The sequence below is a fragment of the Rhabdochlamydiaceae symbiont of Dictyostelium giganteum genome (assembly GCF_964291045.1).
Lineage (GTDB): Bacteria > Chlamydiota > Chlamydiia > Chlamydiales > Rhabdochlamydiaceae > PALSA-1444.
The window spans coordinates 1,095,760-1,211,102 of record NZ_OZ197277.1; the positions used below are offsets into that span (position 1 = coordinate 1,095,760).

Here is a 115,343-nt window from a genome sequence, read left to right on the forward strand (position 1 = left end):
AACCCCTATGCTCTATACACATGAAACACTTGAAGTTCTTCTCAGATGTAACCGTAATATCAGTTCTCTTAAAGCAAGAAGAGAGCTAAATTTTTATCCTAGACCTTTAAAAGAGACGCTTCAAGACACCTTTAATTGGTATAAACAGGCGGGAAAAATCGAATAGCTTTTAGCTAAAAGGAAACACCTTAAAGAGGTAACTCCTCTAATTCATCAGTCCTGATAAGAAAAATGATCCCCACTGACGTGGCTTATCTCGCTCTGTTTTCATTGCCATAAGAACAGCTTGCTGCAATGCCTTTGCTTTACTGAGCTTTGGAGTGTGAATGCCTAAATAATGTTGATAAAAAGTCTTCACCATCTGGACTGTCATATCTCCTTCAGGTAGCGGCCAGTAACTTGCAATCGTGGATAATGCCCCTGATCCTAGGAAAGACCAAACAGGGCCAATACTTCCCTCTTTCTGAATATTTCCTCTTCCTAAATGGCAAGCGCTCATAAAAACAAGATCTGCCTTTAAGGTAAGTAAATTCACCTCTTTAGCGTGAAGCTCACCCGCCTTATGCTTCTCATCAGGGGCTAACTTAAAAAACCCTTCAAAAACAGAGTGAGGATCATTCTGCGGTTTTTGCCCAGCTACGCCGTGACAGGCAATATGAATCCATCTAGAATGCGGAGCATATTTAAAGACATTCTCAGTGGTTGCCTCTTGCTGAGTGAGCACATATTGATGAGAGGCCTTCATTAAGGGTGAGATCACATCACGAACTTCTGACTCAGAATGTTTTAACTGATTATCTTCTTCTTGGGGAGTTGTGGGATTACCCATTAAAAGAGCTTGATCGGTCAATGTTTTTGGAAACTGATCCAAAAGAGAGAGCACTTGAAGAGAAGGAACGATTACAATAGGATACTGTTCAATAAGGTACTTGTCTTGCTTTATCTGATAAAATGCTCCAAAAGGAAGATGGGCTAAAAACCCATCAGGAATGAAAGTCAGCGTTTCTCCAGAATCTAGTGAAGGGAGATAATGCTCTATTGGCGCTATTAAGGTGTCATACCAAGAGATGAGCTTTTCACTAAACAGCTGGCTGGGGTGTTTTTCCCCTCTTTTAGGACGTTTAGTCTCTATTTGATAAGGAAATGCTTTAAAAATTTGATCAGGACCTAGGCAATTATCTTCTAAACTCGCAAGAGAAATCAATCTAGAGTATGCTCTTTGAGAAGAAATAACCCATGCTTGAATGCATTTATCTTGTGAAGGCACAAGAGAATATATGATAAATGTTGTATGAAATTTCCTTGCCAGTTGTGATACTTCTTGAAATGAAAGAGAGCCTAGGGAAAGAGATCCTTGTAATTGAAGCTTTTTGCATAAAAGAGAAGTAAGAGCCCGGGATCTTCTTTGATCAGAAATCTCTAATGCCTTTCTATGTTTCCCCTGTATCAATAATATACGTTCTAGACATGTATAAGAGAGAGCCCATTCTTCAAAAAGAGTGATTTGCCACTGCGCCTCTTTTGCATCTTGTTGAAGAGAAGCTACAATCTCTACACTCTTATGCATATACTGTTCTGCTTGTATGTAGTCTCCTAAGTTGGCATAAACATTTCCTAAATTACAATAAACTCTTCCCTTTCCTAAACGATCATCAAGCCTTTCAACAATGGCTAAATTTTTTTTGTAGCAATATAGCGCTCTATCCCAATCGCCTAATCCCTTGCAGGCACTTCCCAAATTACCATAAGCAATCCCTTCTCCCACTTGATCTTTAAGCTCTAAAGCAATCTCTAAGTATTTCTCATAATACTCAATTGCTTTAAGAGATTCTCCTAAACCTATGTAAGCATTTCCTAAATTACAATACGCTATTCCTTCGCTAGATTTATTCTGAAGCTCTAAAGCAATTATTAAATTTTTTTCATGATATTCAATCGCTTTAGGATACTCTTTTAAAGCACAATAAGCGTTTCCTAACCCGCAATAAGCCCTCTTTTCTTTTGGACGATCTTCAAATTTTAAAGCAATTTTTAAATGTTCATGATGATATTCAATTGCTTTACGGTGCTCTCCTAAAGCATGATGTGCATTTCCTAACCCCCCATAAGCAAATCCTTGGGCAACAAGATTTTCAAGTTGCTGAGTAATGACTAAATACTTCTGATAATACTTAATAGCTTTGTGATATTTACCTAACGCCTCATATGCATTTCCCAAATAGCAATAAACCTTCCCTTCCTCTCCAATAGTTTGACTTTTTCGGCTAATGATTAAACTTTTTTTATGAAATTCTATTGCTTTTAGATGCTCCCCTAAGGCACCATACGCTTTTCCCAAACCACTATAAGCTATTCCTTCTCTTACAGTGTCCTTAAACCCTTGAACAATAGCTAAATCTTTTTCGTGATATTCAATCGCTTTATGGGCATCTCCTAAATCACTATATGCACTTCCCAAATTACTATAAGCTAGTGACTCTGCTAAGCCATCCCCGCGCTCTAAGGCAATCTGTAAATCCTTTTTATGATACTCAATCGCTTTATGGGCATTTCCAATATTAAGATAAAGATTTCCCAAATTACCATAAGCTTTTCCTTCTTCTAATCGATCCTTAAGGATTATAGTCATTTTTAAGTGCTGATAATGGTAATCGATTGCTCGCTGATATTCTCCTAAATCGCGGTAGACCATTCCCAAATTGTTATAAGATCTCCCTTCAGAGGCCTGGTCTTTAAGGCCTAAAGCAATCTTTAAAGCTCTCTCTTGAAATTGGATTGCTTTTTGATACTCTCCTAAAACACGGTAGGCAATTCCCAAATTGTTATAAGCTTTTTCTTCTCCTGCTTTATTTTGAATACCTAGCGCAAGGGTCAGATCCTTCTCATGGTACTTGATTGCTTTATGGTATTTTCCTAAAGAGTGGTAGGCATTGCCTAACCCGCGGTAAGCGCCCTCTTCTCTCATCATATCTTTAAGCTCTAAAGCTATTTTTAAAGCTTGATTATGATATTCTGCAGCTTTATGGTATTTTCCTAAAGAGTGGTAGGCACATCCTAGTTCGCTGTAAAAGATTCCTTCTCTTGATTGATCTTTAAGTTTTAAGGTAATGCCAAGACCTTTTTCATAACAATTTATTGTTTTATGATATTCCCCTAACGCGTGATAACTGGTCCCTAATGCTTCATAAGCATTTAACTCCTTTGAGAAATCTTTTAGCTTAAGAGCTATACTCAGTGCCTTTTCATAACACTCTACTGCTTTATCGTACTCTTTTAAGGAGGAGTAACTATCTCCTAAATGGCTGTAAGTTTCTTCTTCTATCTCATCATCAAATTGCTCAGCGCTTTTTAAAGCTTTTTCATGAAATTCAATTGCCTCATGAAAATCCCCTAAAAGATGATAAGTTAGCCCCAAATTGCTATAAGCTCTCCTTTCTGCTATAGTATCATTAAGCTCTTGAGCACTTTTTAAAGACTTTTTATAGTAATCTAATGCTATGGGGTACTCCTCTAAAGAAGCATAGGTCCCTCCTAAATTGCAATAAACTGCTTCTCTTACTGGTTCATTAAATTCTTGAGCCATCTTGATCCCCTTTTGATAATACTCTAATGCTTGATGATATTTTCCTAAGGAGCGGTAAGCATTGCCTAAATTGTAGTAAGCAATTTCTTCGCTATGGGGATTTTGTAGTTCTAAAGCAATCTCTAACTCTTTTTCATGACATTTGATCAATTGATGGTGCTCTTCTAAAGAAAGATAGATTCTACTTAGCCAATGTAAAATTTCTTTTACATGAATATAAAAGCTTTGATCTCTGGTGGTTTGTAAGACGAATTCTTCATTAAAAAGCTGATCTAAAAGAAGAAACATTTCAGTTCTTTGAACTTCATCTAACCCTATATTAAAATGCTTTTCATCCAAAAGAGATGTCAGATGATTTAAATAAGGATAAACTTCTTTTGCATCCCGTTTTTTATCCTTTATCACCTTTCCTAGCTGAGATACAACTGCTTGCCAGATCCTATTACTGATGATTTTTCGCTGATGCTCAGGAATCTGATGAAAAGAAATTTCTTGTGGTTGAGAATGCGCATGACATATTTTCGCTCCTGAAGAAGAATTTTGCCAAGAGGTTAAATATTTGACCCCTTGCTTTACTTTATCTACAAGATACGAAAGAGTATTGCCAAGATAGATATTTTGAAATAACTCTTTTCCTAATATAGAGATCCGCTGTGTCATATTTGTGGCCCATCTTAGACAAGAGTTTGTCTGAATAGAATCTCTTACTGTAAATGGAGCTTGATGTTGATACACCGTTTCATCTTGAATGGAACAATCACTACCCTCTGCCGCATCTTCATTTTGTTTTAAAGGCGTAGAAAAAGAGATATTTTTTTGTAACTCAAGAACTTTCTCCTCTGAAATCAGTTTGAAGATGCTCCCTTTTTTCAAAAGATACGGCTTAGCTAAAATATCTTGAAACATGGTATGGATCCATCCTTGATAATGTTTCCCGTTCATCTCTAGTTCAAACAGGGTCTGGATCTTTGCAATAGCCTCTGGCGTTTGATCAGAAAAAAAATAGAGCCGGATCTTCTGATCTGAAGTACAAGAAGGAGTAAAAGGAATTTTGGTGAGTCCTGAGTTAGTTAATACCTTTGTTGAAATTCCCATTTGTGACCCCTTACAATTTTTATAAAAAATAACATGTAATAAGAAAGGGTATTTCTTCAAGTTTTTTAAAAATAAAATAGGATGCTAATGAAATATCTCTGACTCTCTCATCTCCCTCATTTTCTAGTTAGAGAGTAAAAAGAGTCAATTTGCTATCTTCTTTTGCACATGAAAATCAAAAGAGTCATTTGCTGCCTATTTCTCATCGTCTTTAGCTTTATGGGAGGAGTAGCTATTACATTTCATCCCTCTTTTCAAGAAGCACTTTTGCCCCCTTTTTTTCCAAAAGTATCACAAGTGATCTACAGAAAGGCGTATGCCTTAGCGTATGATGGAAAAATTAAAGGAGCCTCTTTTGTGTATGAAGAACTAAAGCCCTCTTCAGGAGATACGGCAGGAGCCTCTTTTAAGTTTAAAGAAGACCCTTTGATCCCTAAATCTTTAAGATCTACACTTCTCGATTTTAAAGGGTCCCGTTTTGATAGAGGTCATCTTTGCTCAGCAGCTAGCGCGCTAACTTTAGAGGCAAAAAAAGAGACTTTTTATCTGTCTAATATCTCTCCTCAAGTGCCAGATCTTAACCGAAAATTGTGGCTAAAACTTGAGCGGTATGCAAGAAGCCTTATTCCTCTTTGGGATAAAATTTATGTGATTACAGGCCCTCTTTTCATGCCGCGAACAGATGAAAAGGGAGCGCGGTATATCCGTTATGAAGTGATCGGTCCTCAAGATGTTGCCGTCCCTTCTCACTATTTTAAAGTTCTTTACAAAGTTAAAGATCAAGAAGTTTTCACCGAAGCGTTTCTGATGCCTAATCACGCGTTATCCCAGAGTCAAGAGGCTCTTGATCTTAACCTGTATCACACCTCTTTAGAGATGATTGAAAAAATGGCAGGTATTACACTTAAGAAAAACTTGTAACTTCTTTCTTGTTTTGGGTTTTTTGAAAAACTTCCCCCACCTTTTTTACTGAATATTGTATAGTGAAAGCGTGGAAGAAATTTTTGGTTACGTTGACAGCATTGTTTTTTCAGCAGAAACCTTCACTGTCGCCCGTCTTAAAGAACCGAGGAAGCAAGAACTTACCTGCATTGTAGGGCCGCTCCCCTCTGTTCAGCCAGGAGAAACCATTCGGTGCTCAGGAAAATGGAAATACCACTCTCAATACGGACAGCAGTTTGAAGTGGAGTCGTTTGAATCTAAGCAGCCATCTGATCTTGTCGGCATTCAAAAGTATCTTGAATCGGGAATGATTAAAGGGATTGGGCCAGTCTACGCTGAAAAAATCATCAAGCAGTTTGGTATTAATACATTAAAAATCATTGACGACGATCCTGAACGTTTAGGAGAAGTGTCTGGTATTGGCCCTAAACGTCTTGATATGATTAAGTCGTGCTGGGATCAACAAAAATCGATTAGGGAAGTGATGCTCTTTTTGCAAACATTTGGTGTCTCCCCTGCTTTTGCCCATAAAATTTACAAAACCTACGGAAAAGAGTGCGTTGAAAAGATCAAAAATGACCCTTATGTTCTTGCCAAAGACATCCGGGGAATTGGGTTTAAATATGCTGATCAAATTGCTCTTAAAATGGGGCTCCCTCTTCACTCCCTAACCCGTATTCAAGCAGGGATTGAACATGTGTTATGGGAATTATCAAGCGATGGCCACACCTGCTATCCCTCTCAAGATCTCATTACTGCCGCTACAGAAATTTTAACCATTCCTCCTGAAGAGATTCAAAATGGGCTTGAAGAGTCGATTCAAAGTAAGCAGCTCATCTCATATGAAGGGATGATTAGCTTAAAGCCGTTTCATCTAGCTGAAAAAGGGATTGTAAGAGAGATGAAACGGCTTCTTTCTAATCCTTGCGAGCTTAGAAGTGTCAATCATGAAAAGGCTATTCTCTGGTCAGAAGAAAAGCTAAATATTACTTTTGCAGAAGAGCAAAAGCTAGCCATTATTGCAGCTGTTAAAGATAAGGTCCATATCATCACAGGAGGACCTGGAACAGGAAAAAGCACCATCACAAAGGCGATATTACGCATTACTGAAAAGCTCACAGATTCTATTTTATTAGCAGCTCCTACTGGAAGAGCTGCTAAACGAATGAGTGAAATCACGGGTAAAAAAGCATCTACTATTCACGGCCTTTTGGAAATGGACTTTCAATCAGGAGGGTTTAAAAGAGGGCTTGATAATCCTTTAAAATGTGATCTTTTAATTATTGATGAAGCGAGTATGATCGACACCTTTTTACTCTTTCAACTCTTAAAAGCCATACCCTCTATGGCACGAGTTGTGCTGATTGGCGATATCGATCAACTCCCAAGTGTGGGAGCTGGGACTGTATTAAGAGATCTTATTGATTCTAACTGCATTGAAGTGACAAAGCTGACACAAATTTTCCGGCAAGCGGCTCACTCAAAAATTGTCACCAATGCTCACCTCATCAACCAGGGGAAATTCCCAGAGCTCTTTAACACTTTTGACTTTAGGTTCATTGAAGGAGAGTCTCCAGAGCTTATTGTCTCTGCCATTAAAGATCTTATTAGCGGCCCTAAATCACTCCGCTCAAGATTCCATATCTTTGAAGATGTCCAGGTGCTCTCTCCTATGAAACGAGGACTCATCGGTACAGAAAATTTAAATGTTGTGCTTCAAGGCGTCTTAAACCCCAGTGTCACTCCTCTCTGCCGTATGGGAAGGACCTTCCATGTGGGTGATAAGGTGATGCAAATCCGCAATGACTATGAAAAACTCATCTTTAATGGAGATATTGGAAGAATTTTAACCATTGATCTTTCCACCCAAGTTCTCTCGATTAATTTTGATGGAAGACGGGTTGAGTATCAATTTGCTGAAATTGATGATCTTGTCTTAGCGTATGCTGTCTCTATCCATAAATATCAAGGGAGTGAATGCCCTTGCATTATCATACCCGTTCACATGTCTCACTTTAAGATGCTCCACCGTAATCTTCTTTATACAGGAATTACCCGGGGTAAAAAGATGGTGATTTTAATCGGAACTAAGCAAGCAATTGGCCTTGCAGTCCGTAATGATGATGTGAAAAAAAGATATACCCAGCTGAAAGAGCAGTTTGCTGGGACCTTCAGTGATTTTACACTTTCTTCATCCCCTTCATAAAAAATAGAGGTCTGCATTGATCGATCTTTTATGAAGAGGGCAAGTTAGCGCTCTTACAAGACGTGCATTCAAGGTATAGTTATTCTATAGAGCAAATTGGTCACATTTTAAGATACTTTGAGAAGATCTAAAGTCTTGGGGGCCAATTGATCATTCTATAAGTCCTGATAAGAAAAAAGCTCCCCATTGACGCGGTTTCTTCCGCTCTGTTTTCATCGCCATGAGAACGGCTTGCTGTAGTGCTTTCGCTTTATTAAGCTTTGGAGTATCTATTCCTAAATAGTGCTTATAAAATGTATCCACCATCTTAACTGTCATGTCTCCTTCAGGTAGTGGCCAGTAGCTTGCAATTGTTGATCTAGCTCCTGCTCCTAGAAAAGACCATATAGGGCCAATGCTCCCCTCTTGTTGAAGATTTCCTCTTCCTAAATGGCAGGCGCTCATAAAAACAAGATCTGCCTTTAGAGCAAGTGAATTGACCTCTTTAGCATGAAGCTCTCCTAGAAGGTGCGTATCATCAGGTGCTAACTTAAAAAAACCTTCAAAAACAGAATAAGGGTCATCCGGCGGTTTTTGCTGGGCCAATCCATGACATGTAATATGAATCCATCTAGAATTAGGAGCATATTTAAAAATGTTTTCTACTGTTGCCTCTTTTTGAGTAAGTACATAATGATCAAAGTGGTTCATCAGGGGTGCAATGGTATCACGGACTTCTATCTCAGAATATTTTAAGTTATTATGTGCTGCTTTTGGCGTAGTGGGATTCCCTATTAAAAGTGCTTGATTTGCATATTCTTCAGGAAGTTGATCTAAAAGGGAGAGTACTTGAATAGAAGGGGCTATAGAAATAGGATATTTTTCAATGAGATATTGATCTTTTTCCGTGTTGTAAAAGGCTCCAAATGGAAGATGGGCTAAAAATCCATCAGGAATAAAAGTGAGTGTCTCTCCAGAATCATTAGAAGGAAAATAAAGTTCTAGCGGAGCAATAAGAAGATCATACCAAGAAGCTAGCTTTTCCTTAAAGAGCTCTTCAGGCTGCTTTGTTCCTTTTATTAAACGTTTAGTTTCTTTTTGATATGGAAATGCCTCAAAAATGAGATCTAACTTTGCAAATGCCTTCTTTGGAATAGGTAAAGAAATCCCTTGGGGAATTTTTCCTTTAGAAGAAACAATCCAAGCTTGAATAGCTTCCTCCCGAGTATTTAATTGGAGAAGAGAATACATCACAAAAGTCGTAGAAAGCGTTTCTGCAAGCTTTTGGATCTCTTCAATGGAAAGAGCACTAAAAGAAGGATTTTGACTCTCTTTTAAGGAAAGTTTTTGAGATAAAAGAGAAAAAAGGGCACGAGACCGCCTTGTATCAGAAATTTCTAATGCCGCAGTATTTCTGCCCTGCAATAGCAGCACACATTCTAGGCCTATATAAGGCTTTGATAACTCTTCAAATAAAGTGATTTGAAATTGAGCTTCTTTTACACTATGTTGAAAAAAACTATAAATATTAATACTTTTGCGAAACCATTCTTCTGCTTGAGAATACTTTCCTAACCCCCAGAAAGCAACTCCCAAATTACCATAAGCCCTCCCTTCTGCATCTTTATCTTTATCTTTACACTCAAGAATAATCTTTAAATACTTTTCATAATAATCGATAGCTTTATGGTAATCTCCTAAACTCTGATAGGCATTTCCCAAATTGCAGTAAGCACTCCCTTCTCCTACTCGATCTTTTAGCTCTTGTGCAATCTTTAAAAAAATTTCTTGATGACTCATGGCTTTACGGGTTTCTCCTAGCCTCTGGTAGGTATTTCCCAAATTGCAGTAAGCACTCCCTTTTCCCGCTCGATCTTTTAGCTCGTGTACAATCTTTAAATGCTTTTTATGATAACTGATGGCTTTATGAGTTTCTTTTAAACTACTATAGGCATTTCCTAAATTGTCATAAGCCTTCCCCTCTCCTGCTAGATCTTCTAGCTTCTGTGCAATCTTTAAATGCTTTTCATAATAACTGATGGCTTGACGGTAGTCTCCTAACTTCTGGTAAGTATTTCCCAAATTGCTATAAGCATCCCCTTCTCCCACTTGATCTTTTAGCTCTTCTGCAACCTCTAAATGCTTTTCATAATAACTGATGGCTTGACGGTAGTCTCCTAACCTCCGGTAGACATTTCCCAAATTACCATAAGCCCTCCCTTCTTCCACTTGATCTTTTAGATCTTCTGCAACCTCTAAATGCTTTTCATAATAACTGATGGCTTGACGGTAGTCTCCTAACCTCCGGTAGACATTTCCCAAATTACCATAAGCCCTCCCTTCTTCCACTTGATCTTTTAGATCTTCTGCAACCTTTAAACGCTTTTCATAATAATCGATGGCTTTATGGTAATCTCCTAACCTTTGGTGGGCATCTCCCAATTTGTAATAAACGGTCCCTCCTCCTACTCGATCTTTTGGATATTGTACAACCTTTAAATGCTTTTCATAATAATCGATGGCTTTATGGTAATCTCCTAACCTCTGGTAGGCATTTCCCAAATTACCATAAGCCCTCCCTTCTCCCTCTTGATCTTTTAGCTCTTCTGCAACCTTTAAATGCTTCTCATGATAATCGATAGCTTTATGGTAATCTCCTAACCTCTGGTAGGTATTTCCCAATTTACTATAAGTTTTTCCCTCCCTCTTTTTGTCTTTAAACCTTAGATCAATCTCTAGACCCTTTTTATAATACTCGACTGCTTCAAGGTAGTTGCCTAAGTTATCATATGCATCTCCCAAATTACCATAAATTTCCCCCTCTCTCTTTTGGCCTTTAAGCTCTAGATCAATCTCCACATCCTTTTTATAGTACTCAATTGCCTTAGGATAGTTGCCTAAGTTATAATACGCATTTCCTAGTATGCCATAAACTTTTGAATTTCCTTCAGAAGAGCCATTTTGTAATTGAAGAGCATCTTCTTCTGAAATGAGCTTAAAAATATTTTTTTCCTTAATCAGATAAGATTTAGTTTGAACTTCTTGCTCAAATTGGTTGATATTCCCTTCATAAATTCTTCCTTTCTTTAGCTCTTGTTGCAAAGCTCCTTGGATTTTTGCAATAGCCTCTGGATGTGGATTTACAGAAGAATAAAGTCGAATTTTACAATCTGTTGAATGACAGGGATTTAGAGAAATTTTAATCAACCCTGCAGTTGTTAATAATTTTTGAGAAATTTCCATCGTTTATAATCCTTATATTTTTATAAATGACAATAAAATAAAAAATTATATTAATTCAAGTTATTGATTCATTTAACTAATCCTGACAGGAAAAAAGCTCCCCACTCTTTGATATTATCTCGGTTCTCTTTCATTCCCACTAATATTGCTTCTCTTAGAGCTCTAACTTTACTCACTTGCTGAACCTTCTCCTTGAGTAGATGTGTATAAAATGTCTCTACCATTTTGATAGTCACCCCTGAATCAAGCACCGGCCAGTAACTTGCGATTGTTGATCTTATTCCTGCGCCTAAAAAAGACCAAATCGGTCCAATGCTTCCTTCTCGCTTAAGATTCCCTCTTCCTAAATGGCATGAACTCATAAAAACAAGCTCAGCATCGAGTGTCATTAAAGCAATTTCTTGAGATCGAAGATCTCCAGAAGGGTGAGATTCATCAGGTGTAAGTTTAAAAAGCCCTTTAAACACTGAGTACGGGTCAGGATTTTCGCCAGGATTTTCATCTATAACACCATGACAAGCAATATGAATCCACTTTGCATCAGGAGATTGTTTAAGCAAGTTGTTTGCAGTTGCCTTTTCTTTTATAAAAATTTGGTCAGGAGTTGTTCCCATAACAGACGCAATTGCATTAATTTCTGACTCTGTATTCTTCAATTGATTATTGGCTTTATTTAGCGTTGTAGGATTACCCATTAAAAGCATTTCATCAGAAGATTCTAGGATAAGCTGATCAAGAAGGGATAGAATTCCTATAGAGGGAGCTATTGAAATCGGGTATTTTTCGATGAGATATTGATCTTTTTTCACATCATAGAAGGCTCCAAATGGAAGATGAGCTAAAAATCCATCAGGAATAAAAGTGAGTGTTTCTTCAGAGTCTTCATGAGGAAGATAACTCTCTAGATGAGCAATTAAGGCATTATACCAAAAAGAGAGATTTTCCTTAAAAAGTTGATTAGGAGATTTTTCAATACCAGGTTTATTAATTCTTGTGGGTCGCTTTATTTCTTTTTTATAAGGAAATTCTTTAAAAAATTGCTCAGGTTGCAAGCATACATCCTGTGGCATAGGAAGAGAAATGAATTGAGGCGATTGCTTTTGAGCAGAAATTATCCATACATGAATTGAATTTCCCTCTTTATTTGGAAGATTAAGAGAGTAAACAATAAAAGTAGTCTTAAACTTCAGAGCAAGCTGCTGCATTTTTTGAAATGTAAAAGGAGCAATCCTATCAGGAACTTGAGGATTTTCTAAAGGAAGCTTTCTAGAGATCAGAGAAGAGAGGGCTCGGTATCGCCTAGCATCTGAAACTTCTAGAGCCTTTTGAGCCTTTTGAATATCATCCTTTGATAATAAGGTCATTTCTAGCCCTAAATAAAGGTCTGAAAATTGTTCAAATAAAGTTACTTGCCACTGACTTTCTTTGGCCTCATTCTGGAGATCAATCGCGATTTCAATCCCTTTACAAAAAAACTCTTCAGCTTCATCGTATTTACCTAAAGAATAGTATGCTCCCCCTAGGTTGTTATAAGTTGTTCGCGCTCCTACGCGGTCTTGCAGCTTAAGGACAATTTCCAAATCTTTTTCATGCCATTCAATAGATTCTTCATATTGCTTTAATCCATGACATGCCGCTCCCAAATTACAATAAGCTCTTCCTTCAGCTTCAAGATCTTTCAGCTCAAGGGCGATCTCTAACCCCTCTAAGGTATAATCAATTGCTAACGCATAATTTCCTGAAGAGAGGTAAGTATTCCCTAAATTGCTATAGGCTTTTTCTGTCTCCACTTTATTATTATTATTTTTAACTATAGTTAAGTGTTCTTCATGATTATGAATAGATTTCTCAAATTCTTTTAAAGAGCAATAAGCACTGCCTAGATTACAATAAATAGATGCCTCTTCTGCTTGATTATTCAGACCTTGAGCAATTTTTAACTGCTTTTCATAAGATTCAACTGCTTTATGATATTCCCCTAAAGCTTGATAAACGTTCCCTAAGTTGCCATAGGCTTTTATCTGTTGCGAGGGATTATTCAGTAATGTAGAGATCTCTAAATGCTTAAGGTGAGATGCAACTGCCTCTTGGTATCTTCCTAAAATGTCATAAGCATTTCCCAAATTACCATAAGCTCTGGCTTCTGCAGCCTCATTTTTAAATGTTTGAGCAATAGCAAGATCCTTTTTGTAGTAATCAATTGCTTTTGCTTTTTTATCTTGTCCTAAGGAGAGATGAGCATTTCCTAAATTAGCATAAATACTCCCTTTTGATGATTCATCATGCAGCTCATTAGCAATCCTCAAATCTTCTGTGTGATACTCGATCGCTTTATCATTTTTCCCTAAACGATGATATACAGTCCCCAAGCTACTATACGTTTTTCCTATTTCTGCCTGATCCTTAAGATTAATAAAAACCTTTAAACTCTTTTCATAAAACTCAATTGCTTGTTTGTAGTCTTTTAAAGAAGAATAAGCATCACCTAGGCCTCTATATGCATATCCTATTCCTGATTGATTTTTAAGAGCCTGAGCAAATATTAAAGCTGACTTATAAAACCTAACCGCTTTAGGACTTTCTCCTAAAGAATTGTAATTATCTCCTAAGTTATTATAGACCATTCCTTCTGTAAATCGGTCTTTAAATTCAAGAGCAATGGCTAAATCTTTCTCACAAAACTCAATGGCTTTATGGTAATTTTCTAAATCATTATAAATAGCCCCTAAATTACAATAAGCTCTCCCTTTCGCAGTGCGGTCATTAAGAGTAATAGCTATGTGTAAATCCTTCTCATGATATTTAATGGCTTCAGAGTAATTATTTAAATTACGATAAATACCTCCTAAATTACAATAAGCTCTTCCTTCCTCAATATGGTCATTAAGAACAATAGCTATTTCTAAATCCTTCTTATGACATTCAATAGCCTTAGCATACTGGCTTAGTGATTGATAATGTATCCCCATTTTACGATAGTCTTCTATTTCTCCCATTTTTAACTGAATCGCATCTTCTCTTGAAATAAGCTCAAAAAAATCTCCTTTTCGTAAGAGATAGGGTTTTATTTGAATATCTTTAAATATTTTAGTAGTAAGACCTTGATAATTTTTTCCCTTAATCTCTTCATCAAAGATTGTCTGCACTTTTGCCACAATTTCTGGTGTTTGATAAGAAAAAATATAAAGCCGAATTTTAGAACAAGTAGAAGTTGATGATGTAAAATAGATTTTTGAAAGCCCGGCTTGTGTTAAAACGTTTGGCATGATTTTAATGAATAATTTTTAATAGATTTGTTCTTAATAATTTCCAATACACTTAAAATGAAGTAACAAAGCCTTTTTCAAAGAAGGCTTTGTTAATAAATAGACTCTTTTTATATGAGTCTTTTTTATCTATCCAGATGGTTAAAGAGAAGATTTAATTTTTTCCCATTCATCTTGTTCGTCTTGATCAAGTTGCGCAAGGATTTCTTCTACAAGCTGAGCCTTCATTTCTTCAACTTCTTTGTTAAGTTCAGCTTCTTCTATTTGAGCCTCTTTTAGCTCTTCCCTTGCTAGTTCTACTTCACGGTCTCTTTCTTCTTGTTCTGCATCTGTTAACACATCGCGGGTATCCTGGATAAATTGTTCTGTTTGATTAATATATGCTTCAAGTGATTCATATTTTACTATTAACTCAGCAAGGGCATCAGGTGCTACCTTTTTTTGGCGAATAACAGCATCATTTTCCATATAAGGGGTATTGTCTGCATTAAGATGCTCATCTACTATGGTCCCGAGAGAGTTAAAATATAACCTAACATTATGAATATATTCTTTTATCAGCAACCGTGTTGCATGGTATTTATCGCATTCCTTTCCATATTCAAGAAGTTTTTCTCTTGATAGGGTTTTTCCCATTTTTTGAATTAGAGAGGCTCTCAGGCTACTATCTTTAAGCTTAGCAAGTGTTAAAAACCCTTCTACAGCTTCAAATTTAACGGCATCTTCTACATCTGGATTTCGAATTAAGTCCATATAGGTAGCAGCTAGCCCTAAAGTATATTCTTTACCATTCTCTTGAAAACGGGCTCGGATGGGATTTATTACCTGATTAAAATCATTCGCTGTTCGAATGGCAGTTGCCATCCAACGTAATTCATGAACTTCAATATACCACTTACTGGATAAATCCATCTTCATTTTTTCAATAAATTCCCTTATAGCAACTGTTGTATCTATAAAAGAAGAAATTTCCGTATTAGCTACAAAACTAGCTACCGTAGTTGCTGTATTACCTACAACACTTGCTACTGTAGTTACCGTATTGGCTGCGATACTAACTACTGTAGATCCATAACGACTCAGCAAGCTTTGAGAAATTTGTAAAACTTTTATTGCTTGACGAGAGCACTCATATTCAAAGCGAATTGAAGGGTATGCCTGTGGAATGCATTCAAGGTTTACCACAGCCTTATCAAATAAATCTTGCTTTGTACTCTTAGATACTGTGTCATTGGTAAAAAAAGAACGATACCAAACAAGTTCAAGAAAGATGCGATAAGTTTTTGAAAGAGATGCATGAACATCGTACCGACTTTCAAAATTTTTCCAAGTTACTTTATCATTGATTGAAGTAACAATTTGAGTCAGAATTGTCCCGGTCAAAGGCCTTAACTGAACTTCTGCAGTCACAAGCTTAAGTCCCTCAAGATAGAGATCTTCTAATCCTTTTTGCGTCCCAATAGAGTCGCTACTTTCTTCCCAAAGTTTGCAAACAGCATTGACTTTTTGTGTGAGTCTATCAGCAATAGGAGCAAATGGTTGCCTCGTGATTTGTCCTGATGTATTTGTTGTAGCACTAGTGGAATCTAACATAAATCTCCTTTCATGGTTATATTTTTATCGATTCTTCAAATACCATCCATTTTTTTATATTTTTTGAAAAGAAAATTGTAAAGTATCATCTCAAAGTGAAAAATGTAAATATTTTTCCCCTATGAAAAAGTAAAGATCCCTCAGTAAAAAGGAATGCCGTTATGACAAGATTTCTCGCTTAGATTGCTCTATGAATTTAGAACCTTAATTTTTTTTAAGAATAAAAAGAGCTGTATTTTTACTATAGGATTCTATCCTATTCTATCGAATTTTTTTTTACTCAATATGAAGATATCAATTTTTTTTAGCAGATTTTGCTATTTTGAATATATTTTTAATAAAATTTTACATCTCATTCTAATGGATGAATTAAATTCTTAAAATTGTGATTATTTTCTATGAATTCACGAATATATCTATATGTTATTTTCTCCTCAGTCCCCTCTATTTGATCAAGATTACCATTTTTTTCTAAATCAGAATGGTCTTGAAAAGACATTAAATAATTAATGTATTCTTTAATGAATAACCGTGTTGATGCATAGCGATCTTGTTTTGTTTGTACTTTGATATTTTTAAGGTCAAATACATTTGACTTGGTCAGCTGAATGAGTTCTAAAAGCCCTTTTGCAGCTGCAATTTTAACGGTATCTTCTGTATATTGATTTTGAATCAAATCGATATAAATCGCGGCTAATCCTAAAGTGTATTGATACCCCTTACTTTGGAAATAATGAAGCTCAGGCAAGAGGATTTGTTCAAAATCATTGGATGATTGAATCAATGTAGCATTCCACCGCAGACTATGAACTTCAAGGGACCACTCACTTACCTGGTTCATTTCCCTCTTTTCCATCATGTTTTTTATACTACTTGTAAGATCAGAAAAAGAAGTGGAAGTTAGCCTTTCCCACAAACTAATAGGTGGCTGAAAATGCGCAAGATTAGGACTCTTAGAAACAGGAAAGGTTTTAATCGCTTGAATAGCGCACTCATATTCAAAATGGATAAAAGAATAGCTGCAAGGCATTTCTTTAAGAATAAGACCAATGTGATTTAATAAATTCTTTTTGGTTTCTATTGATAATGTATTATGTGTATCAAAAGATCTGTACCATATAAGCTCAAGAAAAATACGATAAACCTTCGAAAGAGCATAATGAATACCATAGTAGTTTTGAATGCCTTTCCAATCAATATCACGGGTTAATGTGATGATAACTTGCGTTAAAACCATATTTGTTAAGGGTCTTGATTGAACTTCTGCTCTAACAAGCTTAAGCCCTTCTTGATAAAGATTTTCTAAGCTATTTTGCATAGAATATACATGATGGTTTTGTTGCCAAAATTGACAAAGATTCTTAACCCTCTGAGTAAGCTGATCAGCAATAAGAAGAGGTGATCTATCAAGGGTAGAAGTTGATATTCCTTGCATATGATAATGTGAAACTGACATAGGCCTCCTTATAAATTTAAATTTAAAAAAATGTTTTTTTTGCTTTAATGTCATCCATATTCTCAATTTTTCAAGAAAGATCTGAGCAGTATTACTTAAAAAAATTATTGCTATATTCTAGATAGGTAAAATATGAAAATAGAGAGAGGGTATTGGAATTTAAGCTTTGAATGCTTCTAACAGGCTCTAATACTGAGTCTTTGAGGTATCTTGAATAAAATCCAATATTAGTTTTTTTTCTCAAATAAATCAAATCAAAACACATTTTTTGACTGGGACAGAAAAAAATATATCTTTTATGAATGTGTTACATAATTCTTTGGAAAAAAGATATATGCAGCACTTACCGGCTATTATTTTTTTAATAAAAAAGCCTTATCTAATCAGTATCAAAGTAGTATAGATAAACTTATACCCATAAAACTTTAAAAGAGGCCTAATTAGGCAATCCCGATAAGAAAAAAGCTCCCCATTGCCGTGGATTATTACGCTCAGCCTGCATTGCCATAAGTACGGCTTTCTGTAGCGCCCTTGCTTTATTAAGCTTAGGAGCGCCCTCCCCTAAATAATGCTCGTAAAATGTCTTCACCATTTTGATAGTCATCTCCCCTTCAGGAAGCGCCCAGTAGCTAGCTATTATCGATCTGGCTCCTGCTCCTAAAAAAGACCAAATGGGGCCAATACTTCCCTCTTGCTTCAGATTCCCACGCCCCATTTGAGATGCACTCATGAAGACAAGATCTGTTTTCAGATTAAGTAAGGCAACATCTTTTGCATGAAGTTCCCCCATCGGATATTCTTCATCGTCTGCTAATTTAAAGGCTCCTTCAAAGACAGAATAAGGATCATTTAGCGGCTTTTGATGAGCAACGCCGTGGCATGCAATATGAATCCATTTAGCATCTGGGGCTTTTTCTAATATATTTCTTACAGTTGCTTTCCCTTGGATCAACACATCTTCTTGAGGAATCTTAAGAAGTGGCGCAATAGCATTATATACCTCATCTTCTTCTGTATAACTCAAGTTAACCTTACGGTTTTTTCCTACTAATAATGCACTATTAGAGGATGGATAGGGACGCTTTTCTAAAAGAGAAAGCACTCGAATGGACGGAACAATTGAAATAGGATATTTTTCAATGAGATATTGATCTTCTTTTTCATTGTAAAATGCTCCAAAAGGAAGATGCGTCAAAAAACCATCTGGAATGATTGTTAAAGTTTCTTCAGAATTTAATGAAGGAAGATAATTTGTTAAAGGGGCTATAAAAAGCTGATACCAATCAGCAAGTTTTTCTTTAAAGAGTTGATGCGGTTGCTTTTCACCCTTCAGTGGCCGTTTAGTATGTACTTCATAAGGAAAACTCTTGAAAATTTCATCTAAATTTTGAAATTCATCTTTCACTGCAGAAAGAGTCACAGCAACAGGAGATGAATATGTAGGAGATATAATCCATACTTGAATCAGTTGATTAATATCTACAAGAGAGTACACGATAAATATCGTATGAAGCTTCTTAGCGAGTTCTTGTATTTGCTGAACATTTAAAGGCTCTAAAGGAAGATCTTCATTTTTTTCTAAAGGTTTTTTTTGTGATATAAGGGAAATCAATGCACGAGATCTTCTCGCATCAGAAATTTCTAACGCTTCCTTATCCTTATTTTGCATGAGTAAAAGTAACTCTAAGGATAAGTATTGTTTTGATTGCTCTTCAAAAGCAGTTATTTGCCACTGAAATTCTTTGATGTTTTTCTGTAGAATAGCCCCGATTTTAATGCCTTTACGAAGATATTCTTCTGCTAGGTCATATGTTCCTAAAGATCCGTAGATATTTCCAAGATTTCCATAAGCAATTCCCTCATCTAAAAGATTATTGAGTTTTTGAGCAATTATTAATGATTTTTTATAATATTCTATGGCTTTAGAGTGCTTTGATAAAGAGCCATAAATGTTTCCCAGATTCCCATAAGCTTTTCCTTCTGCTACTGAGTCTTTAAACTTGAGTGCACATTCTAATGCTTTTTCATGGTAATCTATAGCTTCTGAATATTTTCCTAAAGACTCATAAGCATTTCCTAAGTTGCCATAAATTCTTCCTTCTCCTATATGGTCATTAAGATTTAAAGTAATCTCTAATGCTTTTTTGTAATAATCTATTGCTTTTAAGCATTGTCCTAAAGATGCATAAGCAGTACCTAAATTACTATAAGCTCTCCCCTCTCCTATACAATTTTTAAGTTCCAGAGCAATCTCTAAGTCTTTTTGTTGATATTTTATTGCCTTATAACTCTCACCTAAAAAATCATAGGCATTTCCCAAATTGCAATAAGCTCTACCTTCTCCTATCTTGTCTTGAAGCTCTAAAGCAATTTTTAAATCCTTCTCATGATAATCAATTGCTTTACGAGCCTCTCCTAAATCAGTATAAGCATTTCCCAAATTGCAATAAGCTTTTCCTTCTTCTACACGATCTTTAAACCCTAGAGCAATCGTTAAACGTTTATTATAATGCTCAATTGCCTTATGAATATCCCCTAAAGAATGATAAACAACGCCCAAATTCCCATGAGCTGTTCCCTCTCCTCTACGATCGTTTAGCTTTTGAGTTATCTCTAATGCTTTTTCATAACACTCTGCAGCCTTAGAATGCTCTTGTAAAAAATTATAAGTTCTACCCAAATTCTCATACGCTCTTTCTTCTGCTAAATCGTCTTTAAGTTCCTGAGCAATTTTTAATGCTTTCTCATGGTAATCAATTGCTTTTAAACCATCTCCCAAAGAGCGGTAAACATTTCCCAAATTACCGTAAATTCTCCCTTCTTCTTTACAACTATTCAATTTTTGAGCAAGCTTCAAAGCCTTTTTATAGCACTCTATTGCTTTACTATATTCGCCTAAATAGTAATAAGTATTACCTAAATTATTATAAGCCCTTATTTCTTCTTTATTATCATTAAATTTGTGAACAATCTCTAATGCTGTCTGATGAGACTCTAAAGCACTCTGGTAATTGCCTAAAGAACGATAAATATTTCCTAAATTACCAAAGATTCTACATTCTTCTTTATTATCTTTAAGGTTTTGAGCTATTTGCAATGCTTGCTTATAACAATCTAGTGCTTCTAAACGGTTTCTTAATGAATTATAAATTTTACCTAAATTATTATAAGTCTGCATTTTTTCAATATTATTATTAGATTCACTAGCAATCGCAATATGCTTTTGATAGCATTTCAATGCCTCTTCGTATGCTCCTAAAGAATCATAGGCATTTCCCAAACTAATATAAGCTTTTTCTTCTCCTACTCGATCTTCTAATTGTATAACAATTGCCAGCTCTTTTTCATAATAATTAACTGATTGATTATAATCTCTTAATGAATAATAGGCATTTCCTAGCTTTCTATATATTATGCCTTTTTTTATAAAATCTTTACGCCCTAAGGCAGTTTTTAATCCTTTATTATAATAATCAATGGCTAGATGATCATTTCCTAAATGATGATAATCATCCCCTAAACTAATATAAGCTTTTTCCTCTTCTGTAACATCTTTACGAGATTGGGCAGCGAGTAATATTTTCTCATGATATTCTATTGCTTGATTATATTCTTTTAATAAAGAATAAGAATTACCTAATTGGTAGAAAACGCTCAATACTCCTAAAAATTTTTCGTTCTCTTGAGTCACTTCCAAACATTTTTTATATAATTCTATCGCTTTAGAATGGTGATCTAAGGAAAAGTGAATATCTCCTAAACTGTTATAAATTTTCCCCTCTTCTAAACTATTTTTAAGCTCCTTAGCAGCTTTTAATGCTTCTCCATAGTTTTTTAATGATTCATCATGATTTTTTAAAGCGTTATACATCATCCCCAGAAGACCGTAAAACTTCATTACTTCTGTGGTAAGCTTCAGCTCTTGGGCCATCTCTAAGGCCTTTTTATAGCACTGCAATGCATCGTCATAATTTTTTAAGAGACGGTAAGTATTTCCTAGATAATTCAAAATTTGACGCACATCAATAGATGTTTTTTTCTCAGCTAATGCTTCAAACTCTAGAGCCTTGATAAAACATGGAAGAGCTTTAAAGTAAAGCTTTTCCATGTAGAAAAATACTCCTAACCTATAGTAAGTTTGAGTTTTTTCAGTGTAATTGAGCAGCAATTCAAAAGATCCTATTTCTAGTAGCTCTGCATAGTGATTACGGTAGATTGCAATTTTTTCTTTGTCGTATTTTTCATGACTTGCTAAATTACTCAATTGCTCTACTAATTCATCTTTTATGAAAAAACAGAGTTCTTTTTGTCTTTGAATTGAGAGCTCATCGTATATATAGTTTTTTAATAAAGAATCAACTTTATAATAATTAGAGGTTGTAGAGGAAGAAGCATCTTTTGTTAATAAAGAATATTCTGTAAGATAATTCCAAGAGTTTTGAAATTTTGAAATATCATTTTCAGAGTTGGAACGGCAGAATAATTTTTGCAATAAATCTTCAGTAATCACTTCTCCTCTTAAAACAGAAATCCATTCAAGAAGGGTTTGAGTGAATGTTTGAGGATATTTTTTCCCAAGATGGTTAATCGATTGCTTCCATAATAAAATTCGTAAAGCATCATAATTTTTTAAAGAACTCTTAAGATTTTTTTGCGAATATAATTGAGTCTTAATTTGTTTTAAGTTCTCTAAAAGAGTTGCAATAGAGTTATTTGGATGATCATTGGATATCGCCTGCGCAGCAAGATCAAGGGCCAAAGGAATATTTTCTAATTCATTAGCAAGTTCTTGAAGAACCGTTTTTTCTTTTTCAATTTGAGTAGAAGAAAAATTTAAAATTTGTTGAAGGTATAAAAGTGATTCTTCTAAAGAAAATGCTTTTATTTGAAGGGAGGGATAATTTTGAAGATAGGGTAGAGCCGTTGTAACTAAAAAAGAGATATGATCACTTTCAGGAAAATACTGCATGGCAGCTTTAAATATATCTTCCTGTTCAATCCCATCCATAATGAAAAGAACATTAAAAGGATAATTTTTAAGTTTTAAATGCAGTTGCTTAAGTCTTTCCCTCTTATCTGATCCTAAAATCCCCCATTCTTTTGCAAGGCCATCCAAATGCTCTTCTATGATTTCCTTTTCTTTAGCATCAACCCAATAAATGATATTATATTGATCTGTATATGTATTTGCGTACTGTAAAGCCAGAGTGCTTTTTCCACACCCTCTTAATCCTGTAATGATAATTTTTTGCGATAAAGAAGAAGATTCCAAAGTGTCTTTAAAAAAAAATCTCTTCAACAAACTAAGTTCTTCCGTTCTTCCAGTAAAACACTTCAGTGGATCTATATTTTTAAATCTTTGAGAAAGATTAGAGTATTTTTTGTATTGTTGAATTCCTTCACATACGAAATCATTCACTTCTTTGTTATTGAGATCTCCTCCCTGTAATTCAGTCTGTAATAACTCAAACACCGTACAAGTTCGTTGCTTTAAGGCGACTACAACTTCCTCTGAGATCAATGTAAGGGAATTTGTATTTTTTAAAAGGTAGGGCTTGGTAAGAATGTCCTGATCTATCTTACCAAGATCACCTCTAAAGATTCTCCCTTTTTTTGATTCTTGATACAGTGCTCCCTGCACCTTTTTTAAAATTTCTGATGATTGGTCTTTAAAAGAATATACCCTTACTTTATGACTAGGAAGATCGATAGGAGGCAGGTGGACTTTAATTAATCCAGATGTTGTTAATATTTTTGTAAAAATTTCCATGAATAGGCTCCTATGATTGCAGAGATAGATACAATATGAAAGAAGAAATCCTATTTTATCAAGATTTTTTGTAACTATCCAGATGCCTACTATACACACACATTTGTGTGTAGAGAGAAGGGGATCTAGTTTTCAAAAAATCTAAAGAATTAGTCAAGCTAGAACCTACTAAAAGATAGCATTTTTTTAACTATATCCAAAACATTTGCAACAACAACTTATTTTTTAAAGTTCTAATTTTGAAAGAAATCTAATAAAGATCAAGGCGTTTTGATGAATAAAACTTGATATATTATGAAATAATTAATAATGTTTTGACGGGTGTATCTTGAGTTAAATCGCTGGATTTTTAACCGATTTTATAGCTCAAAACATGATGAAAAATATTTTTATTTAAAATTCTAATTTAATCCGAGCTGGAAATATATGAAGAATTTAATTTTTTGAACAAAATAAATGATTTTCTGTACCCCAATGTCCTCTTATCAATCTAGCAAATTCTCTTGTACTAGCTATATAACTTGAAAAGCAGCCTCTTGTTTTGCAGCTCTTTTTTCTTTGGATTTCTCTTTCACATTTTGCTTCAATAACACTTTTTAGCCCAGGCCACCACTCTTGCATAGGGACCCCTGAGAGTACATTACACACATGAATCCATCTCTGTTCACTTCTGCCATGCCCTTTTTCTATGGGGGTCACATAGTTAGTAAAATAGGAAGCTTCTTTATTGCTTGATGAACCTGAGCAAAAAAATCTTTTGTGGCTTCATACAAGTAATGCTGATTTGCTTTAAGACTGATCAAATAATCTGCTTTATGCTGAAGAATTTTCTCCATATGTGAAGTTCTAGCAAATAAAGCATCTGTAGAAATATCTGCTGATTGATAGGAAACATTTTTTTGTCCAAGAATAAGCCGATTTTTCGCTGCAAAAAATTCTACAATATGGGCCGAGTTTCCATTTTGAAGAAGAGCCTTTAAGCCGCTTTCCATCTACAATTAAGAGTTTATTTTTTACCTCCCCCCCTGGAATATGACAGGCCCACTGTTTCAGTATTTGTTATAATACAGTAGGACGAATACGGGATAGAGCCCACCATAAAGTATTGTAAGAAGGAATGGAAAATCGCTCTTGAATCAGCTCTTTGATCCAATCAATGCGGTACTCTAGCAACATATTAATGTCTGCCAAAGTATTTGCATTAGCTAGATAAGCAAATGCGATATAGAATGTCAAAAATCAAAAAGGATATACGGTTTTAGAAGATTTCCTAAGGTTATTCACAGCTGAAAAGGTCTCTTTAATCGCAGCTGCAAGCTTTTGCTCATCGGGGGGTCTAAAAGCTTAATATAACGCCAGTTTCGGATTACCCAATCTAATTTACCCATACATTCCTAAGAGTAGGTTTTTTCTTACTCACAGAATAAGCTATTAATCCTCCCAAAAGATTAATGAAAAAATTTACCTTGCTCCGATGCCGATGATGATCAATATGATATTTAGTCTTAAACAGAGCAAACACGGATTCAATCAGAGCTCTTTTTTTCAAAAGGCACTTATTAAAGGTATCCATAAGAATGTTTTTCATATTAGAGCGAATCCTTGTAAGCAACTGTAAACCCTCTTCAATCAACAAGTTAAAGAGCTTACTTGATATATATCCTCTATCTCCCACAAGCTTACCTTTTAAATTTTTACATAGCGGCTGTACTTGAGATAGGTCACTGACATTACCTTGGGTCAAGCTCCATGTGATAATTTCTCCCTTATGGTTAACAATAACGTGAAGTTTTAATCCAACAAACCACCCTGTAGAAGTTTTTCCTTTTGCAGCCACATCTTTGAAAAGCTTATGTGATGAAGATCTGCATATATGGCATACGCTTAAAGGTGTGGAATCTATAAAAGCAATCCCCTTGGAGGATCCTTGAAGGATTTTTTGAAAAACATATAAGGGAACAGTAACCTGCTTTACAAGAGAGATAAATCTGGAATAGCTCACAAGTTTTGGAAAAAAATGTCTCCATGTTGTGACATGATCTAGATAATAGTCCTTAAAAGTCCATGATTTAAAGATTTGAAAGAAGATGATAATTGTCATGATCTCACTTAAGGCCATAGAGGATTTTCTTGTTTTCCACCATCTCGATGAAGATGTGGGACCTTCTAGAAGTTTTTTTTCCCAGATAGGCTCAAACATTTTACAAAAATTATCAACGTGATAGAATAAAGTAATTAATTCGAGTTCTTTCATTTTTCAACCTTCTTGTTTATTGTTTTTCTCGATAAAAAAAAAATTAACATTTAGAAGGTTGATTTTCAATAGCTTTTAAAAATAAAAAATATTTTTTGGTTAATGTGAAACTGGCGTTAATATAATCAAGGTCCTTAGTAATTCTACCTACCATTTATGTTCTCCTATTTTGGAGAATAATGAAAATACAAGTCTCTTTTTTTACATATTTGAAATTTAAAATACTAATATTTTTTGTTCATCAAGATGTCATGAATAAAGATCCTGAGGAGTCATCTATATTTTTTATGATCTATTTATTTAAAACTTTCAAAAAAATAGATGTGTTGAGTAGGATGTTTTCAAAATTAAAACAGGAGAATGTTATGTCTATAGTAAATTCACCAGTCAATGACTGCATGATCAATTTTTCAAAATCTTTCAAAAAATTCAAAGAAATTGAAGGAAATTCTCATGCACAAATGGAAGCAGATATCAAGAAGCTTTATCACTCCTTAATCTCCTGTAAACATTTATTAAATTTCAAAAATCCTCATCACTTACCTATCGCTCTTAAGTTAACTGAAATTTTAACTTCGGAAGAATTACAAGATAATGATCTCCTTAAAGAGCTAATCAGTAAAACGGCACTTATTGCTTGGGAATTAGTTGTCTTCAAATTCATTAAAGAAGACAGACACATCTATGAAAAAACATACAACCAAGTGTCTCAATCAATCGAAATCAGTTTATCGACCCTTCCTACTAAAGAATTTCAAACAAAATTTTATTTACAATGTTTAAGAGCCTTATTAGAAATTCCTGAGCGAGGATTGGGAACTCGCATAACAGAAGCAAAGCAGGTCTTAGTTCCTCTTGCTGTAGCAGGCCTACAAATTGCTCTAGCAGGGGGATCTCCCCTAGCTGCATTACCAGCTTTGTCATCTCCTATAGTTGAAATTGTTAAAATTGTTAGTCGAAAGATTAGATTACAATGGTACCAATCTATTTGGGATTTAAATTGGTCATTTTCTGGAAATCAGGTAAAGGATTTAAACAAACTTAAGGAATTTGCTTTAGCTGTAAATGCTTATAAAACTTGCAATAAGAAATTATTTTATATAGCAGATCTTTACTTTAATATTATTCAAAACACTCAAATTCAGGACCACATCCGTCAAAAAATATTTAAAAGCAGTTATATCACCCCAGATTTCATTACACTTACAACACAATACGAGCTCATAATAAGCAAAAAAAATATATCAAAAGATAAGTATTGGCAAACTCGGCTTGTTGCTATTAAACGCCTTATAGAGTTATCAAAATCAGAACTTTTTGCACAAGAAGCGTTTACACAAATATTTTCAATTTTGCAAACTGAAACAAATGGCATCATTCTTCAATATTTAGTCGATGAAATCAACAATCTAAATTTAGATAATCAAACAATAAAAACTATTGTAAAATCTGTTGAATTAATATCTATGGATCATCTCATTAAAAAACTTGAATCAGAAAAAAATAAAATTCTTAGCCAAGTATCAACAACAAATCAAACTCTAACCGAAGAAGTAAAAGGTTTGATTGGAATGTTAGAACGCAGCTTAATAAATCTTAAAGATATTCAAAGCAAAAAAATTCAACAAAAAAATAGGGGGACAGGGGTAAATGAGTCTTCACTTCTCTCACCCAATGAAACTCCTTCTGAAGATCCTAATAACAATATCAAACAACAAGAGCAGCTTTTAAGCTCCATGCAAAATTTTCAAGAGGCTTTGCCTACTATGAATTCAGATACTATCATAAATACTATGAATAATGGTGTTGTAGAACTCTTCAAGGATGTAGCACAAAAAAACCTCATCGAAAAAGATCTTCTTACAAATCATATGCAAAATTTAGAAACATTAAAAAATATTTATCTGAGTATAGAAGCTTATAACACCCTTAATGAAAATATAACTACGCTTATAAATAGTTCTATTGCAACATAATCATTGATTTGGAAATGGTAAATGGCAAGCAACGTACCCGATAAATATAGGAATTATGATTTTCAACTGCCATCTATTATAACTTCAGAAGCTCAAGCAGATAGCCATCTTCCTGCAGGAAACGATGGCTTTTCTAGCATAAATGCAGATCCTGATGATAGTCAAGATATTAGCCAGCTGCATGAACATATGAAGACTAAGAAATTTGTAGTGTGTAAGATCATGACTTATCATCAAGGAAGCACTAAGCCTAACGGCACTGCATTCATGATTAGTCCTAATTTACTCATGACTAACCATCATGTACTTCGTAATAAAGAAATAGCGCAAAATAGCTATGCGATTTTTGAAATATTTTCTGAAGATCTTTCTGTTAAAAAAAGTAACCGCATGCATGATTATGTCCCCCTTTTTCCTGAGATAGAGGAAGGGGGCTATTTTTTTTCAGGGGCCCCAGAAAATGCCCGTGAGTCTTTTATTTATAATAAAGAAAATCTTGATTATTCTATTGTTGCTTTTAAACCTAGTGTAAATACAACTAGAATTGCACAACATTTTTTTTCTTTGATTGATTCTAATACCACTGAAGAACAGCAACTAAAAAAAAATATGAATGTTGCTATTCTCCATTTTCCCGAAATCCCCTGTGGAAAAAACATGCTAAGTGGATTACTAAAAATAGCTACAGGAAAGATCATAGAACTGCCCAATTCTGAAATTTATGCTAAATATAATTTACCTACTGAGATAGGATCATCGGGATCCCCTATTTTTGCTCCTAATGGTAAATTAGTAGGAATTCACTGCAGAGGGAAGATTGTAAATAACAATAAAAATCTTCATCTAGATTCTTTTTTTAACGGCTGTATCCCTATATTAGATGTCATAAAGCATCTCCCTAAAGAAGTCAAAAATAAAATAACAGAATATTCTCAACAAAATCCGACTCCCTTTAGAAAAAATTATTATATTTCCTCTCAATTTGATTACTTACAAATCAAAGCCGAAGAAGGAGATTACATTGAAAGAACATCTCATCTTCAAGAACTCGTATCTCTTTTCAATAAAATTTATTGTCGCAAAAATCATCTCAGAAAAATAACTATTATCGGTGGCCCGGGGATGGGAAAAAAATTTTTAGCAACTCGTTTAGCCTTACAGATGGCGTCACAATTTTCTGTCGTCCTATTTCTTCAAAAAGATAATTATGAAGATGTGAAAGAAATCCTCTTAGAAAGAGCTAAAGTTCTACCAGCAACTAGAGGAAATCCAGAATCAGAAAAAGTTGCAATTAGAAGTTATCTTCGCGAAGAAGATCTCCCCTATCTCCTTGTTTTAGATGGAAGAGCTGGCTATGAAACTTATGACAAACTTAAGTTATTTCTTCCTTTTCAAGATTATAATAAATTTATTTTATCAACTTCTCAAACTTTAGATAGACATTTAGAAGACTATAATAATTATTATATTCAACCATTTAACCTAAATGAATCTATACAATATATAAAAAAAATCATCCCATCTCTGAAATCTGAAAATGAAAATCTCAGTCAATTGCTGAAAAAATTAGAGAGGATTCTTTCAAAAACAGAAAAAATAACGCAGCTATTAAAAAAATTAAATGAGATGCATTCGGACGATGAAAGATTAATTGAGCTCCTAGATATATTAAAAAAGAGCCCTGAAAAAAATAAAATCAAACAATTATTAGAAATATTAAATGAAATTTCTCAAGATACCGCATTAAATGGTCAATCTCCTCAGGATGAAAAATTACAACAATTATTGCATGAACTAGAAAGTATCCCCTCTGAAGATCCAGAATTATTTAAATTATTTGGACAATTAGAAGATATTATTACTAAAAACCAACAGCTAAAAAAAACATTAAACAAATTCAATGGAATTCCTTTAGTGATTAAATGCGCAGCAATTACCTTAAAAAATATCTGTGAAAATTCAACTGAAAAATTTCTTAAGCATTTAAAAAGCAATGGAGCTAAGATATTTAATGTTCAAGGTTCAATAATCATTGAAAAGTGGGTAGACTCACTTAATACATTGAAAAATGATGCCCATACCTTTACAGCCTATTCACTCTCTCCTAATATTCACCTTTTAGCAATGGATGTTTTATATTTATGTGCATTTTTAAAAAAGGGTTCTATCGATGATATGCTCGTTATGAATAGTTTTCCTAAAAAATATCCTACTGCCACAGATTTTGATTATCAAAATGCTATTCATATATTAATAAAATATTCTATGATTTCAAGGGTAGAAAATTTATCTAACAAAAATTCTCCTTGTTTTTCAATTCCTCGGTGCGTGAAAGATATCATTGAGTCTCTTATTCCTCCTCAAGAAAAACAAACTTATTTTATCTCAGCAGCTAAAGCTCTAGCACGTTTTCTTAAAAAATCCATGAATTTAGAAACCTCTTCCTCTCCACTAGAAGACTCTGATATTTACCCTTTTCAATTTAATGAACCTACAAATAATCCTCCTCAATTAGAAAAAATTATTAATCATAAAGAATGGGGGAATGCGTTTGATCATATTTCTACAGCTGTAAATACACCAAGAGAAATTCTTGATCTTATTCTCAAAGAAAAAGAAACCCAATCAATAATCCCTCCTACAAATCCAATACGATCTTGGATACAATTCCGCCCAAAGTTCACACCTTTTAAAATTTATTTAACTTCATCTGAAAATTCTAGAATGTAAAATTTTCAATTTTCTTTAACTATTTTTTGTAAGAAAAGAATATTCCTATCTTTACTTGTCATTAAATAGAATAGAAAAAAATTTAAATTTGAGTAGTGATCTTTGGAATATCTAAAGGGAGCAAGTCCTTTACTATCTTCATATTCTCCGTAAACCTGCATGCTTGTAGAGTCTAAACAATAGATTTTTTTATACATCCCAAACCGAAGTATAATGGTATAGAAAATTAAGACCATTTTTTAAGGAATTTTAAGCCTATAATCTCCCTAAAAAAGGAGATAGAAAATGTCCAAAAAAAGTGAGTTTATTCAGCCAAAATTAAGCTTAAAGCCATCGCGGTTGGTAGCTTACAATATTTAAATTAAATTTTAACACATTTTATCATTCTATTGGTGTATTGCATAATGCCCTAAAAATATCCATTAAAAAACCCTTATATTTTTCAAAAAAATATGGACTAATTACACACATAATTTACAGGAAATATAAGTATAAAATTATTAAAAAAATGGAACTAATACCATTTTTTATTTAAAAGTGCAATTTTTAGGTATCATGTAATACACTCTCATTCCGTTAATCCTGACAAGAAAAAAGCACCCCATTGATGAAGATTATTAGGCTTATCTTCTATTGCTTGAATAACTGCTTTCTGTAGTGCTTTCACTTTACTCAGTTTAGGGGTTTTACTCCCTAAATAGTGCTGATAAAATAGTTTTACTATATTAACTGTTGTAGGATCATCGGGTAGAGGCCAATAGCTAGCAATTGTTGATAAAGCACCAGATCCTAGGAAAGACCAAATCGGACCAATACTTCCCTCTTTTTGAACATTCCCTCTTCCTAAGTGACATGCACTCATAAATACAAGATCTGTTTTTAACGATAGAGAATTGATCTCTTTTGAATGAAGATTTCCTAATGGATATCCTTCATCAGGTGCTAACTTAAAGAGTCCATCAAATACAGAATGAGGATCTTCTGGGGGTGTTTTTCCTAATATTCCATGACAAGTAAAGTGAATATAACGAGCCTGAGGGGCATGCTCAATAACACTCTTCACTGTCGCATCTGTCTTTGTTAATATTTTAGCCTCAATTTTCTCAGTAACTATCAGTTTTTTTATAACTTTGTCTACTTTACCGACCTCTCGTTCAGCTTGCTTTAATTCCGCCAGCTTTTCTAGAGGATTAGGAGGAATCGTTGGATTACCCAGTAAAAGTGCTTGGTTAGAAAACGTTTTAGGCAGTTTATCCAAGAGAGAAAGTACTTGAATGGAAGGTGCAATTGAAATTGCATATTCTTGAATCAAATATTTTCCTTTGCTTTGATCATAAAATATTCCAAAAGGAAGATGCGCTAATTGCCTATCTGGAATAAAAGTCAGTGTCTCTTCTGCATGAGGTGAAGGGAGATGACTTTTTAGAGGATTGATTAAAATATCATGCCAAAGAGAGAGGTTTTCTTTAAAAACCTGGTAAGGTTGTTTCTCTCCTCTTTTGGGACGTGCTGAATCTTGCTTATAAGGAAAAATTTCATCAAAATTATCTAATTGCATCAAAGATTCTTGTGAAATCGGTAAGGAAAAAAATTGAGGCATATCTTTTTGAGAAGAAATAATCCATGCTTGAGCTGAGACTCCATGATCCTTATAAGGAGTCGCGGAATAGACAATAAAAGTTGTCTGCAATTTTTTAGCTAACTCTCGCATCTTGTAAAATGAAAGAAAGGGGTCCTGATCTTCTTTATGAGACAGTTTCTTAGAGATTAAGGAAGATAAAACTCTTGATCTTCTCATATCTGAAATTTCTACCGCCTTAATATGGCTATCTTGAGAAAGTAACATTCTTTCCAGATTGGTATAAGGCAATGACCAACGCTCAAAAAGTGTTACCTGCCACTGAGATTCTTTCATATTTTTTTGAAGAGAAGCTGCAATATTAATTCCTTTATAAGAATGTTCCTCAGACTTATCATACTGCTTTAATTTTTCATAATAATAGCCTAAATTACAATAAGCCCTTCCTTCTGCGACTGGATCTTTAAGCTGCTCAGCCATGATTAAAGCTAGGTGCTGATATTTTATTGCTTCAGAATATTCATTTAAATCGCAATAAACTCTCCCTACATTGTTATAACAATCTCTCTCAATTATTTTATCTTTAAGTTCCTGAGCGATACCTAACGCTTTAAGATGGTAATCTTTTGCTTTAGAAAGCTCTTCTAATTCGTGATACGTATTTCCCAAATTACAGTAACTTCTAGCTTCTCCAATACGGTCATGAAATTCCTGTGCAATCTGTAAACTTTTTTCATAAAACTCTACTGCTTCTTTATGCTGACGTAACCCTAAATGCGCGTTACCTAAATTGATATAGGCTTTACCCATTTTGATTTTATTACCTAATTTCTCAAGAATCTCTAAATCTTTCTTATGATATTCAATGGCTGTAGGATAATCACATAAATCCCAGTAGATATTTCCCAGATTACTATAAGCTGTTGCTGTAGCAACTAGATCTCCCAAATTTACAGCAATTTTTAATTCCTTCTGATGACACTCTAAGCTCTTACCATACTCTCCTAAACTACGGTAGACAGCTCCTAAATTGCCATAAGCCTGTCCCTCTTGGAGCTGATTGCCTAGCTGATATGCAATGCTCAAATGTTTTTGATGGCAATCCATTGATTTAAGATAGTCTCCTAATCCGTAATGAGCTCCTCCCAAATTGCAATAAGCTTTTCCTTCACTTAATTGATCTTTCATCGCTAAGGCAATCATTAAATGCTTTTCATGGTAATCTCTTGATTTAAGATATTCCCCTAAACTGCTATAACAATTTCCCAGGCCGCTATAAGCTACCCCTTCTTCAAATTTATCTTTTATAAATAGAGCCATTTGTAAATGCTTTTCATGATACTGAATTGCTTCAAAATCATTCCCTAAATCGTGATAAATGCCACCTATTTTACTATAGACTTTTCCTTCTTCTGTTAACTGCTTAAACTCTTTAGCTATTGTTAAGTGTTTTTCATAAAACGCTAATGCTTGCCGAAGATCCCCTAATCCCTGATAAGCCATTCCTAAGTTGAAATAAGTTTTTCCTTCTGCTAATCGGTCTTTAAACTCCTGTGCAATGTTTAAAGCCTGTTCATGATGATCTATTGCTTGAGAGAACTTCCCTAAGCCACAATAAGCGTTTCCTAAATGACAATAAGCTCTTAATAATCCTACTGGGTCTTTTGCCATTTGCACGATCCGAAGATCGTTCTCATGGCACTCAATTGCTTGATGATTTAAACCTAAATGGTAATACGCCTCTCCTAAGTTGCTATAGATTATGGCTTCTCCTATAGAGTTTTTAGGCTGCTGAGCAATCTTTAAAGCACTTTTATGATATTTAATTGCTTGATGAAACTCTCTTAAAAGGTGATAGGCGTTTCCTAAACGTGAGTAAATGACTCCTTCTTCCTTAAGGTCGTTTAACTCAAGAGCAATCTCTAGCTCTTTTTGATAGCACTTGATCAATTTATGATGCTCATCTAATGAACTATAAGCATTACGGAGCTCAAACAACACTCTTCTAGCATGTTCGTAAGAACTCCCATCCGTTAGAAATTGCGATTCCAAAGATTGGATTTGCGGAGATATATCTGAAAAGTTGCTGGTTTCCTTATGAAGTGTCTGATCTAAGAGAAGAATGATTTCATCCCTTTGCCCTTGATTCAATATCACCTGGGCATGATTTAAGAGAAAAATACTCCGTTCTACATAATAATAAAACCCTTTTTCATACCGATTTTGATCTTGTATCAGCTGGTTCAGTAAAGATCTGATAACTTTCCATATCACCTCATATCCTTCTTGCTGCTTTACAGAGGAGAGTTGATTATAAAGAGCCTCTTGAAATTGCGGATGCATTTGATAACAAGGAAAATTTTGGATAAAAGAAGGAGTGGATTGGAGTTGAGATACTTCGGTTAATTTTTTCAAGATTGAGCTAAAATCAATAGAAGACTCTTCTGGATATAAATTTTGCAATACCCTCCTTAATAATTCTTCAGAAATAGGCCAATTTCCAAGTAAAGAGATATATTCCATAAAATGCGTAATCTCTAAAGGACAACTGTCATTTAGACGAATCGCCAATCTAGCCGGTTGATCAGGACACTTACTTTCTGGAATGTGAATATCATTTTCTTGTAATACACAAGCCTCTTCTTTTGAAATGAGTTTAAAGATATTTCCTTGCTTGAGTAGATACGGCTTTACTTGAATCTCTTGATCTAATTGGCTAAGAGATCCTTCATAACTCCTTCCTTTTAAACGCTCCTGATCTAATGCTGATTGAACCTTTGCGACAGTTTCTGTTGTATGATTTGGGAAAAAATAAAGCCGGTTCTTTGGACTTAAAGAACTTGAAAAATTAAGGTGAATTTTCGTTAACCCTGAATTTGTGAGTAATTTTGTAGAAATTCCCATAAGCAGCTCCTTCTTATTAAGAAAAAATAGAATATGTTATAAAACATGCTATTTAATCAATCTATTTTTGACTTCTAAGGCCAGGATCGCTACAAAACATCTTAAATTAAAAATATATATAGTTGTATAGGCTCTCTTAATGATCGGTTGGATGCACTATATTGTTTATTTTTCTTGATATAGAACTGACGTGTTAAAAACCTCTTACCAGATAAAGTACATAAAACGAAGAAGAGATATTATCCACTTCATTTCTTTACCTTGCCAATGTGCGAATACAACACACTTCATTGTTATATAAATTTATTTTTTATATTTCATCAACTGATTCACTCAGCAAGTCCTGATAAGAAAAAAGCTCCCCATTGACGAGGTTTATTGCGCTCTGTTTTCATCGCCATAAGCACTGCCTGTTGTAGGGCTTTTGCTTTACCAAGCTTAGGAGTCTCAATGCCTAAATAGTGCCTATAAAATGTATCAACCATCTTAACTGTCATGTCTCCTTCAGGTAGCGGCCAATAACTGGCGATTGTAGATCTAGCTCCAGCTCCTAGAAAAGACCATATTGGACCAATACTCCCCTCTTTTTGTAAATTACCCCTTCCCAAATGGCAAGCACTTATAAAAACAAGGTCTGAGCTTAGCTCAAGTGAATTCACCTCTTTTGCATGAAGATATCCTGAGGGATGCTTAGCATCAGGGGCTAATTTAAAGAGCCCTTCAAAAATGGAATAAGGATCATCTAGCGGCTTTTCTCCAGCTATCCCATGACAAGCAAAATGAATATAACGAGCCTGAGGAGCATGTTTAAAGATATTCTCTATTGTCGCCTCTTTCTGAGTGAATGCATTATAGTTAGAGACAGGCATTAAAGGTGCTATGACCTCACGGATTTCTGGCTCAGAATATTTTAGCTGATTCTCTTTTTCATGAGGAGTTGTAGGATTTCCTATTAAAAGAGCTTGATTAGAAAATGCCTTAGGAAGCTGGTCTAAAAGGGAGAGCACTTGAATAGATGGTGCTATTGAAATCGGATATTTTTCAATCAGATATTGATCCCTCTCCCTATGATAAAAAGCTCCAAAGGGAAGATGTGCCAAAAAGCCATCAGGAATAAAAGTGAGCGTTTCTCCACAATCTGGTAAAGGGAGGTAAGGCTGTAGAGGTTTGATTAAAATGTCATACCAAGACATGAGCTTTTCTTCAAAGAGCATACCTGACTGCTTTTGATTTTTTGTAGGCCGTTTAATTTCCATTTTATAGGGAAAATTTTCAAAGATTTTGTCAGGAAGCTCAAATTCTTCTCCTGAAAAAGCAAGCCGATTTTGAGTAGAGAGCTCTTCTTTAGAAGAAATCAACCAAGCTTGAATATATTTTTGCTCTTCTTGTAGTGGTGCTAGAGAGTATATAATAAATGTTGTATGAAGTTTCTTAGCTAGTAGCTTCATTTGTTGAAAGGATAGAGCGACAGGAAAAGAGGCTTTCTTTTCCTTTAAAGGCAGAAGCCTCTTGAATATTAAAGAACCAAGCACACGGGCCCGTCTAGCATCTGAGATCCCTAAAGCCTTCAAGGGATTAATCTGAGATGTTAAAACTCTTTCTAGCCACAAATAAGCCTTTGATGATTCTTCAAATATTGTTATTTGCCATTGAATCTCTTTGATCTTTTGCTGAAAAATAGAAGCAATCTCAATACTGCGATATAAACAATTTTCTGCTTCAGTATACATCTCTAAAAAGCGGTAAGTTTGTCCTAAGTTTCCATAAGCTTTGCTTTCCATTTCGCTATTCTTAAGTAGCCTGGCAATATGAAGACATTTTGTATGATACTTAAGGGCTAAGTCAATCTTTCCTGTAGAAAGGTAGACACAACCTAAGTGCCCATAAGCTAATCCTTTCCACTCTTCATTATTCAGCTCTTCAGCTATTTCTAAGTGTTTTTGATGATATATTTCTGCTTTCTCATAATCTTGGATAGAGATATAGACATTACCAAGTCCGCTATAGGCAAATCCTTCTCCTTCTCGATCTTGATGCTCTTGAGCAATCCTTAACCCGTGACGATAATTTTCTAATGCCTCTGAAAAATTTCCTGAAGAGAAGTTAGAGGCTCCAAGATTGCAATAATCTTGGTTCCTTGGGAAAGAATTTTTGATATTTTGAGTGACTCTAAAACTTTTTTCATGATAAAACTTACCTCTAGGATAATCCCCTAAAGATCTATAAACATTACCAAGGTTAGTATAAGCAGTTGCTTGTCCTTTATGCTCATTCAATTCTAGGGCTCTACTCAAATCCTTTTCATGATACTCAATGGCTTTTTCATAATTTTTTAACAACTCATAGCAATTCCCTAAACAATTTAAAACTTTTGAGGTATGAGGAGAGTAATTTTTAGTTGCTGTTAATTGAGATTCCCGAGTTTTGCTCAGCTGTATAAAGGCTTTTTCATAATTTTTTTCTTCATAAAAATGGAGCCCTAACTCTAGATGAAGTTCATTTTCAGTCATATCATCTAATGTTAATTCCATAGGCTCCCGGCTCAATAAAGCGTGAGCATGCTCTAAATAGCAATGAAGTTCTTGTTTTGAAAGGCTTTGATCCTGTTTAGGTTTTCTTACTTCTGAAAACACGAGATCCGACGCTATCATGCATAGATGTATCTTCACCTGAAAACAAAGCTCTCTATATAAAGCTTCTTGTAGTAGAGAATCTATCTGATAGAACTTAGAATCAGAAGAAGGGCATTCTTTTAGCAGTGAATATTGAATTAGGTTCTTTAGAGCATAGGTAAAATCCAAGATATTCCGGTTAGGAAATATGTATCGAAACCCCTCTTGTAGTAATTTTTCAGAAATAGGCTCTTGCCCTAGGACTGAAATCCAAGATAATAGAGGTCTACTTACTTTACAAGAATACCTCTTCTCAATCTTCGTGATTGAGTTCTTGCATCTCATCAAAATTTTTATGCTGTCATCTCGTGAATTAGTCTCTATTTTTTGTGATTCATCTTGATCAATTAGTATTGAATGAGAAGCTTGTTTTTTTAGTATATGAAAAAATTCTTTTGATATTAACTTAAGGTGGTTTCCTTTTTTTAAAAGATACGGTTTAACATAAATTTCTTGATGAAATGCGTTGATATTCCCCTGATAATGCCTTCCCTTAGAAAGCTCTTGTTCTAATGCTAACCAAGCTTCTCTAATGCCCTGTGGAGATTGATCTATTAATAAATACAGCCTCATCTTAAGCTCTTGTGAGCTAGAAGAAAGCTTACAAAACTTAATAAATCCAGCTGTTGTTAGGATTTTTGTAGAAATTTCCACTCATAACCTTCTGTTATTTCAATAAAATAACACTTGGAATAAAAAAATCCATATTATTAATTATTGAATAGATTGTTTTTTATGCAATAAGTTAGCCTAACTTCAGAGCATATGCTAAATAACACCGTCACTCAATTCACTCAGTCAGCCCTGATAAGAAAAAAGCCCCCCATTGACGGGGTTTCTTACGCTCTATTTTCATCGCCATCAGCACTGCTTGCTGCAATGCGTGGGCTTTCCCAAGTTTTGGAGTTTTAATCCCTAAGTAGTGCCTATAGAATGTATCAACCATCTTAACTGTCATCTCTCCTTCAGGAAGTGGCCAATAACTGGCAATTGTAGACCTAGCTCCTGCTCCAAGAAATGACCATATTGGACCAATACTCCCCTCTTTTTGAAGATTGCCTCTTCCTAAATGACAGGCACTCATAAAAATAAGATCAGCCTTTAGCTCAAGTGAATTCACCTCTTTAGCATGAAGCTCTCCTAAGGGATGCTTTTCATCGGGGGCTAGCTTAAAAAAACCTTCAAAAACAGAATAAGGATCATCTAGCGGCTTTTGGTCTGCTATTCCATGACAAGCAAAGTGAATACATCTGGCATGAGAAGCGTATTTAAAGACATTCTTCACTGTTGCTTCTTCCTGAGTGAGTACGTTATCATCAGGAGTATGCATTAAAGGTGCTACAACCTCACGAACCTCTAGCTCAGAATGTGTTAAATTATTCTGTCTTTTTACGGGAGTTTTAGGATTACCGATTAAAAGAGCTTGATTAGAAAATACCTTAGGAAACTGATTTAAAAGAGAGAGTACTTGAATAGACGGCGCTATGGAAATCGGATACTTTTCAATCAAATATTTATCTTGCTTTGTATTGTAAAACGCTCCAAATGGAAGATGAGCTAAAAATCCATCGGGAATGAATGTGAGAACTTCTCCAGAATTTGGTAAAGGAAAATAAGATTCTAAGGGAGTAATTAAGAGGTCATACCAAGAAACGAGCTTTTCATCAAAGAGTTGACTGGAGGTTTTTTCGCCCAAAGTATTACTGATGTTATTTCTATTGCTTAAAGGACGTTTGATTTCAGTTTTATATGGAAAATTTTTAAAAACTTGATCTGACTCTAAAAAACACCGGCTCGGAATAGGCAAAGAAATTGATTGAACAGGCTTTCCATCAGAAGAAATGACCCAAGCATGAATAGTCATATTTGTGCTCTTAAAAGGTACAAGGGAATAAATAATAAAATACGTATGAAGCTGTTTAGCTAACTCTTCCATTTGTTGAAGTGAAAAAGATGAACCTTGATTTTCTTTTAAGAGGAGTTTTTGAGAAAGAAGAGAAGAAAGAACTCGGGATCTTCTCTTATCAGACACCTCTAACGCATCATCATTTCTGTTCTGTAATAATAATATTTTTTCAAATGTTTCAAAACAATGTGACCATCGCTCAAATAAAGTTATTTGCCATTGGGTCTCTTTTGTGTTTCTCTGAAGAACCTCTAAAACCTTAATACCTTGATGAAAGCTTTCTTCTGCTTTATCACGCTCTCCTAAGCGATTATATACTTTTCCTAAACTCGGATACGTTACTAACTCATCTTGTATTGAGCTATCCTGCTCCTTAGCAATTTTGAAAGCTTTTTTATAGTATTCGAGTGCTTTATAGTCCTCTCCTAAACAATAGTAAGCATTTCCTAAATTACCGTAAGCGCATCCCTCACTTAATTGATCTTTAAGATCTAGAGCAATCTTTAAATGCTTCTCATGGAACTCGATTGCCTTATGGTACTCGCCTAACTCACAATACGCACAGCCTAAATTACTGTAAGTTTCCTTTTTTTTCACTTGGTTCTTAAATTCTAGAGCGATCTTTAATGCCCTCTCATAGTATTCAATTGCCTTAAAGCAATCTTTTAAACTAAGATAAGAATCTCCTAAATGATTATAACTTTCCGCCGTTCTTACTTGATCTTTAAGTTCTAGTGAAATCTTTAAATCCTTTTCATAGCATTCAATAGCTCTGTAAGACTCTCCTAAACTCTCATAAGTTATTCCTAAATTGCAATAAGTTGCTCTTTCCAGCCGTTGATCTTTAAGTTCCAGGGAAATCTTTAATATTTTCTTATAGTACTCAATCGCCTCATTGTACTTACCTAAACTCTCATACGAAGCTCCCAAATTGCAATAAGCACGCCCTTCTTCTTTTTGATTCTTAAGAAGTAAAGAAATTTCCAATTCTTTCTTATAATACTCAATTGCCTGGTGATATTTACCTAGTCCATAGTGTACATTTCCTAAATTACCATAAACCGCTCCTTCTTTTTCTTGATCTTTAAGCTCTATAGCTATCTTTAAAGATTTTTCATGACAATCAATCGACTTAAGATACTTCCTTAATTCAAAATATGCATCTCCTAGTTTACTGTAAGCATTCTCTTCTCTTTCTTGGTCTTTAAGCTCTATAGCTATCTTTAAAACCTTTTTATAACACTCAATTCCCTTTCGAGTATCTCTTAAAGCATAATATGCATTTCCTAAATTGTAATAAGAGCGCTCCTCTTTTTTTCGATCTTCAAGTTGTACAGCAATTTCTAAGCTCTTCTCATGGCATTCGATTGCCTTACTGTAATCACCTAAATTCTGATGCCCTATTCCTAAATTGTAATAAGCCTCTTCTTCTTTTTTTTGATCTTCAAGTTGTACAGCAATTTCTAAGCCCTTCTCATGGCATTCGATTGCCTTACTGTAATCACCTAAATTCTGATACCCTATTCCTAAATTGTAATAAGCTTCTTCTTTTTTTTGATCTTCAAGTTGTACAGCAATTTCTAAGCTCTTCTCATGGTATTCGGTTGCCTTACTGTATTTTTTTAAAATAAAATATATATATCCTAATTTGCGATAGGCTTCTTCTTCTCTCACTTTATCTTTAAGATCTAAAGTAATTTTCAATGCTTTTTCATAGTATTCGATTGCCTTAGTGTAATTACTTGAATTATAGTAAGTGGCTCCCAAATCACTATAGGTAAGGCCTTCTTCTTCCTTATTTTCAAGCTCTAGAGCAATCTGTAACGCCTTTTCATAGTATTCGATTGCCTTACTATACTCCCTTAAAATAGAATATACGCTTCCTAAATTTTCATAGGCCTTTCCTTCTCCTGATTTGTCCTCAAGCTCCAAAGCAATTTCTAATTTCTTTTCATAACATTCGATTGCCTTACTGTAATCACCTAATTCATAATACGTATCTCCCAAATCGCTATATGCAATGAATACCTCTTCTTTATTTTCAAGCTCTAGAGCAATCTGTAACGCCTTCTCATAGTATTCGATTGCCTTACTATACTCACTACAATTAGAGTGTATGGATCCTAAATAGCTGTAAGCATCCTTTGCCCCCTCTTGGTCTTCAAGCTCTAAAGCGATTTCTAATCCTTTTTCAGAGTATTCAATTGCCTTGCTGTGTTCCCTTAAAGCAGAATACATCAATCCCAACCACCTATAAATATCCTTTTCTTCTTCTTGATCTTCAAGTTCCAAAGCAATGTCTAATCTTTTCTCAGAGTATTTGATTACCTTACTGTATTCCTCTAAATTAAAATAAGCATTTTCTAAATTTCTATAGGCCTTTTCTTCTCTTAATTGGTCTTTAAGCTCTAAAGCAATTTTTAAAGCTTTCTCACCGCATTCACTTGCCTTACTGTACTCCTTTAAATCACAATAAGCATTTCCTAAATCTAGATAAATATCCCCTTCTCTTAGTTGGTCTTTAAGCTCCAAAGCAATTTTTAAAGCCCTCTTACCGTATGCGATTGCCTTACTGTATTCACTTAAATCATAATATATATTTCTTAAATTTCTATAGGCCTTTCCTTCTCTTAATTGGTCTTTAAGCTTCAAAGCAATTTTTAAAGATTTTTTATAATATTCGATTGCCTTACCATACTCATCTAAATCACAATATGCATCTCCTAAATTGAAATAGATATCCCCTTCTCTTAGTTGGTCTTTAAGCTCCAAAGCAATTTTTAAAGATTTTTTATAGTATTCGATTGCCTTACTATACTCATCTAAATCACAATATGCATCTCCTAAATTGAAGTAGATATCCCCTTCTCTTAGTTGATCTTTAAGCTTCAAAGCAATTTTTAAAGCCTTCTCATTATATTTAATTGCCTTACTGTATTCTTCTAAATTACAATATGCGTTTCCTAAATTGAAGTAGATGTCCCCCGCTCTTAGTTGGTCTTTAAGTTCCAAAGCAATTTCTAATTCCTTCTCATAGTATTCGATTGCCTTACTGTATTCACTTAAATCGTAATATACATTTCCTAAATTTCTATAGGCCTTTCCTTCTCTTAATTGGTCTTTAAGTTCCAAAGCAATTTTTAAAGCTCTCTCACTGTATTCGATTGCCTTACTACACTCTTTTAAATCACAATAAGCATTTCCTAAATCTAGATAAGCATCCCCCTCTCTTAGTTGGTCTTTAAGCTCCAAAGCAATTTTCAATTCTTTTTTGAAAAATTGTATCATATTATAAGACTCTTCTACAAAATTGATAGATCGATCTGGATTCCTTGCTACTTGGTTATCTTGAATATTGCAATCTTTGTCCTTATTCGATATTTCTTGTAATGAATCTTGTTTATTTTGCAGTTGAAAAACATATTCTTTTGAAATTAACTTAAAGATATTTCCTTTTTCTAAAAGATAGGGATGGGCTTGAATCTCTTGATCTAAATGGAGAATATTTCCTTCATATTTTCTTCCTTTCTTCAGCTTATGCTGTAACACTTCTTGAACCTTCATAATAGTCTGTGGAGTTAGATTCAGAAGAGAGTAAACCTTAATTTTTTGATTGAAGAGATTAAAATAAGGTAAAGAAATCTTAGCTAGTCCTGCTTCCTTGAAATTTTTTGTAGAAATTCCCATCTTTAACTCCTCATGCTTTCAATAAATCATTGAACACTAAGCATAAATCTATATTTAGTCAATATTTTTTAATCCTGAAATGAGTATATGACATAGCCGAGAATAAAAATTCTTCTAACAGTTAAAATAGCTTTGTAAATTAAAAAATAACTGTATTTTCATTTTTTTATGGATAGGATCCATTTTTTGCTATAGGAAAAATTAATATGAATAATCGCTCCTTTTTTGAAAGAGCAGGGATGCTCTTTATCGCATTTCTTGATCAAGTTATAACATTTTTTACTATCTGCTATACCATCTATTAACACTCTATCTTATTGCAGCTAAAAGACATACATCTTGAATAACAACCTCGCATCACCTCATCAATCCTGATAGAAAAAAGGCTCCCCATTGACGGGGTTTATTTCGCTCTGTTTGCATTGCCATCAACACTGCTTGCTGCAATGCCTGGGCTTTACCAAGTTTTGGAGTTTTAATCCCTAAATAGTGCCTATAGAATGTATCAACCATCTTAACTGTCATCTCTCCTTCAGGGAGTGGCCAGTAACTGGCAATTGTTGATCTAGCTCCAGCTCCAACAAATGACCATATTGGACCAATGCTTCCCTCTTTTTGAAGATTGCCTCTTCCTAAATGGCAGGCACTCATAAAAACAAGATCGGCTTTGAGCTCAAGTGAATTCACTTCTTTAGCATGAAGCTCTCCTAAGGGATGCTTTTCATCAGGGGCTAGCTTAAAAAACCCTTCAAAAACAGAGTGAGGATCGTCTGGTGGTTTTTGCTGAGCCATTCCGTGGGCTGCAATATGAATCCATTTAGAATGAGGAGCATATTTAAAGATATTCTCTATAGTTGCCTCTTTTTGAGTGAGGACATGTTTATCAAAGTGATTCATCAATGGGGCAAGGGTAGTACGTATTTCCATCTCAGAATATGTTAACTTATTATCTGCTGCTATTGGCGTTGCGGGATTTCCCATTAAAAGAGCTTGCTCTGAAAATGCGTTCGGAAATTGATCTAGAAGAGAGAGCACTTGAATAGAAGGAGCCACTGTAACCGGATATTTTTCGATAAGATATTTATCTTCTGCTCCATGATAAAATGCTCCAAAAGGAAGATGGGCTAAAAAGCCATCGGGAATAAAGGTTAGTGTCTCTAAAGAATCTTTAGAGGGAAGATAAGTCTCTAGAGGAGCTATGAAAATGTCATACCAAGAAGAGAGCTTTTCATCAAAGAGCTGACTGGGTTGCTTTTCTCCTCTTTTAGGACGTTTAATTTCCGCTTGATAGGGAAACGTTTTAAAAATTTGATCTACCTGTGAAAAAGTATCTTCTGCAATAGGTAGGATAACCGATTGAAGGGGTTTATCCTTAGACGAAAGGACCCAAGCGCGAATAGATAAATCCTCTGCATTAAAGAAGGCAAGAGAATAAACAATGAAAACCGTATGGAGTTTTTTAGCTAGCTCCTGCATCTTTTGAAATGAAAGCACTGAATCTAGATTTTGCTTTAAGAAGAGTTTTTGAGAAAGAAGAGAAGAGAGAGCTCTAGAGCGTCTCCTATCAGAAATCTCTAATGCTTCTTCATTTCTGCTTTGACATAATAACATTCTTTCAAGTGCTATATAAGAGAGGGACCACTGCTCAAAAAATGTCACCTGCCACTGCGACTCTTTTAAATTTTGCTGAAGATGGGCTACAACGTTAATATTTTTATGAAAATATTCTTCTGCTTTACTATCCTCACCTAAATGACGATGTATACTTCCTAAATTACCGTAAGCTCTCGCTTTTTCAACCTCATTATTCAGTTCTAAAGCGATACTTAAGTGCTCCTCATAGCACTTTATCGCATGATAAAACTTCCCTAAAGAATAATAAGCATTTCCTAGATTGCAATAAGAGTTTCCCTCTCCTAAACGCTGTTTAAATTTTAGTGTAATCTGTAAGGCTTTTCTATGATAATCAATAGCTTTTTGGTATTTACCTAAAGAGTCATAAACATTTCCTAAAGCGCAGTACACTTGCCCTTGTGTGACTTCACTGTTAAGTGCTAAAGCAATAGCCAAGTGCTTTTCATGATACTCAAGTGCTTTTGTAAACTCACCTAAATCATCATAGACAATTCCCAAGCTACCATAAACCTTTCCTTCTCCTTCTTGGTCTTTAAGATGAAGAGCTATAATTAAATGCTTCTCATAGTGCTCAATTGCTTTATGCATCTCTCCTAAAGTGTAGTAGGTATTGCCTAAATTATGATAAGCGTCTCCTATTCCTTGTTGAGTTTGAACCTCTAAAGCAATTTTTAAATATTTATTTTGTAATTCTATTGACTTAAGATATTTTCCTAAAGAGTGATAACTATTTCCTAAATCACGGTAAGCACTTCCCTCCCCTACTCGGTCTTCTAGCTTTAAAGCAATTGTCAAACTTTTTTCGTGATACTCTATCGCTTGTTGAATATCATCTAATTTAAAACAGATGCTTCCTAATTTGCCATAAGCCATCCCCTCTCCTCTTAGGTCTTTAAGTTCGTTAGCAAGACTTAAATGTTTTTTATGAAAAAATATTGCTTGAGGATACTTTTCTAAAGAGCTGTAAACAGTTCCTAGGTCACTAGAAGCTCTTGCTTCTCCCATATAATCTTGAAGAGATTGGGCAATCTCCAAATATTTTTTATAACATTCTTCTGCTTGATTAAATTCTCTTAACTCGTAATAAGCATCTCCTAGATTGCTATAAGCCTTTCCCTCTCCTGTAGAGTCCCTAAGATGCTCAGCTAAATTTAAATATTTTTTGTATTGATCAATTGCTTGATAGAGCTCTCCTAAAGACTTATAAGCATTTCCTAGGTTACAATAAGCTGCTCCCTCTCCTATCTGATCTTTAAACGTTTTAGCAATTTTTAAATGTTGGTTATGGCAATTGATCGCTTCATGAGGATTTTTTACAGATAAGTAAGCATTTCCCAACTCGCTATAAATGATCCCTTCTTCTCTTATGTCTTGATTTTCCTGAGCTATTTTTAAACGATATTGATGATGCTGGACTGCTTGATAGTGCTTATCTAAAATATCTTGAGTATAGTGTTCTTTATTGCTTGGCACATTCATATAGGCAACATTGTAGCCTTTTTTTGTATTTGCTATTTTTTGTAATTCAAAAGCCTCTTTCTCTGATATTAAGTTATAAACATTATCAACTTTTTTAAGATAAGAATTTATTTTAATTTCTTGAAATAACTTATCAATCATTCCATTGTATTTTTTTTCTTTAGTTTCTAATTCAAATATTAATTGAACTCTGGCTACACCTTCTGGCGTTTGATCAGAAAAAAAATAAAGCCGTGTTTTATGGCCTGGTGAATAAGAAGCATCCAGAGGAATTTTCGTGAGTCCCGCCTGAGTTAAAACCTGAGTAGATACATCCATCTCTAACCTCATAAAAATTTAATTAAAAAATAATCGATTACACTTCTTTTCAAAAAGCTGGGAAAGAAGGGCTTAACCACTATTTTAAGTTCCAAGAACAGTATATATTTTGTACGATAGCAACGCATCAGTCAGGCCAAACCCTCTATACATTCCTAGATGATAAACTTAAGTTAGTAGAAGAAGAATCATACTTAAATCGTATTGAAACTTTTAAAGAAGAAGAGCTTTTAATACAAGATTTTTATCAAAAATCTTGTATCTTTGGAACCTTTACTCTTTTACAAATATCCCGGTTAAAACCCCTTTTGAAATTTATAAATCTCGAATGGATATAGAAACCGCCTTTGATGCGTTTAAAAATACACTTCAAGCTAACCCGTACCTATATGTAAAATCATCACGCTATGGAAGGGTGGATTCATTAATGATCTTGTCCTCCTGGCTTAATGGCATATGTTAAAACTTCTTTCTGGAAAAGGACTTTTATCAGAATTTTCGCTCCATGATTTACTGATCTGTTTATCTCACATTAAAAAAATCAAAATCAAGGGAGAGTGGAATTTGGCTCAAGTGACAGACAAAACAACGAAGTCATTTATTAAGCTTGGGTATGATATTACGGAATGATGCTTGATAAAATCTAAAGTCATGGTTACTAAATGGATTCATTCTATCAGTCCTGATAAGAAAAAAGCTCCCCATTGACGCGGTTTATCCCGCTCTGTTTCCATTGCCATAAGAACGGCTTGCTGTAGCGCCTTGGCTTTATTAAGCTTTTGAGTATCTTTTCCTAAATAATGCTTATAAAATGTATCTACCATCTTAACTGTCATGCCTCCTTCAGGTAGTGGCCAGTAACTAGCAATTGTTGATCTAGCTCCAGCTCCGAGAAATGACCAAATTGGACCAATGCTACCCTCTTTTTGAAGATTTCCTCTTCCTAAATGGCAGGCGCTCATGAAGACCAGATCAGCCTTGATTGCGAGTTTATTCACCTCTTTTGCATGAAGCTCTCCTAAAGGATGCGTTTCATCAGGGGCTAACTTAAAAAACCCTTCAAAAACAGAGTGAGGGTCATCTGGCGGTTTTTGCTGAGCCATTCCGTGGGCTGCAATATGAATCCATCTAGAATGAGGGGCATATTTAAAAATATTCTCTATATTTGCATCTTTTTGAGTGAGTATATGTTGATCAAAGTTATCCATCAGCGGAGCAATAGTATCACGAACTTCTATCTCAGAGTATTTTAGCTTGTTATCTACTGCTTTTGGCGTTGTGGGATTTCCCATTAATAGCACTTGTTGAGAAGATACTTTTGGAAGTTGATCTAGAAGAGAGAGCACCTGAATAGAAGGAGCTACTGTAACCGGATATTTTTCAATAAGATACTTTTTTTCTTGTGTATCATAAAATGCTCCAAATGGAAGGTGAGCTAAAAATCCATCAGGAATAAAGGTAAGTGTCTCTGTAGAATCTTTAGAATGAAGGTAAGACTCTAAAGGTTTAATTAAAATGTCATACCAAGACGTGAGCTTATCATCAAAGATTTGACTGGGATGTTTTTCCCCTCTTTTAGGCCGTTTTTCTTCAATTTTATAAGGAAACATTTTGAAAATTTGATCTAACTGAGTAAAAATATTATCTGGAATAGAAAGTGTAATAGTTTGAGGAGAGTCCCCTTTAGCAGAAACTATCCAACTCTTAATAGACTTACTATCATTTAGAGAAGAAAGAGAGTAGACAATAAAAACCGTCTCAAGCTTACCTGCTAACTCCTGTACATCTTTAAATAGAAGAGCATCAAATTTTTTTATTTGACTCTCATTGAATAAATTTTTTTTATACAAAAGTTGAGAGAGGGCTCTAGAGCGCCTCTTATCGGAAATCTCTAACGCTTCTCTATTTTTACTTTGTAACAAAAATGTCTTTTCTAAGCCTATATAAGACCTTGACCAATGCTCAAATAGTGTCACTTGCCACTTAGCTTTTTTTGCATCCTGTTGTAGGGAGGCGGCGATTTCAATGCCTTTAAGAAAACACTTTTCTGCTTGGGAATATTTACCTAAATCATGATACACACTTCCCAAATTGCCATAAGTAATCCCTTCTCCCACTCGGTCCCCAAGATTTAAAGCAATCTTTAATTTTCCTTCATAATGCTCAATGGCTTTATATGGCTTCTTTAAAATATGATAGATATTACCTAAATTGCAATAAGCCCTCCCCTCAGCCGCTTTATTTTCACATTCTAGAGCGATTCTTAAATCATTTTGATGATATTTTATTGCTTCAGAATACTCCCTTAATCTGTGATAAGCATTTCCTAGATTACAAGAGGCCCTACCCTCTCCTAATTGATCCTTAAGTTCTAAGGTAATCGCTAAATGCATCTTATGATAATCAATTGCTTTATCGTAGTTTCCTAACCTATGGTAAGCATTTCCCAAATTACCATAAACGTTACCTAATCCTTCTCGATCCCTATGTCTTTGATCAATCTCTAAACTCTTCTCGTAATACTCAATCGCTTTATTAGATTCTCCTAACTCATCATAAGCAATTCCCAAACTATTATAAGCCTTTCCTTTTCCTACTTCATCTCTAAGCTCTATAGCATTTATTAAATATTTTTTATTGCATTCAATTGCCTTATGAAACTCTCCTAAATAGCGATAGGCTGTTCCTAATTTGGCATAAGCTATACTTTCCTGTATCTGATCACCAAGCTCTTGACTAATGATTAGGTGCTTTTTATTGCACTCAATTGTGAAGTGGTACGGGTTGTCAAGACCAAAAATTGCAGTTTTCTAAGCTAGTAATCTCAGTTGTTATTTCTCTATTTTGCTTGTCCCAAAGTAGACTGCTGATGGTGTCTGATATTTAAGTCCTTGGTGAGGCCTATCTTCGTTATAAAAGTTAAAGTAGTCTTTCAGTCCAACCTTCACCTCTTTTAAGCTTTCGTATCCTTTGAGGTAAATATCTTCATACTTAACACTTCTCCAGAGCCTCTCTACAAATACATTATCCAGAGCTCTTCCTTTCCCATCCATGCTGATTTTAATCCCCTTTTTCTCTAAATGATTTGTAAACTTAAGGCTTGTAAATTGCACGCCTTGGTCTGTATTAAAAATCTCTGGAGATCTATTCTTTAACCCTCTTTGTAAAGCCTCTAGGCAAAATTCTGTATCAAGGACATTTGAAAGTTCCCATGCAATCACGTATCTACTAAACCAATCAATGATCGCAAATAGATACCCAAACCCTTTTAATAGAGGGATATAGGTGATATCTGCTGCCCATGTTTGATCTGGTTTATCAATCACCCTATTTCTTAATAAGTAAGGGAACTTTTTGAACTTCTTACTGCTTATACTTAAATTTGGCTTAGGGTAAATTGCTTCTAACCCCATCATTTGCATAGCTGTTCTAACAGCTTTTTGTCCTATATTAAACCCCTGATGTTTCATAGCGATCGCCATTCGCCGTCTTCCACAATAGAGATGCTTAAGGTACTCTTCATCAATCGCCCTCATCAGAAGAAGATCTTCTGCTGAGGGCTCCTGTGGCTTATAGTATAATCCCGACCTGTTTACACTCAGGAGTTCGCATTGTCTTCGCTGAGATAACCACTTAGTTGAAGGCTCTATAAGCTTCCGTCTTTCACTTAAGTCAGAATCTTTAATTTTTTTTTAAGCCACTCCACTTCCATTTTTAGCCTGCCGATCTGTTCAAAAAGCTCTACTTTTTCTTTTGTCTCTAGGAGAGACTCCCCAGAGCTTTTTGATCGTTTTTCAAAGATTCTAGGTCCTTCTTCTAAAAACTGCTTTTTCCAGCTAGACAGAAGTAAAGGATGGACTTCTAAATCTCCTGCTAACTGAGCCATTGTTTTTTCACCTTTTAAGATCTCCATGACGGCCTTAAGCTTAAATTCAGCTGAATGAACTCGTCTTTTTTTAGGCATTTTCTATCTCCTTTTTTAGGGAGATTATAAGCTTAAAAGTCCTTAAAAAGTGGTCCTAATTTTCCATACCATTATATTGCTTTATGAGATTCTTTTAAGGTTTCATAAATATTTCCTAATCGAGCATAAGCACGGCCTTCTTCTTCTCGATTCCCAAGAATTAAAATAATTTTCAATCCATTTTCAATACACTCAATTGTTTTGAAAAGTTTACCTAATGAGAGGTAAGTATTTCCTATATTACAATAAGCTCTCCATTGTCCTACTTGATCTCCAAGTTCTAGAGCAATTTTTAAACTCTTCTCATGGTACTCAATTGCTAGGTCGTATTTTCTTAAGGCGTTATAAGCATTTCCCAAATTATTATAGGCTCTTTCTTCTCCCAATAAATTTTTAGTCTCTAAAGCAATATTTAAATCTCTTTCATGATATTCAATTGCTTGATCATATTTTCTTAAAAGATAGTAGGTATTACCTAAGTTAGCATAGGCTCTCCCTATTCCTAATGCATTTTTAATCTCTAAAGCAATCTTTAAAAACTCTTCGTGATATTCAATTGCTTGATCATATTTTCTTAAAGAGGAATAGACATTTCCTAAATTGCCATAAATTTTCATTTCAAGCTCAGAATCCATAAGTAATTGAGCAATCTCTAGTTCCTTTTCATAGCATTGAATTACTTTAGAATATTCCTTTAAAGATGCATAAGCATTACATAAATCATTTAAAACTATCTGGATATGAGCATAAAAATCTTTATTTATTGAGCCGTGAGATTTCATATCCTGAATAGGTTGAGAAATAGTTTTCTCATAAAATCCTTCTTCTTCAAATAATCGATCTAATATGAGAAGAATTTCACTTTTTTGAGGACAGTTTAATAAGAGTTTAAATGGCTCTTTTCTTGAGAAAAATATGATGTGATCTAGATAAAAATGAAATCCTTTTTTATGACGCTTTTTATCCTGTATGAGCTCATTTAGCTTAGCTTGAGTTGCCTGTAATACCATAGCACAAATATCGTTTTGCAACTCACTACTCAGCTGACAGTAGAAAACCTCTTGCAAGTGGAAATCGATTTGATAACATTTAAAATCTGGAGTAGAAGAAGAGTGAAATTGTAATATTGCATTATCTATTAGCTGATCTAAAGCATCCTTAAAATGTTTTAGAGATTGATCAGAACATGAGCTCTCAAAAAATAGCTTCAGCAGTTCTTCAGGAATAGGACTTCTTCCTAAAACAGAGATCCAATAGGTAAGACTTTTACTTAAAGGAAGAAAATCATGGTTTTCAAATAATAAATTTTGTAATGTATTTGCCTGATTTTTTTGATCACCAAGCTTAATACTCCCTTCATTATCGCTTTCTCTTCTAAATTTCTGCTGTAAGGAAGCTTGAACTACTGTGAGGATCTTAGGAATTTGAATAAAAAAAGAAGAGATCCTTACTTTATAATCTGAAAACCTTGAAAAAGAAGCAGAAATCTTAGCTACTTCTTCTTGAATTGAGCTCTTTGTGGAAATTGACATACATACCAACCTCTAATTTTCCTGCTAAACAAAGTTTAGTGGACACAATTTTATTTAATCAAGATTTTTCGATTTTAAATGTAGGAGGTTATTTCACACCTCTTTTATAAACCATTAAATAACGTCAGTTTTGGATTAACCAATAAATATTTTCAATCCTGAAATTGTTGAAAATCAACCTTTAAAAGGTTGATTTTTTTTATCAGGAAAAAAATTAACAAGAAGGTTGAAAAATGAATGAATTTGAATTGGTTAACCTATTCTACCATGTCCCTCACTTTTGTAACGAGTTTGAACCTGTTTGAAGAAAACTGATCTTAGAAGATAAGGGAACTTCTACTAGATGGTGGATCACAGGAGAGCCATCTCTTGCTTTAAGCGAAATCATGACAATTACTATTCTTTTTCATCTTTCGAAATCATAGACTTTTAAGGACTATTACCTCGAAAAAATTCTCTCATAAATTTTTTTTCCAAAAAGGAAGAACCTCTACAGGATGGTTCTTTAGAGTGAAGCTTCATGTTGTCATCAACTTGCTAAACAGTCACAGGCTGTGTGAGTTTTTTAAGCTTATCTTCTTCCAGCTTAATTTGCTCATCTTCGACGCGTTTAAAAAGAATAGAAGGAGGGAGGAGCTTTTTACCCAGAGCAAGAGGCGTGCTAAGAACCTGATCCCACACTTCTTTGGAAAGTATTGAGGTATTTCCTAACATCTCCCATAGCATCTGAGCAGATTCAGGGATAATGGGAGAAGAGACGAGCGCTAAACATTTTAAACACTCTAAGCATGTTGCCAGCACTTCATACATCTTACCTAAAGTTTCTTCTGATTTAGCAAGAGTCCAAGGTTTTTGTGCATCGAAGTAGACATTACCTATTTGTGCTAGCTCCATGATAAGAGAGGCAGCTTTACGGAGATGATAGGTGTCATACGCTAATCTAATTTCTTCAACCTTATCATGTAACATCTTCATGAAGTCACTATCTACTGCATGAGACGGTATGATACCTTCACATTTATTTTGTAAGAATACAAGAATGCGGTTAGAAAGGTTGCCGTATTTACCGAGGAGTTCTGAATTACAGCGGAGTTGAAAATCTTTCCAAGTAAACTCTGCATCTTGTGTCTCAGGAGCATTGGCAGCTAATGTATACCGGATTTGATCTGCTGTAAACTGTTTAAAGAAGTCTGCAAGATCAATCGTCCAGCCGTCAGATTTACTAAACTGCTTCCCTTCTAGATTGAGAAATTCATTGGCAGGGAGCTCGCTCACTAACTGATAGTTGGTGTTTTGTCCCAGCACCATTGCAGGGAAAAAGACCGCATGAAAAGGAATGTTATCTTTTCCAATGAACTGAACATAGTGGGTGTTAGGGTCTTGCCAGTAGCTTTTCCAAGCGTCTTCATCTCCGATTTGATGTGCCCACTCTTTTGTGGCTGATATATACCCAATCGGAGCATCAAACCAAACGTAAAACACTTTTCCTTCTGTATCAGGAAGCGGAAGAGGCACTCCCCAGTCGCTATCGCGTGTGATGGCTCTTGGTTTAAGATCATCCACATACGTCTTAGCAAAGTTGATCACATTTGGCTTCCAATCTCTTGTTAAAAGCCACTTAGAAAGAGGCTCTTTTAAAAGATCAAACCGTAAAAACCAATGTTTTGTTTCTTTTAAAGATAAAGGCGCTTTTGTGAGTTTAGAAAGAGGTTTTTTAAGATCAGTTGCTTCATAGCTAGCGCCGCATTTGGGGCACTCATCCCCTCTTGCTTGATCAAAGTGACACTTAGGACAAGTCCCTATCACATAACGATCTGCTAAAAACCTGTTATCTTGCTGAGAAAATAGCTGCTCTGTCACCTTTTCTTCGATGTAGCCATTTGCTCTTAGATCGAGGAAAAATTGTTGTACGGTAGGAAGATGCCCTTCCCAAGTGGTTCTTGAGTAGTGATCAAACGAGAAAAGAAGCTGTTTAAAGAGGTTATGGTTAAGATGATGGAAGTGATCCACATGCTCTTGCGGCGATCTTTTAGCAAGTTCTGCACTTAACGTGATCGCAACTCCGTACTCATCTGAACCACAAATGTAGAGGACATCGTGACCTTGAAGTCTTTGAAACCTGGCATAACAGTCTGCAGGGAGATACGCTCCAGCCATATGACCAAAGTGAAGCTGCCCATTTGCATAAGGAAGTGCCGAGGTGATCAAAACCTTCTTTTTCATAAGAAACTACTCTTCGAAATTTTCGCTCGTTTCTTCGTTTTGGATTTGCTGAGCATAGAGCGTAGGATTTTTCTGCACATCTTTTAAGAGCTGTGTAAGAGAAATTTCACGTCCTGCTTTGATTTGGTGTCTTGCAGCTTGGATCAGAAACTGAGTGAGCTCAAAATTGTCATGAAAATGCTTTTTTAAAGCTTCGTTCGTTAGATGTTCGTGTTGCAAAATATTTCCCTTGTTTTAAAGAGGCTTGATACGGTTTTCTTCAGCAATGACAATACTTTTTAAAATATTGTAAGCAGCTGACAGATCTCCATTAGGAACATGATAATCGTAATGAGAAATCATTTCAAGCTCACGCTGAGCTGCAGCCACTCTTTTTGTAATCGATTCTAAAGAATCGGTCCCTCTTAAGAGAAGTCTTCTCTTAAGCTCTTCAAGAGATGGGGGCAAAATAAAAATTAAAACTGCATCAGGCCGCTTTTTCTTCACCGTTAGAGCCCCTTCCGTATCAATCACAAGAATTACATGCCGCCCCTCATTTAAGTGATGATCTACACTTTCTTGAGAGGTGCCGTAAGAGTTTCCAAAGACAGTAGCTGACTCTAGAAAAGCTCCCTCTTCTTGTTGTTGTGTAAACGCCTGCTGGGTGAGAAAATGGTAATCAACGCCGTCTTGTTCATTATGGCGAGGAGCTCTTGTTGTAGATGATACCGATCTTACGATGTGGGTAAGTTCCTGTGTTAACATGTTCACAAGTGTTGTTTTTCCAGCGCCAGCTGGAGCGCTCACAACAAACAAAATTCCAGAATGAGAGGTGTTATTCAATGTTTTGCACCTGTTCCCGGATTTTCTCAATCTCGCTTTTCACTTCAATACCCATTTTTGCAATCAAAGAAGAGCCTGATTTAACCATGAGTGTAGATATTTCTCTATTCATCTCTTGCGCTAAGAAATCAAGTGTTTTTCCAATGCTCACAGTTTTTGTATCTAGATAGTTTAAAAACTGCTCCAGGTGGGATTTAAGCCTTGTGATTTCTTCTGTAATGTCACTAGATGCACTTTGACTGACCGCCTCTCTTGCCAAAAGATCACTGTCCATCTCGATCTTTAACGCTTCAAGGTTTTTGAGGATCTTGATACGGTGCATTTCAATCACAGACGGAAGTTCTTGCTCAATATCTTGAATATTTTTTTGAATGAAAGCAATTCTTGCTTTAAGATCGTTTGTTAAAGCATTCCCTTCACTTTCTCGCATGAAAATCCAAGCCGATGCCGCAATATTCCATACCGACTCTAAACCCCTCTTCAGTAAGGCGTCATCTAAAGAGGAGGTGTTAGAAGGAGCGTGTTGAGATAGCAGAAAAGAGAGCGTGATCTCTTCTACAGAGAGATCAAGATCTTTTGCAACTCTTTCCCATTTGATTTTCTCTTTTTTAAGATCGTGCGTTAGCTGATGGTGATTTTTAGGCTCAAAAGCAAGCCGGATAGTGATATGGCCTCTTTCTGCAACTTGGGCGCACCACTTCCGCATCACAGGATCTAAAAAAAGAAGCTCTTGAGGTAAGTGAAGATGGATATCTAACCCTTTTCGATTCAAAGAGATGATCTCTAAAACAAACCTTCCTTGCTCTGTTTCTAAAGAGCCTCTTCCGTAGCCTGTCATACTTTTTCTCATCAAATGTGCTCCTCTTGAGGGATGTGTAAGGAATGAAGCACCTTTTTAACAGGGGCAAAGGAAACTCTATGAATCGGTGACGGACCGTACTGCTTCAGTGCTTCAATGTGAGCTTTTGTAGGATACCCTTTATGAGACGCAAAGTGGTATTCTGGATACTTTTGATCCATTTGGGCCATGTAACGATCTCTTGTGACTTTAGCAATGATAGAGGCTGCCATAATCGATTGCGAACGTAAATCCCCTTTCACAATTGCTTTTGCAGGCACAGGTAAATGCGGGAGGGCATTTCCATCTACTAAGATAAATCCTGGCTGAATAGGAAGCCTACTCACGGCTTGTTGCATCGCCTCAAACGAGGCTTGCAAAATATTGATGGTATCAATGACATCGTGATGCACGATCCCAATACCGTAATGAATCTCTTTGTGAGTAGTTAAAAGAGAGAAAAGCTCCTCTCTTTTAACTTCAGAAAGTTTTTTACTATCATTAATCTGAGGAAGAAAAAAATAATCTGGAAGTAGACAAGCTGCAGCAATGACAGGCCCTGCAAGAGGCCCTCTTCCCACTTCATCTACACCAGCAATATGCTTAAATCCTTGAGAAAGAGCCTCATTCTCAAACTGAGTAATGATCTCCTTGCGATCCCAAGTCTCCTTAAGCGTTTTCCTCAACCTTCGTCTCTTGTTTTTTTGCAGAAACGCCGATTTTCTCTTTCACTTTAGCAGCCTTACCAAAAGCGCCTCTTAAGTGATACAGCTTGCTCTTACGCACATCTCCGCTTTTTGTCACTTCGATTTTAGCAATACGCGGGCTGTGGAGAAGAAACACTCTTTCCATTCCAGTATTGTAAGAAACACGATAAAGAGCCACTGTTTCTGAAAGTCCAGATCCTCTTCTTGCAATGACTGTTCCTGCAAACATCTGGATACGTTCTTTCTCCCCTTCAATAATGCGGGTATGAATACAGATTGTATCCCCTACTCGGAAGGAAGGAATTGTACTCTTAAGAAATTCCCCTTCAATATCTTGAATGATTTTATTTTGTTTCATGTTCAACTTTCCTTATCTTTGAAATCCATATCGGGACGCACCCGTCTTGTCTTTTCTTCTGCTCTCTCTTTCCTCCAGAAAGCAATATTTTCATGATGCCCTGTCATTAAAACGTCTGGCACACCCAGTCCCTCAAACACAACAGGTCTTGTGTAGTGAGGAGCATCAAAAATTCCTTCTTGAAAAGAATCTTGTAAAGCGGCCTCTTCATTTCCTAACACACCAGGCACAAACCGTATCATGGCATCTATCACAACAAGCGCTGCAAGACATCCATTGGTAAGAACATAGTCTCCTATGCTAATCTCCTCATGGACCTCTTTTTCTAAAGCACGCTCATCGATCCCTTCATAGTGACCACATAAAAAAATGAGGTGGTCTTTCTTTGCAAGCTCTTGGCATTTTAAAGCAGTTAAAGGAGTCCCTTGCGGTGAGAGATAAATCACATGACTCTTCTCTTGCTTTACACTCCGAATTGCCTCGCAAACAGGCCCTGGCATGAGGACCATTCCAGGTCCTCCGCCATATGGCCTATCATCCACTTTGGCATGTTTCCCTAAAGCAAACGTGCGAATGTCAATGAGGCCAACCTGAAGTAGCTCTTTTTCCTGAGCTCTTTTCAATATACTCGTTTCAAGAGGACTATGAAAATAGGAGGGGAAAAGAGAGAGAATATCAACTCTCATTCTTTTTCGCTTTAGCTTTTTACGCTATCTGCTTTTTTAGCAACTCTCTTTTCACGTCTTTGAGCTGTTTTACGCGCTTTTTTCGCAAGGCGCTTCTCACGGAACTCTTGGATCACTTGAGGAGCTACACCTTTAACAAGGTTTTCTGCATTCTCAGTGAGCTCAGCTCCTTGACTTAGCCAAAAGCTTAATCTTTCTGCGTTTACAGTCAGAGCATTTTCTTTTTTATGAGGATCGTATGATCCTAATGTCTCAACATACTTTCCATCACGTGGGTTCCGAATATCGGTCACAACGAGTCTAAAAGTTTGATAGTTTTTACGCCCTTGTTGACGCATACGAATTTTTACTGCCATGTTATAAGCTCCATTCTTTAATAGCTTTTATCCCAAAAAGTCGCTAAATTTTTTCAGAGATGAGGGATTTTGTAAAGGGTTCTTAGGAAGATTCTTCATTAAGTCTTTCATTTTCTTAAATCCTTTAATGAGTCTATTGACACTATCCACTGAAGTGCCGCTTCCTTTGGCAATACGCCAACGTCTAGATGGGATGAGTTCAACTCTACCGTTTCGCTCTTGAGGTGTCATCGATAAAATGATCGCCTCAATTTGATTAAATTCCTTTTCAGATTGATCAAGTTTAGGAATTTGAGGCATCCCGGGAATCATTTGAAGAAGCGATTTAAAAGAGCCCATCTGTTTAATTTTACTCATCTGCTTGAGGTAGTCTGCATAGGTAAAAGTTGCTTTAAGAATTTTCTTTTCAAGCTCTTTCTCTTCATTGTCTTGAAAAGCCTCTTTGGCTTTTCGGACCAGATTCACAATATCGCCCATGCCTAAAATACGGTCGGCCATCGATTTAGGGCTAAATGGTTGAAGGTCTCCGATTTTTTCGCCAATCCCTTCAAATTTCAAAGGTTTTTGCGTCACTTCCCGGATAGAAATCGCAGAGCCTGATCTTGATGAGCCATCTAGCATGGTAAGAATTGTTCCTGTTATGGCCATCTTTTCATCAAACGCTTTAGCAGTAGATATTGCATCTTGCCCTGCATGCGCGCTTGCGACAAATAAGATCTCTGTAGGATTTACGGCCCTTTTAATTTCAACAAGCTGCTGCATGAGCTCTTCATCAATATGCAGCCTTCCTGCAGTATCGACAATTAAAACATCAAACCCTTCCCGTACTGCCTTGTCTAACGCTTCTTTTGCAACCTGAACAGGGGATGTGCATCCTTCTAATGCAAATAAAGGGGTATTTATTGAAGCACATAACGTTTTAAGTTGCTCTACTGCTGCTAGGCGCGCTAGATCACAAGCTGCTACTAACACTTTTTTCTCATACGGCTTTTTCTGCAGAAGATGAGCAAGTTTGGCAGATGTTGTTGTCTTACCTGATCCTTGAAGGCCGCAGAGCATGATCACAGACGGCTTTTTTTCAAGATGCAGCGTTGCATCATCACTTCCCATTAACTGCACGAGCTCTTCATGCACAATTTCAATGAATTGCTGCCCAGGAGACACCGATTTAAATACACGGTCTCCAACAGATTTTTCTTTCACCCGTTTTATAAACTGACTGACAACTGTGAAATTGACATCGGCATCTAAAAGAGCAAGTCTTACCTCTCTAACAGCTTCTGCAATATTATCTTCTGTTAAAGATTTTTGCGCTGAAAGACGAGAAGTTAGTGCTCTTAATTTTTCTGTTAAAGTACCCAGCATAATGAGCCTATCATTTTATATTAAAACTTATTCCACTTCAAGAAAGAAGGTAGAGATGATCAGTATTACACTCTTTTTAAAAAAATCATGTTCTAAAAAGATCCCTAGGTAGCCAGCCGGGGTTTATCCGCTTGAGGCCCCTTAAGTGTTATCATCTAGTGGTAAATGCCTTAAGAAACCCTTTGCCTAGCTAGTTAAATATAGACATATGGCAAAGGATACTAAGCTGCTTCTTGCTGTCAATTAGGCATTGATTTCAATAATTTTTATTGTACTTATTAGTCGATTGCGCATTGAGTTTTCTAAGATCACATGGATCAATATAAAGATACTTCTGCCCGCCAAATTTTTCGCTTATCTCTATAGCTCTTTCCATACAATGATCCACTTTTTTCCACGCTTCTAACTCTATAGAAAGCCCAACAGCTAAGTTATAAATCTGTGCGATGAGTAGAGATTCTTGCCCCTCTAGTTTTTTAAGAATATCTAAAGCTTGATCTAAATGCTCTAATGACTCACCTATTCTTCCCATTTGTTGAAGAGAGCGTCCTACTAATACATGAGCTTTTGCTATGAATGCAGGTTGATGATTTTTTTCTTTTAAACTATTTAACGCTTGTAATCCTCTATCAAGTGCCTCTTCAAATTTGCCAGCTCTTTGAAAAATAAGCCCAACAGCCATATAGCTTTCTGCTATATCCTGTAATTTCTCTTCACCTTTAGCTTTTCGTATTTCAAGCCCTTTACTACATTTCTCTAGTGCCTCTTCATATCTTCTTAATTCCATCAAAATGCACCCAATTGTATGGTAGTCATGAGCTGTTTCAATAGCATCATCACCATAGAGCTCTCTTTTGATTTCTAAAGCTTTATCACTATTTTTCATCGCCTCTTCAAACCGACCTAGCATATACAATAAAGTTCCTGCTAAAGAATAACTCTCTGAAGCCTCTTCTAATCTTCCTAATCTCTCTAAAAGATAGGCATTTGCATGATAACTCTCTGCAAGATGTAGTGTCTCATTACCTTTAAGCCTCTTCCTGATTTCTAACGCTTTAAAACTGTTTTCTAACGCCTCTTTTAATCTCCCTGACGATTTAAGCATGGATGCAAGATCATCATAAATGCCTGCAACTTCAATAGATCCATCAATATGCATTTCCTGATGCATAACAAGTCTTTTACGCGCACTCTCAATCCTATCTTCTAATGTTAGGATTGGGCTGGAAACAGCACCATGAATACTATTTGAATTTTTAAAAAAAGTTATTTTTGTAGGGTGAAGTGAGGTAAATGATCTTATATATTTAAAATTTTGAAGATGAATTCCATACCCTAAAACTTGTGTTTGTGAAAACCTATTTGCATGAATACTTTGACTTAAAAAAGAGCGCAAGGGACTCTGATTAAAAGAATGATTGCATAAACCTGCTTGCTTGATGATCTGAAGTCCATTTCTAATATACATAAGAACCTTAAAGTTTTTTAAAATTAATTTTATTTTTAGTGATTTAACATCACACATTTCCATTGATCATTTTTTCTTCTTTCGGTTGCCATATCCAACCAAAGATCTTTTCAATTGAAGATCTTGCTTCATCTTCCTATTTTCTTCACCATTTTTTATATTTCCTAAAAAATATAGGAAAAATCACAACTTTTTGGGATGCTCCTCACTTTTATTGAAAAAACCGTTTTTTACACTCTTAAAGAATGATTTTCAATAAAAAATCCTCTCGTTTTGGATCTTTTTGTATAACTTTTGGCAAAAAATACAATTTAAATAAACTTATACTATGTTAATTTGAATTAAGAAGGGATAGGGGAATAGTTGTAAAATAAGATATTCATGTTAATAAATCAAAAAATTGAGGGTTAAGTGATGACCATGAGACCCTATGATTTCATAGAAACTGCGTCTCTAGTTGCCTTATCCCCCCCCAAAAAAACAATTCAAACCCATGAAAATCTGACTATCAAAAGAGGCCCTCTAACAAATAGAGGGCTCTTTCTGATCCATAAATTTTAATGCGTCATTTCTGAGATTAAGCTTTCACAATTTTTTTTGCTGTTTACTGTATAATGAGACTCTTCTCCATACATTTTTAGATTGATATCCAAAGCTTTTTTATACATCTCTAAAGCCTCATCACGTTTTTCTAGATCTATCAAAATGCTTCCAACTAACTCATAGCTTACAGCTGTATAATGGGAATTTTCTCCAAAGAGTTGTTGATTGATGGAAAGAGCTTGATAACCCATTTTAAGAGCTTTTTGATACTCTTTTGAATCTTTAAGTATAGATCCTAATGCTCTATAACTTGAGGCTGTATAACGGGATTTTTCTCCAAGCATTTTTTGATTAATCTGTAACGCTTTTTCACACATCTTACGGGCCTCTTCTTCTTTTCCTAGCTCAGAAAGAATCACACCAACAGCTTGATAATTTCTGGCTGTGTAAATAGACTCTTCTCCTAGTATTTTTTGGTTAATCTGGAGCGCTATCTCACTTACCTTTAGCGCCTCTTCTAATCTTCCTAAGCCTTTAAGAGTAGATCCTAATGCTTTATAACTTGAGGCTGTATAGCGTGATTCTTCTCCAAGCATTTTTTGATTAATCTGTAACGCTTTCTCACACATCTCACGGGCCTCTTCTCCTCTTCCTACATCACGAAGGACGCTCCCCATCATTTGATAACTAACTGCTGCATAAATAGACGCTTCTCCAATTACTTTTGTGGTAATCTGTAATGCCTTCTCGCTCATCTTTAGAGCGCCATTTAGCCTTCCTAAATCCTTGAAAATAAGCGCTATTTGATTGTAAATTGAAGCTGTATAAGGGGATCTTTCTCCAAGATTTTTTTGCTGAATCTGTAAGGCTCTCTCACTCAGGCTAAGCGCCTCTTCTAATCTTCCTAAATCGTAAAAGATTGCTCCTACTGTTTGATAATATTCTGCTGTGTGAATGGACTCTTCTCCAAGAATTTTTTGATTAATCTGTAAAGCTTTTTCACTTATACTAAGTGCCTCTTCTAGCTTCCCTAAATCTTTGAGGATAAGCCCGAGTGTTTTATAACTTCCTGCTGTGTAAGTAGATTCTTCTCCAAATATTTTTTGGTTTATTTGTAAGGCTTTCTCACTCATGCTAAGCGCCTCTTCTACTCTCCCCAAATTACGAAGAATTCTTCCAATAATTTGATAATTTTCTACTGTATGACGAGACACTTCACCCCACGCTTTTTGATTGATCTGTAGCGCTTTCTCACTCATGCTAAGCGCTTCTTCTTTTCTTCCTAAATCGCTAAGAATGACTCCTATTGCTTGATAATTTTCTGCTGTATAACGAGATGCTTCGCCATGTATTTTTTGATTAATTTGTAACGCTTTCTCACTCATGCTAAGCGCCTCTTCTCCTCTCCCTAAATCGTGAAGACTCATTCCCATCAATCGGTAACTTTGTGCTGTGTAAGTAGACTCTTCCCCCAATACTTTTTGATTGATCTGTAACGCTTTCTCAAACATCTTAAGCGCCTCTTCCGGTTTCCCGAGATTTCCAAGAGCTATTCCCACATCTTGATAATTTTCTGTTATATGATGAGACTCTTCTCCTAACACCTTTTGATTAATCTGTAACGCTGTCTCATACATCTTCAGCGCCTCTTCTACTCTCCCTAACTCCTGAAGGATAACTCCAAGAGATCGATAACTCCTTGCTGTATAAGAAGATTCTTCCCCTAACACTTTTTGATTGATCTGTAACGCTGTCTCACGCATCTTCAGCGCCTCTTCTAGTCTCCCTAACTCCTGAAAGATGATTCCCATAAATTGATAACATTCTGCTGTGTAAGGAGACTCTTCTCCATGCACTTTTTGAGTGCTCTGTAACGCTGTCTCAAACATCTTGAGCGCCTCTTCTACTCTTCCTAAATTATAAAGTAGTTTTCCCATTATTTGATGAATTCTTGCTGTATAATCCGACTCTTCTCCATACCATTTTCGATTACCCTCTAAGGATGCCTCAAACATTTTCAGCGCCTCATTCAGCCTCCCTAGGCCTTGAAGGATAACTCCAATAGTATGATACGTTTCTGCTGTATCATGAGCCTCTTTTAAAAGCACTTTTTGTTTGATCTGTAATGCGGCCTCATACATCTTAAGTGCCTCTTCCAGTCTTCTTAACCCATAAAGGATTTCTCCAACAGCTTCATAACTCTCCGCTGTGTAAATAGATTCATCTCCTAACACCCTTTGATTGATCCGTAATGCTATCTCATGCATCTTGAGTGCTTCATCCGCTTTCCCTAAACCATAGAGAATTTTTCCAGTAGCTGCATAACTCTCCGTTATGTAAATAGACTCTTTTCCATACGCTTTTTGATTGATCCCTAATGCTATCTCACACATCTTCAGCGCCTCATCTCGTCTTTGCAACCCATTAAGAATGATGCCAATCATTTGATAGTTTTCGGCTGTATAAATGGACTCTTTTCCATACACTTTTTGATTGATCTGTAATGCCGTCTCACACATCTTCAGCGCCTCATCTAGTTTTTTTAAATGGTAAAGGGTTTTTCCAATAGCTTGATAGTTTTCTGCTGTGTTAGAAGACTCTTCTCCATATAACTCCCGGCTCTTTTTTAATGCTGCATTATATTTATCTAATTGCTCAAGTAAGATACGGCTACTTTTTACAATCACACTTTCTTTTCCTAAAGCGTTCATGATGCCAGCCAAAACCATCGGTTTATCACAGCTCATTAAGGAATATCTAACCGCTTGTTGAACAAGTGGGTGGACACTATAAAATAGCACCTTATTAGGTTTTTCTTGATATGAATCAATCAAGGAGTAGTTTTCCAAGAGCTCTAAAGATCTATCTACTGCTAGCTCGTCGTGAGTATAGAGTAAAGACCTTCCCCATGAAGACCCCAATACCTGAAGAGCAGAATCTTGGAATGAAAATCCTAGTGTTTTAAGGAAAGGATGAGGAGCAAGCTCCTCTTTTAAACAAGAAATTGCCAACATAAGATTGTGCGCTAAATTGCCCTTAAGATCGCCCCCCAACACCGACTCAATAGAATTCATGGAAATGCGTGATGTGATTAAGATCAGTTTCTCATGTTCAGAAAGTTCACTATGACGCTGATTAAAAAATGCTGGATGATATTGTTTGAGAAGATGATGATACTCTTTAAAAGAGATATTTTGTCTTTTAATGTAACTTGCTGCATGAGTCAGCGCAAGAGGAAAATGCCCGAGTTTATGAGTGATTTGCCCTGCATTTTTCTCTTCCTGGCTGCTGACTGGACGCTCGACTGCTTTTAAAAGATAGCTAACGGCTTCTTCCGGTGTAAAAGATGTGAGTTTTATTTGATGAAAACCTGCTGCTCCTGTCATAAACCCTTTCCTTGTTGTTATTAAAATTTTACACCCTTGAGTTTCAGGAAGGTAGTTTTTTAGAAGAGGAAAGAGCTCTTCATAATCTACTCCATCAATAATAAAAAGATAGGGATCTGTCATCCCATGAAGCTTTGCTTTAAGAATCTTTAAGGTGTCCTCTGGATTTTCTTCATTAATTTTTAAACTTTTTGCAAGTTCCAGGAGTTTTTCAATCAGCTCTGATTCTCTTGTAACTTTGGCAAAAAATGTAAAGGCATAATGCTCCTGGTAGGCATAAACATATTTCATGGCAAGTGTACTTTTCCCCGCGCCTCCAGGGCCTATAATTGCCACTTTAGAATCTATTTTAAAAGCGTCTACAACTGATTGAAGTGCCTCTAATCTCTCTATAAAAAAAAGAGGAAGAGGAGGAAGAGTTACCTGCGCTATTTCTTGCCAATCAGAAGGCTGAAGATCCGCTTTTGACATCTCACTAGATGTGAGGATTTCTTCAAATATGCAAAGACCCTTATCTTTGCAAGAAGAAGAAACAGGATGAGCTTTCACACCAGGAATAAAAGAGGGGACCTCAGAATAAAGAGTGCCTATCTGTTTAAAGCAAGCTTTTCCTAATGATATAACAGTATCTATCAAAGGTCTTAAGAGCTTTTCTCCCACCACCTCTGGAAGAGTTTTTGAAATAGGTGTGAAGATGACTTTCTCATCTTGAGTTAAGGGAGCTAAAAATAGAGAATGATAAGAAGCATTTTGGATCAGAGAAGTTGGACAAGTAGAAATAGTGCTTAAATCTTGAAAAGGCTGAATCTTCATAGGTCACTCTTTTTAAATTATTTTTTCTTCATTAATAAGCATTGTAAAGAAATGCCAATAAAAAACTAGCAATAAAAATTCATTTATGTGCAAAACACATCTATTTTTAAATGTTTTTTTAAGCTAAGAAAAAAATATGAATCAAAAAAATGGATGCTAAGTAAGGTATGCTATATCTTGATCAGAACTGAGGCGCTCCAATGCTTCCACTAGATAATAGAGGATGAAATTACAGGAAAATAGGCACGCTCCTTTATCTTCAATTTGAGCTTTTTAAGGGTACGCGTAGCCTTAAGGTTCATTCATCATTCAAGCTATCTTCTGTATGTTCTCTAGCTTTAGGCTTAAACAGTTATAGGCAATATGATATTTACCTAGGTTACCTTTACTTAACTGAAAAAGAAAAATAGCTCTTTACTTTACATTTGAGGATACATGACAGGGATGAATAAAAACGGCTCTTTGCTTAAGATGTTTAAGCAAAGAGCTTTATTTGGATTTTCTTACCGATCTTCTATCTGCTTAATGAGCGTCTCTATTACTCTCACTTTTTCAGACTCTTTTCCGTAGACAGCTTTTCTAATCACCAAAGCTTTTTGCAGGATTTGTAGGCTCTCTTGCATCTTACCAGCTCCGTACAAAATTTTGCCCACACATTCGTACCCATCTGCTGCAAGCCCTGATTCATCCCCATACGCTTTTTTAAGAACCTCTAATGCTTGATACGCATGTTGAAGTGACACTTCATAGTTTTTTAACTCATAGTAAGTAGCAGCCAGCTGTTGATGTAACGTAGCTAGCTCTTTTGCATCCCCTCCAGGTAAATTCTCCCGAATTTTTAATTCACTTAAGCGATAGTGTAGCGCCTCTTCATGTCTTTCTAGTTCAGATAAGATTTTTGCGCATGTGACGTAACTTCTTGTTGCATAAGGAGAAATCCCTCCCATCCCTTCATAAATGAGAAGAGAGCTTTTGATACACTGAAGAGCTTCTTCTTGTTTTCCCATCTCTAAAAGCATGCTTGCCACCGTATCATAGCAGCTTGCTGTATGCTCAGCTCTTTCCCCGTACACCCCTTGAAAAATCTTTAACGCTTTTGATGCTGATTGCAGCCCCTCTTCAAATCTCTTGAGGCCAAACAGCATAATGCCAACTGTTTCATAGCTTTCTGCAACATAAGGAGAATTCTCCCCGTAAGCTTGAATTCTTGCTTTTAAACTTTTTTGAGAGCTTTTAAGCCCCTCTTCTATTTGTCCTAACTGTTGTAATATCCGTGCTAACAATTCATAAGACTCTGCTGCATAGATGGATTCTTCTCCATAGATTCTCACCCGAATCTCTAGCCCTTTTTGGACAGCTTCTAGCGCTGAAGAAAAATTTCTCGCATCCAAACACATGGCTGCAAAAGCGTGATAACTAGCCGCCAGTTCATCTTCTCCTGTACTATAAACCTTTGTCTTTAGCTCTAATATTTTACAGCTAAGCTCTAGTGCTTCATCCTCTCTTCCTAGCCCCATCAAAATTTGGCCTATAGACTCATAATCACGCAAAAGATAAGAAGAAGATTCACCATATATTTTTTTCTTAATTTCAACCGCTTGATAACTGAAGTTAAGAGCGTCATCTAGATTTCCTAATCCCATCAATATCTTCGCTAAAGAGTTACAGCTTTCAGCGACTTGAATAGAATTATCCCCGCAAATCTTCTTTCTCATCTCAAGTGCTTGAGAGCTATATGTCAGTGCTTCTTCACCTCTTCCTAGTTGGAGTAAAATCAATCCGATAAAATCGTATCCAATCGCTAGGTAGATAGACTCTTCTTCTCCTAAATTACGTCTGATTTCTACCACTTTTTTTGCATGATCTAAAGCTTCACTCCATCTTCCTAGCTGTAAAAAAATCAATGCAACTACGCTATACACTTCAGCAATAGCTACCGAATCTTCTCCTTGAAATTGCTTCAACATCTCTAATGCTTGATGTGTATAATAAGTCGATTCTTCTCTTTTCCCCAGTTTTTCAAGAAGCACGCTGAGTGTTGCATAGTTTTTTGCAAGGGAGGCATTCTTGATATTTTTCTTCTCTAAAATCTTAAGAGCTTTTCTAAATACAGCAAGAGCCTCTTCAAACTTTTCAAGCCCAAGTAAAGAGTTACCAAGAGTTGTATAACAGTCTGAGGCTTTTTCAGACTCTTCTCCGTACGCTTTAAGAACTTTTTTAAGCGCCTTATCCCCGCTTTGCACCGCCTCTTCAAACATCCCAAGTCCCATGAAACTTCTACTCATCGTCTCATATTCTTCTGCCGTGTAAGGGGTCTCTTCTCCGTAGAGCTTTTGTTTAATTTCTAACGCTTGACGGCTATAGATGAGCGCCTCTTCAAAATACCCAAGTGAACAATATAACTCCCCTGCGAGAGTGTACTCTTCTTCGATATTTTCTAGCTGCTCTCCCTGAATTGCGCTTCGCACTTCAAGCCCTTTAACGCTTTGCTCTAGCGCCTCTTTTATCTTGCCTAATTTCTGTAAAATACGGGCATTTTCATGGTAGTTTTTGGCAATAGTGACTAAATGATCTCCTTTGAGACTTTTACGAATTTCTAACGCTTTAGAGCTGAGTTTAAAAGCCTCTTCATCTCTTGCTGCAGATTGATACATCGAGGCTAAATCTGCATAAATGGCTGCCACCTCAAGAGACTCTTCCCCATGAATTTTCTGCTGCGTCTCTAATTTTTTATAGGTGTCTTCAATAATCTTATCTAACGATATCATGACATTTTGAAGGATCTTAGGAAGAGCGTTAATGGTCTCAGATGGAATCGGCTGGTGTTTAAAAAAGTTAGCGGCTGAGGGACGAAATGCTGTGAATGATCTTGTAGATATCACGGATGGAAGAGAAAAGGGACTTCCTTCTAATCTTCTTTGCGAAAAGAAATTTCCTTGAATCATACGGCCTAAACAAGCGTGCATAGCGCTCTTTTCTACTGGGTGATGCCATATTTGCTTAATGATGCTAAGTCCATTTCGGATATACATAAGAGCCTCTTTTTAAATTAAAAAACAATTTTATTTATATCAATTGAGTGTTACGCCTTTCTGATCATCTTGTGCTCTTGTTTTGACTCTGTTTACGAGTTAAAAGAAGAGCTCTTTTATTTTTGAAGATCGTGCCGTTTGCACAAATTTTTTTCTAGTTTTTTTTATATTTTATGAAAAAAAATGCATCAAATCATCCAGAGAGAAATAGAAGATGAACTGAGCACTCTCTTAAAAGACACATCAAGCAAAAAGAAGTAGGTAAAAAACTCTTGATAGGCTTCTCAAGAGCTAAAGCAGTTAAGGCGATCCGTTAAAGCATCTTATCCCATCAATCTGTATGTAACAGAGAGGCATTTGAAAAAAGTTATCCCTTTTATTAAAAACCTCTAACAAAAGGGATTAACTAAAAAACAACATATAAAGATATTTTCCGATCCTTCATCAAGGATCTTAAAAGCACAGTGTTTAAGACACAGCGCAAAGAATCAGAGCACTTTCTACCAACCGAGTTCTTTGAAAAGCTGTGCTAGGAATAAAGAGCTATCCTTGGCTTGATCTGACTGCTCTCCATACACATTTTTTCTGAGCTCTAATGCCTTTTGACTCATACTAGCTGCCTCTTCAAATCTTCCTAATTGATATAAAGCACGGCTAATCCATTGATAGCTATCTCCTACCTCTCCTGACTCCCCAAGCCCTAAAATCTTGTAAATGTCTAACTGTTTAAGGCGGTATTGCACACCCTCTTCATATCTTTTTAATTTAAATAAAATCTTAGAAGCAGTTTCATAACTTCTTGCTGTGTAATGAGACTCTTCCCCAACTTCTTGCTGATTAATATGTAGAGATTGTTGGCTATACTCTAAAGCCTCCTCTAATCTCTCCATAGATAGAAGAATAGCTGCTACCGTATCATAAGAACTGGCTGTATAGTAAGAGGAGCCTCCATACACCTTCTTGAAAATTTCTACAGCTTGCATAACACTTCTTAATCCCTCTTCACCTCTTCCTAAATCCGTCAGCAACATCCCCACAGTCTCATAACTTTCTGCAACAACTGGAGAATATTCCCCATGAACCTTAATGCGGATAGTTAAAGCTTTTTGAGCATGTTCTACTGCCTCTTGTTCCCTTTTTAAATGGCTCAAAATTCTTCCCAAAATCTCATGATTATCAGCTGCATAGCTACCCTCTTCTCCATGTAGCTTAATGCAAATATTTAACGCTTTTTGAACAAGGCTTAACGCAAGATTAACATTGCCAAGCTCAAGACAAACACGCCCTGTATTGTGATAAATGATTGCTGTCTCATGTGCCTCTTTTCCATACATTGCTTGGACAAGCTTTATCGCCCGCTCATGCATAACTAACGACTCTTTAAACCTCCCTAAATTCATAAGAGCAAGTCCTATAATCTCATAACTTTTTATGACACTCTTTGAGTTTTCTCCATACAGGTTCATCTTCAGTAGAAGAGATTGAGAGCTAATATTAAGTGCCTCTTCAAGCGCTCCCCTACTTAAAAATTGCATTGCAAAGCTATCACACTTTTCAGCTAGCTCAATGGAGTCATGACCATACACTCTCTTGACGATTTCTAATGCCTGATAACTGGCTTGCAGCCCCTCTTTAACGCTTCCTAATGTAAAAAGAATATCGGCAAGAGATTCATAATTTACCATTTGAGGAAGTGACTCCTCTCCTCCACATTTCTGTCTCATTGCTATAGATTTTATGATGTAATCACGGGCTGTCTCTAATTGCTCTAACTTAAAACAAAGCATTCCCGTTAGGTAATACACCTCTGCTATAAAGATTGACTCTTCACCTTCTATCTCTTGGATAGATTCTAAAGCTTGATGTAACTGTTCTAACGCCTCATGAACTCTTTCCATTTCTTCAAGAAGAAGGCCTGCTGTGATACAGCTTTTAACTCTCAAGATAGGATCGCTCTTTTCTTTTTTTAAGATACCTACTGCTTGTAAACACATTTCAAGTGCCTCTTCACCTCTTCCTAATTCGTTTAAGATGCCCCCAATTGCCATGGAGCTTTCTGCGATAGCTTCTGATTCATTATCTTGAGTTTTTTGAATTTCAAGCCCCTTCCTCAACTGTTCTAGCGCCTCTTCATATCTTGCTAATCCTGTTAAAATAGACCCTGTTCTATGATACTCATTAGCTGCTTGAATTGAGTGATCACCATACAGCTCTTTTTTGATTTCTAAAGCTTTACTACTCTGTTTAAGCGCCTCTTCAAAACGGCCTAATTCATAAAATAAGCTCCCTGCTAAAGAGTAGCTCATGGCTGCATCTTGAGACTGCTTAACCTGTATGTTATCCCAAATTTCAAGTCCTTTAAGGCTCTCCTTTAACGCTTCTTCTAGCCGTCCTGATTCTTTCAAAGAAAATGCCTTTTCATGATAGTTCTTTGCCATCTTTAAGGGCTGATCCTCTACTAATGCTTGAGAGTTCATTTCAAACGGTTTTTCCTTACTCTCTATGGATGCATGCATCTCTTTAAGAGTGTCATCAATAAAAGCTGCTTCACTAGATTCTTGATGAATTTTCTGCTGAGCTTCAAGTTTTTTAGAGATGTTTTCAATCTTCTTTTCTATGGGTGTTATCTCGTTCAAGAAAGAATCATGAGGGGGCTTTAATATTTGAAATTGAGGAGATTGATGTTTAAAAAAGGAGGCTTTTGAATAGATGACTGTGAATGATCTTATGGATCTCAAGTTTTTAAGAAAAGGGACGCTCCCTGACATCTGTAACTTTGAAAAAGTATAGCCTAAACAAGAGTGCATGGGATGCTTCTCTATAGGCTCATACCCTATTTGCTTAATGATTTTGAGTCCATTTCGAATATACATAAGAACCTCTCTTCAAGTTAAAAATAATTTTTTTATATCAATTGAGTATTACGCCTTTCTGATCATCGCTCTTGTTTTGACCCTATCTACTGGGTAAAAGAAGAATTTTTTTATTGTTGAAGATCGTGCCGTTTACACTTATTTTTTTCTAGTTTTTTTTATATTTTTATAAAAAAAACATAATGAGATCATTTCCACATTAAAAAGACGCTGTTAACACTCTCTTGTCAGTAAGAAGATGCCCCCATAAATAGAGAGCGTATGTGTTTTCTTAATGATCTCTAAAGTGTTGCCATCAAGCTTAAGAGCCAAAACCCTTCAGTTAGAAAAACAACTTACCTTGATTAAATTGGGACAAAAATAAGACACTCTGAGACGGCAACAAATCAAAAATTTATTGCCGCTTTAAATAGAGAGATCAATAATGACTATTAGGCCGTATGATTGCATCGAAACTTTGCCGCAATCTCCTGGGTATTCCCCTAACAATTCAAAACATTTAAAGTCTCACTGTGAAGAAAGCCCCTCCTTAACTGAAGAAGCCTCTACGATTCAAAAGACGCATCACACTTCATCACAATCTTTTCAAGACAAAGACATACGTGAGCTTAATTCTTTGCACCAACATACTATAGCTGCTCCCTTAAAAAGGGGGTATCCTGGGGCAAAAGAGCTTCTTCTTCATATCACGCATCTTTATCCTCAAAAAGGTGTTTTTTACTCTCAACTTGCAGATTTATTACATCCAGATGAAACGGTATTACTGTTTAAGCATGCGGTGTATACAAAGCAGGCCCTTTATCTCAAAGCTCTTCATCTAGATCCTCATCTCAGTGAACCTTATTTCCATCTTGCAAATCTCTTAAATCCAAATGAATCCGTGCAGCTTTTAAGCGGCGCAAGGTATGCTAAAAAAGAGCTTTATTTGAAGGTGATAGACTTAAATCCTCATAGGGGTTCTGCCTATTTTCATCTTGCAAATCTTTTTCAAGGACTAGGGTTCATTCACCTCTTAAATGGAAAGAGATATACAAAGAAAGAGCTTTACTTGAAAGCCGTAGGTCTAGATCCTCATAATGCAAGTATTTATTATAAGCTAAATGTCTGTCATAGAGACAGCGGCGTTAATCTCGATGGAAAGTGGTTAAAAGAGCGAGATCTTTGCCTTAAAGCAATTGACCTAGACCCTCTCTTAGCAATCGCTTATTGCAATCTAGGCGCCCTTACGCTTAAAGAGAAATCCATCCAACTCTTAAATGGTGAGTCCTATACAAAAAAAGAATTGTATATGAAAGCGATTGATCTAGATGCGCAAATGAGCCTAGCTTATTTGAATCTAGGCCTCTGCCTTGATAAAGGAGAAATTATTAAATTTTTAAATGGAGAATGGTATACAAAGAAAAAGCTTTATCTTAAGGCGCTTGACCTTAACCCTAATGATAACAGAATTTATAACTATCTAGGAGACCTTCTTCATGAAAATGAAATAGTAAGGCTTTTAAATGGGAAATGTTACACAAAGAAAGAGGTGTGTTTGAAGGCGCTACAACTTTACTTTTATAAATCTTGTGTTTTTGAGCCCGGCATCTCTGAAGCAAAAAAATACTTAAAAGCCACCTCTATTCAAGAAATTGCAGATCATCCACATCACATAGAAAGCTATCTTAATCTCATATTTGTCACCCGTGCTTACTCTATAAGCTTGCAGGATCAAAGCTTAGTTACAACAGAATCTCTTTTTCAAACAGCTCTAGATCGTGATCCCACTTTAGCTTTTCATCCCAAATTTGCCCCTGTCTTTTTTTATGTAGGCTCTTTACTCTATCATAAAACACGCACTCTTTTGGATAGACTTGATCATAAACTCAATATTCAAGAACTTGCTATAAGAGAGAACCTTTTAAAACACGGCTATACTCTATTATTAAAAAATGGAACGGTCCTCTCTACACAAATGCTCTACCGCCACGCACTCCCTTTTTTAACTTCTTCTTATTTAAAGCTAATGCGCGGCAAAGGAATCGGGGATCAACTCTCTTATAGAGAAGTTATCGTCTTACAAGATGGTATTCATCTAACAAAAGCGTTAGCTTACACCTATGCTTATCAAGAAACGAGGTCCTTTGATGAGCGGGCAGATTTTTTCATGCGGTTAGGAGATGCACTGCATCCTGAACAATGGGTGATTTTAGGAGATAGCGTTTACGATAAGAAAAAATGTTATGAAGAGTGTCATGAGCGCGGGGTACGCCGTTCTACTAACGGCGCTATTGACTTAAGGGTTAGCGAATCTCTTCCCTTTTGTGACCATTTACAAAAAAATCAACTATTTTGTAGAGTTTTAGATTACTTCTCTTCTCACTCTACAGATCATTGGAGCGCTCACATCACCTTAGCAAGGATCCTTTCTCAATGGGAAATCAAGGAGTGGGGGTATCCCTACATTCTCATGTTTGGAGGGTGCCTTGAAAGCTATCAGGGCCTTCATACCGAGCTATTTAATCAACCCCTTAACAAGTATCACGGGTCACTGGGGCACGTTCTAGATTTAGAACAAGTGACAGTAGACCAAACTCTTTATGATGCAAAAAAACAACAGTTTTTGATAAGTCTACTTACATTTTTACCCTCCTGTGAAGAGGCGTACTTGGCTCTTGGAAGAGACTTTAAGACCCCTTTAACCATTCATGAAATATGTTACTCATCTCCAGACTCTCTCTACCTTAAAGCTCTAGATATCAATATGGAGTCTAGTTTGGCTTACTTTCTTTTAGGAAAAAGCCTCTTCATGAATAATATCAAGAGCACTCATTTACTTAATGGCGTGACCTTATCCTATAAACAACTCTTGATGAGAGCTGTTCAACTAGGAACGTATGAAGCTGAAGCGTATCATTTTGCAGCGGTAAGTATGCATGATAGAGAATCCATTCTTCTTTTTGATGGAAAAACACTTCTTTCAAGAGAATATCTTTTTATCCGTGCCTTTGACCTAGATCCATCAAGAGTAACTGACTTAAAGAATTTTATCCTTTGTCTTAAAAGAAAAGCACTCTCTGCTAATAAAAAATAAGCCGATTCCTTAAAGGCTCAAGAAACATAAATGAATAGATGCATGTGTCTGTTTAGGCTCTGAAAACACCTTCTTAAGCATTAAGAGCGTGGCCTGACACTTTTACAAACCTATCATAATAAGCATAATCTTTAAAAGCTTCGATGAATTTTCACCCTTCGAAGCTCTTTCAAGCATGATTTGTATAATAGAGCATATTATTACATTTCTTTAGCCTTCTCATTAAGCTCTTCTCTTGTATAAATTTTTCCATTGAGCAGCTCTACCGTTTCATCTCTGGCAAGAAGATCTCTAAGACCATAATAAAATTTTCTAGATTCAGAATTGATATCAATAGCTTTAAGATAAAGCTTTTTCTTTGTATAAACCTCTCCACTTAATAGCTCTACTGTTTCATCATTTTTTAAAAGATTTGCAAGCTTATAATAAGAATTTTCATGTTCAGGGTTCAACTCAATGAGTTTTAAATAAAGATCTTTGCTTGTACAGACTTCTCCATTGAATAGCTCTATTGTTTCATCATCATTGAGAATATGTGCAAGATGATAATAAGACTCTTCATCATTAGGATCTAATTCAATGATTTTCAAATGGAAATCTTTAATTGTCCAGATTTCTCCATTTAACAACTGAATTGCTTCATTATGTTCTAGAATATTCATAAGCGCATAATAGAAAATAATTTTTTTGGGATTCATTTCAATCAATTTAAGACAAAGCTTTTTCTTTGTATAAACTTCTCCACTTAACAGCTCTACTGTTTCATCACATTTAAGAAGCTCCTCAAGATTATAATAGAAAAGAATTTGTCTAGGGTTGATATCGATCAATTTAATATACAGTTTTTTCTTTGTATAGATTTCTCCGCTTAAAAACTTTATTGTCTCATCATTTTTGATAAGTTGGACAAGATAATAATAAGATTTTTCATCATTAGGGTTTATCTCAATCGCCTTAAGATAAAGCTCTTTTTTTGTATAGACTTCTCCACTTAAAAACTTACCCATTTCATGATTCTCTAAAATCTCCGCAAGATAGCAGTAAAAGTTTTCATTTGTAGGATTTAGCTCAATGGCCTTAAGATAAAGCTCTCTACAGGTATAGATTTTTTCATTTAAAAATTTGACTGTTTCATCTTTATCTAAAAGATTTGCAAGATGGTAATAAAAATTTGCGTTTTTAGGATTTAACTCAATAGCCTTACAATAAAGATCTTTTATGTTACAGGTCTCCCCGCTTAAAAGCTTTACTGTTTCACTGTCTTCTAAAGAATTTGCAAGATGGTAATAGGATTCTGCATTTTTAGGATTTAACTCAATCATCTTAAGAAAGAGCTCTTTTCTTGTACAAATTTCTCCACTTAACAGCTTGACTGTTTCACCATTTTCTAAAATACTCGCAAGATTATTGTAAGGACGCTCTTGTTTAGGATTTAAATCAATAGCTTTACAATAAAGATCTTTTTTGCCGTAGGGCATCTCTTCACTTAAAAGCCAGATTGTTTCATCGTCTTCTAAAACAACTGCAAGATTGTAGTAATATTTTTCATTTTTAGGGTTGAGCTCAATAGCCTTACAATAAAGATCTTTTCTTCTATAAATCTCTCCGCTTAAGAGATTTACCGTTTCCCCATTTTCTAAAGAATTTGCAAGGCTGTAATAAAAATCTGCATTATTAGAATTCAACTCAATTGCTTGAAGAAAAAGCTCTTTCTTTGTACAAATTTTCCCACTTAAAAATTGAACAGTTTCATGATTTCCTAAAAGCTTTGCAAGACTATAGTAAGCATTTCCATCCGTAGAATTACATTCAATTGCCTTGATAAGAGCCTCTTTTTTTGGATTAGATGCATCACTTAACGGCTCTATGACTTGATGAACATTTAAAAGATTTGACTCTGTATCAATATTTTTATCGTGGTTTATTTCTAAAACAGTACCCACTACTTGTTCTATTTTTGAAGCTTCTACATAAAGTTTTTTAGATGATTTTTCATCATCTCTTGAAATAGATGCTAAATTTTCTTTATTATGAGAAGCCTCTGAAGGAGTTGTGATTGAAGTATAGGGTCGAATTGTCATAATGCACCTTTAGATTTACGTCTTTAAGCTAGACCCTCATAGGAATATAAAGATCATCCTCTTCACGCGCTAGCACATATGTTGATAATAATAGCGTATCAATATTTTTGATTTAACACAACAGAAACACTCATAAATAGAAAATTATTGAATAATAAGACAGACTAAAAAAAATACTTAAAATTTTAAAAATTACGCATTTGCTGCATGGCCTGATACTTTCACAAACCTATCATGAGAAGCGTAGTCTTTAAACACTTCCACAAATTTCCATCCATGAGAGAGGAAAACGGTTTTGATATGTTCTCCCATCCCTGTCCCTATCTCAAGATAGAGAGAGCCTGTTTTATAGAGATGAGGAGCGAGGGTCTTGGCGAGTTTTTCGTAAAACTCATATCCAGTTTCTCCTCCCACAAGAGCAAGCTTGGGTTCCCACTGTTTCACCTCTAATTCTAAAGAATGATAATCTTGTTCTGAAATATAAGGAGGGTTACACACAATGATATCTGCTTTAAGCCCTTGAAAGGCCTCTAGGAGATCTCCATGCCAAATATCAACATGCACATCATTTTTTGCGGCATTTTTTTTAGCAAGCTCCACTGCCTCAAGAGAAATATCAGATAAAATAACTGAGCAATCAGGCCTTTGATGCTTAATAGAGATCCCTAAGCATCCAGAACCTGAGCAAATATCCCACACAGTAAGAGACTCTTCACCTATTGCTTCTATTACTTTTTCTGCTAAAAATTCAGTCTCTTGTCTAGGGATTAAAACATCAGGAGTCACTTCTAATTCTATTTTAAGAAATTGAACAGTGCCCACAATGTATTGCCACGGCATTTTTTGAGACCGTTTCTTTAAAAAAAGCCTTAAAAGATCAAGCTCTACAGGATCTAAAAGTCTATCAAATTGAAGATACAGCTCAATGCGAGGCAGTTTTAAAACAAGAGATAAAAGCTCTTCAGCTTCCCTTCTTGAGCGATCAAACCCTTTTTGAGAGAGAAATGTGGTGGATAAATCTAGAATTTCACTGATTGTTTTCATCGCCAGCTAGCTTTTGTTCATAAAAGTAAGTAACAAGAGCTTGCGCAAGTTCATCAATATCTCCCTCTAGCATCTCTCCTAGGTGATAAAGAGTCACTCCAATACGGTGATCCGTAATTCTATTTTGCGGGAAATTATAGGTTCTAATTCTTTCTGAACGATCACCTGAGCCCACTTGAGAAGATCTAAGAGCTGCCATTTCTTGCTGCTCTTTTCTTCTTTTTTCTTCGACGATTTTTGCAGAAAGAAGTCTCATCGCTTTATCACGGTTTTTATGCTGACTTCTCTCTTCTTGACAAGCAACCACAACACCCGTTGGAATGTGGGTAATTCTAACCGCTGAATCGGTTGTATTTACGTGCTGACCACCTGCTCCTGAAGATCTAAATGTATCAATGCGGAGATCATCAAGATTGATGTTGAGCTGCTCTTCTTCTGTGGGCTCTGGTAAAACAGCAATGGTAACAGCTGAGGTGTGAACTCTTCCTTGCGTCTCTGTTGCTGGGATACGTTGCACACGGTGTGTTCCTGCTTCATATTGCAACAGTCTAAACACCTGCTGCCCAGATATGACCATAATGTATTCTTTAAATCCGCCTCTTTCTGAAGGAGCTGCAGATAAAAGCTCACACTTCCACCCTTTTTTATCGGCATAATATTGATACATCCTGACGCAGTCACCCACAAAAATAGCTGCCTCATCGCCTCCAGTTCCTGCCCGTATTTCCATAATCACATTTCGATTATCTAAAGGGTCTGGAGGAACAAGAAGAGATTCAAGCTCAGCTTTTATACGGGTTAAAAGAGTTGATAAAGTGTCGACATCTTCTTTGATGAAAGAAATGAGATCAGGATCTGATTCCCCTTTTAGGAGGATTTCATTTTCTTTGAGTTGAGAAGAGGTGAGTTCAATTTTTTGGACAAGATCTTTAATTTTTCCAAGTCTTGCATGCTCTTGAGCTAGATCCCTGTATCTAGAGGGATCTTGAAATATTGCAGGGTCTCCAAGTGAAGTCTCTACTTCTTGAAAGCGAGACAATAACCCTTCAACCCTTTTTGCTAACCGTTCATCAAGCATGATTATTTCAGAAAAATTGGCTAGATTACTTTTTCAGGATCGTTTTTTTCTTATCCTTAGCTTGAAGTGCGCCTTTTGCTCTAGCTTCTTCTTCTAGCTTTTTCTTCTCATAACGTTTTTCAAACTGTTTCACACGTCCATCAGAGTCAACAAGCTTGTTGTCGCCTGTAAAGAACGGATGTGAGTAGGAAGAGATGGATAATTTGTATACGGGATACTCTTTCCCTTCAAAGACTTCACGTTCTTTTGGCTGAAGTGTTGATCCACAGAGAAAACGGGTTCCTGTTGCAGAATCAATAAATAGCACAGTTTGATAAGGAGGATGAATATTTTCTTTCATAAAATTCCCAGGTGTTAGGAAGTCAATTTATCACAATTTTCTATTAAAGATAAAGTAAAAATCTTGAGACGATCAAGCCTAAGACGATCTTGTTTTTTTAAATTAAGTAGAAAAATATTTTCTACTCTAATACAAGAGGGTTAATGCACACTTTAGCAACAATCTCTAGAGCTTAAGGATGTTAATGCGTAAACTCTCTTTTCTTAGCTGTCTATTGGCTTTTATAGGAGCCTTTTTTCTCCTCTTTTCTCACTACATTGATGTAAAAATTGCAGGGGGAAAATCGCAAATTGCTTTAGCGGAGCAAAAGACAACAGATTCCTCTTCTTTTTTCACCTCAAGTAGAACAGCTAGGCTCATGAAAGCGCAAATTGAAGAAACGGTAAAAGAGGCTAAGCGCTCTCTCATTTTTTATGAAAATGCTTCAGAAAAAATCAAACTTATAAGTTATTCCGCCCTCTTTTTTGCGCTGTTTTCTTTAACCTATCAGTATAAGAAAGACTTAAGAGCGTAAAAGCTGCGTAGCTAGGATAACCCTTTCACAAATATGTGTATTATAGAGAAGAAGCTCTGAATCATTACTCACCCTATAAGATATTGTTATGCGGGTAATCCCGATAAGAAAAATGATCCCCATTGACGCGGTTTATTTCGCTCTGTTTTCATCGCCATAAGAGCCATCTTCTGTAAAGCTCTCACTTTACTAATTTTTGGAGTATCAATTCCTAAATAGTGCTGATAAAAAGTCTCTACCATCTTTACAGTGAGCTTTCCTTCAGGAAGCGGCCAGTAGCTAGCAATCGTTGATTTAGCTCCGGCTCCTAAAAAAGACCAGATGGGGCCAATACTTCCCTCTTTTTGAAGATTCCCTCTTCCTAAATGACAAGCGCTCATAAAGACAAGGTCAGCTTTAAGAGCAAGTGAGTTCACATCTTTAGCGTGAAGGTATTTAGGATGCTCAATATCTTCGCTTGCTAACTTAAAAAACCCTTCAAAAACAGAATAAGGATCATCTTGCGGCTTCTTTCCTGCAATTCCATGACATGCAATGTGAATGACCTGAGCATTAGGAGCATGTTTAAAAACATTTTCGACTGTTGCTTCTTTTTGAATAAATACTTCCGTTTTAGAAGTTTTCATCATGGGTGCGATAATATCTTGAACTTCAATTTCTGCTTGTTTTAACTCATCTTTTTTATGATAAGTCGTAGGATTACCCATCAAAAGAGCCTGATCAGAAAACTCTTGAGGCAGTTGATTCAAAAGAGAGAGAACTTGAATAGAAGGTGCGACTGAAATGGGATAGTTTTCAATCAGGTATTGATCTTTTTTAGCATTATAAAATGCCCCGAAGGGAAGATGGGCTAAAAATCCATCAGGAATGAACGTGAGTGTTTCTTCAGAATCTGGTAAAGGAAGGTACTCTTCTAGAGGAGCGATAAGGAGATTATACCAAGAGGAGAGTCTTTCATTAAAAAGCTGGGCCGAGGTCTTTTCACCCCTTATAGGGCGTTTAGCTTCTTGTTGATAGGGAAATGCTTTAAAAATAGGATCTAATTCTGCAAATGTCCCTTTTGGAATAGGCAAAGAAATTGACTGGGAATTTTTCCCTTTAAAAGAAATAATCCAAACTTGAATCTTTGCTTCTCTAAAGTTTAAGGGAGTAAGAGAATACATGACAAAAGTTGTAGAAAGATTTTCTGCTAATTGTTGGATCTCTTCAATAGAAAGAGAGTTAAAAGAAGAGTCTAGATTCTCTGTTAGGATGCGTTTTTGAGATAAGAGAGAAGAAAGAGCTCGGGATCGTCTCGTATTAGAAATCTCTAATGCATCAGTATTTTTACTCTGCAATAATAGTGTTTGTTCTAGACCCATATAAGGCTTCGAGAACTGTTCAAATAAAGTGATTTGCCACTGAGCCTTTTTTACACTATGCTGAAGAAAGGCATGAATTTTAATACTTTTGCAAAAATATTCTTCTGCTTTAGGATACTCTCCTAATCTCCAGTAGGCAACTCCCAAATTACCATAAGCACTCCCTTTTATCATTTTATCTTTTAGCTCTCTTGCAATCTTTAAACACTGTTCTTGGCAACTGATTACTTTACAGTAGTCTCCTAACCCATCGTAGGCAGCTCCCAAATTGCAGTAAGCTTTCCCTTCTCCCACTTGATCTTTTAGCTCTCTCGTAATTTTTAAACTCTTCTTATGATAACCAATTGCTTGATAATAGGCTCCTAACCCCTGGTACGCATTTCCCAAATTGCCGTAAGCTTTCCCTTCTCCCACTTGATCTTTTAGCTCTCTCGTAATCTTTAAACTCTTCTTATGATAACCAATTGCTTGATGATAGGCTCCTAACCCCTGGTAAGCATTTCCCAAATTGCAGTAAGCTAATCCTTCTCCTACTTGATCTTTTAACTCGCTCGCAATCTTTAAATGCTTCTCATGATAATTGATTGCTTCACGATACTCTCCTAACCCCCGATAGTCATTTCCCAAATTGCCATAAGCTTTCCCTTCTCCCACTTGATCTTTTAGCTTGCTCGCAATCTTTAAATGCTTCTCATGATACTCGATTGCTTCACGGTATTCTCCTAACCCGCGGTAGGCATTTCCCAAATTGCCATAAGCCGCCCCTTCTCCTGCTTGATGTTTTAACTCGTTCGCAATCTTTAAATGCTTCTCATGATACTCGATTGCTTCACGGTACTCTCCTAACCCCTGATAGGCATTTCCCAAATTACTGTAAGCATCCACTTCTCCCACTTGATCTTTTAGCTCTCTCGCAATTTTTAAATGCTGTTCATGATAAGCAACTGCTTTACGGTAGCCTCCTAACTCCTCACAGGCATTTCCTAAATTGCCATAAGCTCTCCCTTCTCCCACTTGATCTTTTAGCTCTCTCGTAATCTTTAAATGCTTCTCATGATAACTGATCGCTTCGCGGTACTCTCCTAAACCCTCATAGGCATTTCCCAAATTGCCGTAAGCCCTCCCTTCTCCCGCTTGATCTTTTAGCTCTCTCGCAATCTTTAAATGCTTCTCATGATAACTGATTGCTTGATGATAGTCCTTTAATCCCCATGAGGCATTTCCCAAATTGCCGTAAGCACTCCCTTCTCCCGCTTGGTCTTTTAGCTCTCTCACAATCTTTAAATGCTGTTCATGATAACTGATTGCTTGATGGTAATCTTTTAACCCCTCATAGGTAAGCCCCAAATTACAATAAGCCCCTCCTTCTCCCGCTTGATCTTTTAGCTCTCTCACAATCTTTAAATGCTTCTCATAATAACTGATTGCTTGACGGTAATCTTTTAACCCCTCATAGACAATTCCCAAATTGCAATAAGCCCTCCCTTCTCCCACTTGATCTTTTAGCTCTCTCGCAATCTTTAAATGCTGCTCATGATAAACAACCGCTTGACGGTAGTCTCCTAACTCCTCATAGACAAGTCCCAAATTGCAATAAGCCCTCTCTTCCCCTGCTTGATTTTTTAGCTCTAGCGAGATCTTGAGTTCATTCTCATAATATTTGATGTTTTGGTTATAAACTCCTAAACTCGTATCACTACCTATCAAATTGCTAGATACCCTCTTATCTCTTAATCGAAGAGCTTCTTCCTCCGATATAAGCTTCAATTGATTGCCAATTTTATAAAGATAGGGCTTAGCTTGAATATTTTGAAACATCTCGTGAATCATTCCTTCATATTCCCTGACTTTATTCCCTAATGTAAAGAGCGTTTGAATCTTTGCAATCCCTTCTGGGGTTTGATCAGAAAAAAAATAAAGCCGAGTTTTAGCTTTAGAGGTTTGAGGAGAAGGGATAGCAATTTTAGTGAGTCCTGCATTGCTTAAAATTTTTGAAGAATTTTCCATTTATAACCTCATAAGTTTTTTATAAAAAATCCACTATGAAATATAAGATTATATTTGATCAATACTCTCCTTTAAAAATTCTCCTTTTTAAAGAAAATCAATAAGGCTGTTTAAGCAAGATTATTTTATCCACCAAACTTGAAACCGCTAACTGTGAGCAAGCTCCATAAAATAGGAAAATAGCAATTTCTCCCGAAAAGATGACTATCATTCTCTTTCCCCCCAGGAACTTTCGCCCTATTTTTTATAAAAATTTCTTTAATGATCATGCCTGATTTTACCTCCGCTATTTTCCCTTCCGCAAACACTCATTTTTAATCTTCTACTCACGGCTCTTTTCCATCTAGACAGTATCATAGGGATTTTAAGAAAAAGCCCTTCACATTTTCAGCTCCCTTGTTTATTCAAAAATCTATGTAGCGGCATTTTTCTTACCTTGGGCATCTCCTCTTTGAGGGAAAATTTTGATCGCAAAAAGGACCCCATTTCAGCTACCATACATGCATGGAAAAAATCTTCATTGATTACGAAGGCAATCTTAGATCACGCCTTACACAAACCTCTCATGACACAGTCCTATATATCGATGCCCCTAAAGAAAATGGTGGCCTTGGAGCCTCCTTTTCTCCCACAGATCTTTTGGCTGCCGCGTTAGCTAGCTGCATTGTGACTGTGATCACTCTTGCTGCAAAAAGATACGGCGTTGAAATTGTAAAGCTTAAAGCTACCATTGAAAAAACAATGACATCTATTCCTCAGAGAAGAATTGCATCGCTTACATTTCATCTCTACTGTGAAGATATTTTAGAAGAGTCCCTCATTCAAATTCTTGAGAAAGCCGCTCACACGTGTCCTGTTCATAACTCTCTTCACAAAGATATTGAGCAGCACTTGACATTTCATTGGAAAAGATCATGAAATTTCAATCAGCTAGTAGCTTTGAAAAGCATTTAGAGGCGTCTTCTCTAGGCTCTCTTTCTTCCCTGTTTCTTCTTGTTTCTACTTGCCCTTATGAAAAAAAGCTGTGGAGCCGTCTCATCATTCAAGCGTTTACAAAAAAAGACCCTACGCTCCATGTTACCTCTTTTCACGCTCCTACAACACCGCTCTCTACTCTTTTAGAGGAAATTCAAACCCCTAATCTATGGAACGCCCTTAAAATCATCTTGATCCAAGATATTGATCAGATGAAGCCTTCCTTTTCTTATGACAGCCTTAAACCTTTTCTCTCGCAGCAAATCGTACTCATCTTTACAGCTAGCTCCTCAAAAGGGCTCCTGCAATGGTATCAGCAAGAGAAAAAAGAAATGGTCGTCCTTGATACAAGTGAAGAAAAACCTTGGGATAAAGAGAAAAGAGTTCACGAGTGGATTGCTTTAGAACTTAAAAAAATAGGAAAAACGCTCTCTTCTGAAGGGATTTCCTTTCTCATCCAGCTTTTAGGGACAGATACCGCAACCCTTGATCAAGAGCTAAAAAAAATCACGGCCTATGTGGGTGATCACACCTTGATCAAAATAGAAGATATTAAGGCAATTGTTTCAAGTAAAGACCTCTCCACAGGGTGGACACTTGCTGAAGAGCTGGTGTGGCAAAAACCAATTTCCCTAAAAAGTAAAGTGAAAGATACAAGCTTTATTTTTCCCTTTTTAGGACAGGTGAGATATCAACTTCAGACGGGGTTAAGGCTCACAGAGCTTTTATCAAGCTCTATTCCTCAATCCCAAATTAAAGACTATTTCCCCTCCATTCGCCCTTTTCAACTAGATAAATTGATCCCGCTTGCACTCAAAAAAAACCGTGCCTTTTTTCTTAAAGGAATCCTAGAGCTTTATAAGATGGAAGTGCTTCTTAAAACAACATCTCTTCCCCTTGAGAGCTGCTTTGATTATTTTCAGGCTGCGCTGTATGAGAAAATAGCGCCTTAAATAAGGTGAATTTTTGGCTAGAGCCTGTTTAGATTGAAAGAGAAAAGAAGAAGCATCAGGAAACTCATTTCCTGATGCTTCTTTAAGTAAGGGTTAAAAAACTTTAAAGACTACTTGCAACTTTTGATGTTGTTTTTGTCGCTTTTGCATTTGCCATCTTTGCAATGACTAGATTCTGTGGAGCATTTTGCATCAGAGCAGCAGCCACATCCTGTTGTACAACCACATGTTGTGCAGCAGCAAGAGCCTGTTGAACATCTTGCATCAGAGCAACAGTCGCAAAGCGCTCTGATTTTGCCTAAACGGCCAAGACCCCATAAACCAGCAAGTCCTACAGCTCCGTAGATGATTCTTGCACATGTTGTTGTGTTGCCATTTGCTAACCACGCAACGAGGTCAAATTGGAAAAATCCCCAGAGTCCCCAGTTAAGAGCTCCAACTACAATTAAAATCATTGATAAGATGCTGATCATTTTTTTCATATTACCTCCAAATGTCGTCCTTTCTATCAATATAAATAAATTCAATATAGTTGTCATTCCATTTTTTCTTTTCAATTTTTCTTCTAACTTTTACAATACGCTCTAACCTATGAATGAATCTGAATTTAATAAATTGAACCATCTCTGCCGAATTTCTCTGACAGACAGTGAAAAAGAGCAGTTTCTGACAAGTATTGACCATATCTTAAGTTACATTGAGCAACTTAATGGGGTTGACACTCAAGGTGTCTCTCCTTGCTTTACCATTCATGAACATTTAGAGAGTCCGTTACGAGAAGATGTTCCTGAAGAGCCCCTATCTCGCGATCTTTTCTTAAAAAACGTCCCAGCTCATGTGGGTGGAATCGTAAGAGTTCCTCCTATTCTTAAATCTTAGGAAATACTATGCACCACCTTTTTGCTCATCAACTCCATGAACTTTTTTTAAAAAAAGAACTTTCAGCTAAAGAAATCACGCAGAAGACTTTTGACCGTATTGTAGCATGTGACGCCTCTTTAGGAGCGTTTCTCTCGCTCCGTCTTGATGAAGCTCTTGTACATGCCTCAAAGCTCGATCACAAGCTGATGCATAATGAACCCATTGGAAAGCTAGCTGGTATCCCGATTGCTCTTAAAGATAACATCCACCTCTTTAACGAAAAGACAAGCTGCGGCTCTCTCATGTTAGCAAATTACACAGCTGTATTTAACGCAACTGTCACCTCCTTGATTGAACAAGAGGGAGGCCTCATCATTGGAAAAACCAATATGGATGAGTTTGCGATGGGTTCTTCTACAGAGCACTCAGCGTTTAAAAAAACAAAAAATCCGTGGAATCTTCACCACACACCTGGCGGATCTTCTGGGGGGTCAGCAGCAGCTGTGGCTGCAAGACTGTGTCCTTTAGCGCTGGGAAGTGATACAGGAGGATCGATTCGGCAACCAGCTGCTTTTTGCGGAACAGTGGGGTTTAAACCGTCTTATGGAAGAGTGTCTAGGTACGGACTTGTCGCTTTTGGATCGTCTTTAGATCAAATTGGACCTCTTGCTAATTGTGTGAAAGATGCAGCGCTTCTTTATGATGTGATTGCAAAACCTTGCCGCTATGACGCCACATCTCTTCCTCACACCTCTTCTTCTGCATTAGAGGCAATCCAATCTCCTCCTTGCACATTTAAAATCGGAGTGCCTTGGGATTTCTTACAAGGTCTTCCTCCTGAAACCTTTGCAAATTTTCAAGCTTCCTTAGAGATTTTCAAAAATCAAGGGTGTCAAATTGTCGATATCAGCCTGGATGTCCTTAAATACTCCATTGCTGTGTATTACATTTTAGCAACAGCTGAAGCGTCGACAAACTTAGCCAGATTTGACGGGGTCCGTTATGGCCATAGGTCTTTAGAAGATAGCTCTTTAGAAGATATGGTAGAAAACTCAAGAGAAGAGGGATTTGGATCTGAGGTGAAAAGAAGGATTCTTTTAGGAACCTATGTCCTCTCTTCAGGATATAAAGATGCTTACTATCAAAAGGCGCAAAAAGTTCGGACCCTCATCATAGAGCAATATAAAAAAGCGTTTGAGATGTGTGATATGATTGCAACGCCAACTGCACCAACGACAGCTTTTGCAATGGGTCAAATGCAAGACCCTCTTCAAATGTATCTTCAAGATATCTATACAGTCCCTGTCAATCTTGCCGGGCTTCCTGCCATTTCAATCCCTTCTGGATTTTGCTCAAAAGGGCTCCCGTTTGGATTACAACTGGTTAGCTCTTTTTTAAATGACGCTATGCTCTTTAAATGCGCAGCGCAGTTTGAAAAAAGCTGTCAAACATCTCCTTCTCACCCCCCGCTTTTTTAAGGATACTCTTATGCATACAGTTGATACATCCCTTTGGGAAACCGTTATTGGGCTTGAGATCCATGTCCAGCTTAACACAAAGACAAAGATGTTTGGATCAGAGCCTTACCTCTTTGGATCAGAACCCAACACAGATATTGGAGTGATCTCAACAGGGCAACCTGGAACGCTTCCTGTTGTGAATAAAGAGGCTGTGAAAAAAGCGATTCAATTTGGTCTAGCGGTGGGGGCCAAGATTGCCCCTATTAGCCGGTTTGATAGAAAGTCTTACTTCTACCCAGATACTCCTAAAAACTATCAAATTACGCAATTTGATTATCCTATTGTTCTAGGAGGCTCTATCACAGCAGATGTGAATAATATCCCTAAAACATTTTTGATTGATAGAGCGCACCTGGAAGAAGATGCGGGTATGTTAAAACACTTCACCACGTTTTCAGGGATTGATTTTAATAGAGCAGGCGTTCCCCTTCTGGAAATCGTCTCAGCCCCTTGCATGACATCTCCTCAAGAAGCGGTCTCTTATGCAATGGCCATTAAAGCCATTATGGAATACTTAGACGCCTCAGACTGTAATATGGAAGAGGGATCTTTTAGGATGGATGCCAACATCTCTGTCAGGCTTAAAGGAGAAAAGGCTCTTCGTAATAAAATTGAGATTAAAAACATGAACTCCTTTTCTCATATGGAAACGGCTCTGCATTCTGAGATCTTAAGACAAATTCAATTTTATACAGCAACTCCTGATCAAGAAATTCAAAGAGGCACCTACCGCTTTGACCCGGATAAAAAAGAGGTCATTTTAATGCGGATGAAAGAGCAAGCAGAAGACTACAGATACTTCCCAGAAGCCGATATCCCCCCGATTACCCCCTCTCATGAGTGGATCTCGCAAATTCAACAAGAGCTCCCTGAGCTTCCTAGAGAGCGGCACTTTAGATATACCCATGATTTAGAGCTCCCCTCTCAAGCTGTCACCCTCCTTGTGAATGAAAAAAAGCTCTCCGACTATTTTGAAGCGGCAAGAAAAACATGTCTGAACAATAAGTCTTTAGCGAATTGGCTCACCATCGAATTTCCAGGAAGATTGAAAGAGCTAGGAAAAAACCTTTGGACCTTTGGGATTAAACCTGAGCATATCACAGAACTTGTCAATATGATTGAACAAGGGATCATTAACGGCAAAATTGCTAAGAGTGTCGCAGATGATATGGTAAAATACCCTGACATCTTGCCCTCTTTGATTGTGAAAAATAATCCCGACTACCAGCCCATTCAAAACTTAAACGAGATTGAAGCGCTCATTACCCAAGTGATAGAGGAAAATCCAGAAGCCATTACCGATTACAAAGCAGGGAAAAATAAAGCGTTTGCCTTTTTGATTGGACAGATCATGAAACTCTCAAGAGGAAAAGCGTCTCCTGAGATGGTTAATCAAATTCTTCTCAAAAAATTATCCCCTTAACACTCAAAGAAGCCTCTATTTCTCTAGAGGCTTCTTTTTTCATGAAGAAGGGCGTAATACCCCTTCTTGTTTTTGTTCTAAATTCTCCCTTCTTTTCTTCATTAACCACACCTCACGGACATTTAAAAGAAGCCATCCTGATGTTAAAATAAGTCCTCCAATACAAGGAAGCGCCCCTCCTGATAAAATGGTGAGCGCTAATAAACCGCCAATTGATACAGCACTTAACACTCCAGAGAATAGAATAAATAGAGGATCGTAAGGTGACACCTCTTTTGATTTCAGTCTCTCTTGCAGTGCCTTTCCATCTTCAAGTGTAATCGAAATGAGCCCAACAGCTGCCCATATGATGAAGACAATAGCTAGCCCTATTCCACTTGTCATACAAGCTGTAATCAATGTGACTGCAAGCCCTACTGTAGGTAAGATAACCCTTAAAAATAGGGTAAGAGGAACTTTTACAGAGATCAAATCTTGAAAGTTTTTAATCTCTTTTTTCTTGAGCGCATCTACGGCTTGATCTCCTAGCTGAATTCTCCACTTCTTTTCACACTTTTCTCTCACATGCTCTAACACAAGATGCTCTCCTAACCTCAGTAAATTCCCTTCCTTAGTCAGCTTGAGGGGGCTTTTTCCCACAATCTGATCAATAAAATGCGGGTTATCATCAAGAAAAAGAAGAAAGGGATCTTTTCCCTCATATTTTTTTTGAAGAAGAGCTCTATTTTGCTTCATCCACTGATTCCCTTGATGAATAGCCAAAGTTTGATAATCCTCTTCTTTTAAGTTAATATTTTTAACCTCTTCTTTTAAATAGGCTACGATCAGAAGTTCAGGGTTTGATGAAAAGATGAGCTCTTCTCTCATCTTTCTCCCTTGAATCCACTGAAAGAGCTGCTTTCCTTCTTCCACCATTTTAAACAGGTAATAAAAAGAAAATAAGACACTTCCTGCAAGAGAAAATACCGTAGTTGCTAAAGAAAGCGAAGAGCTTAAGGAAACCACTGTATGACGTGCAGTTTGAATCATATCTTGGACAGCGCTAATCCCCCGGCTAGGGGCTAACATGAATGATGCAGCTGCTAAAAACCCATTTTGTAGGAGCTGGATTTTTGAGAGAAGAGAGCTCTCCTTATCTCCTAAAAGCTCATAGTGACGTATGCACTCTTTAGCCTCTACCATACTTGCTATCCCCATACCAATGTAGGATAAACTCGTCAGCCCTATAAACCCGCTCCCAGAGAGCTTAGTGAGAGGACTTGCTGCTTGGATACTTGACATCACTCCTCGGTAGGTTTGAGAGAGATCTGCAATAGCATGCTCTTTATCCGATGAAGGAATGAGAGGAGAGAGATACGTGAACTTCTGTTTTTCTTCTTCAAACACTCTTCTTTCCATCTGATGAAAAGGATCAAAAGAAAGAGGTGCTGCGCTCCAGTGTGTCATAAAACCTTTTCCTTATTACTTACTGGTGGTTTTTTGAGAACTGCTTGAAGACGCTTCATCCTGGATATTATGTTGTGATTGCTTACCTTGAGAAGTGTTTTGACGCTTTTCCTTTTCAATACTTTCTTTAAGCTGTTCTTCTAAAGCTACGCATTTATCCCAAAACTCATCAAGGTCCTCAAAATTTTTGATAATTAACTGATTCCCTTCAACTAACCTTGAAAAATCAGGAAGCATTTTAAATACTTTGGCCTGCATCGAAGTGAGCTCTATTTTTTCCTGGGTAGTTGTTTTTCCAAGCTTATTTCTCACTTGACGTAGTAGAGTAAACCTATCTTGCAGCGTGATATCAGAGATATCTACAAATTCAACCTGAGACTCCACATGCTTTGCATGATGAGGGTTAATGGTTAAGTAGATGAGCTTATTCCACAACTCTTCTGTTTTTAATGTTGTATGAGAATAGAGCATAGTAGGATGAGTTACATGAGAAAAACTGACACCTCCTGCAGAGAGTTTTTCTAATTGCGGACCGTTATGAGAGCTCTGCATTTTACTCTCAGGTGTATTCATCAACACCTTTTGAATGATTTGGCAACATTTCTCTTTAGCTTGCTCTAAATCAGCTGTTTGTAAAGAAGAGCCTCCTATCTTTTCTCCCGGATGAAGAATCGCTAGATAGTTACGCCCTTGAAAACTCACCTCTCCTAAGATAATAGGAGAAGCCGCCTGTGTGGCAGCTGTCCCTAACCCTGATTGAGTGATTACTCCCATAATTCCCCCCATATGCATAATGGTTTAAAATAACATCGCCTTGAGCCCTGAAGTTTTGTTTTCCTTAATTGCACCATTTTTCCTTAATCAGTTATGATATGTAGCCTTACAATATGAGTGATCAATATGCTAGTTCCCAACGCCTCTTCTCGTTATAAAGCGATCTTAATTTTTGGACCGCCAGGCTCTGGAAAAGGGACCTTAGGAAAAGCACTTAAAGAAGATGATCTCTATTTTCACCTCTCTTCTGGAGATATCTTCCGTAGCCTCTCTAGTGACTCTCCTGCAGGGCAGCTCTATCACTCTTTTGCAGGGCAAGGTCTTTTGCTTCCTGATGATGCGACACTTAAAATATGGCACGCCTATGTGGAAGAGCTCATTTTGTCTCAACAGTACGATCCCACGCGTCAAATTCTTCTTCTAGATGGCATACCAAGAACCTCTATTCAAGCTGAAATGATCAGTAACTTAATCGAGGTCCTCCATGTCATTGTGCTTACAATACCAAGTCCTGATCTCCTCATTACCCGCATGAAAAAAAGAGCGACACTTGAGGGCCGGGTTGATGATATGGATGAGTCCATTTTAAAAACAAGACTTGGGATCTATGAAAAAACAACCAAGCAGCTTCTAGAGAGATACTCCCCTCACTTAGTGACATCCATTAATGGAGATCAAACTCCAGAGTCAGTCCTTCAAGATGTTAAAAATACACTACTCAATATTAAGGCTTCTTAAGAGGTTTTCCGACAAATCTTCTCCAATCATTGGAATGATGGCTGTGATGATCGAGGTAGTCTTGTGTAAGCTTACTTAAGAGCTTCGCCCTCTCTTGCAGTTTTCCTATCCTCTCTTCTTCACTTTCACTTCCAAAAAACTCTTTTAACTTAAGGTGCTCTATAAAAAGACGGTAAACCCTTCTATTTTCAGGGTGACTCTCTAAGAGATAGTGATACATCTTAGAGATCACTTCTTTAACAGGAATCTCTTCTGAAACCTTAACTCCTTGAGCCGGGATCTCTCCTGAAAACCCATACCCTTTTTTTTCCCATCCTTTCCTCAATGCTTGATAAGATTGAAAGAAGGTTAACATACGGTCTAATGTGACTCTGCCTCCTTCTGTAAGCTTATCTTGAATAGAGTAAACAATCAGGCTCTTTTCAATAGGGTCTTGCGTAAAAGAGCTTGATCCTCTTCTCAAGGTTTGATTGATGAGGACATGTCTATTGTGTAAAAAAGGGATCTCTTGTCCGATTTGATGAAGCTTTTCAAAAGAGATCATCGTCTTTGCATAAAACTGTTGAGGATTTCTCTCACACTTTTGATAAAGGGCTAGGGTTTCTTGATAGGCGAGATAAAACGTAGCTTTTGTTTTAAAAAGATCCCACTTTGCGTGATCTACTTTAGAAGGTGTGAAAAAGTATCCAGCTCCTCCAAGCAATAGGAAGTTTTTTATCTTATCTCTTAAGGTGTTTGCTGTAGAAAATTTAAAGTACTTTGCCTCAAGATAATCCCTTACAGTAAAGCCGCTTTTTACCTTTTCTTGAAGAAACATTTCAAAGGTAGGCTGAGAGGCTAATGTAGTATTTAAAGGTTTTACCATAACCTTAGCATATCATTTTTTTAATTTTATTATCACTAATTTAAAAAAATTAATTATATTAATAAGAAAATGAAATTTTTAAATAACTACAAGGAGAGGGTTTTATTTTCTGTTAATGCATTAATCCTGATAAGAAAAACGCTCCCCATTGCTCTATGTTATCCCTGTTTTCTTGCATGCCTACCAAAATTGCTTTTTGTAAAGCGTGTGCTTTACTAAGCCTTGGAGTTTCAACGCCTAAGTAGTGTTGATAAAAGGTCTTCACCATTTTAACAGTCACTTGTGAATCGGGAAGAGGCCAATAGCTAGCAATTGTAGATTTTGCACCTGCTCCTAAAAAAGACCAAATCGGTCCAATGCTCCCTTCTTGCATAAGATTACCTCTTCCTAAATGGCAATTGCTCATGAAGGCTAGATCTGCTTTAAGAATCATAGTTGCAATTTCCTCTGAACGAAATTGTCCAAGAGGGTGTTTATCGTCTTTGGCTAATTTAAAAAGCCCTTTAAAAACAGAATACGGATCAAAGCTAGGATCTAGATTTTCACCAGGAGACTCATCCATAACACCATGACCTGTCATATGAAGGAGCTGTGAATGCGGCGATTCCTTAAGGATATTTTCTGCTGTTGCCAAAGTCTCTGTGAACATTTGCGTTTTTATGGGAACTTTAGAACCTATCTTTTGCTGAAAGATATGTTTTATTTCTTCAACTTCTATTTTGGTAAATTTGAGCTGATTATCCACTGCAATAGGGGTTGTAGGATTACCGATTAAAAGAGCCTGATGAGTTGCTAATTTAGGGAGTTTATCAAGAAGAGATAAAACTTTGATCGAAGGAGCTACCGCAATAGGATGTTTTTCAATCAGATATTGATCTATAGCTGCATGATAAAACGCTCCAAAGGGAAGATGTGCTAAAAAGCGATCGGGGATAAAAGTAACGGTTTGAGCCGAATCTGCTGTTGGAAGATAGGAAGCTAGCGGAGCGATGAGGAGTTCATACCAACGAGAGAGATGCCTCTTAAACGGATCTATAGCTTTTACACCTCGCTGAGCTTTAGGTCTTAGGCCATAAGGAAATGTTTTTAAAATAGTATCAATATCTTTAAATTCACCTAATTGAGAAGAAAGAGTGATTGAAATGGGCTCTTGCTCAGGGTTTGGGGAAATGATCCAAGCTTGAATAGATTGATTATCTTCAAAATCAATGAGAGAATAGGTGATAAATGTGGTATGAAGTTTCTTAGCTAGCTCTTTTATTTCCTTGAATGTTAAAGGATCTACAGAGTACATCTTAGACTCCTCGAGAGAGAGTTTTTCCCTAATCAGAGAAGTGAGTGCCCGGGCTCTTCTACCATCGGAGATTTCTAAAGCTTCTACTGCCTTATTTTGGCAAAGTAGAGTCTTTTCTAAAGTTCTATAAGGTGCTGACCACTTCTCAAATAAGGTGATCTGCCACTGGGATTTCTTAGCCTCCTGTTGAAGAGATGTAACAATCTGAATGCTTTTATGAAGAGTCTCTTCAGCTTGCTGATATTTTCCTAAACGGTAATAGGCGTCTCCCAAATTGTTATAAGCCATGCTTTCTGCTATGTGGTCTTGAATATCTTGAGCAATTTTTAAATCTTTCTCATGAAACTCTACCGCTTGATCATATCCTCCTAAAGAGTAGTAAACTGTTCCTAAATTGTTATAGGCTCCACCTTCTCCTACACGGTCTTGCAGATCTACAGCAATTTTTAAAGCCTTCTTATGAAGCTCTATTGCTTTAGAGTATTCGCCTAGAGAGGAGTAAGCATTCCCCAAGCTACTATACGATTTCCCCTCTCCTGCATAGTCTTGAAGGTCTAGAGCAATTTGTAAATCCTGATCATAAAACTTGATTGCTTGATCATATTCTCCTAAAGAATAGTAAGCATTTCCTAAATTACAATAGGCAGTCCCTTTTCCTACATGATCTTGAATTTCTAAAGCAATTTGTAAACTCTTATCATGAAACTCTATCGCTCTACGGTATTCCCCTAAAGAATCGTAAGCATTTCCCAAATTGCAATAAGCTATCTTTTCCCCTACGCGATCTTGAAGTATTAAGGAAATTTTTAATGCCTTATTATGAAGCTCTATTGCCTTACGGTATTTGCCTAAAGAGTGGTACGCTATCCCCAAATTGCTATAAGCTGTTCCTTCTCCTACACGGTCTTGAAGATCTTGAGCAATCGTTAAACCCTTCTCATAAAACTCTACCGCTTTAGAGTATTCCCCTAAAGAGTCGTAAACATTTCCCAAATTGTTATAAATCCTCCTTTCATTTACACGGTCTTTAAGCCCTAGAGCAATCGTTAAACTCTTCTCATGAAACTCGATCGCTTGATGGCATTCTCCTAAAGAACCATAAGCATTTCCCAAGTTACTATAAGCTCTTCCTTCTCCTATGCGGTCTTTTAGATCTATAGCAATCATTAAATCTTTCTTATGAAACTCTATCGCTTTACGGTATTCTCCTAATGAGTGGTAAGCATTTCCTAAATTACTATAAGCTGTTCCTTCTCCCATAGGATTTTGAAGATCTTGAGCAATCTTTAATTTCTTATCATAAAGCTCTATCGCCTTACGAGATTCCCCTAAAGAATCATAAGCATTTCCTAAATTATTATAAGCTATCCCTTCTCCTATGTGGCCTTGAAAATCTTGGGCAATAGCTAAACCTTTCTTATGAAACTCTATTGCTCTACGGTATTCTCCTAAATTGTCACAAACATTTCCTAAATTATGATAAATCTTTCCTTCTTCTACACGGTCTTGAAGCTCTTGAGCAATCTTTAAGCCCTTCTCATGAAACTTGATCGCTTGATGGTATTCCCCTAAAGAATTGTAAGAAATTCCCAAATTGCTATAAGCCGCCCCTTCTCCTACACGATCTTGAAGATCTTGAGCAATCGTTAAAGACTTTTCATGAAACTTGATCGCTTGATGATATTCCCCTAAAGAATTGTAAGCATTCCCCAAGTTACCATATGCCCTCCCTTCTCCTACGCTATCTTGAAAATCTAAAGCAATTTTTAAATCCTTTTCATGATGCTCAATCGCTTTACGATGTTCTCCTAAAGAGTCGTAAGCATTTCCCAAATTGCAATACGATCTCCCCATCGCCGCATAGTCTTGAAGATCTAAAGCAATTTTTAAATCCTTTTCATGAAATTTGATTGCTTGAGGGTATTTTCCTAAAGAGCAGTAAGCATTGCCCAAATTGCCATAAGCTCTTCCTTCTCCTATTTGATCTTTAAGCTCTTGAGCAATAACGAGATCCTTCTCATGACACTCTAATGCTTGAGAGTAATCGCCTAAAGAATAGTAAGCATTTCCTAAATTGCAGTAAGCCCTACCTTCTCCTGTACGATCCTGAAGTCCTTGAGCGATTTTTAAATCCTGATTATGAAACTCTATTGCTTTACGATATTCTCCTAAAGAGTGGTAAGCATTTCCTAAATTGCAATATGATCTCCCTTCCCCTACAAGGTCTTTAAGATCTTGAGCTATCACTAAAGCCTTTTCATGAAATTCTATCGCTCTATGGTAATCTCCTAGAGAATCGTAAGTATCTCCCAAATTGCAATATGATCTTCCTTCTTCTATAGGGTCTTTAAGCTCTTGAGCTATAACTAAAGCCTTCTCATGAAACTCTATCGCCCTATGGTATTCTCCTAAAGAATCGTAAGCATCTCCCAAATCGCTGTAAGCTCTTCCTTCTCCTATTTGGTCTTTAAGCTCTTGAGCTATTTTTAATTTTTTATTATAAAGCCTTATTGTCTTACGGTATTCTCCCGAAGAATCATCACTATCCTCCCAATCACTATACGCTCTCTTTTTTCCTCTGCAGCCTTGAGGATCTACAGCAATATTTAATTTTTGATCGTCTTCACTATCTTCATCATGGCTTAATGTCATTGATGAGTTTAAACTGTAAGTTTCTGTATCTTCACATTCAGATTTGCTATCTCTTGTATCTTGTAATGAACTTTGTTTTAGCTCGGTTAAAGAAGAAGAGCTCTTTTGTAATTCAAGGGCATACTCCTTTGTAATCCACTTCAGCACATTTTGTTCTCTAAGAAGATACGGTTTTGTCCGGGCGCTATGACTCCACTTATAGATGTTACCTTCATAACTCTTTCCTTTTTTCATTTGTTGCTCTAGTGCATCTTGAATTTTGAAAAGCATCTCAAAGTTTTGAGTAGAAAGATGGTAGAGCCGGATTTTATGACTGAAAGGCTCTAAAGAAGGAAGTTGTATCTTGACTAAGCCAGCAGTTGTTAAGACATTTAAAGGAATGCTCATGGATATCTCCTATGCATTTAACTCAATATAAAACTTAAAAATCAAATATTACATAGGGCTGGTACTTTCTGTCATCACAATGATACACTTCCTAAATCTGATAGGTTCAAGAGGAGAGAAAAGACTTGAATAAACCTAGCAGTAGACTAAAGATATTATAAATTTTAGAGCTCTTTAGCCTACATGATGATACATAAATTGGAATACGTCAGTTCTACCGCAAAGATAATTTTTTATTCCTCTCTAATTCATTAATCCTGATAAGAAAAACGCTCCCCACTGCTCTATGTTATCCCTGTTTTCTTGCATGCCTATGAGAATTGCTTCTCGTAAAGCGTGTGCTTTACTAAGCCTTGGAGTTTCAACGCCTAAGTAGTGTTGATAAAAGGTCTTCACCATTTTAACCGTGACTTGTGAATCGGGAAGAGGCCAATAGCTAGCAATTGTAGATTTTGCGCCTGCTCCTAAAAAAGACCAAATGGGTCCAATGCTACCTTCCATCTTAAGATTGCCTCTTCCTAAATGGCAAGCGCTCATGAAGACAAGCTCTGCTTTAAGCGTCATAGTTGCAATCTCCTTAGAATGGAGTTGTCCAAGGGGATGATGATCATCTTTAGCTAACTTAAAAAGCCCTTTAAAAACAGAGTGAGGATCAAGACTATCTTGGGTTATTTCTTCCATAACTCCATGTCCTGCGATATGAATGAATTGAGAGAGAGGAGCCTCTTTGAGCAAAGTATCTGCTGTCGCAAGAGCCTCTGTAAACATTTGCGTTTTTAAAGGTATTTCAGAAGCTATCTTTTGATGAAAAATATTTTTTATTTCTGCAACTTCTAACTGGGTAAATCTTAGCTGATTATCTGCTTCAATAGATCCTATAGAATGCCCCATTATAAGAGCTTGACTAGCTGATGACTTAGGAAGTTTATCAAGCAGCGATAAAACTTTAATCGAAGGAGCTACCGAAATGGGATGCTTTTCAATGAGGTATTGATCTGTAGCTGCATGATAAAACGCTCCAAAGGGAAGATGTGCTAAAACTCGATCAGGAATAAAGGTAAGACTTTGATTTAAACCTGCTCCTGAAAGATAAGGAGTTAGCGGCGCGATGAAGAGTTCATACCAATAGGAGAGGTGCTTCTTAAACGGATCTGTAGCTTTTATACCACGCTCAGCTTTGGGTCTTGGACCATAAGGAAATGTGCTTAAAATGGTATTAATATCTTTAAACTCATCTAGACGAGAAGGAAGATAGATTAAGGTACGCTCTTGATTTGGGTTAGGAGAAACTATCCAAGCTTGAATAGAGGGATCTTTATCAAAGTTCACTAGAGAATAGATAATAAATGTTGTATGAAGTTTTTCAGCTAAATCCTTCATTTCTTTATATGTTAAAGGAGCTAGAGAAGAGGTCTTAGGGACTTCTAACGGGAATTTTTCTAGGGTCAAAGAAGCTAGCGCCCGGGCCCGTCTACTATCTGAGATTTCTAAAGCTTCTATGATCTTATCCTGACAAAGTAGAGCCTTTTCTAGAGAGAGATATGATGATGATAACTCTTCGAATAAGGTGATCTGCCACTGGGATTTTTTGACGTTTTGTTGAAGAACTGCATTAATATGAATACTTTTCTGAAAATACGCTTCTGCTCGCTTATACTGCTTTAAATGATGATAGAGGTTTCCTAACCTATTATAACAATTTCTTTCTTCTGCAGGGTTTTTAAGCTGCCTAACAATGGCTAAAGCCTTATTATGAAATTTAATAGCTGCTCTGTAATCGTTTAAAGCTCCATAGACATTTCCTAACCCCGCATAGACAACTCCTTCTGTTAAGCGATCTTTACGCTCTAAAGCACGCTTTAAAGCCTTCTTATAATACATGGTTGCATCAGGATACAACCTTAAAATAGTACAGATATATCCCAAATTCCCATAAGCTTCCCCTTCTCCTTGTTGATCTTTAAGTTCTTGAGCAATCTTTAATACCTGATTATAATAATGAATTGCTTTGCTGTATTCCTTTAAAGACTCATAAGCTACTCCCCAATTATTATAACTTCTTCTCTCTGCTATATGGTCTCCACGCTTTAGAGCAATCTTTAATTCCTGCTCGTGAAATTCAATAGCTCTACGAGGCTCTCCTAAAGATTTGTAAACATTTGCTAAATTGCAATAAGCTTTTCCTTCTCCCTCTTCATCTTTAAGCTCCCTGGCAATGACTAAGCATCTCTCATGATGCTCTATTGCCTTAAGATACTCTCCTAAGAATGTGTAAGCCATTCCCAAACAGCTATGAGTCTTCCCCTCTCCTGCTCGGTCTTTAAATTCTTGAGTGATGATTAAAGCCTTATTATGATACTCAACGGATTTAAGAGAGTCTTTTAAAGAGGCATAACTTTTTCCTAAATTCCCATAAGCTCTTCCCTCCCCTTCACGGTCTTGAAGGTCTACAGCAATCGCTAAATGCTTATTATGAAAGTCAATGGCTTGATCATGTTCTCTTAAAAGGTGATAAACGTTTCCTAAATTGCAATAAGCTATTCCTTCTCCCTCTTGGTCTTTAAGCTCCCTGGCAATTTTTAAAGCCCTCTCATGAAACTGCATTGCTTGGGGATAATCTCCTAAATATTTGTAGGCTCTTCCCAAATTGCTATAACACCTTCCTTCTCTTATACGGTCTTTAAGCTGTATAACTATCTCTAAATATTTCTTGTAACACGTAATTGCCTCGGAATACTCTTTTGAAGCATGGTAAGTATCCCCTTGGTTTTGATAAGCGCTGACCTCGTCTAACTGGAAAACATGCTCTTTTGCAATAAGCTTAAAAATTTTTCTCCCTTTTAAAAGATAGGGTCTAACTTGAATGTCTTTGAACATTTGATTGATCATTCCTTCATAAATTTTCCCTTTCATTTCCAATTCAAATAGGGTCTGAACTTTTGCAACCCCTTCTGGTGTTGGATCAGAAAAAAAATAGAGCCGGATTTTATCACTAGAAGAGTCTGAAGAAGGAATCTGTATCTTGGTTAAGCCAGCAGTTGTTAAGATATTTGAAGAAATGCTCATGAATATTTCCTGCGCGTTGAATTAACCATAGAATATTATCATACTAGTACTCTCTGTTATCAAAGTGCTCAGCTTCTTAGAACTAAAGGATTAAAGAGAGAGAACCTTGAATAACCTAAGCAGTAGACTAAAGATACCCTAAAGTTTAGAGATCTTTAGTCAACAGATGATCAATAAATTTTAATGCATCGATTCTAATGTTTAGAGGGTTTTTTATTCCTCTCTAATTCATTAACCCCGATAAGAAAAACGCTCCCCATTGCTCTATGTTATCCCTATTTTCTTGCATACCGACTAGGATCGCTTCTCGTAAAGCGTGTGCTTTACTAACCTTGGGAGTTTCAATGCCTAAAAAATGCTGATAAAAAGTCTTTACCATTTTAACAGTCACTTGTGAATCGGGAAGAGGCCAATAGCTAGCAACTGTGGATTTTGCACCTGCTCCTAAAAAAGACCAAATGGGTCCAATGCTCCCTTCCCTTTTAATATTACCTCTCCCTAAATGACAAGCACTCATGAAGACAAGATCTGCTTTAAGCGTCATATCTGCAATCTCTTTGGAACGGAGTTGTCCAAGAGAGTGCTTATCATCTTTGGCTAGTTTAAAAAGCCCTTTAAAAACAGAATGTGGATCAAAGCCAGGGTCAAGATTTTCACCAGGAGACTCGTCCATAACCCCATGACCTGCCATATGAAGTAGCTGAGAATGAGGAGCTTCCTTAATTATATTTTCTGCTGTTGCAAAGGTCTCTGTAAATATTTGTGTTTTTATTAGAGGCTCAGAAGCTCTCTTCTGATTAAAGAGGCTTCTAATTTCCTCAACCTCTATCCCAGTAAATTTGAGCTTGTTATCTACTTCACGAGGAGTCGTAGGATTTCCCATGACAAGAGCTTGATCAATTGAAGACGTAGGGAGCTTATCAAGAAGAGCTAAAACTCTAATCGAAGGGGCTACCGAAACAGGATGCTTTTCAATCAAGTATTGATCATTAGCTGCATTATAAAATGCTGCGAAGGGAAGATGTGCTAAAACACCCTCAGGAATAAAGGTGAGAGTTTGATCTGAATCTGCTTCTGGAAGATAAGGAACTAGAGGAGCGATGAGTAGTTCATACCAATCAGAAAGGTGCTTCTTAAATGGATCTGTAGCTTTTTCACCTTTTTTAACTCTCGGCCGTCTTCCATAGGGAAAAGTTTTTAAAATAGTATCGATATCTTTAAATTTATCTAAGTGAGAAGGAAGAGAAATTGAGATAAGTTCTTCATTTTGTTTAGGAGAAAGGATCCAAGCCCGAATACATTCGTTAACTTGAAAAACACCTTGAGAATAGACAATAAACGCAGTGTTAAATTTTTTAGCTAAATCCTTCATTTCCTGAAATGTTAAAGACTCTATAGAAGAGGTCTTAGATCCCTCAAGGAGGAGTTTCTCCATGATTAAGGAAGTGAGTGCCCGGGCCCTTCTGCCATCTGAGACCTCCAACGCTTCTACACTCTTATTCTGACCACGTAGAGTCTTCTCTAGAAGGATATAAGGCGATGATAATTTTTCAAAGAAGGTGATCTGCCATTGAGATTTCTTGACACCTTGTTGAAGAGATGCAGCAATCTTAATGCTGTTATGAAGAGCTTCTTCAGCTCGTGTATACTCTCCTAAATGATAGGAGACATGCCCTAAATTGCTATAAGCTGATACTTCTTCTAAATGATCTGGCGGATCTAGAGCAATTTTTAAATGCTTATTATAAAACTCCCTTGCTTGAGGATATTTTTTTAAACAGAGATAACTGTTTGCCAGATTGCCATAAGTCCTCCCTTCTCGTATACGATCTTGAAGATCTATAGCAATTTTTAAATGCTTATCATGAAACTCTACTGCTTGATTATATTTTCCTAAAGAGTAGTAAGCATTTCCCAAATTGCTATAGGCTATCCCCTCTCCTAAACGGTATTGCAGATCTAGAGCAATCCTTAAATGCTTCTCATGAAACTCTACCGCTTTACTGTATTCTCCTAAAGAAAGATAAGCAATTCCCAAATTGCTATAAGCTGCTCCTTCTTCTAAACGATCTTGAAGATCTAGAGCAATTTTTAAATGCTTCTCATAAAACTCTACCGCTTTACTAGATTCTCCTAAAGAATCATAAACATTTCCTAAATTGCTATAAACTCTCTTTTCTCCTACCTTGTCTTGAAGCTCTAAAGTTATTTCTAAATGCTTATTATGAAACTCTACTGCTTGATTGTATTCTCCTAAAGAGCAGTAATCATTTCCTAAGTTGCCATAAGCTACTCCTTCTCCTACCCGGTCTTGAAGCTCTAGAGAAATAGTTAAATCCTTCTTATGAAATTCTATCGCTTTATGATAGTCTCCTAAAGAGCGGTAAGTATTTCCCAAATTGCTATAAGCCCTCTTTTCCCCTACCTTGTCTTGAATTTTTAGAGCAATTTTTAAAGCTTTCTCATGAAGCTCTATTGCTTTATGGTGTTCTCCTAAAGAATGGTAAGCATTTCCTAAATTGCTATAAGCTTTTCCTTCTACTACACAATCTTGAAGCTCTAGGGCAATAGTTAAACCCTTCTCATGAAACTCTATCGCTTTATGATATTCTCCTAAAGAGTGGTAAGCATTTCCCAAATTGCTATAAGCACTCGCTTCTCCTACACGGTCTTGAAGCTCTAGGTTAATTTTTAAAGCTTTCTCTTGAAATCCTATCGCTTTACGATATTCTCCTAAAGAACGGTAAATAATTCCCAAATTGCTATAAGACTTCTCTTCTACTTCACAATCTTGAAGGGCTAGAGCAATAGTTAAAGCCTTCTCATGAAGCTCTGCCCCCTTAATGTATTGTCCTAAAGAGTGGTAAACACTTCCCAAATTATTATAAATGCTCATTTCTCCTTTACGATCTTGAAGAACTAGAGCAATAGATAAAGCCTTCTCATAAAACTCTGCTCCTTTACTGTATTCTCCTAAAGAGGAGTAAGCCATTCCCAAATTGCTATAAGCCCCCTCTTCTCCTACCCGGTCTTTAAGCTCTTGAGCAATTTTTAAAGCTTTTTTATAAAGCTCTATCGCTTTACGGTATTTTCCTAAAGAGGCATAAATATTTCCTAATTCACCATAAGCCTTCCCTTCTCTTATACTGTCTTTAAGCTGTACAGCAATATTTAAATATTTCTTATAACACTCCAGTGCTTTGAAATATTTTCCTAAAGAATAATAAGTATCTCCTAATTTCTGATAAGCGCTTACCTCATCTAATTGAAAGATACTCTCTTTTTCAATAAGCTTAAAAAGCATTCTATTTTTTAAAAGATCTGGCTTAGCTTGGATGGCTTTAAATATTTGACTGATAAGACCTTCATAAATTTTTCCTTTAACTTCCAATTCAAATACCATCTGAACTGCTGCAATAACTTCTGATGTTTGATCGGAAGAATCTAAAGAAGGAAGCTGTACCTTGGTTAAGCCAGCATTTGTTAAGATATTTGAAGAAATGGTCATGGATATCTCCTCTACATTGAATTAAACATAAAACTTAAAAATCAAATATCACATAGTTAATACTTTCTGTCATCACAAGGATCAACATTTTACTTTTTTCAAGATTTTACTCCCTTATTCTCTATTCATAGCTTCAAAATACCCTCTCATTGACCAAGGCTTAAGTTTTTATTTTTCTTAAAGCCATACACCTGATCACTTCTTAAATCTCACAGCTTTAATTTGTTTGAAAAAACTATTTCCCCATAAACATCCTCTACTGCATCTAAATTCCTCTTTTCTCTGGAGGAAAAACCGTCTAACCTCTAGAATTGCATTTCATATATTTTTAAGATTTAGGAGGAAACTCAATAATGTCGGCACGTTATTTTTCGATTTCACTATTATTCGGAATAAGTTGCTTATCACTTGCCTGTGCAAATGAAGGAAACGACCTCTCCAACCTGGACTCATTTGCTTCATTTTCAGAGCAATCTTTTGGGATAACTCCTGCACCAAAAACCTTTACTCCGTTTACAGGAAAAGTCAAAGCTCAAAAAGTGCGCGTCCGTGCCTTTGCAGATACAGATAGTCCTGTCATTAGAGAGCTCTCCCGTGATGATCTCATCGTAGTTGTTGGGGAAAAAGGAGATTTCTACGCTGTAGAGCCTACTTCTGGCACAAAAGCGTATGTTTTCCGTACATTTGTTTTAAATGGCGCCATTGAAGGCAGTAGAGTAAATGTGAGACTTCAACCTTCTTTAGAAGCTCCTATCATCGCGCATCTCAATCAAGGAGATCCCGTTCAGGAAAAACTGTGCCCCTCTAACTCTAAATGGTACGAAATTGCTCCGCCTGCAGGAACCAAATTCTATGTTGCAAAAGAGTATATCCAATCAGTTGGCGGACCAGAAGTTAAGCTGCAATTAGATAAGAAAAGAAGCCTAGCTGAGCAGATGTTTGATAAAGCTCACATGATGCTTCAAACGGAAATGAAAAAACCGTTCCGCGATATCAACATTGAAAAAGTGAAACAAAGCTATCAAACAGCTGTGCAAGAGTTTGCAGATTTTTCTGACCTTTGCAAAAAAGCTAAAGAAGCCCTCACTGCGTTTCAAGAAGCTTACACAGAGCGTAAAATTGCTTACTTAGAAGACAACTCTCTTCCAGCTCCTGCTGCAGTACAAACACCTTCTCATGAGCAACTGATCATGACAGCTACAGACCGCATGAAAATGTGGGAACCTGTCGAAGAGTCGCTTTACCTCACATGGGCCTCTCATCATGATGAAGCCACTGTTGAAGATTTTTATGAAGAAGAGAGACAAGGATCTGTCATTTTGACAGGAATTGTTGAAGTGTTTAACTCCCCTGTAAAGAAAAAGCCAGGTGATTACGTCTTAAAAGAGAGCGATCTTCCTAAAGCTTACCTTTATAGTACACATGTTAACCTGCAAGATTTTGTAGGGAAAAAGGTGTCACTTTGTGCGGCGCCAAGGTCTAACAACCATTTTGCTTTCCCTGCCTATTTTGTGATCTCTGTTGAATAGGATAATAAGATAAAAAAGGGTCTGATTTTTCAGACCCTTTTTTATGAATTAAAGACGATGGAATTACGGGACTGGGCTTTCAAAATTTTAACTTCCGATCTTCTGGAAGATAAGCTAGACACTCCTTTAGAGCTCACAGATTTTTCCCCAGGCCCCCCTCTTTATATTAAAGAACCTGTTAGAAGCCAGTCACTTCAATTTAAAAAATATCAACGTAAAGATAGACTCCCCTCCATTTACTCTCTTTCTGAGCTCGATAAAAGAGCTGCTTGTTTGCACCGCTTTGCAGGTCATGAGCTTTTAGCAGTGGAAATCATGGCTCACGCACTTCTTGCTTTTCCAGATGCCCCTAAAAACTTTAGAAGAGGACTGGCTCACACGTTAAAAGAAGAGCAAGAACACGTCCGGCTTTATGTAAAACGGCTTTCTGAAATGGGTGTGAGTTTTGGAGACCTTCCTCTTTATAAATACTTTTGGTCGTATGTCCCTCATCTAGATACGCCTCTTAAATATGTAAGCATGATGAGCCTTACCTTTGAGATGGCAAATCTTGACTTTGCCCCTTATTATGGAAAAGCGTTTGCCTCACATGGAGATGATAAGTCTGAAGCGCTTATGAAGCAGATCTTTAAAGATGAGCTAAGGCATGTCTCTTTTGGATCAAAGTGGTTTGAGAAGCTAAAAGACCCCGCAAGTGCCCCTTGGGAGACGTGGGTGAGCCAGCTCCACCCAAGACTTCTTCCTGCAAGAGCTAAAGGACCTCTCTTTGATCCCAGCTCTAGAAGAGATGCAGGGATTAGTGAAGAGTGGATTACAAAGTTACACGAGAGCCATCTTTAATTACTGCTCTTCAAAGAAAAGCTTTTTACCTGGCTCAAAATGTCTGACATCTTCTTCAATATCTTTTAAATCAGGAAGGTTTTTGGCTCCCTTAGCAGCTCCAAGTTTTTGAAACTTTCTTGCAGAAGAGAGCACATTTCTCTCTAAAGATCCTGTTGCTTGGTTAAACGCTTTAAGAGACCCCTCTAATGACTTACCTAAAGCATTCCAGTGAGAGGATAAATCAAAGATCCGTTTATAAAGCTCTTCTCCAAGTTCACTCACTTTCTTAGCATACTGCGAAATATTTTCCTGCTTCCAGCCGTAAGCTGCCGCTTTTAAAAGAGCAATGAGTGTCATAGGTGTTGCAAGCACGATATGATTCTCAGCAGCTACTTCCATGATAAGAGGGTCGTGCTCAAGAGCTGTCACAAAAATCGACTCTGACGGGAGAAAAAGCACGACAAATTCTGGCGTAGAGTCAAAATGGTGCCAGTAATTTTTTTTGCTAAGACCTACAATGTGATCTTTTAACTGCTTTGCGTGCTGTTTCCATTTCTCACTTCTCATCTGTTCTTTAAGCTCTGAAGACCCTTCTAAATAGGCATCAAGAGGCACTTTAGAATCGACAATGATTTGTCTATTTCCGGGAAGGTTCACCACTAAATCAGGCTGCTTTCTCCCCTCTTCTGTCTGAAGTGCTACCTGCTCTTTAAAGTCACAATGCTCAATCATACCTGAGAGCTCAACCACGCGTCTTAACTGCAGCTCTCCCCATCTCCCTTTTCCTTTAGGAGATTGAAGCGCTTGCGAGAGCTTTAACGTTTCTAATTTGAGCTCTTTTTCAGAGGCAATAATGGATGTAAGTTGCTGTTTGAGCATCCCTTGCTCAAGCTTTCTCTCTTGCTCTAAGTGATGCATTTGAAGCTTCATACTCTCAAACATCCCTAAGAGAGCCTTTTCTTTTTTTTCTTCCTCATTTTGAGACTTTTGATAAAGTAGCTCTTGCGTTTCAAGATAGTTTTGGTAAGAGAGCTGTTTAAACGCCTCTTCTGCCTCTTCTTGAGATTTCAGCTTGTTTTCAGCAAGAAGACACCTCACAAGAAGTTTATGATAAAAGTAGGCAAGAAGTATTGTGATCAAGAGGAGAGTAGCAAGCGCTATAACCATTTAACTCTCCTCCTCTTCAGGTTCAAAATCTTCCAGTGTCTTAGATTTTTTCCCTGCTAAGAGACGTATGAATGAAAGCGTGAGCCCTAAAATAATATAGCCCCAGGTGATCCCTAAAAGAGCGACGGGGAAAAAATAGAAAATACCGTAGAGAGAAACTACTGCTAATCCCATCATCATGAGAATAAGCTGCATGGGAGGCAGCTTAAAATTGAGCGCTTTAAGACTGGGAAACTTCCACCGAGAGATCATGAGAATTCCTAAAAGGGTCCAAATGCCAATCAAAAAAATGGCAGAGGAAACGGAGGAGATATGCAGCCATTTCTCTTCAAAAGAGGAAGCTAAAAAAAGATTCATGGAAGTAGCTGCCATCGCAGCAGCAGGTATCGGAAGCCCTGTAAAGTTTTTCTGCTGAAGAAGCTCTTCTTCTTTATTGCCTACAGATTCAGCTTTTTTAACATTAAACCTCACAAGCCGTAAAACCCCGCAAATGGAATAAGTCATCGCTCCAAAGACAGAGCAAAGAGAAATAAAGGTTCCAGGCTCTAGCGATAAACTTTTTAACAGTAATACAGAAGGGGCTACTCCAAATGTAATCGCATCCGATAAAGAGTCAAATAAAATACCAAACTCACTCTCTGCTTTAATCACTCTTGCAACAGCACCATCTAATACATCAGCTAAAGCTGCAACAAGGAGTAATAAAAGTGAGGTAAAAAGAACATGATAAGTCCCTTCACCCGGCTCCACCATATTAATCTTAAAAATGACAAAAAGACCGCAAGCAAGACCAAAGGTCGTGATCGCGTTCGGAATAAAGCGCACTTTTTTTCTGATGACAATCATAACAAATGATTGTAATCATTTTCTCAATTGATGAATATGCTCAAGTTAGTCTCTATTTTATTTATAATTTTAAATGATCTCTCTTTTTTTATTTAAAAATAACTATTGATAAAATAATAATTTACTGATAATTTGAAGTTATAAAGAGAGCGTAATAATGCATAGTCACCCGTTTCTTTACTCCTTAACTTATCAACTAGAAAAAGGAGATCTTCACTTCTCTAATATAGAAGAGTTCATTAATGAGTCTCTTGGTTTTTTTCGTGAGATGAGACATTTAATGCACACTTATCAAGGAGAGGAAAAAAAACACCTCCTGCAAGAGCTTCATGAGGCTCAAAATAAATTTTCTCTTTTAAGAAAAAAACTGGATCAAAAAGAGGGCCTCTCTCCCATTGATGCGTTAAAAATGAATCAAGATGCCAGCTATTTTTTGCCTCAAGAGTTTCTCATTTTGCAAACGGTTCAAGATAAAATTAACCAGTTTAATACTGAGATGCTTTTTAATAAACCCTCTATTTTTTAAGGAGATTTGAATGACCCATCCATCCTTTGCTCAAGTAGCTGCTACCCCTTCTTTAGAAGGCTCTTATCAAAAAGCCCATTCTCTAGCTGTTGCCCTCCTAATTGATCAAATGAAGCAGATTGCTGAGCAAATGATTCTTGATCAAGAGGCTAATTGATGAATCTTCGTTTTGCAGGCCTCTTGAACTCCTTGTGATTTCAAGAAGTCAATATTTATGCCCGAAGTAAAAGTTGTATCCCATAAACCGTATTAACAAGGAATTTTTTATGATTAATCAAGATTTTCTTGCTCACCTCAACCGCATTTTTGATAACCCCAAAGATGTGACCATGAATGATATTGAAAACCTTGTCTCAGAAACCATGCAATTTTTTGCCTCCCTGCAAAAGAGTCTCTCTTCCTCTGATCCTAAAGAAAAAGAGCAAGCTGTAATCGAGGCTACTCAAGTGCAAGAAAAGCTCAATCAGCTAACAGAAAAAGCGTACGCCTTAACAGGCATCTCTAAGGAAAAAGCGATGGAGATTCTTTCAAATACAGATGAGCTCTCTGTTAAAGATTTAGAAAATCTCTCTTTGATGGACCAAAAAATTGCCTCGCTTAAAGAAAAGGCCCCCTCTTCTTAAGAGATGAGCTCAATGAGGGCTTGCCTCACTTATTAAGTGAGGCAAGCTCTCTTGTTTTAAGTCAATCAATAAAACAGCAATTTAAAATTATTAATTTTAATAAAAGCAGATATTAATAATTTTATTTATGATAAAATAACAATAGAAGATCCTTAAGTTAAGGGATGTTATCATGATAGACCCCATTCAACAAAATGCACCCTCTACAGCGTCTATAAGCTCTAATGTGACAGCAGATCCAGCTACAGATGGTGTCAATTGGCCTTATGACAATTCACCAGGCGCTCTCATGCCAGATCCGAGTGACTTTATTATCGACTGGAATAGCCCTAATGCCGTATTTCAAGCTCAGCAAGCGTATACACGGCTTGTGACTTGGGTACAAAATAATCCAGCCTCTTATAACGGCTATATCATGCTTCTTCAGATGACGGTGGATCTTTCTCAAAAAGCGCTGCAATACCCAGATCTTCTCACCTTTCTTCAACAGCCTACTCAATTAGGAACAAATCCAAGTTTACTCAGTACCATTGCAACTTACGCTACGCTCTCTACTCAAATTAATGGCCAAGATATAAATCAATTTTTTCAACAGGTGCAATCAGCTATTGGAAATGCTGCGCAAATACCTCCTTTTGACGAAATTTTAACCGCCATTCAAACAGCTGCGCCCTCTGTATTTTTAGTCTATGAACAAGATCTGCAAAGTTGGGTCTTTACCGATCCTAATACAATCACCCAAATCCCCGTCACCTCTTCTTCGTTTTCTAATGTCGCAGCTAACGCCATAGGGTACGGAATTGTGAATCATCCTAATGATATGAATAAATTGGTCAATGCCTATTACAAATCAGAAATTCAGGTTCTTTCTCAACAGTATCAAGAAGATCCATGGATGCTCTTCGTTATCCTCATGAATTTAATGAACCAGCGGGATCAAGATCAGGGGACAGCGATCACTGGATATAGTAATAACTTAAGTGTGATTTCAGATGTGAATAATTTAATATCTGATATGTTAAATCAGATATCTCCTACACAAAATGCAGCCATAACCTCGGATAATTTTGCTGCTTTTTTCTCAGATCTAAATCAAGTGCAAAATATCATCTCTCAAAACCCCGTCCTGGCTGAATCTATACTAACACCATTAAATAATGCGGTTAACTCTCTTAGTTCTGCACAGATAACATTTACGGCTTCCAATTTAGGAGAATCTAATCAAACTTGGAGCCCATTTGATCCAGGAACTGTCTCTTGGAACCTCCCAGAAGATACGCTCATTAACTTTCCTGCCACCTCTCAGGACGTTGAAGCCCTCACCATCAACGGAATCCCGGTTCAACCAGGATGGCAACTTGTCCGGTCAACAGATACAATTACATTCACTCCTATTGACGCAAACTCTATGTCTCTTTCTTTAGGAGACGTAACTGCTTTAGGAGGATACGGTTTCTTAGAAACATATTTTAGTAATCTCAGCAATCTTTCTACAACCGTGATTAATCCTCTTTCTCAGCCGTTTCAAAATGCCACAACAAGCATTCAAGCTCTACTTAATAGCCCCTCTTCCGCTATCCAGCAGCAGATTCAAACATCTACTCAAATGATGCAAATGATCGAAAATTTTCAAAAGGCAGCTTTTGATAGCGTGATCAATGTTAATCAACAAATCATGAAAATGATCCAACAATCGATGGGATAAAACGATTTTAAAACTTAACAACAAAGGAGAAAATCATGTCTACACCCCCGCTTGGCCCAGTAGGTGATTTCCAAGGGAAAATTGTTTCTGCAACAGGAGATCTTTATGAAGGGATGAAATCAATTTCTAACTATGTTGACTCAACCTACATTTTGCAGCAGTCTGATACGCAGTTAGAGTCGTATATTTCTAACCAAGAAACCACGATTTCTCAAAATTTTCAACAGCAACTGACAGCGCCTGGAGATTCCACTAGCGTTTACCAGCCCACTGATACAAACTACCTGTGGCAAATGCAAACACTTAGTGCAACGCCCAATATGAATTCTACGATTCAGTCGCAGCTCACAACACTCTCATCTCTCTATTCTCAGGCAAATGCGCAAAATGGAGCTGTGATTAAAACTCTTGATGGTCAAAACTCGTCTGCTCAAAACATTCTTAGCCAAAACTCACAAGCTCAGCAAACTGTTACCCAAACGATGGGCTTTATTAATGGGGTCTTAGGAAACCTGTCTCATTTGATTCAAGGATAATTCAACATAAAAGGTGTTTTATGCAAACGACTAATTATATCTTACCTGCTGTGACCCTCACGTCCGCAATGAATAAAAAAGAGGAGCACACAGATAAAGCCGCCTCTAAGTCTCAGAGTAAACATGTCTCTAGAGAAGATATGATGCAAATGATCTATGCTCTGCTTCTTCTTGTAGGGGTTAACATGAGTAAAGTGCAAAATCTACAATCCAGTAGTCAAATTGACTCTACAGAAATTGCCGAGGCTTTTGCACAAGCGCTTAAAACAAATACGCAAAACATGATTCAAAATGAGCAGAAACAAGAAGCTGCTCAGCAAAAAGAGAGTAAATGGAGCATCTTTGCAACCGTTGTAAAATGGGTGTGTCTTGCAGCAGGGGCTTTACTGACTCTTTTAACAGGAGGTCTTGCAGGGTGTATTGTGTTTGGACTTGTGATGGCATTTACCATGTCCCCTCTTTTTAATAAAACCGTGTCAGCGATTTCTGACGGGTTAGAACATTTAGGACTTGGATCAACAGCTGCCAATATCATCGCTCAAATAGCTGTCACCATTGTGTTAACAGTAGTTACTTGCGGGGCTGAAGGGCTTGCAAATGGACTTTCTGGCATTGTGGCAAGTGCTACAGAAGATAGCGCAGATGTGGGAATAGAGATGACCGATATGACAGCAAACAGGGCGGCTAATGAACCCACAGAGATTGAGGAAGTAGAGGGCTCTATGAATCAAAATGCCTCTGAAGAGACAGATGAGTCCACTCACCAAAAAGAGGAGAGCTCAACTAAAAAGTTTACGCCGAAATGGACACTCAACTCAGTCACTGCCTTGATGTCAGGACTTGCTAATGCTAATTTAATTGATGAACTGATAGGGTTAAGTTCCCTTAGCCCCACAACAGCTGCCATCATTGCAGCTTCTATTCAAATCTTTATGTGCGCAGTTCTGCTTATAACAGCCCCTGCTGCAGAAACACAGGCTCTTATGAATCTCACAGAAGGAACTCTGACTAAACTCTCGATTGGAGTGAATTTAGGAACAGGGGGAGCAACAGCTACTGCAGGTGTGGGGACCGGGTATTATCTCTTACAAGAGGGAAACCTCTTAAAAGATTTAGCGCCTCTTCAAGGAGAAGCGCTTTTCCTCCAGCAACTCATGACAGCGTGGTCTAAACTTTCTGATCAAAGCCAAAAAACGTTTAAATCAGAAATTGCAACCAATCAAACCTTGATGAACACAAATTTTTCAGCTGATCTTCAAGCAGCTGTCATTGCTCAACAAACAGCTTAATGATCAAAACCCTTAAGGAGATTTTATGCCTATTCAATACTCCCCTAATGCAGCAGGTCTTTCCTGGTTAGCTCTTACTCAATCGATTGAAAATAGAGCGCAAATGGAGGCGAACCTACTTGCTCTTTTTTCAAGTAATATGCAGTCCATGATGCAAGAATCAAGCACTCAAGCGTCAGCAGATATTCAAGTGGGTGTAGATAATGCAGAGCAATTAAGAGCGCAAGGCATCAGTACAATTGCAGGTGCTAGCGCCTCTGCAGCAGTCACTGTTGGCGGCGCCATAGGATCAACTGTCTACGCCAAACAAGCTGACAATATTGCGCTTGGAAATAATCAAGAACAAACCTCTGGAAATGCTCAAAGTGAGCTAAGCCTTGAAGAGGTCAATCCTGAAAGTGAACATGTAGTTCTTGATGTAGATACCTCAAGCCCTTCTCCAGATGAAAATCAGGCAAGCTCCTCTTCTAAGAAAAGCACAAATCAAAGTCTTACCTCTCAAAAAGAAGAGCCTACAAATTTAGAAGCCTCTACGTCTAAGAAAGGGCCTTCTAAAGACCCTTCAGATCCTAACCCTCATGTAGATACGCCAGATGATGCACAGGACAATAGAGCCACGCAAAATCGCAGGGAACAGAGGCTCTCTCAAGAAGATGAAGTTCAGATGAACTCTTTATACCGAAAATCTAAGCTGATTTCAGATTCTTCTGCTAGTTTCTCTCAAATCACCTCATCCTTAGGAAGCGCATCAGGACAAGTTGCCTCTGCAAACTATGCCATGGATGTAGGGCAGCAAAATGCGATGAAAGATGTGTCTCAAGGGCTTAGCTCTTTATTTAACAATGAAGCCAGCCAGCTGTCAGCTGCTCTCTCTTCTTGTGATAATTTCATCCAAAACACAAGCGGAATCATTTCTGCCTTGATTCAAGCCTCTTCTTCTAGGGCTTAAACGAGGTGTTTTTATTCCTTTAAAGGAGAAGGAGTCACTTCCTTCTCCTTTTCTTTTTATAAAAAAATAGCTCTTTTACCCCCTCCTGATAGAGCGTCTTTGCAGCTAGTTTTTTTCTTCTTGATTTTCGATACTTGCAGCTTGCACTTAAGTTCGCATTTTTAGTAGACTTTAGCTCTTCCTATACTATATATAGTGTGCCTAGACAAAAGTTCCTACTAGTGATAGTATAAGAGCCGTCTAACGATCACCTTTGCAATGTGCTTTTATAAAAACCTTGAGATGCTGCAGTAGGCAGATCTCATCATAAAAAAGAGTAGCTTATGACAAAACATTCTCCTTCAGCTCTAACTGAAACTCAAGATATCCTTTCCAAGATTAAAGCCGGGGCCTCTTCTTTTACAATGGAACATTTTACAGTCGTTAAACGCGATGGAACCATCGTTCCTTTTCATAGAAGCCGCATTGAAAGGGCGCTTGATTTGGCTTTTCACGACACGAAAAAAGTCCCTTTTGATAAAGAACTTTCTCCTGAATGGAAAGATGTGATTACTTTCATTACAGACCGTATTATTGAGCAGCTCTATACGCTTGCCTCTAAAGGGTCTAGCTTAAGTGTGGAAGGGATTCAAGATCTTGTTGAAGTGACTCTGATGAAAATGGACTATCACGATGTGGCAAGAGACTATATTATTTATAGAGATAAACATAAGCTTTTACGAGACGACTCTCCGCGCCATTTGAAAATCTACCGTAAAGATGGAAGCATGGTGAGATTTAACCCCATGAAAATTGCCGCCTCTTTAGAATCGGCTTTTCGGCATGCAAGCCATATCCAAGATCAAACTCCTCCTTCTGTCATTGAGCAAGTGAATTCTCTTACAGATACCATTGTTAATCAAATTCTCAAGGCGCATAAAGAAGAGGTGCAGCTCACGCTTGCCTTAATCCAAGACACCATTGAAGAGCATTTGATGCAATTGAATCATTTTAAAGCAGCAAAAGCCTACATTTTGATGCAAGCTAATCAAGGTCATTCTGTCACGCTTCCTCAAGACGATTTACTGGGAAGTAAAAGAGAATTTAAAGTGACAATGATGGATGGAAATACCCGCATTCTGCAAGAGTCTCACCTCATTCATAGACTTCAGATGGCATGTAAGGGACTCAAAGAAGTGAATGAAAAAGAGCTTCTTGAGATGGTTGTCATCAACTTCTACGAAGGGATTAAAGAGCATGAAGTTGAGCAAGCGCTCATCATGGCAGCAAGAAGTCAGATTGAAATTGAGCCAGCTTACGCAACGGTTGCAGCAAGGCTTTTATGTGACACTCTTTATCAAGAAACCATGCAAATGAGTGCCGCACAGCTTAATATCAAAGAGGCGCATGAAGCGTATTTTAAAAACTACATTAAGATGGGGATTTCTTTAGAAAGACTCAGCCCTCAGCTTTTAGAATTTGACTTAGAGAGACTAGCTCGGACCCTTAATCTTCAAAGAGATGATCTTTTCTCCTATTTAGGGCTTCAAACACTTTATGATAGATACTTTATCCATGAGCAAGAAAGACGGCTTGAAACCCCGCAAATTTTCTGGATGAGAGTCGCCATGGGCCTCTCTCTTGGAGAAGGGGCGTTAAAAAATGAAAAGGCGATTGAATTCTACAATCTCCTGTCTCAATTTAACTACACATCAGCCACACCTACCCTTTTTAACTCAGGAACCACGCACTCTCAGTTAAGCTCATGCTATCTATCAACCGTGATGGATGATTTATCGCATATTTTTAAAGTTGTCTCCGATGATGCGCAGCTGTCTAAATGGGCAGGCGGTATTGGAAATGATTGGTCGAATGTAAGAGCGACTGGCTCTTTAATTAAAGGAACCAATGGAAAGAGCCAAGGCATTATCCCTTTTCTCAAAGTGGCTAACGATACAGCTGTTGCGGTTAATCAAGGCGGTAAAAGAAAAGGAGCGATGTGCGCTTACCTTGAAACTTGGCATTTAGATATTGAAGATTTCTTAGAGCTGAGAAAAAATACAGGGGATGATAGACGGCGCACTCACGATATGAACACCGCTAACTGGATCCCTGACCTTTTTATGAAAAGGGTAGCTGCTAATGAATCTTGGACTCTTTTTAGCCCCAACGA

49 protein-coding genes and 1 pseudogene (2 of these 50 only partly in view) are annotated in these 115,343 nt (G+C 36.7%); 21 read left to right on the forward strand and 29 right to left on the reverse strand.

Annotated elements, in window-relative coordinates; all coding sequences use genetic code 11:
* The 4 genes from ACI7T6_RS03800 to ACI7T6_RS03890 all read left to right on the forward strand — a co-directional run.
* A protein-coding gene (locus tag ACI7T6_RS03800) for an NAD-dependent epimerase/dehydratase family protein (protein ID WP_404665089.1) crosses the window boundary here: on the forward strand, positions 1-166 show its 3' portion. It extends 812 nt beyond the left edge of the window; the window shows 166 of its 978 coding nt (coding positions 813-978); its start codon lies off the left edge, out of view; the stop codon is at positions 164-166.
* A gap of 4,680 nt (positions 167-4,846) precedes the next feature.
* Positions 4,847-5,599 carry a DNA/RNA non-specific endonuclease gene (locus ACI7T6_RS03810; protein WP_404665090.1) on the forward strand — a complete coding sequence of 251 codons (753 nt, stop codon included), beginning with the start codon at positions 4,847-4,849 and terminating at the stop codon, positions 5,597-5,599.
* A gap of 70 nt (positions 5,600-5,669) precedes the next feature.
* Positions 5,670-7,826 carry an ATP-dependent RecD-like DNA helicase gene (locus ACI7T6_RS03815; RefSeq protein ID WP_404665091.1) on the forward strand — a complete coding sequence of 719 codons (2,157 nt, stop codon included), beginning with the start codon at positions 5,670-5,672 and terminating at the stop codon, positions 7,824-7,826.
* A gap of 38,903 nt (positions 7,827-46,729) precedes the next feature.
* Positions 46,730-46,903: a hypothetical protein gene (locus tag ACI7T6_RS03890; protein ID WP_404665092.1), complete on the forward strand. Its 174-nt coding sequence runs from the start codon at positions 46,730-46,732 to the stop codon at positions 46,901-46,903.
* 38 nt (positions 46,904-46,941) lie between these two features.
* Here the strand turns inward: ACI7T6_RS03890 and ACI7T6_RS03895 are convergent, their stop codons facing one another.
* The 17 genes and pseudogenes from ACI7T6_RS03895 to ACI7T6_RS03975 all read right to left on the reverse strand — a co-directional run bounded on the left by ACI7T6_RS03895 (position 46,942) and on the right by ACI7T6_RS03975 (position 71,239).
* Positions 46,942-49,074: a CHAT domain-containing protein gene (locus ACI7T6_RS03895; RefSeq protein WP_404666128.1), complete on the reverse strand. Its 2,133-nt coding sequence runs from the start codon at positions 49,072-49,074 to the stop codon at positions 46,942-46,944.
* A gap of 30 nt (positions 49,075-49,104) precedes the next feature.
* Complete coding sequence (locus tag ACI7T6_RS03900; protein WP_404666129.1) at positions 49,105-49,959, reverse strand: IS3 family transposase; 855 nt, start codon at positions 49,957-49,959, stop codon at positions 49,105-49,107.
* Entirely contained in the window at positions 49,941-50,237 is a 297-nt protein-coding gene (locus ACI7T6_RS03905) for a transposase (RefSeq protein WP_404665093.1), read from the reverse strand. The genes ACI7T6_RS03900 and ACI7T6_RS03905 overlap by 19 nt, the downstream gene beginning before the upstream one ends.
* 71 nt (positions 50,238-50,308) lie before the next feature.
* The gene (locus ACI7T6_RS03910) at positions 50,309-51,769 is read right to left on the reverse strand and encodes a tetratricopeptide repeat protein (protein ID WP_404665094.1); all 1,461 of its coding nucleotides are present in this window, start codon (positions 51,767-51,769) and stop codon (positions 50,309-50,311) included.
* 537 nt (positions 51,770-52,306) lie between these two features.
* Complete coding sequence (metG, locus tag ACI7T6_RS03915) at positions 52,307-53,992, reverse strand: methionine--tRNA ligase (protein ID WP_404665095.1); 1,686 nt, start codon at positions 53,990-53,992, stop codon at positions 52,307-52,309.
* 6 nt (positions 53,993-53,998) lie between these two features.
* The gene (locus ACI7T6_RS03920) at positions 53,999-54,211 is read right to left on the reverse strand and encodes a hypothetical protein (protein ID WP_404665096.1); all 213 of its coding nucleotides are present in this window, start codon (positions 54,209-54,211) and stop codon (positions 53,999-54,001) included.
* A gap of 15 nt (positions 54,212-54,226) precedes the next feature.
* Complete coding sequence (gmk, locus tag ACI7T6_RS03925; protein ID WP_404665097.1) at positions 54,227-54,814, reverse strand: guanylate kinase; 588 nt, start codon at positions 54,812-54,814, stop codon at positions 54,227-54,229.
* On the reverse strand, positions 54,807-55,664 hold the full coding sequence (locus ACI7T6_RS03930) for a YicC/YloC family endoribonuclease (protein ID WP_404666130.1): 858 nt from the start codon (positions 55,662-55,664) through the stop codon (positions 54,807-54,809). Before ACI7T6_RS03930 ends, gmk begins: the two co-directional genes overlap by 8 nt.
* Positions 55,664-56,338, reverse strand: coding sequence for a ribonuclease HII (locus ACI7T6_RS03935; RefSeq protein WP_404665098.1), 675 nt, complete (start codon positions 56,336-56,338; stop codon positions 55,664-55,666). The genes ACI7T6_RS03930 and ACI7T6_RS03935 overlap by 1 nt, the downstream gene beginning before the upstream one ends.
* A complete protein-coding gene (gene rplS / locus ACI7T6_RS03940) occupies positions 56,322-56,717 on the reverse strand; it encodes a 50S ribosomal protein L19 (protein ID WP_404665099.1) in 396 nt (131 codons plus the stop codon). The genes ACI7T6_RS03935 and rplS overlap by 17 nt, the downstream gene beginning before the upstream one ends.
* A 26-nt stretch (positions 56,718-56,743) precedes the next feature.
* Positions 56,744-57,403 (reverse strand): annotated as a pseudogene (gene trmD, locus ACI7T6_RS03945) (tRNA (guanosine(37)-N1)-methyltransferase TrmD); the annotation flags it as partial.
* An 11-nt stretch (positions 57,404-57,414) separates the two neighbouring features.
* Positions 57,415-57,759, reverse strand: coding sequence for a 30S ribosomal protein S16 (gene rpsP, locus ACI7T6_RS03950; RefSeq protein ID WP_404665100.1), 345 nt, complete (start codon positions 57,757-57,759; stop codon positions 57,415-57,417).
* A 27-nt stretch (positions 57,760-57,786) separates the two neighbouring features.
* Positions 57,787-59,124, reverse strand: a complete 1,338-nt coding sequence (gene ffh / locus ACI7T6_RS03955; protein ID WP_404665101.1) for a signal recognition particle protein — start codon at positions 59,122-59,124, stop codon at positions 57,787-57,789.
* Positions 59,125-59,380: 256 nt separating this feature from the next.
* A complete protein-coding gene (locus ACI7T6_RS03960) occupies positions 59,381-60,295 on the reverse strand; it encodes a tetratricopeptide repeat protein (RefSeq protein ID WP_404665102.1) in 915 nt (304 codons plus the stop codon).
* 854 nt (positions 60,296-61,149) lie between these two features.
* Positions 61,150-65,334: a tetratricopeptide repeat protein gene (locus tag ACI7T6_RS03965; RefSeq protein WP_404665103.1), complete on the reverse strand. Its 4,185-nt coding sequence runs from the start codon at positions 65,332-65,334 to the stop codon at positions 61,150-61,152.
* Between the two features lie 503 nt (positions 65,335-65,837).
* Positions 65,838-68,366, reverse strand: coding sequence for a tetratricopeptide repeat protein (locus ACI7T6_RS03970; RefSeq protein WP_404665104.1), 2,529 nt, complete (start codon positions 68,364-68,366; stop codon positions 65,838-65,840).
* A 500-nt stretch (positions 68,367-68,866) separates the two neighbouring features.
* On the reverse strand, positions 68,867-71,239 hold the full coding sequence (locus ACI7T6_RS03975; protein ID WP_404665105.1) for a tetratricopeptide repeat protein: 2,373 nt from the start codon (positions 71,237-71,239) through the stop codon (positions 68,867-68,869).
* A 424-nt stretch (positions 71,240-71,663) separates the two neighbouring features.
* On the opposite strand from ACI7T6_RS03975, the gene ACI7T6_RS03980 reads away from it, so the two are divergent.
* A complete protein-coding gene (locus ACI7T6_RS03980; RefSeq protein WP_404665106.1) occupies positions 71,664-74,312 on the forward strand; it encodes a tetratricopeptide repeat protein in 2,649 nt (882 codons plus the stop codon).
* 200 nt (positions 74,313-74,512) lie between these two features.
* On the opposite strand, the gene ACI7T6_RS03985 is transcribed toward ACI7T6_RS03980, so the two are convergent.
* The 4 genes from ACI7T6_RS03985 to ACI7T6_RS04000 form a co-directional block, all read right to left on the reverse strand.
* Complete coding sequence (locus ACI7T6_RS03985) at positions 74,513-76,393, reverse strand: tetratricopeptide repeat protein (protein WP_404665107.1); 1,881 nt, start codon at positions 76,391-76,393, stop codon at positions 74,513-74,515.
* Positions 76,394-76,585: 192 nt separating this feature from the next.
* Entirely contained in the window at positions 76,586-77,437 is an 852-nt protein-coding gene (gene prmC / locus ACI7T6_RS03990; RefSeq protein ID WP_404665108.1) for a peptide chain release factor N(5)-glutamine methyltransferase, read from the reverse strand.
* On the reverse strand, positions 77,421-78,515 hold the full coding sequence (gene prfA, locus ACI7T6_RS03995; RefSeq protein ID WP_404665109.1) for a peptide chain release factor 1: 1,095 nt from the start codon (positions 78,513-78,515) through the stop codon (positions 77,421-77,423). Before prfA ends, prmC begins: the two co-directional genes overlap by 17 nt.
* A 25-nt stretch (positions 78,516-78,540) precedes the next feature.
* Entirely contained in the window at positions 78,541-78,855 is a 315-nt protein-coding gene (locus ACI7T6_RS04000) for a type B 50S ribosomal protein L31 (protein ID WP_404665110.1), read from the reverse strand.
* Between the two features lie 184 nt (positions 78,856-79,039).
* Here ACI7T6_RS04000 and ACI7T6_RS04005 point away from each other — a divergent pair, with 184 nt between their 5' ends.
* The gene (locus ACI7T6_RS04005; protein ID WP_404665111.1) at positions 79,040-79,369 is read left to right on the forward strand and encodes a hypothetical protein; all 330 of its coding nucleotides are present in this window, start codon (positions 79,040-79,042) and stop codon (positions 79,367-79,369) included.
* An 86-nt stretch (positions 79,370-79,455) separates the two neighbouring features.
* Here the strand turns inward: ACI7T6_RS04005 and ACI7T6_RS04010 are convergent, their stop codons facing one another.
* The gene (locus ACI7T6_RS04010; protein ID WP_404665112.1) at positions 79,456-82,737 is read right to left on the reverse strand and encodes a tetratricopeptide repeat protein; all 3,282 of its coding nucleotides are present in this window, start codon (positions 82,735-82,737) and stop codon (positions 79,456-79,458) included.
* 504 nt (positions 82,738-83,241) lie between these two features.
* On the opposite strand from ACI7T6_RS04010, the gene ACI7T6_RS04015 reads away from it, so the two are divergent.
* Complete coding sequence (locus ACI7T6_RS04015) at positions 83,242-83,655, forward strand: OsmC family protein (protein WP_404665113.1); 414 nt, start codon at positions 83,242-83,244, stop codon at positions 83,653-83,655.
* Positions 83,652-84,665, forward strand: coding sequence for a DNA polymerase III subunit delta (gene holA, locus ACI7T6_RS04020; protein WP_404665114.1), 1,014 nt, complete (start codon positions 83,652-83,654; stop codon positions 84,663-84,665). The genes ACI7T6_RS04015 and holA overlap by 4 nt, the downstream gene beginning before the upstream one ends.
* Positions 84,666-84,775: 110 nt before the next feature.
* Here holA and ACI7T6_RS04025 read toward each other — a convergent pair whose 3' ends face one another.
* Entirely contained in the window at positions 84,776-85,147 is a 372-nt protein-coding gene (locus tag ACI7T6_RS04025) for a DUF378 domain-containing protein (protein ID WP_404665115.1), read from the reverse strand.
* A gap of 109 nt (positions 85,148-85,256) precedes the next feature.
* Between ACI7T6_RS04025 and gatC the strand changes: the two genes are divergently transcribed.
* Genes gatC through gatB form a run of 3 tightly spaced genes read left to right on the forward strand, consistent with a single transcriptional unit; the run spans position 85,257 to position 88,469 of the window.
* Entirely contained in the window at positions 85,257-85,544 is a 288-nt protein-coding gene (gatC, locus tag ACI7T6_RS04030) for an Asp-tRNA(Asn)/Glu-tRNA(Gln) amidotransferase subunit GatC (protein WP_404665116.1), read from the forward strand.
* 8 nt (positions 85,545-85,552) lie between these two features.
* Complete coding sequence (gene gatA, locus ACI7T6_RS04035; protein WP_404665117.1) at positions 85,553-87,004, forward strand: Asp-tRNA(Asn)/Glu-tRNA(Gln) amidotransferase subunit GatA; 1,452 nt, start codon at positions 85,553-85,555, stop codon at positions 87,002-87,004.
* Between the two features lie 10 nt (positions 87,005-87,014).
* On the forward strand, positions 87,015-88,469 hold the full coding sequence (gatB, locus tag ACI7T6_RS04040; RefSeq protein ID WP_404665118.1) for an Asp-tRNA(Asn)/Glu-tRNA(Gln) amidotransferase subunit GatB: 1,455 nt from the start codon (positions 87,015-87,017) through the stop codon (positions 88,467-88,469).
* A gap of 39 nt (positions 88,470-88,508) precedes the next feature.
* Here the strand turns inward: gatB and ACI7T6_RS04045 are convergent, their stop codons facing one another.
* Positions 88,509-89,915 (reverse strand): hypothetical protein, encoded by a 1,407-nt coding sequence (locus ACI7T6_RS04045; RefSeq protein WP_404665119.1) that lies wholly within the window; start codon positions 89,913-89,915, stop codon positions 88,509-88,511.
* 15 nt (positions 89,916-89,930) lie between these two features.
* Positions 89,931-90,689, reverse strand: coding sequence for a hypothetical protein (locus tag ACI7T6_RS04050; RefSeq protein WP_404665120.1), 759 nt, complete (start codon positions 90,687-90,689; stop codon positions 89,931-89,933).
* A 126-nt stretch (positions 90,690-90,815) separates the two neighbouring features.
* On the opposite strand from ACI7T6_RS04050, the gene ACI7T6_RS04055 reads away from it, so the two are divergent.
* On the forward strand, positions 90,816-91,427 hold the full coding sequence (locus tag ACI7T6_RS04055; protein WP_404665121.1) for an adenylate kinase family protein: 612 nt from the start codon (positions 90,816-90,818) through the stop codon (positions 91,425-91,427).
* Here the strand turns inward: ACI7T6_RS04055 and ACI7T6_RS04060 are convergent.
* The gene (locus ACI7T6_RS04060; protein ID WP_404665122.1) at positions 91,414-92,292 is read right to left on the reverse strand and encodes a hypothetical protein; all 879 of its coding nucleotides are present in this window, start codon (positions 92,290-92,292) and stop codon (positions 91,414-91,416) included. The genes ACI7T6_RS04055 and ACI7T6_RS04060 overlap by 14 nt on opposite strands.
* A gap of 112 nt (positions 92,293-92,404) precedes the next feature.
* Complete coding sequence (locus tag ACI7T6_RS04065) at positions 92,405-96,625, reverse strand: tetratricopeptide repeat protein (protein ID WP_404665123.1); 4,221 nt, start codon at positions 96,623-96,625, stop codon at positions 92,405-92,407.
* Positions 96,626-104,785: 8,160 nt separating this feature from the next.
* On the opposite strand from ACI7T6_RS04065, the gene ACI7T6_RS04085 reads away from it, so the two are divergent.
* Positions 104,786-105,568, forward strand: a complete 783-nt coding sequence (locus ACI7T6_RS04085; protein WP_404665124.1) for a DUF455 family protein — start codon at positions 104,786-104,788, stop codon at positions 105,566-105,568.
* Here the strand turns inward: ACI7T6_RS04085 and ACI7T6_RS04090 are convergent, their stop codons facing one another.
* Complete coding sequence (locus ACI7T6_RS04090) at positions 105,569-106,717, reverse strand: DNA recombination protein RmuC (RefSeq protein WP_404665125.1); 1,149 nt, start codon at positions 106,715-106,717, stop codon at positions 105,569-105,571. It abuts the gene before it with no gap.
* Positions 106,718-107,563, reverse strand: coding sequence for a CDP-alcohol phosphatidyltransferase family protein (locus tag ACI7T6_RS04095; RefSeq protein WP_404665126.1), 846 nt, complete (start codon positions 107,561-107,563; stop codon positions 106,718-106,720).
* Positions 107,564-107,720: 157 nt separating this feature from the next.
* Between ACI7T6_RS04095 and ACI7T6_RS04100 the strand changes: the two genes are divergently transcribed.
* From ACI7T6_RS04100 to ACI7T6_RS04135, 8 genes are all read left to right on the forward strand, one after another.
* Positions 107,721-108,089, forward strand: coding sequence for a hypothetical protein (locus tag ACI7T6_RS04100; protein WP_404665127.1), 369 nt, complete (start codon positions 107,721-107,723; stop codon positions 108,087-108,089).
* Positions 108,090-108,099: 10 nt separating this feature from the next.
* A complete protein-coding gene (locus ACI7T6_RS04105; protein ID WP_404665128.1) occupies positions 108,100-108,246 on the forward strand; it encodes a hypothetical protein in 147 nt (48 codons plus the stop codon).
* A gap of 109 nt (positions 108,247-108,355) precedes the next feature.
* Positions 108,356-108,712: a hypothetical protein gene (locus ACI7T6_RS04110; RefSeq protein WP_404665129.1), complete on the forward strand. Its 357-nt coding sequence runs from the start codon at positions 108,356-108,358 to the stop codon at positions 108,710-108,712.
* A 172-nt stretch (positions 108,713-108,884) separates the two neighbouring features.
* Positions 108,885-110,417 carry a hypothetical protein gene (locus tag ACI7T6_RS04115; RefSeq protein WP_404665130.1) on the forward strand — a complete coding sequence of 511 codons (1,533 nt, stop codon included), beginning with the start codon at positions 108,885-108,887 and terminating at the stop codon, positions 110,415-110,417.
* Positions 110,418-110,452: 35 nt separating this feature from the next.
* Complete coding sequence (locus ACI7T6_RS04120) at positions 110,453-110,953, forward strand: hypothetical protein (RefSeq protein WP_404665131.1); 501 nt, start codon at positions 110,453-110,455, stop codon at positions 110,951-110,953.
* A gap of 20 nt (positions 110,954-110,973) precedes the next feature.
* Complete coding sequence (locus tag ACI7T6_RS04125; RefSeq protein WP_404665132.1) at positions 110,974-112,242, forward strand: hypothetical protein; 1,269 nt, start codon at positions 110,974-110,976, stop codon at positions 112,240-112,242.
* 25 nt (positions 112,243-112,267) lie between these two features.
* On the forward strand, positions 112,268-113,191 hold the full coding sequence (locus tag ACI7T6_RS04130) for a hypothetical protein (RefSeq protein ID WP_404665133.1): 924 nt from the start codon (positions 112,268-112,270) through the stop codon (positions 113,189-113,191).
* Positions 113,192-113,595: 404 nt separating this feature from the next.
* Positions 113,596-115,343: the 5' portion of a ribonucleoside-diphosphate reductase subunit alpha gene (locus tag ACI7T6_RS04135; protein ID WP_404666131.1), read on the forward strand. The gene runs 1,369 nt beyond the window's last position; the window shows 1,748 of its 3,117 coding nt (coding positions 1-1,748); it begins with the start codon at positions 113,596-113,598; the stop codon falls past the right edge of the window.

What these genes read in the sequence shown, in the direction of transcription:
- ffh (WP_404665101.1), bottom strand. Translation starts at nt 59,124, where the DNA reads ATGCTGGGTACTTTAACAGAAAAATTAAGAGCACTAACTTCTCGTCTT.
- ACI7T6_RS04090 (WP_404665125.1), bottom strand. Translation starts at nt 106,717, where the DNA reads ATGGTTATAGCGCTTGCTACTCTCCTCTTGATCACAATACTTCTTGCC.
- ACI7T6_RS04010 (WP_404665112.1), bottom strand. Translation starts at nt 82,737, where the DNA reads ATGGAAAATTCTTCAAAAATTTTAAGCAATGCAGGACTCACTAAAATT.
- gatC (WP_404665116.1), top strand. Translation starts at nt 85,257, where the DNA reads ATGAATGAATCTGAATTTAATAAATTGAACCATCTCTGCCGAATTTCT.
- ACI7T6_RS03970 (WP_404665104.1), bottom strand. Translation starts at nt 68,366, where the DNA reads ATGTATATCCGAAATGGACTTAGCATCATTAAGCAAATATGGCATCAC.
- ACI7T6_RS04100 (WP_404665127.1), top strand. Translation starts at nt 107,721, where the DNA reads ATGCATAGTCACCCGTTTCTTTACTCCTTAACTTATCAACTAGAAAAA.
- ACI7T6_RS03965 (WP_404665103.1), bottom strand. Translation starts at nt 65,334, where the DNA reads ATGAAGATTCAGCCTTTTCAAGATTTAAGCACTATTTCTACTTGTCCA.
- prfA (WP_404665109.1), bottom strand. Translation starts at nt 78,515, where the DNA reads ATGCTTGATGAACGGTTAGCAAAAAGGGTTGAAGGGTTATTGTCTCGC.
- ACI7T6_RS04000 (WP_404665110.1), bottom strand. Translation starts at nt 78,855, where the DNA reads ATGAAAGAAAATATTCATCCTCCTTATCAAACTGTGCTATTTATTGAT.
- ACI7T6_RS03960 (WP_404665102.1), bottom strand. Translation starts at nt 60,295, where the DNA reads ATGCATCAGGAAATGCATATTGATGGATCTATTGAAGTTGCAGGCATT.
- holA (WP_404665114.1), top strand. Translation starts at nt 83,652, where the DNA reads ATGAAATTTCAATCAGCTAGTAGCTTTGAAAAGCATTTAGAGGCGTCT.
- ACI7T6_RS04085 (WP_404665124.1), top strand. Translation starts at nt 104,786, where the DNA reads ATGGAATTACGGGACTGGGCTTTCAAAATTTTAACTTCCGATCTTCTG.
- prmC (WP_404665108.1), bottom strand. Translation starts at nt 77,437, where the DNA reads ATGAAAACAATCAGTGAAATTCTAGATTTATCCACCACATTTCTCTCT.
- ACI7T6_RS03930 (WP_404666130.1), bottom strand. Translation starts at nt 55,664, where the DNA reads ATGAGAAAAAGTATGACAGGCTACGGAAGAGGCTCTTTAGAAACAGAG.
- metG (WP_404665095.1), bottom strand. Translation starts at nt 53,992, where the DNA reads ATGAAAAAGAAGGTTTTGATCACCTCGGCACTTCCTTATGCAAATGGG.
- ACI7T6_RS04125 (WP_404665132.1), top strand. Translation starts at nt 110,974, where the DNA reads ATGCAAACGACTAATTATATCTTACCTGCTGTGACCCTCACGTCCGCA.
- ACI7T6_RS04110 (WP_404665129.1), top strand. Translation starts at nt 108,356, where the DNA reads ATGATTAATCAAGATTTTCTTGCTCACCTCAACCGCATTTTTGATAAC.
- ACI7T6_RS04065 (WP_404665123.1), bottom strand. Translation starts at nt 96,625, where the DNA reads ATGAGCATTCCTTTAAATGTCTTAACAACTGCTGGCTTAGTCAAGATA.
- ACI7T6_RS04060 (WP_404665122.1), bottom strand. Translation starts at nt 92,292, where the DNA reads ATGGTAAAACCTTTAAATACTACATTAGCCTCTCAGCCTACCTTTGAA.
- ACI7T6_RS04005 (WP_404665111.1), top strand. Translation starts at nt 79,040, where the DNA reads ATGCGTAAACTCTCTTTTCTTAGCTGTCTATTGGCTTTTATAGGAGCC.
- ACI7T6_RS04045 (WP_404665119.1), bottom strand. Translation starts at nt 89,915, where the DNA reads ATGACACACTGGAGCGCAGCACCTCTTTCTTTTGATCCTTTTCATCAG.
- ACI7T6_RS04050 (WP_404665120.1), bottom strand. Translation starts at nt 90,689, where the DNA reads ATGGGAGTAATCACTCAATCAGGGTTAGGGACAGCTGCCACACAGGCG.
- ACI7T6_RS03985 (WP_404665107.1), bottom strand. Translation starts at nt 76,393, where the DNA reads ATGACAATTCGACCCTATACTTCAATCACAACTCCTTCAGAGGCTTCT.
- ACI7T6_RS04120 (WP_404665131.1), top strand. Translation starts at nt 110,453, where the DNA reads ATGTCTACACCCCCGCTTGGCCCAGTAGGTGATTTCCAAGGGAAAATT.
- gatB (WP_404665118.1), top strand. Translation starts at nt 87,015, where the DNA reads ATGCATACAGTTGATACATCCCTTTGGGAAACCGTTATTGGGCTTGAG.
- ACI7T6_RS04015 (WP_404665113.1), top strand. Translation starts at nt 83,242, where the DNA reads ATGGAAAAAATCTTCATTGATTACGAAGGCAATCTTAGATCACGCCTT.
- gatA (WP_404665117.1), top strand. Translation starts at nt 85,553, where the DNA reads ATGCACCACCTTTTTGCTCATCAACTCCATGAACTTTTTTTAAAAAAA.
- ACI7T6_RS04130 (WP_404665133.1), top strand. Translation starts at nt 112,268, where the DNA reads ATGCCTATTCAATACTCCCCTAATGCAGCAGGTCTTTCCTGGTTAGCT.
- ACI7T6_RS04095 (WP_404665126.1), bottom strand. Translation starts at nt 107,563, where the DNA reads ATGATTGTCATCAGAAAAAAAGTGCGCTTTATTCCGAACGCGATCACG.
- ACI7T6_RS03905 (WP_404665093.1), bottom strand. Translation starts at nt 50,237, where the DNA reads ATGCCTAAAAAAAGACGAGTTCATTCAGCTGAATTTAAGCTTAAGGCC.
- rpsP (WP_404665100.1), bottom strand. Translation starts at nt 57,759, where the DNA reads ATGGCAGTAAAAATTCGTATGCGTCAACAAGGGCGTAAAAACTATCAA.
- ACI7T6_RS03980 (WP_404665106.1), top strand. Translation starts at nt 71,664, where the DNA reads ATGACTATTAGGCCGTATGATTGCATCGAAACTTTGCCGCAATCTCCT.
- ACI7T6_RS04055 (WP_404665121.1), top strand. Translation starts at nt 90,816, where the DNA reads ATGCTAGTTCCCAACGCCTCTTCTCGTTATAAAGCGATCTTAATTTTT.
- ACI7T6_RS04025 (WP_404665115.1), bottom strand. Translation starts at nt 85,147, where the DNA reads ATGAAAAAAATGATCAGCATCTTATCAATGATTTTAATTGTAGTTGGA.
- ACI7T6_RS04115 (WP_404665130.1), top strand. Translation starts at nt 108,885, where the DNA reads ATGATAGACCCCATTCAACAAAATGCACCCTCTACAGCGTCTATAAGC.
- ACI7T6_RS03890 (WP_404665092.1), top strand. Translation starts at nt 46,730, where the DNA reads ATGTTAAAACTTCTTTCTGGAAAAGGACTTTTATCAGAATTTTCGCTC.
- ACI7T6_RS03975 (WP_404665105.1), bottom strand. Translation starts at nt 71,239, where the DNA reads ATGTATATTCGAAATGGACTCAAAATCATTAAGCAAATAGGGTATGAG.
- rplS (WP_404665099.1), bottom strand. Translation starts at nt 56,717, where the DNA reads ATGAAACAAAATAAAATCATTCAAGATATTGAAGGGGAATTTCTTAAG.
- ACI7T6_RS03910 (WP_404665094.1), bottom strand. Translation starts at nt 51,769, where the DNA reads ATGTCAATTTCCACAAAGAGCTCAATTCAAGAAGAAGTAGCTAAGATT.
- ACI7T6_RS04105 (WP_404665128.1), top strand. Translation starts at nt 108,100, where the DNA reads ATGACCCATCCATCCTTTGCTCAAGTAGCTGCTACCCCTTCTTTAGAA.
- ACI7T6_RS03810 (WP_404665090.1), top strand. Translation starts at nt 4,847, where the DNA reads ATGAAAATCAAAAGAGTCATTTGCTGCCTATTTCTCATCGTCTTTAGC.